The 115,037-nt window shown below is 72.2% G+C and carries 114 protein-coding genes and 1 riboswitch (1 of these 115 running past the window's edge); of the genes, 93 read left to right on the forward strand and 21 right to left on the reverse strand.

The window, feature by feature from the left end:
- Positions 1–295 (forward strand): integrase core domain-containing protein (locus BM236_RS14275; RefSeq protein WP_139230118.1); only part of this gene is annotated, 295 nt, incomplete at its 5' end.
- Between the two features lie 31 nt (positions 296–326).
- Here the strand turns inward: BM236_RS14275 and qcrB are convergent.
- The 4 genes from qcrB to BM236_RS14290 all read right to left on the reverse strand — a co-directional run bounded on the left by qcrB (position 327) and on the right by BM236_RS14290 (position 3,714).
- Positions 327–1,829, reverse strand: a complete 1,503-nt coding sequence (gene qcrB, locus BM236_RS14280; protein ID WP_091125061.1) for a cytochrome bc1 complex cytochrome b subunit — start codon at positions 1,827–1,829, stop codon at positions 327–329.
- Positions 1,830–1,842: 13 nt separating this feature from the next.
- Positions 1,843–2,016 carry a hypothetical protein gene (locus BM236_RS19050; protein ID WP_175507696.1) on the reverse strand — a complete coding sequence of 58 codons (174 nt, stop codon included), beginning with the start codon at positions 2,014–2,016 and terminating at the stop codon, positions 1,843–1,845.
- Positions 2,017–2,130: 114 nt separating this feature from the next.
- Complete coding sequence (locus BM236_RS14285; protein WP_091125063.1) at positions 2,131–2,712, reverse strand: redoxin domain-containing protein; 582 nt, start codon at positions 2,710–2,712, stop codon at positions 2,131–2,133.
- A gap of 270 nt (positions 2,713–2,982) precedes the next feature.
- On the reverse strand, positions 2,983–3,714 hold the full coding sequence (locus BM236_RS14290) for an SDR family oxidoreductase (protein ID WP_091125065.1): 732 nt from the start codon (positions 3,712–3,714) through the stop codon (positions 2,983–2,985).
- Positions 3,715–3,802: 88 nt separating this feature from the next.
- Here BM236_RS14290 and BM236_RS14295 point away from each other — a divergent pair, with 88 nt between their 5' ends.
- The 4 genes from BM236_RS14295 to BM236_RS14310 all read left to right on the forward strand — a co-directional run bounded on the left by BM236_RS14295 (position 3,803) and on the right by BM236_RS14310 (position 11,015).
- Positions 3,803–4,270 (forward strand): RrF2 family transcriptional regulator, encoded by a 468-nt coding sequence (locus BM236_RS14295; protein ID WP_245750355.1) that lies wholly within the window; start codon positions 3,803–3,805, stop codon positions 4,268–4,270.
- Positions 4,271–4,415: 145 nt separating this feature from the next.
- Positions 4,416–7,211, forward strand: a complete 2,796-nt coding sequence (locus tag BM236_RS14300; RefSeq protein ID WP_091125069.1) for a helix-turn-helix transcriptional regulator — start codon at positions 4,416–4,418, stop codon at positions 7,209–7,211.
- A 223-nt stretch (positions 7,212–7,434) separates the two neighbouring features.
- Positions 7,435–8,166, forward strand: a complete 732-nt coding sequence (locus BM236_RS14305; RefSeq protein ID WP_091125072.1) for a sigma factor — start codon at positions 7,435–7,437, stop codon at positions 8,164–8,166.
- A gap of 101 nt (positions 8,167–8,267) precedes the next feature.
- Entirely contained in the window at positions 8,268–11,015 is a 2,748-nt protein-coding gene (locus BM236_RS14310; RefSeq protein WP_091125074.1) for a helix-turn-helix transcriptional regulator, read from the forward strand.
- Positions 11,016–11,051: 36 nt separating this feature from the next.
- On the opposite strand, the gene BM236_RS14315 is transcribed toward BM236_RS14310, so the two are convergent.
- Positions 11,052–12,785 (reverse strand): L-aspartate oxidase, encoded by a 1,734-nt coding sequence (locus BM236_RS14315; protein ID WP_091125076.1) that lies wholly within the window; start codon positions 12,783–12,785, stop codon positions 11,052–11,054.
- Between the two features lie 163 nt (positions 12,786–12,948).
- Between BM236_RS14315 and BM236_RS14320 the strand changes: the two genes are divergently transcribed.
- Together BM236_RS14320 and BM236_RS14325 are read left to right on the forward strand one after the other, a co-directional pair.
- Positions 12,949–13,704 carry an SDR family oxidoreductase gene (locus BM236_RS14320; RefSeq protein ID WP_091125078.1) on the forward strand — a complete coding sequence of 252 codons (756 nt, stop codon included), beginning with the start codon at positions 12,949–12,951 and terminating at the stop codon, positions 13,702–13,704.
- A 91-nt stretch (positions 13,705–13,795) separates the two neighbouring features.
- Entirely contained in the window at positions 13,796–15,199 is a 1,404-nt protein-coding gene (locus BM236_RS14325) for an NAD(P)/FAD-dependent oxidoreductase (protein ID WP_091125080.1), read from the forward strand.
- A 41-nt stretch (positions 15,200–15,240) separates the two neighbouring features.
- Here BM236_RS14325 and BM236_RS14330 read toward each other — a convergent pair whose 3' ends face one another.
- Both BM236_RS14330 and BM236_RS14335 read right to left on the reverse strand, forming a co-directional pair.
- Complete coding sequence (locus BM236_RS14330; RefSeq protein WP_091125082.1) at positions 15,241–15,567, reverse strand: hypothetical protein; 327 nt, start codon at positions 15,565–15,567, stop codon at positions 15,241–15,243.
- Between the two features lie 92 nt (positions 15,568–15,659).
- Positions 15,660–16,280, reverse strand: coding sequence for a hypothetical protein (locus tag BM236_RS14335; protein ID WP_091125083.1), 621 nt, complete (start codon positions 16,278–16,280; stop codon positions 15,660–15,662).
- 143 nt (positions 16,281–16,423) lie between these two features.
- Here BM236_RS14335 and BM236_RS14340 point away from each other — a divergent pair, with 143 nt between their 5' ends.
- The 3 genes from BM236_RS14340 to BM236_RS14350 all read left to right on the forward strand — a co-directional run bounded on the left by BM236_RS14340 (position 16,424) and on the right by BM236_RS14350 (position 18,054).
- Entirely contained in the window at positions 16,424–16,903 is a 480-nt protein-coding gene (locus tag BM236_RS14340; RefSeq protein WP_245750342.1) for a DUF4383 domain-containing protein, read from the forward strand.
- 119 nt (positions 16,904–17,022) lie between these two features.
- On the forward strand, positions 17,023–17,589 hold the full coding sequence (locus BM236_RS14345) for an NADPH-dependent FMN reductase (protein ID WP_091125086.1): 567 nt from the start codon (positions 17,023–17,025) through the stop codon (positions 17,587–17,589).
- Between the two features lie 33 nt (positions 17,590–17,622).
- Positions 17,623–18,054, forward strand: a complete 432-nt coding sequence (locus BM236_RS14350; RefSeq protein ID WP_217645350.1) for a DUF5990 family protein — start codon at positions 17,623–17,625, stop codon at positions 18,052–18,054.
- Between the two features lie 134 nt (positions 18,055–18,188).
- Here the strand turns inward: BM236_RS14350 and BM236_RS14355 are convergent, their stop codons facing one another.
- On the reverse strand, positions 18,189–18,812 hold the full coding sequence (locus BM236_RS14355; protein WP_217645351.1) for a nitroreductase family protein: 624 nt from the start codon (positions 18,810–18,812) through the stop codon (positions 18,189–18,191).
- Positions 18,813–18,878: 66 nt separating this feature from the next.
- Positions 18,879–19,940 carry a S1C family serine protease gene (locus BM236_RS14360; protein ID WP_217645352.1) on the reverse strand — a complete coding sequence of 354 codons (1,062 nt, stop codon included), beginning with the start codon at positions 19,938–19,940 and terminating at the stop codon, positions 18,879–18,881.
- A gap of 103 nt (positions 19,941–20,043) precedes the next feature.
- Here BM236_RS14360 and BM236_RS14365 point away from each other — a divergent pair, with 103 nt between their 5' ends.
- The 3 genes from BM236_RS14365 to BM236_RS14375 are packed head-to-tail and all read left to right on the forward strand — an operon-like array spanning position 20,044 to position 21,697.
- Positions 20,044–20,532, forward strand: coding sequence for a pyridoxamine 5'-phosphate oxidase family protein (locus BM236_RS14365; protein ID WP_091125090.1), 489 nt, complete (start codon positions 20,044–20,046; stop codon positions 20,530–20,532).
- A 36-nt stretch (positions 20,533–20,568) separates the two neighbouring features.
- Entirely contained in the window at positions 20,569–21,066 is a 498-nt protein-coding gene (locus tag BM236_RS14370) for a SigE family RNA polymerase sigma factor (protein ID WP_091125092.1), read from the forward strand.
- The gene (locus tag BM236_RS14375) at positions 21,059–21,697 is read left to right on the forward strand and encodes a hypothetical protein (RefSeq protein WP_091125093.1); all 639 of its coding nucleotides are present in this window, start codon (positions 21,059–21,061) and stop codon (positions 21,695–21,697) included. Before BM236_RS14370 ends, BM236_RS14375 begins: the two co-directional genes overlap by 8 nt.
- Here the strand turns inward: BM236_RS14375 and BM236_RS19055 are convergent.
- Positions 21,694–21,858 carry a hypothetical protein gene (locus BM236_RS19055; RefSeq protein ID WP_175507697.1) on the reverse strand — a complete coding sequence of 55 codons (165 nt, stop codon included), beginning with the start codon at positions 21,856–21,858 and terminating at the stop codon, positions 21,694–21,696. The two genes, BM236_RS14375 and BM236_RS19055, sit on opposite strands and share 4 nt — an antisense overlap.
- A 159-nt stretch (positions 21,859–22,017) precedes the next feature.
- Between BM236_RS19055 and BM236_RS14380 the strand changes: the two genes are divergently transcribed.
- On the forward strand, positions 22,018–22,764 hold the full coding sequence (locus BM236_RS14380; protein WP_139230119.1) for a VOC family protein: 747 nt from the start codon (positions 22,018–22,020) through the stop codon (positions 22,762–22,764).
- Between the two features lie 3 nt (positions 22,765–22,767).
- Here BM236_RS14380 and BM236_RS14385 read toward each other — a convergent pair whose 3' ends face one another.
- Complete coding sequence (locus BM236_RS14385) at positions 22,768–23,499, reverse strand: dienelactone hydrolase family protein (RefSeq protein WP_091125382.1); 732 nt, start codon at positions 23,497–23,499, stop codon at positions 22,768–22,770.
- A gap of 2 nt (positions 23,500–23,501) precedes the next feature.
- Entirely contained in the window at positions 23,502–24,380 is an 879-nt protein-coding gene (locus BM236_RS14390; protein WP_091125098.1) for a MaoC/PaaZ C-terminal domain-containing protein, read from the reverse strand.
- 137 nt (positions 24,381–24,517) lie between these two features.
- On the opposite strand from BM236_RS14390, the gene BM236_RS14395 reads away from it, so the two are divergent.
- Complete coding sequence (locus BM236_RS14395; protein ID WP_091125101.1) at positions 24,518–26,167, forward strand: fatty acid--CoA ligase; 1,650 nt, start codon at positions 24,518–24,520, stop codon at positions 26,165–26,167.
- Between the two features lie 11 nt (positions 26,168–26,178).
- Here the strand turns inward: BM236_RS14395 and BM236_RS14400 are convergent, their stop codons facing one another.
- From BM236_RS14400 to folE, 3 genes are all read right to left on the reverse strand, one after another.
- Positions 26,179–27,405 carry an AMP-binding protein gene (locus BM236_RS14400; protein ID WP_091125103.1) on the reverse strand — a complete coding sequence of 409 codons (1,227 nt, stop codon included), beginning with the start codon at positions 27,403–27,405 and terminating at the stop codon, positions 26,179–26,181.
- A 194-nt stretch (positions 27,406–27,599) separates the two neighbouring features.
- Entirely contained in the window at positions 27,600–28,781 is a 1,182-nt protein-coding gene (locus BM236_RS14405) for an NAD(P)/FAD-dependent oxidoreductase (protein WP_091125106.1), read from the reverse strand.
- Entirely contained in the window at positions 28,778–29,413 is a 636-nt protein-coding gene (gene folE / locus BM236_RS14410; protein ID WP_245750343.1) for a GTP cyclohydrolase I, read from the reverse strand. The genes BM236_RS14405 and folE overlap by 4 nt, the downstream gene beginning before the upstream one ends.
- Before the next feature lie 73 nt (positions 29,414–29,486).
- Between folE and BM236_RS14415 the strand changes: the two genes are divergently transcribed.
- Positions 29,487–30,149, forward strand: a complete 663-nt coding sequence (locus tag BM236_RS14415) for a helix-turn-helix transcriptional regulator (protein ID WP_091125111.1) — start codon at positions 29,487–29,489, stop codon at positions 30,147–30,149.
- A 33-nt stretch (positions 30,150–30,182) separates the two neighbouring features.
- A complete protein-coding gene (locus BM236_RS14420; RefSeq protein WP_091125112.1) occupies positions 30,183–30,734 on the forward strand; it encodes a GNAT family N-acetyltransferase in 552 nt (183 codons plus the stop codon).
- A 19-nt stretch (positions 30,735–30,753) separates the two neighbouring features.
- Here BM236_RS14420 and BM236_RS19060 read toward each other — a convergent pair whose 3' ends face one another.
- On the reverse strand, positions 30,754–30,918 hold the full coding sequence (locus BM236_RS19060; RefSeq protein WP_175507698.1) for a hypothetical protein: 165 nt from the start codon (positions 30,916–30,918) through the stop codon (positions 30,754–30,756).
- A 95-nt stretch (positions 30,919–31,013) separates the two neighbouring features.
- Between BM236_RS19060 and BM236_RS14425 the strand changes: the two genes are divergently transcribed.
- Both BM236_RS14425 and BM236_RS14430 read left to right on the forward strand, forming a co-directional pair.
- A complete protein-coding gene (locus tag BM236_RS14425) occupies positions 31,014–31,508 on the forward strand; it encodes a DUF2243 domain-containing protein (protein WP_091125115.1) in 495 nt (164 codons plus the stop codon).
- Between the two features lie 110 nt (positions 31,509–31,618).
- Positions 31,619–32,110, forward strand: a complete 492-nt coding sequence (locus BM236_RS14430; RefSeq protein ID WP_091125116.1) for a phage tail protein — start codon at positions 31,619–31,621, stop codon at positions 32,108–32,110.
- A 19-nt stretch (positions 32,111–32,129) separates the two neighbouring features.
- Here the strand turns inward: BM236_RS14430 and BM236_RS14435 are convergent, their stop codons facing one another.
- On the reverse strand, positions 32,130–33,011 hold the full coding sequence (locus BM236_RS14435; protein WP_091125118.1) for a class I SAM-dependent methyltransferase: 882 nt from the start codon (positions 33,009–33,011) through the stop codon (positions 32,130–32,132).
- A gap of 120 nt (positions 33,012–33,131) precedes the next feature.
- Between BM236_RS14435 and BM236_RS14440 the strand changes: the two genes are divergently transcribed.
- The 40 genes from BM236_RS14440 to BM236_RS14635 all read left to right on the forward strand — a co-directional run bounded on the left by BM236_RS14440 (position 33,132) and on the right by BM236_RS14635 (position 76,153).
- A complete protein-coding gene (locus tag BM236_RS14440) occupies positions 33,132–34,205 on the forward strand; it encodes a M36 family metallopeptidase (RefSeq protein WP_091125385.1) in 1,074 nt (357 codons plus the stop codon).
- Between the two features lie 93 nt (positions 34,206–34,298).
- The gene (gene thrS, locus BM236_RS14445) at positions 34,299–36,218 is read left to right on the forward strand and encodes a threonine--tRNA ligase (protein WP_245750344.1); all 1,920 of its coding nucleotides are present in this window, start codon (positions 34,299–34,301) and stop codon (positions 36,216–36,218) included.
- Positions 36,219–36,319: 101 nt separating this feature from the next.
- On the forward strand, positions 36,320–37,330 hold the full coding sequence (locus tag BM236_RS14450; RefSeq protein ID WP_091125386.1) for an AurF N-oxygenase family protein: 1,011 nt from the start codon (positions 36,320–36,322) through the stop codon (positions 37,328–37,330).
- Between the two features lie 9 nt (positions 37,331–37,339).
- Positions 37,340–39,022 carry an FAD-dependent oxidoreductase gene (locus BM236_RS14455; protein ID WP_091125124.1) on the forward strand — a complete coding sequence of 561 codons (1,683 nt, stop codon included), beginning with the start codon at positions 37,340–37,342 and terminating at the stop codon, positions 39,020–39,022.
- The gene (locus tag BM236_RS14460) at positions 39,019–39,765 is read left to right on the forward strand and encodes a TetR/AcrR family transcriptional regulator (protein WP_091125126.1); all 747 of its coding nucleotides are present in this window, start codon (positions 39,019–39,021) and stop codon (positions 39,763–39,765) included. Before BM236_RS14455 ends, BM236_RS14460 begins: the two co-directional genes overlap by 4 nt.
- On the forward strand, positions 39,762–40,307 hold the full coding sequence (locus BM236_RS14465) for an HIT family protein (RefSeq protein WP_245750345.1): 546 nt from the start codon (positions 39,762–39,764) through the stop codon (positions 40,305–40,307). The genes BM236_RS14460 and BM236_RS14465 overlap by 4 nt, the downstream gene beginning before the upstream one ends.
- On the forward strand, positions 40,304–41,083 hold the full coding sequence (locus BM236_RS14470; protein WP_245750346.1) for an inositol monophosphatase family protein: 780 nt from the start codon (positions 40,304–40,306) through the stop codon (positions 41,081–41,083). Before BM236_RS14465 ends, BM236_RS14470 begins: the two co-directional genes overlap by 4 nt.
- Positions 41,084–41,155: 72 nt before the next feature.
- The gene (gene pgsA, locus BM236_RS14475) at positions 41,156–41,767 is read left to right on the forward strand and encodes a phosphatidylinositol phosphate synthase (protein WP_091125129.1); all 612 of its coding nucleotides are present in this window, start codon (positions 41,156–41,158) and stop codon (positions 41,765–41,767) included.
- Positions 41,768–41,801: 34 nt separating this feature from the next.
- Positions 41,802–42,710: a pyridoxal 5'-phosphate synthase lyase subunit PdxS gene (gene pdxS, locus BM236_RS14480; protein WP_091125131.1), complete on the forward strand. Its 909-nt coding sequence runs from the start codon at positions 41,802–41,804 to the stop codon at positions 42,708–42,710.
- A gap of 10 nt (positions 42,711–42,720) precedes the next feature.
- Positions 42,721–43,290, forward strand: coding sequence for a pyridoxal 5'-phosphate synthase glutaminase subunit PdxT (pdxT, locus tag BM236_RS14485; RefSeq protein ID WP_091125134.1), 570 nt, complete (start codon positions 42,721–42,723; stop codon positions 43,288–43,290).
- A 50-nt stretch (positions 43,291–43,340) separates the two neighbouring features.
- The gene (locus tag BM236_RS14490) at positions 43,341–44,120 is read left to right on the forward strand and encodes a YebC/PmpR family DNA-binding transcriptional regulator (protein ID WP_091125135.1); all 780 of its coding nucleotides are present in this window, start codon (positions 43,341–43,343) and stop codon (positions 44,118–44,120) included.
- Positions 44,121–44,225: 105 nt separating this feature from the next.
- A complete protein-coding gene (gene ruvC / locus BM236_RS14495) occupies positions 44,226–44,759 on the forward strand; it encodes a crossover junction endodeoxyribonuclease RuvC (RefSeq protein WP_091125393.1) in 534 nt (177 codons plus the stop codon).
- Entirely contained in the window at positions 44,756–45,352 is a 597-nt protein-coding gene (gene ruvA / locus BM236_RS14500; RefSeq protein ID WP_091125138.1) for a Holliday junction branch migration protein RuvA, read from the forward strand. The genes ruvC and ruvA overlap by 4 nt, the downstream gene beginning before the upstream one ends.
- Before the next feature lie 3 nt (positions 45,353–45,355).
- The gene (gene ruvB, locus BM236_RS14505; protein ID WP_091125140.1) at positions 45,356–46,447 is read left to right on the forward strand and encodes a Holliday junction branch migration DNA helicase RuvB; all 1,092 of its coding nucleotides are present in this window, start codon (positions 45,356–45,358) and stop codon (positions 46,445–46,447) included.
- Between the two features lie 102 nt (positions 46,448–46,549).
- On the forward strand, positions 46,550–46,852 hold the full coding sequence (gene yajC / locus BM236_RS14510; protein ID WP_091125142.1) for a preprotein translocase subunit YajC: 303 nt from the start codon (positions 46,550–46,552) through the stop codon (positions 46,850–46,852).
- A gap of 5 nt (positions 46,853–46,857) precedes the next feature.
- Positions 46,858–48,525 (forward strand): protein translocase subunit SecD, encoded by a 1,668-nt coding sequence (secD, locus tag BM236_RS14515; RefSeq protein WP_091125145.1) that lies wholly within the window; start codon positions 46,858–46,860, stop codon positions 48,523–48,525.
- Positions 48,525–49,793 (forward strand): protein translocase subunit SecF, encoded by a 1,269-nt coding sequence (gene secF / locus BM236_RS14520; protein WP_091125148.1) that lies wholly within the window; start codon positions 48,525–48,527, stop codon positions 49,791–49,793. Before secD ends, secF begins: the two co-directional genes overlap by 1 nt.
- Positions 49,790–50,344 (forward strand): adenine phosphoribosyltransferase, encoded by a 555-nt coding sequence (locus BM236_RS14525; protein ID WP_175507699.1) that lies wholly within the window; start codon positions 49,790–49,792, stop codon positions 50,342–50,344. The genes secF and BM236_RS14525 overlap by 4 nt, the downstream gene beginning before the upstream one ends.
- Before the next feature lie 55 nt (positions 50,345–50,399).
- Positions 50,400–52,733 (forward strand): RelA/SpoT family protein, encoded by a 2,334-nt coding sequence (locus tag BM236_RS14530; RefSeq protein ID WP_217645353.1) that lies wholly within the window; start codon positions 50,400–50,402, stop codon positions 52,731–52,733.
- Positions 52,734–52,874: 141 nt separating this feature from the next.
- On the forward strand, positions 52,875–54,101 hold the full coding sequence (locus tag BM236_RS14535; RefSeq protein WP_091125149.1) for a DUF349 domain-containing protein: 1,227 nt from the start codon (positions 52,875–52,877) through the stop codon (positions 54,099–54,101).
- Positions 54,102–54,168: 67 nt separating this feature from the next.
- Positions 54,169–54,861, forward strand: a complete 693-nt coding sequence (locus tag BM236_RS14540; RefSeq protein ID WP_245750347.1) for an MBL fold metallo-hydrolase — start codon at positions 54,169–54,171, stop codon at positions 54,859–54,861.
- The gene (gene hisS, locus BM236_RS14545) at positions 54,858–56,156 is read left to right on the forward strand and encodes a histidine--tRNA ligase (protein ID WP_091125152.1); all 1,299 of its coding nucleotides are present in this window, start codon (positions 54,858–54,860) and stop codon (positions 56,154–56,156) included. The genes BM236_RS14540 and hisS overlap by 4 nt, the downstream gene beginning before the upstream one ends.
- Positions 56,153–57,952 carry an aspartate--tRNA ligase gene (gene aspS / locus BM236_RS14550; protein WP_091125153.1) on the forward strand — a complete coding sequence of 600 codons (1,800 nt, stop codon included), beginning with the start codon at positions 56,153–56,155 and terminating at the stop codon, positions 57,950–57,952. The genes hisS and aspS overlap by 4 nt, the downstream gene beginning before the upstream one ends.
- Positions 57,953–58,124: 172 nt before the next feature.
- Positions 58,125–59,156, forward strand: coding sequence for an ABC transporter permease (locus BM236_RS14555; RefSeq protein WP_217645354.1), 1,032 nt, complete (start codon positions 58,125–58,127; stop codon positions 59,154–59,156).
- An 85-nt stretch (positions 59,157–59,241) separates the two neighbouring features.
- Entirely contained in the window at positions 59,242–60,993 is a 1,752-nt protein-coding gene (locus BM236_RS14560; RefSeq protein WP_091125156.1) for an ABC transporter substrate-binding protein, read from the forward strand.
- A 93-nt stretch (positions 60,994–61,086) separates the two neighbouring features.
- Entirely contained in the window at positions 61,087–62,103 is a 1,017-nt protein-coding gene (locus BM236_RS14565) for an ABC transporter permease (protein WP_091125158.1), read from the forward strand.
- 11 nt (positions 62,104–62,114) lie between these two features.
- Entirely contained in the window at positions 62,115–63,302 is a 1,188-nt protein-coding gene (locus BM236_RS14570; RefSeq protein ID WP_091125160.1) for an ABC transporter ATP-binding protein, read from the forward strand.
- Positions 63,299–64,495: an ABC transporter ATP-binding protein gene (locus BM236_RS14575; RefSeq protein WP_091125162.1), complete on the forward strand. Its 1,197-nt coding sequence runs from the start codon at positions 63,299–63,301 to the stop codon at positions 64,493–64,495. The genes BM236_RS14570 and BM236_RS14575 overlap by 4 nt, the downstream gene beginning before the upstream one ends.
- Positions 64,496–64,525: 30 nt before the next feature.
- Complete coding sequence (locus tag BM236_RS14580) at positions 64,526–65,905, forward strand: replication-associated recombination protein A (protein ID WP_091125164.1); 1,380 nt, start codon at positions 64,526–64,528, stop codon at positions 65,903–65,905.
- Between the two features lie 11 nt (positions 65,906–65,916).
- A complete protein-coding gene (locus tag BM236_RS14585; RefSeq protein WP_091125167.1) occupies positions 65,917–66,399 on the forward strand; it encodes a hypothetical protein in 483 nt (160 codons plus the stop codon).
- A complete protein-coding gene (locus BM236_RS14590; RefSeq protein WP_175507700.1) occupies positions 66,396–66,668 on the forward strand; it encodes a DUF6167 family protein in 273 nt (90 codons plus the stop codon). Before BM236_RS14585 ends, BM236_RS14590 begins: the two co-directional genes overlap by 4 nt.
- Positions 66,665–69,370: an alanine--tRNA ligase gene (gene alaS / locus BM236_RS14595; protein ID WP_091125169.1), complete on the forward strand. Its 2,706-nt coding sequence runs from the start codon at positions 66,665–66,667 to the stop codon at positions 69,368–69,370. The genes BM236_RS14590 and alaS overlap by 4 nt, the downstream gene beginning before the upstream one ends.
- Before the next feature lie 13 nt (positions 69,371–69,383).
- Positions 69,384–69,857 (forward strand): Holliday junction resolvase RuvX, encoded by a 474-nt coding sequence (gene ruvX / locus BM236_RS14600; protein ID WP_091125171.1) that lies wholly within the window; start codon positions 69,384–69,386, stop codon positions 69,855–69,857.
- Positions 69,854–71,182, forward strand: a complete 1,329-nt coding sequence (mltG, locus tag BM236_RS14605) for an endolytic transglycosylase MltG (protein WP_091125173.1) — start codon at positions 69,854–69,856, stop codon at positions 71,180–71,182. The genes ruvX and mltG overlap by 4 nt, the downstream gene beginning before the upstream one ends.
- A 10-nt stretch (positions 71,183–71,192) precedes the next feature.
- A complete protein-coding gene (locus tag BM236_RS14610) occupies positions 71,193–72,002 on the forward strand; it encodes a shikimate dehydrogenase (protein WP_091125175.1) in 810 nt (269 codons plus the stop codon).
- A gap of 81 nt (positions 72,003–72,083) precedes the next feature.
- On the forward strand, positions 72,084–72,812 hold the full coding sequence (locus tag BM236_RS14615) for an A24 family peptidase (protein ID WP_091125178.1): 729 nt from the start codon (positions 72,084–72,086) through the stop codon (positions 72,810–72,812).
- 59 nt (positions 72,813–72,871) lie between these two features.
- Positions 72,872–74,050 carry a chorismate synthase gene (gene aroC / locus BM236_RS14620; RefSeq protein WP_091125181.1) on the forward strand — a complete coding sequence of 393 codons (1,179 nt, stop codon included), beginning with the start codon at positions 72,872–72,874 and terminating at the stop codon, positions 74,048–74,050.
- Positions 74,050–74,583, forward strand: a complete 534-nt coding sequence (locus BM236_RS14625; RefSeq protein WP_245750348.1) for a shikimate kinase — start codon at positions 74,050–74,052, stop codon at positions 74,581–74,583. Before aroC ends, BM236_RS14625 begins: the two co-directional genes overlap by 1 nt.
- Positions 74,580–75,686, forward strand: a complete 1,107-nt coding sequence (gene aroB / locus BM236_RS14630; RefSeq protein ID WP_091125183.1) for a 3-dehydroquinate synthase — start codon at positions 74,580–74,582, stop codon at positions 75,684–75,686. The genes BM236_RS14625 and aroB overlap by 4 nt, the downstream gene beginning before the upstream one ends.
- Positions 75,683–76,153 carry a type II 3-dehydroquinate dehydratase gene (locus BM236_RS14635; RefSeq protein ID WP_091125186.1) on the forward strand — a complete coding sequence of 157 codons (471 nt, stop codon included), beginning with the start codon at positions 75,683–75,685 and terminating at the stop codon, positions 76,151–76,153. The genes aroB and BM236_RS14635 overlap by 4 nt, the downstream gene beginning before the upstream one ends.
- Here BM236_RS14635 and yczE read toward each other — a convergent pair.
- Positions 76,117–76,788, reverse strand: a complete 672-nt coding sequence (gene yczE, locus BM236_RS14640; protein ID WP_091125189.1) for a membrane protein YczE — start codon at positions 76,786–76,788, stop codon at positions 76,117–76,119. The two genes, BM236_RS14635 and yczE, sit on opposite strands and share 37 nt — an antisense overlap.
- 62 nt (positions 76,789–76,850) lie before the next feature.
- Here yczE and yczR point away from each other — a divergent pair, with 62 nt between their 5' ends.
- The 15 genes from yczR (at position 76,851) to pyrF (ending at position 92,980) form a co-directional block, all read left to right on the forward strand.
- A complete protein-coding gene (gene yczR / locus BM236_RS14645) occupies positions 76,851–78,311 on the forward strand; it encodes a MocR-like transcription factor YczR (RefSeq protein ID WP_091125191.1) in 1,461 nt (486 codons plus the stop codon).
- 103 nt (positions 78,312–78,414) lie between these two features.
- The gene (gene efp, locus BM236_RS14650) at positions 78,415–78,981 is read left to right on the forward strand and encodes an elongation factor P (RefSeq protein WP_091125193.1); all 567 of its coding nucleotides are present in this window, start codon (positions 78,415–78,417) and stop codon (positions 78,979–78,981) included.
- Between the two features lies 1 nt (position 78,982).
- On the forward strand, positions 78,983–79,411 hold the full coding sequence (nusB, locus tag BM236_RS14655) for a transcription antitermination factor NusB (protein ID WP_091125195.1): 429 nt from the start codon (positions 78,983–78,985) through the stop codon (positions 79,409–79,411).
- A 70-nt stretch (positions 79,412–79,481) separates the two neighbouring features.
- Positions 79,482–79,652 carry a CsbD family protein gene (locus BM236_RS14660; protein WP_091125197.1) on the forward strand — a complete coding sequence of 57 codons (171 nt, stop codon included), beginning with the start codon at positions 79,482–79,484 and terminating at the stop codon, positions 79,650–79,652.
- A gap of 86 nt (positions 79,653–79,738) precedes the next feature.
- On the forward strand, positions 79,739–80,752 hold the full coding sequence (locus BM236_RS14665; protein WP_091125199.1) for an NADPH:quinone reductase: 1,014 nt from the start codon (positions 79,739–79,741) through the stop codon (positions 80,750–80,752).
- A gap of 330 nt (positions 80,753–81,082) precedes the next feature.
- Positions 81,083–82,150, forward strand: a complete 1,068-nt coding sequence (locus BM236_RS14670) for a glycoside hydrolase family 43 protein (protein ID WP_091125201.1) — start codon at positions 81,083–81,085, stop codon at positions 82,148–82,150.
- A gap of 128 nt (positions 82,151–82,278) precedes the next feature.
- On the forward strand, positions 82,279–82,890 hold the full coding sequence (gene pyrR, locus BM236_RS14675) for a bifunctional pyr operon transcriptional regulator/uracil phosphoribosyltransferase PyrR (RefSeq protein WP_091125202.1): 612 nt from the start codon (positions 82,279–82,281) through the stop codon (positions 82,888–82,890).
- On the forward strand, positions 82,887–83,831 hold the full coding sequence (locus tag BM236_RS14680; protein WP_091125205.1) for an aspartate carbamoyltransferase catalytic subunit: 945 nt from the start codon (positions 82,887–82,889) through the stop codon (positions 83,829–83,831). Before pyrR ends, BM236_RS14680 begins: the two co-directional genes overlap by 4 nt.
- Positions 83,828–85,102, forward strand: a complete 1,275-nt coding sequence (locus BM236_RS14685; RefSeq protein WP_091125207.1) for a dihydroorotase — start codon at positions 83,828–83,830, stop codon at positions 85,100–85,102. Before BM236_RS14680 ends, BM236_RS14685 begins: the two co-directional genes overlap by 4 nt.
- The gene (locus tag BM236_RS14690; protein WP_091125209.1) at positions 85,099–85,515 is read left to right on the forward strand and encodes a DUF1810 domain-containing protein; all 417 of its coding nucleotides are present in this window, start codon (positions 85,099–85,101) and stop codon (positions 85,513–85,515) included. The genes BM236_RS14685 and BM236_RS14690 overlap by 4 nt, the downstream gene beginning before the upstream one ends.
- A gap of 56 nt (positions 85,516–85,571) precedes the next feature.
- The gene (locus BM236_RS14695; RefSeq protein WP_175507701.1) at positions 85,572–86,372 is read left to right on the forward strand and encodes an alpha/beta fold hydrolase; all 801 of its coding nucleotides are present in this window, start codon (positions 85,572–85,574) and stop codon (positions 86,370–86,372) included.
- A 175-nt stretch (positions 86,373–86,547) separates the two neighbouring features.
- On the forward strand, positions 86,548–87,729 hold the full coding sequence (gene carA, locus BM236_RS14700; RefSeq protein ID WP_091125213.1) for a glutamine-hydrolyzing carbamoyl-phosphate synthase small subunit: 1,182 nt from the start codon (positions 86,548–86,550) through the stop codon (positions 87,727–87,729).
- Complete coding sequence (carB, locus tag BM236_RS14705) at positions 87,729–91,037, forward strand: carbamoyl-phosphate synthase large subunit (RefSeq protein ID WP_091125216.1); 3,309 nt, start codon at positions 87,729–87,731, stop codon at positions 91,035–91,037. The genes carA and carB overlap by 1 nt, the downstream gene beginning before the upstream one ends.
- Positions 91,037–92,113, forward strand: a complete 1,077-nt coding sequence (locus tag BM236_RS14710; protein ID WP_091125218.1) for a quinone-dependent dihydroorotate dehydrogenase — start codon at positions 91,037–91,039, stop codon at positions 92,111–92,113. The genes carB and BM236_RS14710 overlap by 1 nt, the downstream gene beginning before the upstream one ends.
- A 51-nt stretch (positions 92,114–92,164) precedes the next feature.
- Positions 92,165–92,980, forward strand: a complete 816-nt coding sequence (pyrF, locus tag BM236_RS14715; RefSeq protein WP_091125406.1) for an orotidine-5'-phosphate decarboxylase — start codon at positions 92,165–92,167, stop codon at positions 92,978–92,980.
- Here pyrF and BM236_RS14720 read toward each other — a convergent pair.
- Positions 92,967–94,094: a hypothetical protein gene (locus BM236_RS14720; protein WP_091125222.1), complete on the reverse strand. Its 1,128-nt coding sequence runs from the start codon at positions 94,092–94,094 to the stop codon at positions 92,967–92,969. The two genes, pyrF and BM236_RS14720, sit on opposite strands and share 14 nt — an antisense overlap.
- A 54-nt stretch (positions 94,095–94,148) precedes the next feature.
- Here BM236_RS14720 and BM236_RS14725 point away from each other — a divergent pair, with 54 nt between their 5' ends.
- The 12 genes from BM236_RS14725 to BM236_RS14780 all read left to right on the forward strand — a co-directional run bounded on the left by BM236_RS14725 (position 94,149) and on the right by BM236_RS14780 (position 106,985).
- Entirely contained in the window at positions 94,149–94,616 is a 468-nt protein-coding gene (locus BM236_RS14725; RefSeq protein WP_091125225.1) for a hypothetical protein, read from the forward strand.
- A 97-nt stretch (positions 94,617–94,713) separates the two neighbouring features.
- Complete coding sequence (mihF, locus tag BM236_RS14730; protein ID WP_091125227.1) at positions 94,714–95,034, forward strand: integration host factor, actinobacterial type; 321 nt, start codon at positions 94,714–94,716, stop codon at positions 95,032–95,034.
- Positions 95,035–95,098: 64 nt separating this feature from the next.
- Positions 95,099–95,710, forward strand: coding sequence for a guanylate kinase (gmk, locus tag BM236_RS14735; protein ID WP_245750356.1), 612 nt, complete (start codon positions 95,099–95,101; stop codon positions 95,708–95,710).
- Between the two features lie 9 nt (positions 95,711–95,719).
- Positions 95,720–96,052, forward strand: a complete 333-nt coding sequence (gene rpoZ, locus BM236_RS14740; protein ID WP_091125232.1) for a DNA-directed RNA polymerase subunit omega — start codon at positions 95,720–95,722, stop codon at positions 96,050–96,052.
- Entirely contained in the window at positions 96,049–97,305 is a 1,257-nt protein-coding gene (gene coaBC / locus BM236_RS14745) for a bifunctional phosphopantothenoylcysteine decarboxylase/phosphopantothenate--cysteine ligase CoaBC (RefSeq protein WP_091125234.1), read from the forward strand. The genes rpoZ and coaBC overlap by 4 nt, the downstream gene beginning before the upstream one ends.
- Positions 97,306–97,396: 91 nt before the next feature.
- A complete protein-coding gene (metK, locus tag BM236_RS14750; RefSeq protein ID WP_091125236.1) occupies positions 97,397–98,596 on the forward strand; it encodes a methionine adenosyltransferase in 1,200 nt (399 codons plus the stop codon).
- A 92-nt stretch (positions 98,597–98,688) separates the two neighbouring features.
- The gene (locus BM236_RS14755; RefSeq protein ID WP_091125239.1) at positions 98,689–101,538 is read left to right on the forward strand and encodes a M4 family metallopeptidase; all 2,850 of its coding nucleotides are present in this window, start codon (positions 98,689–98,691) and stop codon (positions 101,536–101,538) included.
- Between the two features lie 82 nt (positions 101,539–101,620).
- On the forward strand, positions 101,621–103,690 hold the full coding sequence (locus BM236_RS14760; RefSeq protein ID WP_091125241.1) for a primosomal protein N': 2,070 nt from the start codon (positions 101,621–101,623) through the stop codon (positions 103,688–103,690).
- Between the two features lie 21 nt (positions 103,691–103,711).
- Positions 103,712–104,257: a peptide deformylase gene (def, locus tag BM236_RS14765; RefSeq protein WP_091125243.1), complete on the forward strand. Its 546-nt coding sequence runs from the start codon at positions 103,712–103,714 to the stop codon at positions 104,255–104,257.
- 13 nt (positions 104,258–104,270) lie between these two features.
- A complete protein-coding gene (fmt, locus tag BM236_RS14770) occupies positions 104,271–105,194 on the forward strand; it encodes a methionyl-tRNA formyltransferase (protein WP_091125245.1) in 924 nt (307 codons plus the stop codon).
- Entirely contained in the window at positions 105,191–105,601 is a 411-nt protein-coding gene (locus tag BM236_RS14775; protein WP_217645355.1) for an MmcQ/YjbR family DNA-binding protein, read from the forward strand. The genes fmt and BM236_RS14775 overlap by 4 nt, the downstream gene beginning before the upstream one ends.
- On the forward strand, positions 105,594–106,985 hold the full coding sequence (locus tag BM236_RS14780) for an RsmB/NOP family class I SAM-dependent RNA methyltransferase (protein WP_091125247.1): 1,392 nt from the start codon (positions 105,594–105,596) through the stop codon (positions 106,983–106,985). The genes BM236_RS14775 and BM236_RS14780 overlap by 8 nt, the downstream gene beginning before the upstream one ends.
- Here the strand turns inward: BM236_RS14780 and BM236_RS14785 are convergent, their stop codons facing one another.
- Both BM236_RS14785 and BM236_RS14790 read right to left on the reverse strand, forming a co-directional pair.
- Positions 106,986–107,747, reverse strand: a complete 762-nt coding sequence (locus BM236_RS14785; protein ID WP_091125249.1) for a hypothetical protein — start codon at positions 107,745–107,747, stop codon at positions 106,986–106,988.
- Complete coding sequence (locus tag BM236_RS14790; protein ID WP_217645356.1) at positions 107,744–108,247, reverse strand: SigE family RNA polymerase sigma factor; 504 nt, start codon at positions 108,245–108,247, stop codon at positions 107,744–107,746. The genes BM236_RS14785 and BM236_RS14790 overlap by 4 nt, the downstream gene beginning before the upstream one ends.
- A 183-nt stretch (positions 108,248–108,430) precedes the next feature.
- Here BM236_RS14790 and ligD point away from each other — a divergent pair, with 183 nt between their 5' ends.
- From ligD to BM236_RS14825, 7 genes are all read left to right on the forward strand, one after another.
- Entirely contained in the window at positions 108,431–109,396 is a 966-nt protein-coding gene (gene ligD, locus BM236_RS14795) for a non-homologous end-joining DNA ligase (RefSeq protein WP_091125256.1), read from the forward strand.
- 59 nt (positions 109,397–109,455) lie between these two features.
- Entirely contained in the window at positions 109,456–111,051 is a 1,596-nt protein-coding gene (locus BM236_RS14800) for a RecQ family ATP-dependent DNA helicase (protein WP_217645357.1), read from the forward strand.
- 29 nt (positions 111,052–111,080) lie between these two features.
- Positions 111,081–111,875, forward strand: a complete 795-nt coding sequence (locus tag BM236_RS14805; RefSeq protein WP_091125259.1) for an isocitrate lyase/PEP mutase family protein — start codon at positions 111,081–111,083, stop codon at positions 111,873–111,875.
- A 73-nt stretch (positions 111,876–111,948) separates the two neighbouring features.
- A complete protein-coding gene (gene rpe / locus BM236_RS14810) occupies positions 111,949–112,557 on the forward strand; it encodes a ribulose-phosphate 3-epimerase (protein ID WP_425434204.1) in 609 nt (202 codons plus the stop codon).
- 61 nt (positions 112,558–112,618) lie between these two features.
- Positions 112,619–112,748, forward strand: a riboswitch (FMN riboswitch).
- Positions 112,749–112,845: 97 nt separating this feature from the next.
- Complete coding sequence (ribD, locus tag BM236_RS14815; RefSeq protein ID WP_245750349.1) at positions 112,846–113,940, forward strand: bifunctional diaminohydroxyphosphoribosylaminopyrimidine deaminase/5-amino-6-(5-phosphoribosylamino)uracil reductase RibD; 1,095 nt, start codon at positions 112,846–112,848, stop codon at positions 113,938–113,940.
- Positions 113,941–114,561: a riboflavin synthase gene (locus BM236_RS14820; RefSeq protein WP_091125263.1), complete on the forward strand. Its 621-nt coding sequence runs from the start codon at positions 113,941–113,943 to the stop codon at positions 114,559–114,561.
- Positions 114,558–115,037, forward strand: the beginning of a protein-coding gene (locus tag BM236_RS14825; protein WP_091125265.1) for a bifunctional 3,4-dihydroxy-2-butanone-4-phosphate synthase/GTP cyclohydrolase II. The gene runs 771 nt beyond the window's last position; 480 of the gene's 1,251 nt are visible here — the first part of the coding sequence; the start codon lies at positions 114,558–114,560; its stop codon lies beyond the right edge, outside the window. Before BM236_RS14820 ends, BM236_RS14825 begins: the two co-directional genes overlap by 4 nt.

Raw genomic sequence — 115,037 nt, forward strand, 5'->3', positions numbered from 1 at the left:
CCGGATCGAACGGTTGATGACCGACAACGCCTGGGCCTACCGCTGGTCGCTTCGAGCTGTCTGCGCCGAGCACGGCATCCAGCAGAAGTTCATCAAGCCCCACTGCCCGTGGCAGAACGGGAAGGTAGAGCGCCTCAACCGCACCCTGGCTACCGAGTGGGCCTACCGCCAGGTCTTCACCAGCAACGCCGACCGGGCAGCAGCCCTTGCACCCTGGCTCGAGCACTACAACACTGAACGTCGCCACAGCGCACTCGGAGGACGACCGCCGATCAGCCGCCTGTCACCAACCTGATGGCCGGGTACACCTAGGCGCTGCTCACCCGCTACCTGCGGGAGCTGCGCGGCCTGATGACGGAGGACTGGCGGGACGCCCGCTCCTCCTGAGCCGCGGCTCCGATCCGGCCCCGTGCCTCGGGGCGGAGCGGCACGTGCGGCTCCCAGTACCGACCCTCCGCCGACCGCATCATCCGGCCGGTCGGCACGCCGTGCTCGACGGCCTCCCGGTCACGCGCCTGCAGCGCCCGGCATAGCCCGACGGTGACGATGTAGCCCAGCACCGGAGCCGCGACCAGCAGGACGCGGAGGACGAGCACCTGCGTCTCGAAGCCGACGTGGAACGTCGTGGCGACGATGTCGGTGCTGCCCGAGAGCCAGAGCAGCCCGAAGAAGGTGAAGCCGGCGACCCCGAGTCCGGTGCGGCGGGGCCGGTTGCGCGGCCGGTCGAGGACGTGGTGCTCGCCGCGGTCGCGGGTCACCCACTGCTCGAGCAGCGGGTAGAGGACGACGACGCCCAGGAAGACGGCCGCGACCAGCTCGGGGACCAGCACGGCGAGCGGCAGGGTCCCGCCGAGCCAGGAGACGTCCCAGCTGGAGGGAGCCAGCCGCAGCGCGCCGTCGAGCCACGACGTGTACCAGTCGGGCTGGCTGCCGGCCGAGGCGGACTCGGGCGAGAAGGGGCCGTAGAGCCAGATCGGCGCCACCGTCAGCGTCCCGCCCATGACGACCAGGACGCCCGCGGTCACCAGGAACATCCCGGCACGCCGCGCCGCCGCGGCCGGCCAGGGCGGGCCGACGACATTGGACTCCCGGCGTCCCGGCCCGGGCAGCTGCGGCGGTCGCCGGCGCCGGGCGACGACGTACCGCGCCACCAGCACGGCCGCGAGCAGCACCGGGACGACCAGGACGTGCAGCCAGAAGAGCCGCGGCACGATGTCACCCGGGAACTCGCCACCGAAGACCAGCGCCGTGAGCCGGCTGCCGACGAACGGCGTGCCGACGAGGATGCCCTCGAAGATCCGCAGCCCGGTCCCGGACAGCATGTCGTCGGGCAGGTCGTAGCCGCTCCAGCCGCCGGCGAGCGCCAGCACGAACGTGGTGGCGAGCAGGACCCAAGCCAGCCGGTAGGGCCGGCGGAACGCCCCGGTGAAGAACCGGGTCGCCAGCTGCAGCATGAGCGAGGCCGGCAGGACCAGCGCCGCCCAGTGGTGCGTCTGCCGGAGCAGCATCCCGCCGCGGACCTCGAGGGAGAGGTGGACCGTCGAGGCGTAGGCCGCGCTCACCGGCACCCGGCGCAACGGCAGGTAGGTCCCGGAGTAGGTCACCACCTCCGACGACGGGTCGTAGTGCACGAGCAGGAGGACGCCGGTCACCACCAGGACGGCCAGGCAGCTCGCCGACACCGCGCCGAGCAGGCGGCTCCAGTGGTTCGGCTCCGCCCGCATCGCGAGGCCGCCGTACGTCGCCATCGACCGGAGGCGTCTGCGGTGGGTCCGCGCGGGTGGCGGACAGGTGACCTGCTGTTCGCGGAGCGACGTCGTCGAGGTCATGGCCGGTGCTCTCTCAGTGGTGGGTGCTGCGCACGGCCCGCTCGATGACGCGGACGGGGTTCGCGAACGGGACGGTCCGGCAGCCGTCGTGCTGCAGACCGCGGACGACGCCGGCCCAGCTCGACCCGTCGGCCCAGGCGCCGTGCAGCATCCGTGTCCGGCTGGGGCGGAGGTGGCGTCGTTCCATGTCTGGCTCCTGGTGATCGGGGGGCGGCGAGCGCCTCGGTCGAGAGGGATGACCGCCGCCGCGGTTCGACTGTGACGGCGGGCCCGGGCAGCCGGCGGGCCCGCCGGGTCGTCGCTACTGCCTGACGGGCCGCGCGGCGTGCCCGTAGAAGAGCTCGCGGTCACCCGCGTCCCAGCGCTCGCGCAGCCCCGGCGCGGTCAGGTCCCAGTCGGGCCGGATCTCGCGGGTGACGGTCCGCAGGTCCTGCCACAGCTCGGTCGTCGTCGGCCGGCCCCAGAACCAGTAGCCGTTGTAGACCGAGTGGACGGCCAGCCCGGGCGCGAGCACGAGGGTGTGCGGGATCATCGGGTCGTCGCCGGGATCGGTGTACTCGAAGATGTCGAGATCCCGCTGCACGGTCCGCTCCGGGTCGGAAAGGAACGGCCACTGGGCGCCGACGGCGTCGTGGAACTCCTGCCCGCCGCGCGGCTGGTCCGGGGTGATCGTGGCGACCCGGGTGTAGGCGACCGCGATCTTCGGGTAGAAGGCCGCGAGCTCGAGGTGCTGCTGGTGCTCCTTGGGGCAGTACGCCCCGCGCGCGAGCGTGAGGATCATCGGGTCCCCGCCCTGGATCTCGGAGAGGCGGCGCCTCGTCCCGGTGTGGTCCAGCAGGTCGTAGTCGGGGAACGTGCCCCCGGGGATCAGTGCAGGGTGCATGGTGGGCTCCTCAGTCGGTGGTGGTGGTCCGGCGGCTCAGGTCGATGACGTCGACGACAGCCCGGGCACACGCCGCGAGGTAGCCCACGTCCAGGGTTCGCGTGGTCACGCGTGCGAGCTGGCCCATCGGTCGTCCTCTCCCGCCGGGCGATCCGGCACACGGCCCATGACCGGTCAGCGGGCGGATCGGTGACATCGGGCGGGCTCGCGACGAACCCGACGGGAGCTGCGCGGGCGCGGACGGCGCCCGCGCAGCCGGGTGTCGTCGGCTCAGGACTGCTCGGCGACCCAGTCCTCCCAGCGCGGTCCACGGACGACCGCGTCCGGGCCGGGCAGCATCGAACCGCCGGCCATGCTGGCGGGGGCGGGCACCGCCTCGACCTCGAGGCCCTCGCCGCGCAGCTCGACGAGTCGGCGGACCAGGTCGACGAGGCTCTCCTGCTGCGGACCGGCGAGATCGGTGTCCGCGGCGGTGTCGGCCGTGGCCAGCTCGACGAGGAGACGGGCGATCTCGGCGCTGGCGACGGGCTGCAGGGGCACGTCGATGATGTGGGTGACGGCTCCGTCCTTGTTCCACTCCAGCATCTGTCCGGCGAACTCGTGGAACTGGGTGGCGCGCAGCACGACCGGGCCGGGCGCGGACCGGCGTACGGCCTGCTCCTGGGCGACCTTCGCGACGTAGTAGCCATAGTCCGGGCTCTTGTCGGCGCCGACGATCGAGAGCACCACGGTGCGGAGTACGCCGGCCGCGACCGCGGCCGTACCGAGGTTCTCAGCGACCGTCTGGAAGAAGGCGGTCGCCTCGGCCTCGTCCAGCGAGGGGCTCTGGGTGACGTCGATGACGGCCTCGACGCCGGCGAGCGCCTCGGTGAGTCCATCGGGAACGGTCAGGTCGAAGCCGGTCTGGCGGGCGAGGCCGACGACCTCGTGCCCGGCCTGCTGGACGAACGTGACGACCTGGCTGCCGATCAGGCCGGTCGAACCGGCGACGGCGATCTTCATGATGTGCTCCTTACGCGGATAGTTGACATCCGTGATTGAATCACGAAACACGGATAAGACGTAACCGGGTTATGCTGAGGTCGTGAAGATGAACGCTGGCGTCGAGTGGGCCATCCACTGCTGCGTGGTCCTGAGCTCGGCCGACGGTCCCGTCTCGGCCCAGCGGCTCGCCGAGTTCCACGGGGTCTCGCGGACCTACCTGGCCAAGAGCCTGCAGTCGCTGTCGCGGGCCGGCATCGTCGAGACCACCGAGGGCCGCGTCGGCGGGTACGTGCTGTCGCGGCCCGCCGACGAGGTGAGCGTCCTGGCGGTCGTCCAGGCCATCGAGGGCCGGGAAGCTGCCTTCCGGTGCACCGAGATCCGGCAGAACGGTCCCTTCGGGGCGTCGCCGGAGGAGTGTGTACGCCCCTGCGGCGTGGCCACGGTGATGGCCGCCGCCGAGCGCGCCTGGCGCGCCTCGTTGCGCGAGGTCACCATCGCCGACCTCGCCGGCCAGGTCGCGGCGGAGACCGACGAACCGACCCAGGTCGCCGTCGGCCGGTGGCTGCGGCCGTGACGAGGAACGAGCAGGGTCGGACGGACCGGTGAGCATCTCGGAGGAGGTCGCGGGTGCGGGGTGGTCACGCGGGGCGACCGAGCCGCTAGCGTTCCCCTTGAGCACATCCACCGACACAGTCCTTCGGAGCCGTCCGAGGAGTCCGATGAGCGCCACGACACCGCCTCGCCTGGTCGGTCGGCGCGACGAGCGCGCGTCCCTCGACGACCTTCTCGTCGACCTGCACTCCGGCCGCTCGGCCGCATGCGTGATCCGTGGCGAGGCGGGCATCGGGAAGTCGGTGCTGCTGGACTACGTCGTCGCCCAGGGCCGCAGGGCGACCGTCAGTCGGGCCCAGGGCATCGAGGCCGACATCGAGCTGGCGTATGCGAGCCTCCACCAGCTCTGTGCGCCGTTCATGTCGGGGATCTACGACCTGCCCGACCCGCAGCGCGACGCGTTGCAGGTCGCGTTCGGCATGGCCGCCGGCGACCCGCCCGACCGGTTCCTGGTCGGCCTCGCCGTCCTCACCCTGCTCACCCGCGCCTCCGAGACACGGCCGGTGCTGCTCGTCGTGGACGACGCCCAGTGGCTGGACAGGGTCTCGCTGCTGACGCTCGAGTTCGTGGCGCGCCGCCTGCTCGCCGAAGCCGTCGCCATGGTGTTCGGGGTGCGCGAGCCGGAGGGCGCGTCCGTCCTCGTCGGCCTTCCCGAGATCCGGGTGCAGGGGCTGGACGCGGGCGCGGCCGCCGAGCTGCTCGACGCGGCCGTCGACGGTCTGCTCGAGGAGAAGGTCCGCGACCGGCTGGTCGCCGAGACGCACGGCAACCCGCTTGCCCTGCTCGAGCTCTGCCGCGGCCGCAGCGCCGCCGAGCTGGCCTACGGGCTGGACGCCGTGGAGACGGCCACCATGTCCAGCCGCATCGAGCAGGACTTCGTACGCCGGCTCAACGCGCTGCCCGACCACACCCGCACGCTGCTCCTCATCGCCGCCGCCGAGCCGCTCGGTGACCCGCGGCTCATGCTGCGGGCGGCCGACCTCCTGCAGATCACGCCCGACGCCGCGCCGGCGACGGCGGCCGGGCTGATCGAGCTCGGGGAGACGCTGCGCTTCCGGCACCCCCTGGCGCGGTCCGCCGTCTACCGCCAGGCCGCCCCCGAGGAGCGCCGCGCCGTCCACCGCAGCCTCGCCACGGCGACCGACCCCGTCACGGACCCGGACCGACGGGCCTGGCACGCCGCCCAGGCCTGCGACGGTCCGGACGAGGACGTCGCCACCGGTCTGGAGCGGGCCGCGGACCGGGCTCGGCAGCGAGGTGGCATGTCGGCCGAGGCGGTGCTCCTCGAACGCGCCGCCGAGCTCACCCCGGACCCCTGGCTGCGGGGCACGCGAGCCCTCGCCGCCGCCAGTGCGTACTTCTCGGCCGCATCGCCCGACCGGGCGACCGAGCTCGCCTCGCTCGCCGAGCTCAGCCCGCTCACCGCGCTCGACCGGGCGCGGCTGGACCGGCTGCGTGCCCGCATCCTCTTCGCCCGGAGCAGGAGCGACGAGGCGGCTCCGCTGCTGTTGCAGGCGGCCCAGGCCCTGGCGGCCGAGGGCTCGCCGCTCGCCCGCGAGACCTTCCTGGAGGCCATCAGCGCGACCGTCTTCGCCGGGCGGGTGCACGGCCCGGCCGGTGCGCGAGCCGCCGCCGTCGCCGCCCGGAGTGCTGGCACCAAGCCGTCGGCCTCGGCCGCCTCGGACCAGCTGCTCGACGGCGTCGCCACGCTTCTCGCCGACGGACACGAGGCGGGGGTGCCGGCCCTGCAACGGGCGTTCGAGCCGTTCGTCACCGAGGAGCTCACCAGCCGCGAGGAGACGATGCGGTGGCTGCTCCACGTGCCGGTCGCGATCGAGTCCTTCATCCACCACGCGTGGGACCTGCCTGCGTGGGACGCCCTGTCGAGCCGCGCCGTCCGGCTCGCCCGCGACACCGGCGCTCTCAGCGTCCTCCCGCCTGCGCTCATCTATGCCGGCGGCGTCGAGATCCACCACGGTGACTTCGCCGCGGCGGCCCGGATGATCGACGAGGCGAACGCGATCGCCGCCGCGACGGGCAACGCCCCGCACGCCTACGCCGCCCTGGTGCTCGCCGGCTGGCGCGGCGACGAGGAGGCGGCCATGGACGTCATCCGGCCGGCGCTGGCCAACGCCTCCGAGCGCGGCGAGGTCTCCCTGCTCGGTGTCACGGGCTACATCCGAGCCGTCCTCTACAACGGCCTCGCACAGTACGAGACGGCCCTGGAGGCGGCCCGTGCCGGCGTCGAGCACGACGGCTACAACTTCACCGGGCTCCCGCTGGTCGAGCACATCGAGGCGGCCGTGCGGTGTGGCGAGCTGGACCAGGCCCAGCAGTCACTGCACCGGTTGATCGACCTCACCAGCGCGGCGACCAGCGGCTGGGCCGGAGGGGCCAGCGCGCGCAGCCGGGCCCTCCTCGCCTCCGACGACGACGCCGACCAGCTCTACCGCACCGCCCTGGCCGAGTTCGCCCGCGACCGTGTCATGGTCGAGGTCGCCCGCACCCATCTGCTCTACGGGGAGTGGCTGCGCCGATCACGACGCCGCTCGGATGCACGCGAGCAGCTGCGGACCGCGCACGACATGTTCGACGCCATGGGTGCCACCGGATTCGCCGAGCGTGCCCGTCGGGAGCTGCACGCGACCGGCGAGCACGTCCGCGCGCGGACCATCGAGGTGGCCACGGCGCTGACCCCGCAGGAAGCCCAGATCGCCGCTCTCGCGGCCGGCGGCATGACCAACCCGAAGATCGGGGCCGAGCTCTTCCTCAGCCCGCACACCGTGGAGTGGCACCTGCGCAAGGTCTACTCCAAGCTCGGGATCAGCTCCAGACGCCAGCTGCCGTCCGCGCTCCGGAGCCAGGGCAGTCACGGCCGACTCGAGATCGCCGCCCAGCCCTGAACGACCCTCCGCGAGCCGCGGCGACGCCGGCCGTCGGCACGGGTCACCGGCGCTGCCACGCATCGCGTAGCGGCCCCACGGTGTCCGCCCACGCTCCCGCCACGCACCTCACCACGGGCCGGCCACGCACCGCACCACGCAGGTCGGTGGCGCGGGCGGCCCGCCCCGAGCGGGAGCGTAGGGGGAGCGCCATTCCCGGCGCCCCGCTACCAGGAGGAACCCTATGTCGACGCTCGCACGGGACATCGTCCCCCGTGAGGCTGCCCAGGCTCACGACGGAGTGGTCGAGATGGAGCGTGCGCTGGAGGTCTTCCTCGCCCACCGCATCCGGCTGTTCCGCATCGCCCACCGGATCACCGGTGACGTGGCCAGCGCCGAGGACGTCGTCCAGGAGGCATGGGTGCGCTGGCAGCGCACCGACCGCACGGCCATCAAGAGCCCGGGAGCGTTCCTGACCACCGCGACGACGCACCTCGCGATCAACCTGATCCAGACCGCGCGGCACCGCCACGAGACCACGGCCGAACCGCCCCCGGCCGACCTCGCCGACAGCGGGCAGGACCCCGCGGCCCGCGTCGAGCAGGTGGCGGCGGTCCAGGAGAGCCTTCGGCTGATGCTGGCCAGGCTGACCCGGCCCGAGCTGACCGCCTACCTGCTGCGCAAGGGCTTCGACCACCGGTACGCCGACATCGCAAGCCTCCTCCGGACGAGCGTGGCCAACACCAGACAGCTCGTCCGCCGCGCCCGGCTCCGCCTCGACGGCGGCCAGGACCACGCGGTCGACCCGGCCGAGCTGCACCTGCTGACCACCGCATTCCTCCGCGCCGCCGGCACCGGCGACTTCCAGCCGCTCGAGCGGCTCCTGGTCGACGACGCCGCCCGCGCCCTTGCCTGCGCAGGCACTCACCGCTCCCCGATCGGGCGCGGACACCGCCCGATGGCCCGGTTCGCCTGACCCAGTCCCGCGCCGGCGGGAAGCGCCACCAGGACCGGTGTGCGCGGCGCTGAACAGCGGCTGACTCGGCGCGACCGGAGTCACTATGCTCACGGCCAGCGATGAAACAACGTCCGAGACCGTCGGCGGCGTTGCTCGGACGACGGCGTGAGTGTGCAGCGCTCGACGAGCTGATCCAGTCCGTCGAGGGCGGACTGAGCGCGTCGCTCCTCCTCCACGGCGAGGCAGGGATCGGGAAGAGCGCCCTGCTCGAGTACGCCGCCCAGCGAGCCACCGGTTTCCGGGTGGCGCGGGTGGCGGGGATCGAGTCCGAGGCGGACCTGGCCTTCGGGGGAGTGCACCAGCTGTGCGGGTCGTTCCTCGACCACCTCACCGAGCTGCCCGCACCTCAGCGCGACGCGTTGGAGACGGCCTTCGCGCTGCGCAGCGGGAGCGCTCCCGACCGCTTCCTGGTCGGTCTGGCCACCCTCAGCCTCCTCGCCGACGTCGCGGCCGAGCGCCCTCTGCTCTGCCTCGTCGACGATGCGCAGTGGCTGGACCGGATCTCGGCGCAGACCCTCGCCTTCGTCGGCCGCCGGCTCTCCGCGGAAGGCGTGCTCCTGCTCACCGCCCTGCGCGACGACGCCCCCGAGCACCCGCTCCGGGCGCTGCCGCAGCTGGAGGTCAGCGGCCTCGCCGACCATGACGCTCGCGCCCTGCTGACCCGCAGCGCCCCCGGCCGGGTCGACCCACGGATCCGGGAGCGGGTGCTCGCCGAGGCTCGCGGCAATCCGCTGGCGCTGCTCGAGCTGCCTCGCACGACGGCGTTCATCGCCGGGAGCGCGCACGCAACGTCCGTCTCGGTCGGCAACCACCTGGAGGAGGAGTTCCGCCGGCGGGTGCAGGCCCTGTCGCCGGAGACCCAGCGACTCCTGCTGCTCGCCGCCGCCGAGCAGGCGGGCGATGTCTCGTTGCTGCGGCGGGCGGCGGAGGCGCTCCACCTCCACGTGGAGGTCGCCGCCGCCGAGGCGGAGGCGTCCGACCTGTTCACGATGCGGAGCATGGCGCGGTTCCGCCACCCGCTCGTCCGCTCGGCGGCGTACGGGTCGGCACCGCCCTCGGAGCAGCGCCAGGTGCACCGGGCGCTGGCGGAGGCGATCGACCCGCACATCGACCCGGACCGACGGGCGTGGCACCTGGCCAACGCGACGGCAGTGGCGAAGGAGCGGATCGCCGCCGACCTGGTGGATGTCTCCACGCGCGCCATGGCACGTGGTGGGCTCGCCGCTGCTGCGGCATTCCTCGACCGGGCCGCCGAGCTGACCCCAGACCCGGCCCGTCGGGGCGCCCGCACCCTGCGGGCGGCGACCCTCGAGGCGCAGGCGGGGGAGTTCTCCCGGGCGATCGAGCTCCTCGACTCCGCCCGGCTGCACCCGCTCACGGAGCGCGACGAGGCGCAGGCCGACCTCGTCCGTGGCCAGGTCCTGGCCGCGTCCCGCAGCGCCAGCGCCGGACTGCCGCTGCTGCTGTCGGCGGCGAAGCGGTTGGAGGCGCTCGACCCGTGGTCGGCCAAGCAGACCTACCGCGATGCGTTGTATGCCGCGATGACCGCAGGCAGCGTCCCCCAGGAGGCAGGCACTGCCGAGCACGTCGCCGCAGCCATCCTGTCGGTGCGTCCGCAGCAGGACCCGACGCGTGACGACCTGCTCCTCGAGGGCGCGGCCCGATTGGTCGCGGGCGACGCCGGCGGGCTGCACCCGCTCCAGCAGGCGCTCGCGGGCTACCAGGGCGACGAGCTGCCGCCGGACGAGGCGCTCGGCTGGCTTCCGCTCGCCTGCCGGATGGCACACGACGCGTGGGAGTTCGACACCTGGTCGGCACTCTCCGCCCGGCTCGTCGAGCTCGCCCGTGTGTCGGGGGCGCTCGCCGTGCTGCCGTCGGCGTTCCTGCTCCGGCTCTCCAACCGCGTCTTCGCCGGCGATCTCGCCACCGGCGAGGCTCTGCTCGCCCAGGCCGCGGCGCTGGCCGACGTGGCAGGAGGCAGCGTCGCGGCGAACTACGGAGCGCTGGTGCTGGCGCCGTGGCAGGGCCGGGAGGAGCGGACGGCGGCGATCATCCAGCGCATCAACGCGGACAGCCTGTTGGAGGACGAGGGCAAGGTCGTGACGGCGACCCAGTGGGCGGCAGCGGTCCTGGCGAACGGGTCCGGCCGTCACGAGGAGGCTTTGACGGCGGGACGGGCCGGTGCGGCACACCCGGCCGAGATGGGGCTCGCCACCTGGTCGATGGTCGAGGTCGCCGAGGCGGCCGCCCGGCTCGGCCGGCCCGACGAGGCCGGCGACGCCGTACGCCACCTGCGCTCCAGGGCGCTGGCCAGCGGCAGCGATTGGGCGCGGGGGACCGCGGCGTACGTGTCCGCCCTGGTGACGTCCGGCCAGGACGCCGAGGCGGACTACCTGGAGGCGATGGAGCGGCTCGACCGCGCGGGGGTGGGCGCCCTCGCGGCGCGCGCGCACCTCGTGTACGGCGAGTGGCTGCTGGATTCGGGGCGCATCGGGGAGGGACGCGAGCGCCTGACGCACGCCCACGAGCTGCTCGACCGGATGGGCGTGGCCGCCTTCGCGGAGCGGGCGCTCACCGCGCTGGGCACGAGCGGCGTCCCGGTCGAGCGGCGTCCGTCGGCCGCGTCGTCCCCGCTCACTCCCCAGGAGCTCCACATCGCCGAGCTCGCCGCCGCCGGGATGACCAACCCGGAGATCGGGGCCGAGCTCTTCCTCAGCGCACACACCGTGGAGTGGCACCTGCGCAAGGTCTTCACCAAGCTCGGGATCCGGTCGCGGCGGGAGATCGGACCCCAGCTCAGCAGCTGAGCGCTGTCACGGACGCGGCGCCGGCCCGGTCGTCCCTCACTCGACGAGCTTGCCCTCGGTCGACACCTCGTCACGGATCAGCCGGGCCAGCTCGGCCGGGACCGGTGCGATCTCCTCACGCACCACCCCGATCGCGGGCGACCAGACCAGGTTCACCTGGAGATCGGGGTCGAGGTCGGGGTGGTCGCCGCGGTTGTGGCAGCCACGTGTCTCGCGACGCTCCAGCGCGCACTCCAGCGTGGCTCGCGCGGCCAGCAGCGACGCCTTCAGGTCGAAGGCGTGTGCCAGGTCCTGGAAGCCGGCGATGTCGGGATGGATGCCGACGGACTCGGCCCGGCCCTCGATCTCCTCGACGTCGAGCAGGCCCGCCAGCAGTCCCGCCTCGTCGCGTACGACGCCCGCGTGCTCGGTCATCGTGTCCCGGACCGCGCGCTGCAGGGCGCGCACGTTCTCCCGACCGTCCGAGACCACCAGCGCCCGCACCTCCTCCCGCGCCTCGTCCTCCGCCTCGCGCGACCGCCGGTGCGTCTGCAGGCAGGCGGAGTGCTCCGCGGCGGCCCGAGCCGTGATGCGGCCGTACACGAGCAGCTCGATCAGTGAGTTGCCGCCGAGCCGGTTGGCGCCGTGCAGCCCGCTGGCCGCCTCGCCGATCGCGTACAGGCCGTCGACGTCGGTGCCATGGTCCTCCGGACGCACCCAGACGCCGCCCATCGAGTAGTGCGCCGTGGGGGCGACCTCGATCGGGTCGGTGGTGATGTCGAGCATCTGCAGCTCGAGCAGGGTCTGGTAGACGCGGGGCAGCCGGGTCATGATCGTCTCCCGCGGCAGGTGGGAGACGTCCAGCCAGACCCCGCCGTGCGGAGTGCCGCGGCCGGCCTTGATCTCGGAATAGGACGCCAGCGCCACGCGGTCGCGGGTCGAGAGCTCCATCCGCTCCGGGTCGTAGCGCTCCATGAAGCGCTCGCCCAGCGCGTTGCGCAGGATCCCGCCCTCCCCGCGCGCGGCCTCGGAGACCAGCGTGCCGGCGGCGTTCTCCGGCTCGAGCAGGCCCGACGGGTGGAACTGCACGAGCTCGGCGTCCCGCAGCCTCGCCCCGGCGTCCACCGCGAGGCGGAACGAGTCGCCGTTGTTCTCGTCGCGCCGCGACGACGTACGCCGCCAGATGCGGGTGTGACCGCCGGCCGCCAGGATCACGGCGTCGGCGTGCAGCAGGTAGCGGGTGCCGTCGGTCAGGTCGAAGGCGTAGGCGCCGAAGGCGGCACCGTCCTTGACCAGGATCCGCGTGACGTAGAGGCCGTCGAGGATCCGCACGTCCAGCTGTTCGGCACGGGTGACCAGTGCGCGCTGGATCGCGAGACCGGTGTAGTCGCCGGCGAAGGCCGTGCGCCGGTAGGTGTGGGCGCCGAAGAAGCGCTGAGAGATCCGGCCGTCGTCCTCCCGGGCGAAGTCCATCCCGAACCGGACGAGGTCCGCGATCCCGCGCTCGGCCTCCTTCGCCACGATCTCGACCGTGCGGGGATCGGCGAGGAAGTAGCTCTCCTTGATGGTGTCAGCGGCGTGCTGCTGCCAGCTGTCGGCGGGGTCCATCGTGCCGAGCGCGGCGTTGATGCCGCCCGCGGCCAGGGACGTGTGGGCGTCCAGCCGCGGTCGCTTCCCGATCACCAGGACGTCGGTCCCGACCTCGGCGAGCTCGATGGCTGCCCGCAGGCCCGCCCCGCCCGTGCCGATGACGAGCACGCTCGTCGTGATCCGCCGCTCGTTCGCGCTCATGCGTACACCTCTCCCGGCCACGCGGTGTGGCGCCTGCACGCATGACCGGACCGCCGACCGGCCTGTGACAGGTCCGGCCGTCCCGTCACAGGAGGCGGCCCTGTCCGGTCAACCGGGTGTTGCAGGACCATCCGGGATCGAACGAGGAAGAGAGAGGTGCCTGATGAAGGTCGTAGTCATCGGAGGAAGTGGGCTGATCGGATCGAAGGTGGTCAAGCTCCTCGGCGAGCACGGCCACGAGGCCGTTCCGGCGTCCCCCCAGACGGGGGTGAACACGCTGACGGGTGAGGGCCTCGACGAGGTGCTCGCCGGAGCCGATGTCGTCGTGGACGTCTCGAACTCGCCGTCGTTCGCCGACGACGACGTCATGCAGTTCTTCACCACCTCGACGACGAACCTGCTCGAGGCGGAGCGGAAGGCCGGCGTCGACCACCACGTCGCGCTCTCGATCGTCGGCTGTGACCGGGCGCCCGACAGCGGCTACCTCCGCGCCAAGGTCGCTCAGGAGCGGCTGATCGAGGAGTCCGGCGTGCCGTACTGCATCGTCCGCGCCACCCAGTTCTTCGAGTTCGGCAAGGCCATCGCCGACTCCGCCACCGTCGGCGACGAGGTCCACCTGCCGCCGGTCGCGTTCCAGCCCATCGCCTCGGACGACGTCGCGAGCGCGGTGGGGAGGATGGCCGCCGGCGAGCCGATCAACGGGCACGTCGAGGTCGCCGGCCCGGCCCGGTACCGGTTCGACGAGTTCATCGCCGGCGTCCTGGACCACCTCGGCGACCCGCGCCGCGTCGTCGCCGACCCCCAGGCGCCGTACTTCGGTCAGGTGCTGGTCGAGGAGTCGATCGTCCCGACGGACGACGGTGCGGCGCTGGGCGCCACCAGCTACGAGGAGTGGCTGGCGCGCTCCGAGCAGCGCTGACCATCGCACGTTGCGCCGGTCGCCGGGTCCCCCCGGCGGCCGGCGCTTCGCTGTGCCTCGATGTCACACCCGCGTGGGCTGCGTGGTCTGCATGTACGTGAAGAACTCCATCCGCACACACCGAGGCGCCGCGCCCCGACGGATCGTCATCGTCGGGGGCGGGTACGCCGGCTTCTACACCGCCTGGCAGCTCGAGAAGCGGCTGCACCGCGGCGAGGCCACCGTCACGGTCGTCGACCCGCTGCCCTACATGACCTACCAGCCGTTCCTGCCCGAGGTGCTCGCCGGTTCCATCGAGGCGCGGCACGCCGTGATCTCGCTACGTCGCCATCTCCGGCGCACCCAGGTGATCAACGGTGCAGCGATCTCGATCGACCACGGTCACCGGACGGTTCTCGTGCACCTGACCGGCGGCGGCGAGATGGAGCTGGGGTACGACGAGGTCGTCGTCACCGCCGGCTCGGTCACGCGGACCTTCCCGATCCCCGGGATCCCGGACGAGGCGATCGGGCTCAAGCGGATCGAGGAGGCCGTCGCGATCCGCGACACGCTGCTCACCTCGCTGGACATCGCCGCGGACCTCCCTGCGGGGCCCGACCGTGACCGGTTGTTGACGGTGACGTTCGTCGGAGGCGGCTTCGCCGGCGTCGAAGGGTTCGCCGAGCTGCTCAGCCTCGCCCGCGCGGTCGCGCGCAAGCGCTACCGCATCGACCCCGACGACCTGCGTTTCCACCTGGTCGAGGCGGCCGGCCGGATCCTGCCCGAGGTCAGCCTGCCGGTGAGCGGGTGGGTCGCGCGGCGGCTCGCCCGCAAGGGGGCCACCGTCCACCTCGACACCACCGTCAACTCCGTCTGCGACGGCGTCGTCGAGCTCTCCTCGGGCGAGCGGTTCGAGTCCGGCCTGATCGTGTGGACGGCCGGGATCGCCGCGAACCCGGTGATCGCCAAGCGCACCGACCTGCCCACGAACCGGAAGGGCCTGATCGTCGTACGCCCCGACCTGCGGGTGGGGACCGACGACGATCCGGTGGCCGGCGCCTGGGCCGCCGGCGACGCCGCCGCCGTCCCGGACCTCGCGGTCGGCGGATCGGCCTACACCGTTCCCAACGCACAGCACGCCGTGCGGCAGGGCAAGCGGCTGGCCCGGAACCTGCGAGCGGTCGTCCGCGGCCGGCGTACGCACCCCTACCGGCACCGCAGCCTCGGCATCATCGCGACGCTCGGGCTCGGGGACGGCGTCTTCGAGAGCGGCCCCGTCGTGCTCAAGGGGTTCCCCGCCTGGCTCGTGCACCGCGGCTACCACGTGCTCGCGATCCCGAGCTGGGAGCGCAAGCTGCGGGTGCTGGCGGTGTGGTTGCTGGCCGTCCCGCTCGGCCGGGACATCGTCTCGCTGCGCTCGGTGCAGCAACCGGGCTACGGCTTCCGGCACGAGGGCCAGGTCTGGTACCCCGACACCCGTCGACGCGAGGTCGAGGAGGCCCGCGCCGCCAGGTGAGGAGACCGTGCGGAAGCGCTGAGGCGACGGGGTCGGCGCGGTCACTCCCAGGGAGCGACCGTGTCGACCGCGTCGAGCTGCTCGTGCCAGCTCAGCATGTCCTCGATGGTGAACGGTGCTCCGGCCGGCGCGAGGTCGTCCCTGTCCAGACGCGGCTCGGCAAGCGCCACCGGGCGTACGCCGACCAGCAGCAGCTGCGCGAGCAGGTCGCCGCCGATAGGGCTCACGCTCGGGTGCCCGCAGGCGGGGCAGCGGTACAACAGCTCGCCCCGGGCGCGCGGCTCGACGTCCACGCGCAGGACGGCGCGGTCCATGAGGACCGTGATCTCGCCGTCGCAGCGCGGGCAGATCATGAGGATGTCGATCATGTCCGGCCCCCTTCCCTCGGCTGTCCTGAAAGACCGACCGGACGCGGGGCACCGCCGTGACGACTCGACGCCGTGACCTGCCTCGAGGTGGGTCAGCGGCGCCCGTCGGCCGGCGGGGGAGCGAGGCCGGCATCCGCTAGGTCCAGCAGCGCCAGCCGCCGGACGATCTCAGGATCACGCGCGCGCCACCGCCCGGCCGGGTCGTCGCTGATCCGCGCGAGCACGTGGAGCGGCTGGTGGGTCAGGGCACGCAGCGCGAACAGGTCCAGGTCGGCCGCGGAATCGATGAGCCGCTGCCCGGCCGTCGCCCGACGTACGAACCGCACCCGCCTCGGCACGTAGAACGCGAGCACGAGCAGGATCGGCACGAGGGCGGTGGTGATCGCGAGCCAGAAGGCGAGCGTGTCGACCGCCTCGACCTGGGCGCGGCCGGCGCGCGCCAGCTGCTCGGCGGCGTCGCCGGCGCCGTTCAGCGGCTTGCTGGCGTCGTCCCCGACGATCGGCAGGTCCCCGACGGATCCGGCCGCGTCGTGCAGCTGCGCTCCGAGGTCGCCGGCCGAGGCGTCGATGCGCCGTCCGGGGATCGCCAGCTCCTCGGTCGCCTCATGGACCCGCGTCGCGAGCCAGATCCAGAGCACGATCCAGAGGGCCAGGAGCAGATCACCGACGAACTGCGTCGTACGGCGGGAGGGAAGGTCGGCGTAGAGCTTCACGCTCGCCCTTATCCGCGATCGCGCCACCGCAAACGTGTTCGCTTGTGCGGCAGTCGTGTGATGTGGGCCGGAGCCGTCCAGCGCGAGTAATGGCTCCGAATGGGTACCGAGAACAACATTCACTTCTGTACCAAGGAGACACCATGGCGAACGAACGAACCACCAGGTCGATGACCGATACGCCGATCCAGACGGCGGCCACCGTCGTGGCAGCCGTCTTCCTGCTGGTCGGGGTGCTGGGCTTCATCCCCGGCATCACGTCGCACTACGGCGACATGACCTTCGCCGGTCACGACTCTGACGCCAAGCTGCTCGGCATCTTCCAGGTCTCGATCCTGCACAACATCGTGCACCTGCTGTTCGGCATCGCCGGACTGGCGATGGCGCGGACCTGGAGCGGTGCCCGCGGCTACCTCATCGGCGGCGGCGTCATCTACCTCGTCCTGTTCCTCTACGGCGTGATCATCGACCGCGGGACCGGCGCGAACTTCGTGCCGGTGAACAGCGCCGACAACTGGCTGCACCTGCTGCTCGGCGTCGGCATGATCGCGCTCGGGTTCGTGCTCGGCCGCGACACGGTCGCTCGCAGTCGCACCGCAGACGGTGGCGCCACCCACCTCTGACGCACCTCTGACTCACAGGCAGCGCACGCGGCGCACAGCAGCCGGCCCAGGCCGGCTGCTGTGCGCCGTTCCGTTTCGGGGCACCGGGCTCCCACACCCGCCCCCGAGAGGAGATCACCATGACCTACCAGGTCGGCTACTTCATCGGCAGCCTGTCCTCGACGTCGATCAACCGCACGCTCAGCCGCGCCCTGATCCGGCTGGCCCCCGATGACCTCGAGTTCACCGAGCTCCCGATCGGCAACCTGCCGCTCTACAGCCCCGACTTCGACGCGGACTACCCGCCCGAGGCGACCGCGCTCAAGGAGGCGATCGCCGCCTCCGACGCGATCCTGTTCATCAGTCCGGAGTACAACCGCTCCATCCCCGGCGCCCTGAAGAACGCCATCGACTGGGCGTCCCGCCCGTGGGGACAGAACTCCTTCGACCACATGCCGGCCGCCGTCATCGGTGCCTCCATCGGGCAGATCGGCACCGCTGTCGGCCAGCAGAGCCTGCGCGCCGTGCTCAGCTTCTGCAATGCGCGCCAGATGACCGCGCCCGAGGCCTACATCCACCTCACGCCCGGCCTGATCGACGACGACGGCACGGTGAACGACGAGTCCACCGCCGCGTTCCTCACCGACTTCATGAGCGAGTTCCGCACCCACGTCGCGCGGGTGCTCACGGTGATCCCGCGGGCCTGACCGCCGCAGCGCGGCCTCTGGCACGATAGCCGGGTGCTGCTCGAGATCCGTGGGCACAACCTCCCCGGCCGGACCTGGCACCTCGATGACGGTCCGTGCCACAACGTCCACGTCGGCCTCCAGGTGGGCCGCGACGCGGTCGACCTGGTTCCGGGCGACAGCGACGCGGCGCACTGGCGCGCCGAGATCGAGGTCCTCGAGCGTGACGGCGGCACCGACTTCTGCGGTCCCGCCGTCCACGGCCGCCCGGGAGCACGTTTCGTCTACCTGACTTGGGGCGCCGTCGAAGCGACCGGCGCCTTCACGATGTTCCGCCGCGCCAAGCTGATGCTCGAGGACGTCGCTCCGCTGGTGACCGGCCGGTCGACGGAGCACGTGGTCGCCACCGTCGACCTGACCGACGAGCGCGGCGGCCCGAGGTGCGCCCGGCTCCGCCCGCCGGCGTTGACCCTTCGCAGCGCCTGAACACGAGTGGAGCCCTTGACCACCTGCGGGCGCCGGGAGTGAGAAAACTGATGACTTGGTCGGTCTGGGAGGTGCCCGGAAGCCTCCCAACCCAGCAGTTTTTTCAGACCGACCCCCGCGGGCAGTCGGCGGGGTCAAAGCTCCATCCGCTGGTTGCGCGTCACGATCTTCCTCAGTCGGTCGCCCGGTGTTGCGGCTCGAGCGCGCCTGACGTTCCTCAGGCCGGGTTCTCGCGGGGCGCGGTCGTCAGGTCGGTGAGGCTGCGTCGCTCCCGCTCGGGGCGTACGCCGTCCGCGCCGATGCCCACCGCGGTCATAGTCACCACCTCCCAACCCGGCGCGACCCGCAGGTCCGCGCTCAGCCCGGCCGCGTCGAACGCGGAACTGCCGGCAGGACAGCCCCATGGCGCTCGCCTGCAGGGTGAGGTGCGCGACCGCCTGGCCGAGGTCGTAGTCGGCGAACTCGGAGTAGGGGAGCCTGCTGTCGTCGACGGTGCGGTGGGCGAGGTTGACCAGCAGCGCGCTCGCGTCGGGCGCCCAGCGGCGCGAGCTCGGTGCGAGTCGTCGTACGAACGTGTCGTGGTCGGGCTCCCCGCGCCGGGCGACGAGGAACGCCCACGGCTGCGAGTTCCCCGCCGACGGAGCCCAGCGCGCGGCCTCGAGGAGCAGCTCGACGTCGGCGCCCGCCAGCACGTGCGCGGAGTCGAACCGCAGGGGGCTGAACCGGCCGCGGAGCAGCGGATGCAGGTCGACGCTCACGCCGGACCCAAGCAACACCTGGTGCGCCGCATTCCCACAGGACACGAGACGACGCGGCGGAGCAGGTCAGGACGCCGGGCTGCCGAGCGTGATCTTCGCGGAGTGCTCCGACCCGTCGCGCCGGAACGAGACGGCCACCGTGTCGCCCGCCTCGTGCCGCAGGCTGACCAGCACGAGCTGCTCGCTGCTCGTCGCTGCGCCGCCGTCGAGCTCGGTGACGAGGTCGCCCGCTGCCAGCCCGGCCTGAGCCGCCGGCCCGTCGGGCAGCACGGCGGTCACCGCGAGGCCGTCCGGGCGGCCGGTCTCGGCGTTCGCGACGGGGTGTGCCGCGAAGCCGATGACGGGGTGGTCGGCCCGTCCGCTCTTGACGAGCTGGTCGGCGATCCTCGTCGCGATCGTCGTCGGGATGGCGAACCCTAGCCCGACGCTGCCGCCGCCGGCCGTGCCCTCGGCGTTCGGGACGGTGGAGATCGCGGTGTTCACGCCCACCTGCCGCCCCGAGCAGTCGACGAGCGGGCCGCCGCTGTTGCCCGGGTTGATCGACGCGTCGGTCTGGATCGCGTCGAGCAGGTGGGCGACCCGCCCGGAGTCGGACGGCACCGGCACGTAGCGCCCGAGCGCGCTGACGATCCCCTTCGTCACGGTGTTCGAGAGGCCCAGCGGCGCCCCGAGCGCGATCACGGCCTGGCCGACCCTGACCGCGCCGGAGTCGCCGATGCCCAGGAGCGGTCGGCCGTCGGCCCGGTCGTCGGCGCGTACGACGGCCAGGTCGGTGGCGAAGTCCTCGCCGACGATCGTCGCGGCGGACGTCGTACCGTCGCTGTAGCGGACGCTGACCGACGCGCCACCGCCGACCGCCGCGGAGATCACGTGCTCGTTGGTGAGGATGTAGCCGCCCGAGCGGTAGACCGCGCCCGTGCCGTTGCTCCCGGCCCCGCCGGGGCTCGTGACCTCGACCGTGACCACGGAGGGCAGCACGTCGCTCGCCACCGAGGTGGCCGAGCAGGACGCCGGATCGTCGCGGACCGCGACCACGGTGAGCGCGCCGACGAACCCGCCGAGGAGGGCCGCCACGAGCAGGGCGACGAGCCACGGCCACGCGCCGAGCAGCGATCGGGCCTGCGTCACAGGTCCCATCGTGCTCCGTCGCAGCCGTTCGCGCATCCGCGCCCGAGGGGCGGTCGGCCGAGTCCTCTACCGTGGAGCCCGCCAACCACCGGGACGGAGCTCGATGAACGCGCAGGGACGCCAGGCCGTCAGGCTGACCGACGAGGAGGTCGAGCGCTTCCTCGCCGACCGGATGAAGGTCCAGGTCGCCACCGTCGGCCCCGACGGAGCGCCACACCTGACGACGCTGTTCTACGTCCTCGACGCGGGGCGGATCGCCTTCTGGACCTACGGCGCCTCGCAGAAGATCCTCAACCTGCGCCGCGACCCGCGGATCACCTGCCTGGTCGAGGACGGCGAGGACTACCTCGAGCTGCGCGGCGTCAGCATCCGCGGCCGCGCGACGCTCGTCGAGGAGTACGACGACGTGCGCGCGCTCGGCGTGAAGGTGGTCGACCGGATGGCCGGCGGCGTCGACACCGGCGAGCTCGGCGAGCAGATCGTGGCGAACCAGGCCCGCAAGCGGGTCGGCGTCATCGTCGAGCCGGAGCACGTGGCGAGCTGGGACCACCGCAAGATGGCCGGCCCACCACCAGGAACAGCGACGCGTTGATGCAACCTCAGCACCGCCCGGTCACGTTGTAGGGGTGTGAGCCACCAATCCGAGTTCGAGGTCTTCGTCCGCGGCCATCGCGGCGAGATGGTCGCCACGGCCGCCGCCCTGACGGCCGGTGACCGCCACCTCGCCGAGGACCTGACCCAGAGCGCTCTCGTGCGCCTCTACCTGGCCTGGGGCCGGGCGCGAGGACCGCACGCCCCGGCGTACGCCCGGCGGGTCCTCGTCAACTGCTTCCTCGACCACCGCCGCCGGGCCTGGGTCAGCCGCGAGCGCAGCATGCACAGCGTGCCCGACGCGCCCGCCGTGGAGCTCGCCGACGACCCGGAGCTGTTCGCCGCCCTGCGCGAGCTGCCGCCGCGCATGCGCGCCGCGGTCGTGCTGCGCCACGTCGAGGACCGCTCCGTCGAAGACGTCGCCGACGCACTCGGGTGCTCCGTCGGGACCGTGAAGAGCCAGACCGCGCGGGGGCTCGCCAAGCTCCGCGCACAGCTGAAGGACGCCGCACTCCAAGGAGGAAATCATGACTGATCTCGAGACCCGCCTGCGCGCACTGCGCGTGCCCGCATCCGCCCCAGGGGAGGACGTCGTCCTCGCCGACGTACGCCGGGCTCGCACCGCGGCCGGACGCCGCCGTGCCGTCCGGCTCGCGACCGGCGGGGCCGGCCTGCTGGCCGTCGGCGCGGTCGCGACGACCGTCGTGCTGAGCAACCAGCCGCAGGGGCCGACGCAAGCCGACATCGCCTCGACCGCTCCCTCCCAGTCGGGCCGGATCGACCTGGTCGACTACACCGGGGCCCAGCGGGAGGGCTTCCAGGTCGCCAAGGTGCCCGACGGCTACGTCCTGCAGGGCGCGACGCCGTTCTCGCTCGACGTGGCGCCCGCCGGCGACACGAGCAGCCTCGACAGCTTCGTGGGCAAGCTCGTCGTGATGCTGCAGTCGCAGGACGCGTCGTTCGACAAGACCGGCAAGGCGGTCACCGTGCACGGATCGGCCGGCTACCTGCGCACGCAGGACGCCGCGCGCATCCTCGAGTACAGCGACGGCACGCACGTGGTCGTCGTCCAGGCGTGGAACAACATCGGCCTCACCGACGACCAGCTCGTCGAGTTCGCCAACGGCGTCACGGTCACCAGCGCCGCCCAGGCGAGCGTCGGCTAACCCAGGGCGGGCAGCCGCGAGCGCAGCTCGGCATGCTCGTCGGGCACCGGCTCACGACCGGTCCCGACGAGCACAGCCGTCTCCGCGCTCCAGTCGCGAGGCAGTGCGTCGTCGCTCAGCGCCCGGACGGTGCGCACCGCCACGTCGAGGGCGGAGTCCACCCGTGGCAGCGGGAGGCGCCCAGCAACTCGTGCTCGGTGAAGCCGCCGGCCGCTCGGCAGAACGCCTCGACCGACTCAGCGAACGCGGTGCGCGCCTCGTCGAGGCCCAGGGTGAGAGCCACCCGGCCACCCTAGGGTCGGGGGCCTACCCTCGGTCACATGAGTTGGTTGCACGCCGTCGTCGACGTGCCGGCCGAGCAGCACCGCACGGCCGGGGAGTTCTGGGCGGCGGCGCTCGGCTGGCCGCTGGGCGAGCCGTGGCCGGGCCACCCCGAGCTGGCGAGCTTCGAGCCGCCCGAGGGTGGGCCCTACCTGCACCTGCAACAGGTCCAGGGGCCGCCGCGGGTGCACATCGACCTCGAGTCGCCGCATCCCGAGCAGACGATCGGCGCCGCGCGGGACCTGGGCGCGGACCTGGTCGCCGAGCACGATCGCTGGACGACGGTGAGGTCCCCGGGCGGCCTGCCGTTCTGCGTCGTCCGCGCCGACACCCACGAGACGCCGCCGCCGACGACCTGGCCCGACGGGCACCGCTCCCGGATGGTCCAGGTCTGCATCGACTCGCCCGTGGAGGCGCACGACCGCGAGGTGGCGTTCTGGCGCGACCTCCTCGGTGAGCGCTGGCACGAGACGGGCGGGGAGGAGTTCGCCGGCAAGTGGCACGACGGCGCCGGCTCCCCGCTGCAGCTGCTCTTCCAGCGCCTCGAGGAGCCGTCGGGGCCGGTCCGCGCGCACTTCGACCTCGGCGCGGACGACGTACCCGCCGAGGTGGCCCGTCTGCTGGACCTCGGCGCGACCGACGTCGGACCGGGCGACGGCTGGCACGTGCTGCGCGACCCGGCCGGCCAGCTCCTCTGCGTGACCGCCAACTCGCCGGAGTCGACCGAGCGCCGCAGGCTCAGCTGACCGTCACCTCAGGTGCCGGGTGAAGAACCGGCCCACCGCCTCGCCCTCGAACTGTGGGATGCCGGTGTGGCCGCCCATGTTGGCGTGCAGCGTCTTCTCCGGCGAGCCGAAGGCGTCGAACAGGTCCAGCGCCTGCTGGCGGTCGTTGCCCTCGTCGTCCCACTGCAGCATGACGTGCAGCGGGACGGTGACCCGCCGGGCCTCCTCGAACATCGCGGCCGGGACGTAGCTCCCGGCGAACAGGGCGGCCGCCGCGATGCGCGGGTCGAGCGCCGCCATCCGGATTCCGATCGCGAAGACCCCGCCCGACAGCCCGACCGGGCCGCCGAGCTCGGGCAGTGCGAGGAGCGCGTCGAGGGTGGCCTGCCACTCCGGGACGGCCCGGTCGACCAGCGGCAGGATGAGCCGTTCGACGATCTCGTCGTCGACCGGCTCGCCGGCCGCGACGGCCCGGCGCAGGTCGGCACGCGCCCGCTCCAGGTCGGGAAGCCGGGGCCGGTCCCCGCTGCCGGGCAGCTCGACGGCGGCCGAGGCGATGCCGAGCTCCGCCGAGCTCCGGGCACGCCCGACGAGCCGGGGATACATGCGCTGCAGCCCGCCCTGCTGGCCGAGGAGGATCAGCGGCGCGGGCTCGGCGGCGGCGGAGGGCGTCCACAGGATGCCGGGGACCTCGCCGAGGGTGAACTCACGCTCGAGGACGGCGTTGTCGAGGTGTCGCTCGGACGTGAACAACATGGTCACGCCTTGGTCACCACGCAGTCCGAGAGCACGGGCGATCCGTCGCGCTCACCGCCCGCGATGCTCGCCCGCACCACGATCGACTCCTCGCCGTCCCAGGCCTCGACCCTGATCGACTCGCCGGGGAAGACGATGCCGGAGAACCTGGCGGAGAAGCCGCCGACGCGGGACGGGTCGCGGTCGAGCAGCAGGTCGGTCACCTCGCGGAGCACGATCCCGTAGGAGCACAGCCCGTGCAGGATCGGCCGCGGGAAGCCGGCGCGCGCCGCGAAGGCCGGGTCGGCGTGCAGCGGGTTGCGGTCGCCGCACAGGCGGTAGAGCAGCGCCTGCTGCGGCGAGACGGCGTACGTCGTCTCCGCGTCCGCCGCGCGTTCGGGCACCACGACGGCGGTCGACGGGCCGCGGTCACCGCCCCAGCCGCCCTCGCCGCGCACGAAGATCGTCGAGGTGACCGTCCACAGGTCCTCGCCGTCGTCGGAGACGGCGGTCCCGGACTGGACGATGACGGCCGCCTTGCCCTTGTCCCAGATGTCGCTGACCTCGGTGCGCAGCGTGCCGGAGCCGGCGGTGGGGATCGGCCGGTGCACCTGCACGGACTGCGCCCCGTGCAGCACCTGGGTCAGGTCGATGTCGATGCCCGGGATGGCGAGGTTCGGCGGCATGGTGCGGTGGAACCCGGGGGCGACGACCCCGAAGGAGGGCAGCACCTGCAGGTGGTCGTCGTCGAAGGTCAGCCGCAGCGCGGCCGGGTCGACCGGGTCGTCGGCGCGCTGCCCGGCGCCGATCGCCAGGTGGTAGAGCAGCACGTCGGAGGACGTCCAAGAGAAGGGCAGGTCGGGCAGCGAAGCGCCGATCGCCTGGTCGGGGTCGATGGGCATCAGGTCACCTCCGGGGTGTCGGCCGGGATCGAGGAGCCGGTGGCTCGGTCGCAACGTAGCCCACGAGCATCGCCGGCCCTGTCCACGTTCTCGATCAGGTGGTGGACGTGACCGGGGTCACAGGCGAGGATCGGCCCATGCACAGCACCATGCAGGACGTTCCGCTGACCATCGGCTCCCTCCTCCTCCACGGCACGACCGTGCACGGCGACTCGGAGGTCGTCACCGCCACCCCGGACGGGTTGCGCTCGACGTCGTACGCCGAGGTCGGGCGCGAGGCCGCCAGGCTCGCCAGCGGCCTGCGGTCCCTGGGCGTCACGGGGGACCAGCGCGTCGCCACCTTCCAGTGGAACAACACCGAGCACCTGGTCGCCTACCTTGCGATCCCGTCGATGGGCGCGGTCCTGCACACGCTCAACATCCGGCTCTTCCCCGAGCAGCTGGTCTACGTCGCCAACCACGCCGAGGACCGCGTCGTCATCGTCGACGACTCGCTCGTCGGCCTGCTCGCCCCGCACCTGCCCGCGATGGAGACGGTCACGCACGTGCTTGTCGCGGGCCCCGACGCCGCGTCGGCCGACCTCGACTCGCTGCGCGCCTCCGGCAAGCAGGTCCAGCTGTACGCCGACCTGCTGGCCGCCCAGCCCGACGAGTTCGACTGGCCGCAGGTGGACGAGCGCGCCGCCGCGGCGATGTGCTACACCAGCGGCACGACCGGGAACCCGAAGGGCGTCATCTACAGCCACCGCTCGGCGTGGCTGCACTCGCAGATGATCTGCACCGGCAACGTCGCCGGACTGGACTGGCACGACCGGGTGCTGCCGATCGTGCCGATGTTCCACGCCAACGCGTGGGGCCTGGCCTACGCGGCGCTGATGAGCGGGGCCTCGCTGTGCATGCCCGACCGGTGGCTGCAGGCCGAGCCGCTGGTGCGGTTCATGCGGGAGAGCCGGCCCACGATCAGCGGCGCCGTGCCGACGATCTGGAACGACGTCCTGATGTACCTCGACGCCCATCCGGACCTCTCCGTCGACTCGATCCGCCGCATCCTCTGCGGCGGCTCCGCCGTCCCGGTGTCGCTGCAGAAGGCGCTCAAGGAGCGGCACGGGCTGGAGGTCCGGCAGGCCTGGGGGATGACCGAGACCTCGCCGGTGGCCAGCGCGGCCGGCGTACCGCTCGGGGTGTCGGGGGAGGAGGAGTGGCGCTACCGGGGCGGCCAGGGCCGGCTGGTGTGCGGCGTCGAGGCCAGGATCACCGCCGACGACGGCACCGTGCTGCCCAGCGACGGCGAGGCGGTCGGCGAGCTCGAGGTGCGCGGGCCGTGGGTCACCGGCGCCTACTACAGCTCCGACGACCCCGAGGTCACCGCGAAGTTCCACGAGGGCTGGCTGCGCACGGGCGACGTGGGGATGGTCGACCCTCTCGGCTACATCACCCTCACCGACCGCGCCAAGGACGTGATCAAGTCCGGCGGCGAGTGGATCTCCTCGGTCGAGCTCGAGAACGCCCTGATGGCGCACCCGGACGTGGTCGAGGCCGCCGTCGTCGGCATCCCCGACGAGAAGTGGCAGGAGCGCCCGCTCGCCTCGGTCGTGCTCAGGCCCGGGTCGACGGTCGGCGCCGCGGACCTGCGCGACTACCTCGGGGCGGAGTTCGCGAAGTGGCAGCTGCCCGACGCCTGGTGCTTCATCGAGCAGATCCCGCGCACGTCGGTGGGGAAGTTCGACAAGAAGGTCCTGCGCCGCGAGTACGCCGATGGGCGGCTCGAGGTGACCAGCCCGGAGTGATCCGGCCCGGACTACCTCGCCCGGGCCCCGAGCCGGTCGGTGATCCGCAGGTTGCCGTCCTCGTCGAGGACGCCGACGTCGCCGGTGTGCAGCCAGCCGTCCGCGTCGATCGCCTCGGCGGTGCCGACCGGGTCGTCGAAGTAGCCGCGCATCACGAAGTCACCGCGCAGCAGGAGCTCACCGGCGCCGTCGTCGCCGGGGGAGTCCACGCGGGCCTCCATCCCGGGCACCGGGCGGCCGCGGGTGGCCGCGACCGTCTCGGCGCTGTCGCCCTGGCGGCCCATCGTCGCGACGGCGGCCTCAGGCGTCGCGAGGGCGGTGACCACGGTCTTGATGCCGAGACCCTCGGGCTTGGGCGCACGCATCTGCTCGACGAGCTCGACCGGCACGACCGCCGCGCTGGTCACCGCCAGGCGCACGCTCGACAGGTCGCGCTGGGCGCGGCCGGGCGCGGCCAGGAGGGACTCGTAGATCGCCGGCGCTCCGGGCAGGACGGTGATCCGCTGCCGCTCGATCAGGTCCATCGCCGACTCGACGTCGAAGCTCGCGAAGGGGTGGAGGGTCGAGCCGCTGAGCAGGCCGGCGACGATGCCGGCCTTGTAGCCCAGGGCCGAGGAGAACGGGTTGACCGCGAGGTAGCGGTCGTGGCTGTTGAGGCCGCCCAGCTGCGACCACGTCCTGGCCACGCCGACGGTCTGCCGGTGCGCGCTCATGGCGCCCTTGGGGTGGCCGGTCGCCCCCGAGGTGAAGAGGACGTCGGCGATGTCGTCGGGGCCGACGGAACGGGCCACCTCGTCGGTGGACTCGTCGGCATCGACTCCGAGGTCGGCGAGGTCGGTGATGTCGACGACCCGGGTGCCCGGCAGGTCGGCGGCCTCGGTCAGCTCGTCGACCCGGCGCCGGTCGAGGTCGGCGTCGCCCACCACGACCAGGGTCGGGCCGGTTCGCTCGACGAGGTCGGCGGCCTCGCGGCCGGTGCATCCGGTGTCGACCGGCACCAGCGTCCCGCCCGCATAGCTGACGGCGAGCGCCGCGATCACCCAGTCGATGCTGTTGGGCGCCCACACGCACACCCGGTCGCCGGGCGCCATCCCACGGGCCGCGTAGCCGGCGGCGGTACTGCGCACCTCACGCAGGAGGCCGGCGAAGGTGAGGACGCGGCTCCCCTCGGCGTACGCCGGCTTGGACCCGAACCTCTCGGCTGCTGCGACCAGCGCCGCGGGGATGGTGTCGACCACACTCAACCTCCTTGTCCGGCCGACCAAACACGTGCTTGGCGGCTACCGTTCCCGTATCCGAGCGGGAGAGGAACAGTGATGACAGCACGGTACTCGCGGGCTGCCGTCGATCTGCGATCGGAGAAGACCGAGGCCATGGTGCGCCTCTCCTGCGCCACCATCGACCGGCGCCGCCCGGACGTGACGGATTTCGGCTAGGAGGTCAGGCCGCCGACCCGCGAGCGGATCTCGTCGATCGCGTCCCAGTCGTTGACGTGCATGCCGGCGACGACGCGCTCCCCGTCGGCCTCGCTGCGCAGCCACCAGGCACGGAAGTTCAGCCCGGGCACGTCGCCCTCGACGACGACGCGGTCGAACCCGTCCGGACCGGCGTTGCCGACGTACTCCATGCCGAGGTCGTACTGGTCGGTGAAGAAGTAGGGGAGCGCGTCGGCGACCTCCGCGCCGCCGGCCAGGTTGGCGCCGGCGACCTTGCCGTGCTTGATGGCGGTGTCCCAGTGCTCCACCCGCAACGGGTGGCCCAGCACGGGGTGGTCGGCGTTGGCGACGTCGCCGGCGGCGAAGACGTCGGGCGCCGACGCGCGCAGCGCGCTGTCGGTCCGGACGCCGTTGTCCACGGTCAGGCCGGCCGCCTCGGCGAGCTCTGTGGCCGGGACGGCGCCGACCCCGACGACGAGGTGGTCGACCTCGAATCGCCCTCCGTCGGCCAGCTCGACGACCGCGCCGGCGCCCGCCGACGTGATCCGCTCGACCCGCACGCCGGTGCGCAGGTCGACGCCGTGGCGCCGGTGCAGGTCGGCGAAGATCTCCGCGACCGTGCCGCCGAGCACGTTGAGGAGCGGCTGCTCGAGCGCCTCGAGGACCGTCACCGAGGCGCCCGCCTCACGCGCGGCGGCGGCGACCTCGAGACCGATCCAGCCGCCGCCGATGATGCCGATGCGCCGGTCGGGCCGCAGCTGCTCGCGCAGGGCGGTGGAGTCCTCGAACGTGCGCAGGTAGGTCACCGGTGCGCCGCTGTCGTCGGCCAGGGCGAGTCGTCGAGGCCGCGCGCCGGTGGCCAGCAGCAGGCTGCGGTAGCCGAGCTCGCCATCGCGGGTGAGGACGGTGCGGTTCGCCGGGTCGATCGCCTCGACGCGGGTCCCGGTGCGTACGTCGACGTCGTGCTCGTCGTACCAGGCGCGGTCGTGGACGAGGGAGCCGTCGGGAGCGTCCTTGCCCATCAGGTAGCCCTTGGAGAGCGGCGGGCGCTCGTAGGGCAGTCGCGGCTCGTCGGTGAGCGCGACCAGCGGCCCGGTGTAGCCCCGCTCGCGCAGCTCGGTGATGGCGGTGCCGGCGGCCAGGCCGCCGCCCACCACGACGATCGGAGCGGTGCTCATCGTCCCGACCTCCCGTCGCGGGCGAGGGCGAGGAACTCGGCGCGGGCCGCGGCGTCCTCGCGCAGCCGGCCGCGGAGCGTGGACGTCGTGGTCCGCGCACCCGTCGCCCGGGCGCCGCGCAGGCTCATGCAGCTGTGCTCGGCCTCGATGACCACGCCGACGCCGAGCGGTGCGAGCCGATCGTGCAGGTGGTCGGCGATCTGGGCGGTCAGCCGCTCCTGGGTCTGGGCGCGGCGGGCGAAGAAGTCGACGGTGCGGGCGAACTTCGACAGGCCGAGGATGCGCTCACCCGGCAGGTAGCCGACATGGGCGACACCGGTGAACGGAAGCAGGTGGTGCTCGCACAGCGAGCGCACCGGGATGTCGGAGACGAGCACGAGCTCGTCGTACGACGCGGCGTTGTCGAAGGTGGTGAGGTCGAACTCCGGGACGGTGAGGAGCTCGGCGTAGGCATGCACGAGGCGCCGCGGCGTCTCGAACATGTCCTCGCCGTCGATCGGCAGCCCGAGCGCCGCGAGCATGTCGGCGGCGGCACGCTCGGCGGCGACCAGGTCGACCGCGGCGGGCTCGTGGGTGATGCGCAGCCGCGAGTGGCTGGGCTCGACGCTCGGGTCGATGGTTGCGTGGGACACGGTCCCCTCCTCGCCATGAGTTCTAAATGCTAGTAGCGTGACCGTTAGAAACGTCGTCGTCAAGGGAGGTGCCATGTCCGAGGCCTACGCGGCGCTGGGCGCTCTCGCCGACCCGGTGCGCCGCCGCCTCTACGACTTCGTCGCCGGCCGGTCCGACGCCGTCAGTCGGGAGCAGGCCGCAGCCGGGTCCGACGTGCCCCTGCACTCGGCGCGCTTCCACCTGGACCGTCTCGTCGAGGCCGGCCTGCTCGACGTCGAGCACCGCCGGATGTCCGGTCGCAGCGGGCCCGGCGCCGGACGGCCGGCGAAGCTCTACCGGCGCTCAGCGGCCGAGGTGGAGGTGTCGCTGCCGCCCCGCCGCTACGACGTGGTGGGGTCGGTGCTCGCGGCCGCTGTGGAACGGTCGCTGGGAGGCGGCGACCTGCCGGCGGCCCTCACCCAGGAGGCGCACGCGGCCGGGCGCGCGGACGGCGCCGGCTGCCGCGTCGAGGGCGCGGAGACCGAGCGGTGCGCCGCCGTGCTCGCCGGCCGGGGGTTCGAGCCGAGCGCCGACGACGACGGGCTGGTGCTGCGCAACTGTCCCTTCGACGCACTCGCGCGCCAGCACACCGCGCTCGTGTGCGGGCTCAACCACGACTACGTCGACGGGGTGCTCGAGGGCCTCGATGCCCGCTCCCTGCACGCGCGGCTGGACCCCGCCGACGACCGGTGCTGCGTGCGGCTCGACGCCCGCTGACCGCTCCCGGCAGATGGCGGCAGGATGGAGCCCATGGCGCTGCCCACCCCCACGCTGTCCACCGGCCGTCTGCGGCTGCGTCCCGTCACCGAGGCGGATGCCGACGACCTCTTCGCGCTCCACAGCGACGCCCACGTGCTGCGCTACTGGGACTCGCCGCCGTGGACCGATCGGGCCCGTGCCGAGCGGTTCCTGGCGGTCTCCCGGCAGATCGCCGAGGACGGCACCGGGTCCCGCGTGGTCATCGAGCGAGCGTCCGACGGCGCCTTCGTCGGCTGGATCACCGTCTGGGGGTGGAACCCGGACCACCGCAGCGCGTCGCTCGGCTACTGCCTCGCCGAGGCGGCCTGGGGGCAGGGCTACGCCACCGAGGCGGCGCGTGCCGTGCTGCAGTGGGCTTTCGACACCCTCGACCTCAACCGGGTCCAGGCCGAGACCGACACCCGCAACCTGGCCTCCGCCCGCGTCCTGGAGAAGCTCGGCTTCGTTCGGGAAGGGACGCTGCGGGAGAACTGCATCGTCAACGGCGACGTGTCGGACTCGTGGGTCTTCGGGCTGCTCGCGCGCGACTGGCGCCCCGAGTGACCCGGTGCTGACAGGTCGCTCACCCCTCGGAGAGCCCCATCTCCTCGCCCCGGCCCGCCTCCGCGGCCAGTCCGTCGCCCTCGGCCCGGGCGTCGAGCTCCTCGTCGACGTCGGCGATCTCCTGCCGCTCGGTGTCGGGGTCGTGCTCGGGCGTCGAGCGCTTCTCGTCGCTGGTCTCACTCACGGCGTCTCCTCGGTCGGCGGTGGCTGCAACTGGTGGGCCGCACGCCAGGCTGGTACCCCGTCGTTCCGAATGTCCGTCATGGGGCACCGTGCGGGATGGGCCGCTACGTCGTCACCGCAGAGCCGCCGTCGCGTGCCGCCGGACTGATGTACGGCATCGGGTTGGGCGGCTTCGTGGACGGGATCGTGCTGCACCAGCTGCTGCAGTGGCACCACATGCTGAGCGACGTGGCGAAGTACCCGCCCGACACCGTCGCCGGCCTCGAGGTCAACACGATCGCCGACGGCTACTTCCACGTGGTGAGCTGGATGTTCGTGCTCGGCGCCTCGATCGTGACCCTCGCCCAGTGGCGGCAGGGTCGGCTCCCGCCGAGCTGGAGCTTCCACTTCGGTGGCGTCCTGGCCGGGTGGGGGCTGTTCAACGTGGTCGAGGGACTGGTCGACCACCAGATCCTCGGCATCCACCACGTGCGCGACGACCTGGGCGGTCCGCTGTCCTGGGACCTCGGCTTCCTGGCGTTCGGGGCGCTGCTCGCCGTCGTGGGCTGGTTGCTGCAGCGCGGGGGCGGGAGCGCGATCCGACAGTCCTAGGCTGCTGGCCGAGGAGCCGAGCGGTCGGCTCTCACGGTCGGCTGTCACATTCCGTGCGCCACGGCCGTCGACCGGTCGAAGCATCACGATCCCGACCAAGGAGAGCAGCCATGTCCTACACCGTCGACTTCAAGAACGTCTCCGCCACCGGCCTGGAGTCCTCGCCGCACGTCGAGGCGCTCGCCGGCCTGCGCGCCAACGAGGCCAGGTACTTCAAGAACAAGTACGACCACGACTTCACCGTCCTCCCCGCGGCGGAGGCCGCCGAGGTCGTGGACTGGGTGCACGCCATCCTGCTGAAGGAGCGCGACCTCGTGATCGGCTCCCGGCCGCTCGAGGCGACGGCCCTCGAGGTCGACGGCATCCGCTGGGCCTACGTCTTCTACGAGTCGGGCCTGTCGATCAACGTGCTCTACACGCTGGAGGACGGCGGCCAGCGGGCCGTCGGCTTCAAGCTGTCCGACGGGATGGACGTCCCCGAGGAGCTCGCGACGGCCGGCTTCAAGTTCGCCCGCCAGAAGTCCAAGCTCGCCGGCACGATCCGCGGCAGCTACTTCGTGATCAAGGGCGAGTACGACGTCGTGGCGACCACGGCCGCCTGATCGTGTCCTGAGCCGGAGCTCAGTGCCGGCTGGCCACCGCGACCCGGCCGTTCTGCAGCGACGTGCGCGACCTGATGTCGAGACCGAGCCGGCCGGCGACCGCGAGGAGGTCCTCGTCGGAGTTGACGCCGAAGCCGGCGTCGACGAGCAGCCTCGCCATCCTCGCCGGCGTGAGGAGCGTGTGCCAGGGCTCGCCGGCGGTGACGGGCTCCTGGCGCCCGAGCCTCGCCAGGAGGCCGACCAGCCGGCGTCCGAGGCGGGCGCGAAGTGACGGCGTCTGGTAGTTGACGACCAGCGTGCTTCCGCGCGCCGATCGCGCCGCGAGGGCTTGCAGCGTGCGCACGACCTCCTCGCGGGAGAGGTAGGGCACGACGCCCTCCCACAGCCACGCGGTGGGCACCTCGACGTCGTGGCCGGCCGCGTCGAGCGCCTCGCCCAGGTCGTCGACCTCGAGGTCGACGGCGGCGAAGCGCAGCGTGCGGGCCACCGAGAGCCGGGCGCCGACCCGGTCCCGCTTGTCGCGCTGCGACGCGGGGTGGTCGACCTCGGTCACGTCGACGTCGGCGAGCTCGCCGAGCCGCCAGGCGCGGGTGTCGAGGCCAGCGCCGAGGATGACCAGCTGCTGGTGCGGATGGGTGCGGATGGCGTCGTCGATGGCGACGGTCCGGGCCGCGACGATCTCGGCGCAGGCCCGCACCGCCTCGTACGCCGTCCGCGCCGGCCAGCCCGTCGGCGGCGTCTCGGCGCGCACCTGCTCCACGACCTCTCGCTCGTCCTCGTGGAGCAGGTCCTCGGCGACCGGGTCGGCGAACCGCCCCGGCGCCAGGCGCCCGTGGGCCGCCGCCCGGCCCTGGCAGACGAGGACGGCGGTGCGGCTGGCGGCGCGTTCGTGCGGGGGCACGGCGTCAGTGAAGCACCAACGCGGGTCGCTCCGCCGATCTCGGGGCTGGCGCAGTCCGCCCGCGGGCGTGAGAATGACGGCTCCGGCCGCCTCGGAGCCGGCGAGCGGAAGGCACGTGACATGGCGCGACTGCGGATCTGGACCACCGGCCTGGCGGCGGGAGCCCTCGCCTGCGCGGCGATCACGGCCGGGGCCACCGCGCCGGCCGGCGCGACGAAGCCCGGCAGCGGGTCCGCCACGGGCACGGCGCGGATCTTCATGGTCAACCCGGTCCAGTCCAGCGGCGACCAGTCCCTGGCCGACGCCAAGGACTCCGCGACCTCCGTCCCGCAGAGCCAGTACGTCGACGTACCGCTCACGCACCTGGACGGCTCCGGCTACCTGCGCGGCGACTACGCCGTCGTCGAGTCGAGCACGGGCACGCCCGCCTTCTCCACGACCAACACGTTCCTCTACGACCGCCACGACGACCAGTTCGAGCAGACGATGGCCTACTTCTGGGTGACCCAGGCGCAGACCTACCTGCACCAGCTGGGCTTCGGCGAGTCGCTCCCGGGCGTCGTCGACCAGCCGTTCCCCGTCAAGATCGACCAGTACGGCGGCGACAACTCCTACCAGACCGACAAGCCCTACCGGATCCGGCTCGGCAAGGGCGGCGTGGACGACGCCGAGGACGCCGAGGTGATCGTGCACGAGTACGGCCACGCCGTTCAGGCCAGCCAGATCCCCGGCTTCGGAGGGAAGGGGAACCTCGACGCCGGCTCCATCGGCGAGGCGTTCGGCGACTACCTCGGCGTGAGCGTGGGCCTCGACACCGCCGGGCAGTACGGCTGGCCGGTGCGGACCGACCCGGCGTGCGTCGCCGACTGGGACTCGACCTCCTACACCGACGCGCCGCACTGCCTGCGCACGCTGCACGAGGACCTCACCGTCGCCGACCGCATCGGCGAGGTCCACTTCGACGGCCAGATCTGGAGCCAGGCGCTCTGGGAGGCCCGGCTCGGCTACCAGTCGCTCGGCCTGACCGCCCGGGACTGGGACACCACGCTGATCGACTCGCAGTTCGGCTACGCCCCGGACACGTCCTTCTCCGCCGCGGCCGCGACGACCTACGCGACGGCGCTGAGGCGGAACGGCCAGGCCGCCGCCGACGTGGTCCGGGCCGCGTTCGCGGCGCGCGGCATCACGTTCTGATCCGGGGCCGATCCGGGGCCGATCCCCGGGCCGATCCCTGGGGCCGGCGACGCGCCGGAAAATCCCGCGACGGCCACCGATAGGCTCGGGGACGTGAGCAAGGCATGGGAGCTGTACGCCGACGACCCGACGATCATCGCTGCGCGGGTCGACGGGACGTTGAAGGACCTGTCCTACGAGGTCGCCGAGGGTGAGCAGGTCGAAGGCGTCGCCATCGACAGCCCCGACGGGCGCAACATCCTGCGGCACTCCACCGCCCACGTGCTGGCGCAGGCCGTCCAGCAGCTGTTCCCGGAGGCCAAGCTCGGGATCGGCCCGCCGATCCAGGACGGCTTCTACTACGACTTCGACGTGCCGACGCCGTTCGTGCCGGAGGACCTGGTCAAGATCGAGTCCTTGATGAAGAAGATCATCAAGGCCAACCAGAAGTTCTCACGTCGCGTCACCACCGACGCCGACGCCCTGGAGGAGCTCGCCGACGAGCCCTACAAGGTCGAGCTGATCGGCCTCAAGGGCAACGCCGCCGACGCCGCCGAGGGTGCCGGCGCGGAGGTCGGGGCCGGCGAGCTGACGATCTACGACAACCTCGACCGCAACGGCGAGGTCGCCTGGAAGGACCTCTGCCGCGGCCCGCACCTGCCGACCACCCGGCGCATCCCGGCCTTCAAGCTGATGAGGAGCGCGGCGGCGTACTGGCGGGGGAACGAGAAGAACAAGCAGCTCCAGCGCATCTACGGCACCGCCTGGGAGTCGCAGGAGGCGCTCGAGGCGCACCTGCACCGCATCGAGGAGGCCGAGCGGCGCGACCACCGCAAGCTCGGCCGAGAGCTCGACCTGTTCTCGTTCCCCGACGAGATCGGGTCGGGCCTGGCGGTCTTCCACCCCAAGGGCGGCGTGATCAAGCGGGAGATGGAGGACTACGTCCGCCGTCGCCACATCGAGGAGGGCTTCGACTACGTCGGCACCCCGCACATCACCAAGGACGGCCTCTTCTACACCTCGGGGCACCTTCCCTACTACGCGGACACGATGTTCCCGCCCATGGAGTTCGAGGGCTCGAACTACCTGATCAAGCCGATGAACTGCCCGATGCACAACCTGATCTACCGTTCGCGCGGCCGGTCCTACCGCGAGCTGCCGCTGCGGCTCTTCGAGTTCGGGTCGGTCTACCGCTACGAGAAGTCTGGCGTCGTGCACGGGCTCACCCGCGTGCGCGGCCTGACCCAGGACGACAGCCACTCCTACGTCACCCCCGAGCAGGCGCCGGCCGAGGTGCAGCACCTGCTCGACTTCGTCCTCGGGCTCCTGCGTGACTTCGGGATCGAGGACTTCTACCTGGAGCTGTCTACCCGCGACGACTCCAAGCCCGACAAGTTCGTCGGCTCCGACGAGGACTGGGCGATCGCGACGAAGGTCCTCGAGGACGTCGCCGTCGCGTCGGGGCTCGAGCTGGTCCCCGACCCGGGCGGCGCGGCGTTCTACGGCCCGAAGATCTCGGTCCAGGCCAAGGACGCGATCGGCCGCACCTGGCAGATGTCGACGATCCAGTACGACTTCAACCAGCCCAAGGGCTTCGGCCTGGAGTACGTCGCCGCCGACGGCTCCCGTCAGCAGCCGGTGATGATCCACTCGGCCAAGTTCGGCTCCCTCGAGCGGTTCTTCGGCGTGCTCGTGGAGCACTACGCCGGCGCGTTCCCTCCGTGGCTCGCCCCCGTGCAGGTCCAGGGGATCCCGGTCGCCGAGGCCTTCACCGACTACCTCTACGACATCGCCGGCCAGCTGAAGAAGGCCGGGATCCGCGTCGAGGTCGACGAGTCCGACGACCGGATGCAGAAGAAGATCCGCAACGCGCAGCTGCAGAAGGTGCCGTTCATGCTGATCGCCGGTGCCGAGGACGTCGCCAACGGCGCGGTGAGCTTCCGTTACCGCGACGGGCACCAGGAGAACGGCGTCCCGGTCGCCGACGCGATCGCCCGGATCGTCGCAGCGGTGGAGTCGCACGAGCAGGTCTGAGAATTAAATGCGACGCCATGTCGCGCTAACCCTTGTATGTGCGACGGGTGTCGCACTAACGTCGTGGTCGTCCCCGCGTTCCACGACGAGAGGTGAGCGACATGACGGCGGTGCGATCCCAACCTGAGACCGGGCACCACGACGGCGAGCACGTCCCCCAGGGCAAGCAGCAGTACTACGACGCGCTGCGCACCCTGTCCCAGGCCTCCGTGGACCAGCACTTCGAGGCGTTCCGCGACATCGCGTGGGACGACCCGCAGCTGCAGCCCCGCGACGACGACGAGCGCTTCGTCCTCACCGACGCCGACGAGATCGGCCGGCACCCCTGGTACAAGTCGCTCCCCAGGGAGCGGCAGATCCAGGTCGGCGCCTACCGCTACGCCCAGGTGGCGAAGGTCGGCGGGCAGTTCGAGCAGATCCTCATCGCCGGGGTGATGCACCACCTCATCGGTATGGAGAACGGCAACCCCGAGTTCCGTTACGCCATGCACGAGGTGACCGAGGAGACCCACCACATCCAGATGTTCCAGGAGGCGGTCAACCGCCTCGGCGAGGACGTCGCCGGCGCCCCGCGCTGGTTCGTACGCTTCGCGCCGCTCATCACCTCGATCGGCGGCTGGTTCCCCGAGCTCTTCTTCGTCGGCATCCTCGCCGGGGAGGAGCCGATCGACCACCTGCAGAAGAGCATCATGCGAGCCGGCGGCAGCCACCCCCTCATCGACCGGATCATGCAGATCCACATCGCCGAGGAGGCCCGCCACATCGGCTTCGCCCACCAGTACCTCGAGCACCACTGGCCGGACATGGGCCCGGTCAAGCGGCGGGTCATGAACGTGATGTTCCCGATCGCGATGCGCGTGCTCTGCGACGTCATCATGGTCCCGAGCAAGGCCGACCAGCGGGCCATGGGCATCCCGTCCGAGGTCGTCAAGGAGATCTGGTGGGACGCCGCCGACTCCAAGAAGCTGCTGCGCGACCTCTTCGGCGACGTCCGGATGCTCGCCGACAACCTGCGCATCCGGAAGGGCCCGGCCCGCCTGGTCTGGAAGGCGCTCGGCATCGACGGCGAGTCCTCGCGCTTCCGCAGCGCGCCGAGCAGCGCTCGCGGCTGAGGGACGTCCTTGCCGCACGTCATCATCCAGTCCTGCTGCTCCGACGGCTCCTGCGTCGTCGCCTGCCCGGTCAACTGCATCCACCCCGCGCCGGGCGAGCCGGGCTTCGCCGAGGCCGAGATGCTGTACGTCGACGCCGCCACCTGCGTCGACTGCGGTGCCTGTACGACCGCGTGCCCGGCCGACGCGATCGTCCCGCACACCACGCTGACCCCGGCCCAGCAGCCGTTCCTGGACCTCAACGCCGAGTACTTCGCGACGTTCCCGCACGCCGACCGCGCCCCGCTCGCGCTCATCCCCGAGCAGCGCCGACTGACGCGTGGGGGACCGTTCCGGGTGGCGATCGTGGGCGCCGGCCCGGCGGGCATGTACGCCGCGGACGAGCTGCTCACCCACCCCGAGATCACGGTCGACGTCTACGACCGGCTGCCGACGCCGTACGGCCTGGTGCGCTTCGGGGTGGCGCCGGACCACCCGCACACCAAGGAGGTGCACGGCCTCTTCCAGGAGATCGAGCGGCAGCCCGGCTTCCGCTACTTCCTCGGCGTGGACGTCGGCAAGGACATCTCCCACGCCGAGCTGGCGGCTCATTACTCCGCGGTCATCTACACGGTCGGCGCCGCGGCCGACAAGCCGCTCGGGGTGCCCGGCGACCAGCTGCCCGGGTCGCTGTCGGCCACCGACCTCGTGGCCTGGTACAACGGCCACCCCGACAAGCAGGACCTCGCCGTGCCGCTCGGCACCACGCGCGCGGTCGTCGTGGGCAACGGCAACGTCGCCCTCGACGTCGCCCGCATCCTCGCCGAGGACCCGGAGCTCCTCGCCGGCACCGACATCGCGACCCTCCCGCTCGAGCAGCTGCGGCGCAGCAGCATCCGGGAGGTCGTGGTGCTCGGCCGCCGCGGCCCGGCGCAGGCCGCCTTCACCGTGCCGGAGCTCGTCGGGCTCGCGGGACACCACGGCATCAACGTGGTCGTCGACAGCGGTGGCCTGCCGATCGACGGCGACGACACGAAGTCGCGGCTGCTGCGCGAGCTGGCCGCACGCGAGGTCGACGCGGCCCGGCGCACGATCGTGCTGCGCTTCCTCGCCTCCCCGCTGCGCCTGGTCGGCGAGGACCGCGTCACCGGGGCGGAGATCGCGCGCAACCGGCTGGAGGTCGACGCGTCCGGCACCGCGCGGGCGGTGCCGACGGGGGAGACCGAGGTCGTCGAGGCCGGCCTCGTGCTGCGTGCCGTGGGCTACCACGGGCTGCCCGTCGCCGACCTGCCGTACGACGCCCGCCTCGGTGTCGTCCCCAACGACGAGGGCCGGGTGCAGCCGGGCGTCTACGTCTCCGGCTGGGTCAAGCGCGGCCCGAACGGCTTCATCGGCACCAACAAGACCGACTCCCAGGAGACTGTCGGCCGGCTGCTCGACGACCTCGACGCCGGGGTGTGCCCCGAGCCGGCCGGCGACGCGACCACGGTCGCGGCGCTGGTCCGCCGGCGGCAGCCCGCGGTCGTCGACCTCGCGGGCTGGCAGGCCATCGACCGGGAGGAGCGGCGTCGCGGTGCCGAGCACGGACGGCCTAGGCTGAAGATCGTGGACGTCGACGAGATGCTGCGGATCGCGCACGAGCAGGTGGGACGACCGGTCTACTCGCCCACGCGGGTGGTCCGTCGAGCAAGGTCGCTCAAGGCGCGCCCGTGACCACGACGCCGGCTGCCCGGGATGGGCGGCAGGCCCGCTGGGACCAGCACAAGGAGGAGCGCCGGCGGCAGATCATCGACGCGGCGATCGCCGTCGTCGAGGAGAGCGGGCCGGACGCCGAGGTGCGCGTCCAGCAGATCGCCGAGCGCGCTGGTCTGAGCCGCACCGTCGTCTACCGGCACTTCGAGGACCGGGCCGACCTGGACCGCGCGGTGCAGGCCACCATCCTGGACGCCTTCTGGGCGCAGCTGCTGCCTGAGATCACCCTCGACGGCACCGTGCCCCAGATCATCGAGCGCGGCGTCGGCACCTACGTGCGCTGGGCCGTCGCGCACCCGGCGCTGCACCGGCTGGCCGACCACGACGTGACCTCCGGCGGTCGCACCGACCACAGCGGCGGCCCGCTCGAGCAGGGCCTGGAGCGGGTGGCCGGACAGATCGCCGGCATCGTCCAGCTCGGTGTCGTGGCCCTCGGCGGGACGCTCAGCGAGGAGGGGCGCGCCTCGATCGACCCGCTGGCCTACGGCATGGTCGGCGCAGCCTTCTCCTCGGTGCGCCGCTGGCTGGTCCACCCCGACCCCACGTTGACCCCTGACGCCGTCATCACCCTGGTCAGCCAGACCCTGTGGTTCGCGGTCGACGGCCACGCTCGGCGCTTCGGGGTGCGGATCGACCCGGACCGCCCGGTGCAGGACATCGCCGGCGAGGTCCTGGCCGGGCTTGTCGAGGGTGGCGGCCGGTGAGCGACGTACCGCCGCTGCGGCAGGACGGCATCGGTGAGCCGGACGCGCTCCAGCGGCTCTGGACGCCCTACCGGATGGCCTACCTCCGCGGTGAGAGCAAGCCGGCCGACGGCTCCGAGGACGAGTGCCCCTTCTGCCGGATCCCGCGGCTCGACGACGCCGACGGACTCGTCGTCCACCGCGGCGAGCTCGCCTACGTCGTGCTCAACCTCTACCCCTACGCGTCGGGCCACCTCATGGTGTGCCCGTTCCGGCACGTCGCGGAGTACGTCGAGACCACCGACGAGGAGGCGGCCGAGATGGCGGCCCTCACGAAGACGGCGGTCCGGGTGATCCGGGCGGTCTCCGGTGCGCCCGGCTTCAACATCGGGATGAACCAGGGCGCGGCCGGCGGCGCCGGGATCGCCGCCCACCTGCACCAGCACGTCGTCCCGCGCTGGGTCGGCGACCAGAACTTCATGCCGATCATCGGCCGGACCAAGACCCTCCCCGAGCTGCTCGGCGACACCCGCGAGCTGCTCGCCAAGAAGTGGCCGTCGTGACGACCGCACCCGAGGCGCTGGCCGACGATGCGCGGCTGGCCGCGGACCTCGTCCGCGAGGCGGGCCGGCTGGCGCTGCGGATGCGGGCCGACGGCGTCGAGACCCGGACGAAGTCGTCGATCTCCGACGTCGTGACCGAGGCCGACCTCGCCGCGGAGGCGCTCGTCCTCGAGCGGCTGGTCCGGGAGCGGCCCGACGACGCGGTGCTCGGCGAGGAGGGGTCGTCCCGGGACGGCGCCAGCGGCCGGACCTGGGTGATCGACCCGGTCGACGGCACCTACAACTTCGCGCACGGGCTGACCTGGTGGTGCTCGGCGATCGCCCTGACCGACGGCGACGCCTTGCTGCTCGGCGCCGTCTACCACCCCCACGACGACGTCCTCCTCGTCGGCGGCCCGGGTCTGCCGACGACCCGCAACGGCGAGCCGCTGGCCCGGCTCGAGGACCGGCCGCTGGGGGAGTCGTGCCTCACGACCTACCTGCACCCGCCGTTCTACGGCGACGCCGTCGGCGACGCGTTCGGGCGGGTGGCGTCGCGGGTGGCGACGCTGCGGATGCTCGGGTCCGGCTCGATGGACCTCACCGCCATCGCCCAGGGGCAGCTGGAGGTCTCCTGCCAGCACTCGGTGCCGCCGTGGGACCGGCTGCCCGGCGCCGCGCTCGTGCTCGGGGTCGGCGGCTCCCACCGGCGTACGTCGGCTGCGGGCGTGGAGTGGTCGGTGACCGGTGTGCCGAGCGCCGTCGACGCGGTCTGCGCCGCCCTGGCTGCCGACTGAGCACTGGCCGAGGAGGTCGCGCAGCGACCGTCGGGAGACCACCCGACCCCCGACCGATAGCCTGACGCCACCATGTTGGACAGATTCAAGGCGTTCTGGCAGGGCGTCATCCTCGCGCCGATCGTCAACCTCTTCATCCGGCTCGGGGTCAGCCCCGACGCGGTGACCCTCGTCGGCACCGTCGGCGTCTCCGTCGGCGCCCTGGCGTTCTTCCCGCGCGGACACCTCCTGGCCGGCGTCATCTTCATCACCTGCTTCGTCTTCAGCGACCTCGTCGACGGTGCGATGGCGCGCAAGACGGGCCGCAGCTCCTCCTTCGGCGCCTTCCTTGACTCGACGCTGGACCGGATCGGCGACGGCGCGATCTTCGGCGGCCTGGCGCTCTACTTCGCCGGCCCCGGCGACAGCCGGCTCTACCTCTGGCTGTCGCTGATCTGCCTCGTGATGGGGTCGGTGACGTCCTACGCCCGTGCCCGTGCCGAGGGCCTCGGCTACACCGCGCAGGTGGGCATCGCCGAGCGCTCGGACCGACTCGTCGCCATCCTCGTGATGACCGGTCTGGGTGCCATCTTCGACGTCCCGGAGCTCATGTTCGTCACGCTCTGGGCGCTCGCCGCGGCGAGCACGGTCACGGTCGGCCAGCGCATCTGGACGGTGCGGCAGCAGGCCCTGGCGGCCGAGTAGGGACCTGGCGGCAAAGGGAACTAGCATCCGCCCTATGGAGCTTCAGGACACCGCAGCAGCCCCCTCGACCGGCACCACCCGCGTGAAGCGCGGCATGGCCGAGATGCTCAAGGGCGGCGTGATCATGGACGTCGTCACGGCCGACCAGGCCAAGATCGCCGAGGACGCGGGCGCCGTGGCCGTGATGGCGCTGGAGCGCGTGCCCGCCGACATCCGCGCCCAGGGCGGCGTCTCCCGGATGAGCGATCCGGACATGATCGACGGGATCATCGAGGCGGTCTCGATCCCGGTCATGGCGAAGGCCCGGATCGGCCACTTCGCCGAGGCGCAGGTCCTGCAGGCGCTGGGCGTCGACTACATCGACGAGTCCGAGGTGCTGACCCCGGCCGACTACGCCAACCACATCGACAAGTGGGCGTTCACCGTCCCCTTCGTCTGCGGTGCCACGAACCTCGGTGAGGCCCTGCGCCGCATCACCGAGGGCGCGGCGATGATCCGCTCCAAGGGCGAGGCCGGCACGGGCGACGTGTCCAACGCGGTGACCCACATGCGCACGATCCGTCGCGAGATCCGCCGGCTCGGCTCCCTGTCGGAGGACGAGCTGTACGTCGCCGCGAAGGAGCTGCAGGCGCCGTACGAGCTGGTCCGCGAGGTGGCCGCCAACGGCAAGCTGCCCGTCGTGCTCTTCACCGCCGGCGGCATCGCCACCCCCGCCGACGCCGCGATGATGATGCAGCTCGGTGCCGAGGGCGTCTTCGTCGGCTCCGGCATCTTCAAGTCCGGCAACCCGGCCCAGCGCGCTGAGGCGATCGTCAAGGCGACCACGTTCTTCGACGACCCCGACGTCGTGGCGAAGGTGTCGCGCGGCCTCGGCGAGGCGATGGTCGGCATCAACGTCGACGAGATCCCCCAGCCGCACCGGCTCGCCGAGCGCGGTTGGTGAGACGACCCGCGTGCGGATCGGAGTCCTCGCCCTCCAAGGCGACGTGCGCGAGCACCTGGCCGCGTTGACCGCTCTCGGCGCGGAGGCGGTCGCCGTACGCCGGCCGGAGGAGCTCGACGCTGTCGACGGCCTCGTGCTGCCCGGCGGTGAGTCGACGACGATGGTCAAGCTCGCGCGGCTCTTCGACCTGCTCGAGCCGCTGCGGGCGCGGGTCAAGGACGGCATGCCGGCCTTCGGGACCTGCGCGGGGATGATCCTGCTCGCCGAGCGCGTCGTCGACGGCGCCGTGGGGCAGGAGACGATCGGCGGCCTGGACATCACCGTGCGGCGCAACGCGTTCGGCCGCCAGGTCGACTCCTTCGAGGAGGACCTCGCCGTGGACGGCCTCGACGACACCGTGCACGCCGTCTTCATCCGCGCGCCGTGGGTGGAGGAGACCGGCCGGGGCGTCGACGTGCTCGCAAGCGCGGCGGGCCACCCGGTCGCCGTACGCCAGGGCCACCTGCTCGCGACGAGCTTCCATCCCGAGGTCGGCGGGGACGGCCGACTGCACCGACTGTTCCTGGACCTGATCGGCTGAGCCGACGACGCTAGGATCGACGAGTTCGACCGACGTAGAAGAGGGTATGCATGTCTGGCCACTCCAAATGGGCGACCACCAAGCACAAGAAGGCTGCGATCGACGCCAAGCGCGGCAAGCTGTTCGCCAAGCTGATCAAGGGCATCGAGATCGCGGCGAAGATGGGTGGGCCTGACCCTGCTGGCAACCCGACGCTCTACGACGCCATCCAGAAGGCGAAGAAGCAGTCGGTCCCCAACGACAACATCGACCGCGCGGTCAAGCGCGGCGGTGGTCTCGACGGCGGCGGCGTCGCCTACGACACGATCATGTACGAGGTCTACGGGCCGCAGGGCGTCGCGCTCCTCGTGGAGTGCCTCACCGACAACAAGAACCGCGCCGCCATGGAGGTCCGCACCGCCGTGACCCGCAACGGCGGCACGATGGCCGACCCGGGCTCGGTCTCGCGGCTGTTCAACCGCAAGGGCGTCGTCGTGGTGCCGAAGTCCCAGGAACGGCCCGACGGCAGCACCGAGGTCGACGAGGACGCCGTCCTCGAGGCCACCCTCGACGCCGGCGCCGAGGACGTCACCGACCTGGGCGACTCCTTCCAGGTCCAGTCCGAGCCGACCGACGTCGTCGCGGTCCGCACCGCGCTCCAGGACGCCGGCATCGACTACGACTCCGCCGAGGTCGAGTTCGTCGCCTCGATGGACATCCCGGTCGCCGACGCCACGGCCGCGGCCAAGGTGATGAAGCTCGTCGACGCGATCGACGACCTCGACGACGTGCAGAACGTCTTCAGCAACGCCGACATCTCCGACGACGTGCTCGAGGAGATCGACGCCTGAGCCGGTCCGCGTCCTCGATGAACCGGCAGAGGCGTGTCGCTCCGGCCCGATCCGGGGAACCGCGGGGTAGCCTGCGAACATGTGTTCGACGCAGGAGCCGGCCTGATGCGCGTCCTCGGGATCGATCCCGGCCTGACCCGCTGCGGCATGGGCGTGGTCGAGGGTGAGGTCGGCCGGCCGCTGACCCTCAAGGACGTCGGCGTCATCCGTACGACGAGCACGCTGGCCGTCCCTGACCGGTTGGTGACGATCGAGAAGGGCATCGACGCCTGGATCGATGAGCACCGTCCGGACGCGGTCGCCGTCGAGCGGATCTTCGCGCGCTCCGATGTCAGCACGATCATGGGGACCGCGCAGGCCAGCGGACTGGCGATGGTCTGTGCCGCCCGGCGCGGCATCCCCGTCGCGCTGCACACCCCGTCGGAGGTGAAGGCGGCGGTGTCGGGCAACGGCCGTGCCGACAAGGCGCAGGTCGGGGCGATGGTCACCCGGATCCTGCGGCTCGACGCGATGCCGAAGCCCGCCGACGCCGCCGACGCACTGGCGCTGGCCATCACGCACATCTGGCGGGGCGGTGCCCAGGCCAGGATCGAGGCAGCACAAGCCGCCGCGCTGGCCGCGGCCGGGAGGAACCGATGATCGCCCACGTCCGCGGCACGGTCGCCGCGCTGACCCTGTCGAGCGCCGTCGTCGAGGTCGGCGGGGTCGGCCTCGAGCTGTTCTGCACCCCCTCGACCCTCGCGGCGCTGCGCACGGGCATGGAGGCGACGCTCCCCACTGCGCTGATCGTCCGCGAGGACTCGCTCACCCTGTTCGGGTTCGCGAGCGAGGAGGAGAAGTCGATCTTCGAGATCGTGCAGACGGTGCAGGGCGTGGGGCCCAAGCTGGCCCAGGCCATCGTCGCGGTCCTCGAGCCCGACACGCTGCGGGCGGCCGTCGCCAACGACGACGCCAAGACGCTCACCAGGGTGCCCGGCGTCGGGCTCAAGGGCGCCCAGCGGATGATCCTCGAGCTGAAGGACCGCCTCGGCGCGCCCGTCGGCACGGCCCGCGCCACCGGCGCACCGGTCATGTCGGCCTCGTGGCGCGACCAGGTCCAGGAGGCGCTGCAGGGTCTGGGCTACAACGCCAAGGACGCCGAGCGTGCCGTGGCCGGCGTACCCGACCCCGACGGGACCCCGAACGTCAGCGCGTTGCTGCGTGCCGCGCTCCAGGGTCTGAGCAAGGCTTAAGGCATGGCGTTCCACGAGGAGGAGCTGGCCGAGCAGGAGTCGGCCTACCTGCAGCGGCTCACCGCCGCCGAGACCCTGGCGGGCGCGGGGGAGGACGAGCGCGCCGTCGAGGCGGCGCTGCGACCGCGCACGCTCGACGAGGTGGTCGGCCAGACCCGGGTGCGCGAGCAGCTCGGCCTCGTCCTGGAGGCGGCCCGGCAGCGGGGGAGGACCCCCGACCACGTGCTGCTCAGCGGGCCCCCGGGCCTGGGCAAGACCACGCTGGCGATGATCATCGCCGCGGAGATGGGCGCGCCCCTGCGGCTCACCTCCGGCCCGGCCATCACCCATGCCGGCGACCTGGCCAGCATCCTCTCGGGGATGAACGAGGGCGACGTCCTCTTCGTCGACGAGATCCACCGGATGTCGCGGCCGGCCGAGGAGATGCTCTACATGGCGATGGAGGACTTCCGGGTCGACGTCGTGATCGGCAAGGGCCCGGGCGCGACGGCGATCCCGCTCGAGATCCCACCGTTCACGCTGGTCGGCGCGACCACGCGCGCCGGCCTGCTGCCCGGCCCGCTGCGCGACCGGTTCGGCTTCACCGGTCACCTGGAGTTCTACGAGGCCGACGAGCTCGACCTGATCGTGCACCGCTCGGCCGGCCTGCTGGGCGTCGAGCTGACCGACGACGGCTCGGCCGAGATCGCCCTGCGCTCCCGCGGCACGCCGCGCATCGCCAACCGGCTGCTGCGACGGGTGCGCGACTTCGCCCAGGTGCGCGCCGACGGCGTGGTCACGATCGACGTCGCGCGCCGGGCGCTCGAGCTCTACGAGGTCGACGAGCTCGGGCTCGACCGGCTCGACCGCTCCGTCATCGGCGCGCTCTGCCGCCGCTTCGGCGGCGGCCCGGTCGGCCTCTCCACGCTCGCGGTCGCCGTCGGCGAGGAGCGGGAGACGGTCGAGGAGGTCGCCGAGCCGTTCCTGGTCCGCAACGGCTTCCTGGCGCGTACGCCGCGCGGGCGGGTCGCCACCCCGGCGGCCTGGGCCCACCTGGGACTCGCCGCGCCACCGGTCGCGCCGGGCCAGGAGAGCCTCTTCGACGGCGACGCGTAACGATCTGTGCCGATTCGTGGCGTGGACCACGCCCGTGGCTAGACTTGCGCGTCGGCCGACCCCGCGTCGGCCCATCCTGTCCTCAGCTGGAGAGAATCACCTGTGTCCTCACTCGGCGCCGTCCTGCCGTTCGTTCTCATCCTGGCCGTCTTCTGGCTGCTGATCCTGCGACCTCAGCAGCGCCGGCAGCGGGAACTCCGGGCCCTGCAGTCGTCGTTGAGTGCTGGGAGCGAGGTGATGCTCACCTCGGGCATCTACGGGACCGTCAGCGCCACGGCGGATGACCACGTCCTGGTCGAGATCGCTCCGGGCGTGACGATCAAGATCGCCCGGGGTGCAGTCGCCCAGGTCATGACGAACATCGAGCCGGCGGCCGACGAGCCCGTCGACTCCGAGGAGAACTGAGAACCATGGCACGCAAGACGCGCAAGCCGGGGCGCACCCTCGGGGTGTTCTTCCTGGCCTTGGCGATCGCCTACGGCCTGGTGGCCGTGGGCGCGAGCTGGAAGCCCGAGCTCGGCCTGGACCTCCAGGGCGGCACCCGGATCACCCTCGTGGCCGAGGGCAGCCCGTCGCGGGACGCCCTCAACGAGGCGAAGAGCATCATCGACCAGCGCGTCAACGGCTCCGGTGTCACCGAGGCCGAGGTCACCACGCAGGGCAACAACCTGATCGTCGTCGAGATCCCGGGCAAGAACCGCGCGGACCTGGTCGAGACCGTGCAGCGCACCGCGCAGCTGCGGTTCCGCCTCGTCGCCTGCACCGAGTCCGCCGCCTGTGGCGCCGCCGCGGCCAGCACGACCACGCCGACCGCGCCGACCGCACCGGGTGTCGCCCCGCGCGCACCCGTCGGCTTCGGCAAGGCCGACACCACGCCGTCGCCCACCGCCACGCCGACCGGCGCCGGCACGCCGACCGACACCGCAACGGACGGCACCACGCCGAGCACGTCGCCGACCGCCACCGGCACGGCGAAGCCGGACACGAAGAGCTCGTCGTTCGACGCCGCCGTGGACTTCATGAACAACCCGCCGGCCGACTGGGCGCAGAAGTTCAACGACTACACCTGCCCCACCAACGCTGCGCCGATCGATGACGACCCCGCGCAGCCACTGGTCAGCTGCAGCCCCGAGGGCGAGAAGTACCTCATGTCGCCGGCCATCATCGAAGGCCGCGACATCACCGACGCGAGCTACGGCATCCCGCAGAACGACGTGCAGTACGCCGTCATGCTCGACTTCAACGGGCACGGCCGCAGCATCTTCGCCGACGCCACCGGCACCATCGCCGGGACCGGCCAGCTCTTCGCGATCGTCATGGACGGCCAGGTCATCTCCGCGGCGACGGCGTCGAGCCGGATCGCCACCGGCGCCCAGATCACCGGCAACTTCACCCAGGAGCAGGCCAAGAGCCTCTCGACGAGCCTCAAGTTCGGCTCGCTGCCGGTGAAGTTCAAGAAGGACACCTCGAGCGAGGTCGTCGGCCCGACCCTGGCCGGTGACCAGCTCAGCGCCGGTCTGTGGGCAGGCGCGTTCGGCCTCATCCTCGTGATGATCTACTGCCTGCTCTACTACCGAGGCCTCGGCATCGTCGTGCTCTCGTCGCTGAGCTTCGCGGCGGCGTGGACCTATGCGCTGGTGCTACTGCTGAGCAAGACGGCGGGCTTCACGCTCACGCTGCCCGGCATCGCGGGCCTGATCATCGCGGTCGGCATCACGGCCGACTCCTTCATCATCTTCTTCGAGCGCATCCGTGACGAGATGCGTGAGGGCAAGTCGATGCGGGTGGCCGTCGAGACCGGCTGGGTGCGCGCGAAGCGCACCCGGATCGCGGCGAGCTTCGTCTCGCTGCTCTCGGCCGCGATCCTCTACATCTTCGCCACCGGCGTCGTGAAGGGCTTCGGCTTCGCGCTCGGCCTCTCCACGCTCATCGACCTCGCGGTCCTCTTCTGGTTCACCAAGCCGCTCGTGTCCTGGTTCGCGCGCTTCCGCTTCTTCAACGGCGGCGGCAAGCTCTCCGGGCTCAGCCCCGAAACGCTCGGCACGGACATGCCCGTCGCCGTGGGAGGTAAGGCCTGATGGGCAAGTTCTCCAGGCTCGGCAACGAGCTCTACAACGGCCGCCGGTCGATCGACTTCGTCCACAAGCGCCCGCTCTGGTACTCCATCTCCGGTGGCATCGTCCTCGCGGCGCTCCTCGTCGTGATCTTCAACGGCTTCAACTTCGGCGTGGAGTTCACCGGCGGCACCGAGGTCCGTGTCAGCGGCCTCACGTCCTCGCAGGCCACCCAGTCGACCGCCGACGACCTGCGCCAGGCGATCGTCGACGCCGGGATCCCCGGCGCCGAGGAGCCCACCGTGAACACCTCGGGCGACAGCGGCATGTCGATCCAGACCGAGGACCTGACGCAGGCCAACGACCAGCGCCTCGTCGACGTCATCACGTCCGTCGTGGACGTCGCCGACCCGGCCAAGCAGATCTCGCCCTCCGACATCGGCGCCAGCTGGGGCCGGCAGGTCGCCCAGCGCGCCATCGTCGGCGTCTGCGTCTTCCTCGTCCTCGTGATGTTCTTCATCGGGCTCTACTTCCGCGAGTGGAAGATGTCGGTGGCGGCGTTCGCCGCGCTCTTCCACGACATCGTGATCACGATGGGTGTCTACTCGCTCTCCGGCTTCTCGGTCACGCCGTCCGCGGTGACCGGTCTGCTGGCGATCCTCGGCTTCTCGCTCTACGACACCGTGGTGGTCTTCGACAAGGTCCGGGAGAACACCCACAACCTGCGCGAGTCGCGGACGACGTACGCCGCCGCGGCGAACCTGGCCGTCAACCAGACGCTCGCCCGGTCGATCAACACCGGCATCGTGGCGCTGATCCCGATCGGCGCGATCCTCTACGTCAGCGCCGTCCAGCTGGGTGCCAGCTCGCTGAAGGACCTCGCGCTGTCGCAGTTCGTCGGCATGGCGGCGGGTGTCTTCTCGTCGGTGTGGGTGGCCCCGCGCATCCTGGTCCACCTCAAGTCCAACGAGTCCGACGTCAAGATGGCCGAGAAGCGGGAGAAGGCGAGGGCCCGCGCCGAGGCCGACCGCTACGCGTCGGTGCCGACGTTCCGCGAGGACATGCCCGTCGTGGAGACCCCGCGCGAGCTGGACCTCGACGACCTCGACGACGACCAGGTCGAGCTCGAGGTCGAGCACGCCGAGCGCCGGCGGGCGAGCGACACCACCGCCACCCGGCTCGGCCAGGGGCGCGTCGCTCCGCCGGCCCGCGGGCCGGTCCGCGAGAGCGGCGCCTCGGGTCGTCAGCAGCCCACCCGGCAGCCGCGTTCCCAGCGGGGCAAGAAGCCGTGACCGACGTCGAGGGACGTCCCCTGCTCACCGCTCTCGAGTCGCTGATCTGGGACGTCCCCGACTACCCCTCCCCGGGGATCCTCTTCAAGGACATCACGCCGCTGCTCGCCGACCACGACACGTTCACCGCGACGGTGCAGGCGCTGGCCGACGCCGGCCGGGACGGGTCGGGCGCGACGGTGGTCGACAAGGTCCTCGGCATGGAGGCGCGCGGCTTCATCCTGGCGGCACCGGTCGCCCTGGCGCTCGGTGCCGGGTTCGTGCCGGTCCGCAAGGCCGGCAAGCTGCCCCGCGAGACGCACGCAGTGTCCTATGCGCTGGAGTACGGCGAGGCGACCCTCGAGATCCACACCGATGCGGTGGCGCCGGGGGAGCGGGTCCTGCTCGTCGACGACGTGCTCGCGACCGGCGGCACGATCGACGCCACCCGTCAGCTCGTCGAGGCGTGCGGCGGCACCGTCGCAGGCGTCGCCGTACTCATGGAGCTCTCGGCGCTGCCGGGCCGGGCCGCCGTCGGCGCCCTGCCGCTCACCGCGCTGATGACGGTCTGAGGCGCACGCAGCCGGCACCGACGGCCGGCCACTGGCCGGCCACTAGACTGTGCCAATGACCGACAAGCCGGCGGTGGCGGCGCCCCGAGCGAATGCCAACCAGGGGCGCGAGGGCGGTCAGCAACCCACCTCGACCCCGCCGTCGGGACGCAGCATGCGCGCCAGGCTCGCCCGGATGGGCAACAAGAGCGGGACGGTCAACCCCGTCCTCGAGCCGCTCTTCCGCGCCGTGCGCGCGAACCACCCGAAGGCCGACCTGGCCCTGCTCGAGCGCGCCTACGCCCGCGCCGAGGGCTGGCACGAGGGCCAGCTCCGCAAGAGCGGCGACCCCTACATCACCCACCCGCTCGCGGTGACCACCATCCTCGCCGAGCTCGGCATGACCGAGCCGACCCTTGTCGCGGCGCTGCTGCACGACACCGTCGAGGACACGCCCTACACGCTCGAGCTCCTGACCAAGGAGTTCGGCGCCGAGGTCGCCCGGCTCGTCGACGGGGTCACCAAGCTCGACAAGGTGCAGTACGGCGACTCGGCGCAGTCCGAGACGATCCGGAAGATGATCGTGGCGATGTCGAAGGACATCCGGGTCCTCGTCATCAAGCTCGCCGACCGGCTGCACAACATGCGCACGCTGCGCTACGTGCCGGTGAAGTCGCAGGAGCGCAGCGCCCGCGAGACCCTCGACATCTACGCCCCGCTGGCCCACCGACTGGGCATGAACACGATCAAGTGGGAGCTCGAGGACCTCGCCTTCGCGACGCTGCACCCCAAGATCTACGACGAGATCGTGCGGCTCGTCGCCGAGCGGGCGCCCTCGCGCGACCAGTTCCTGGCCCAGGTGATCAGCCAGGTCGAGAACGACCTGCGCGAGGCGAAGATCAAGGCGACGGTCACCGGCCGCCCGAAGCACTACTACTCGATCTACCAGAAGATGATCGTCGGCGGTAAGGACTTCTCCGACATCTACGACCTCGTCGGCATCCGCATCCTCGTCCAGGAGGACCGCGACTGCTACTCGGTCCTGGGCGTCCTGCACTCGCGCTGGAACCCGGTGCTCGGCCGGTTCAAGGACTACATCTCGCTGCCCAAGTTCAACATGTACCAGTCCCTGCACACGACGGTGATCGGCCCGCAGGGCAAGCCCGTCGAGATGCAGATCCGCACCTTTCCCATGCACCGGCGCGCGGAGTACGGCGTCGCGGCGCACTGGAAGTACAAGGAGGACGGCCGGGCCGGGGTCGACACCGACCAGCAGGGCGACCTGGACGACATGGGCTGGGTGCGCCAGCTGATGGACTGGCAGTCCGAGGTCGAGGACCCGGGCGAGTTCCTGGAGTCGCTGCGCTTCGAGATGAACCGGACCGAGGTCTACGTCTTCACCCCGCGCGGCGACGTCATCGCGCTCCCGTCCGGTGCCACCCCCGTCGACTTCGCGTACGCCGTGCACACCGAGGTCGGCCACCACACGATCGGCGCGCGGGTCAACGGCCGCCTCGTCCCGCTGGAGTCGACGCTGGACAACGGCGACGTCATCGAGGTCTTCACCTCCAAGTCGCCCACCGCCGGACCGTCGCAGGACTGGCTCGGCTTCGTGAAGTCCAACCGGGCGCGGTCGAAGATCCGGGCCTGGTTCACCAAGGAGCGCCGCGAGGAGGCGATCGAGAAGGGCCAGGAGCAGATCGCCAAGCTCATGCGCAAGGAGGGCCTGCCGCTCAAGCGGCTGATGTCGCACGAGTCGCTGACCCTCGCCGCACGGCACTTCAACATCGCCGACGTGGACGCCCTCTACGCCGCCGTCGGCGAGGGCAACCTCTCAGCGCAGGCCGTCGTCCGGCGTGTCATCACCGAGCACGGCGGCAACGAGGGCGCCCAGGAGGACCTCGCCGAGGCGGTCACCATCACCGGCCGGCGCAACCGGCCGACCACCGCGCGCGGCGGCACCGACGCCGGCGTACTCGTCAAGGGCCAGCCGGACGTCTGGACCAAGCTCGCCAAGTGCTGCACCCCTGTCCCCGGCGACGCGATCATCGGGTTCGTCACCAAGGGCGGCGGCGTCTCGGTCCACCGTGCCGACTGCACCAACGCGTCCTCGCTGCAGAGCCAGCCGGAGCGGCTCCTCGACGTCGAGTGGGGCTCGGGCAGCGGCTCGACCTACCTCGTCAACATCCAGGTGGAGGCGCTCGACCGCTCCCGGCTGCTCTCCGACATCACCATGGCGATCTCGGACTCGCACGTGAACATCCTGTCCGCCCAGCTGCAGACCACCCGCGACCGGGTGGCCAAGAGCCGCTTCACCTTCGAGATGGCCGACACGAAGCACCTCGACCAGGTGCTCAAGTCGGTGCGCTCGGTCCCCGGCGTCTTCGACGCCTACCGCGTGACGTCGTGACGACGCGCGCGGCTTTGCACATGCGGGGGTCCGCGCTCCCCGAGGGTCTGACTACGATGGGCGCCTGCCGGGCTGCGGACGTCGTGTGACGTCCGGCGGCGCCGGGGCAGTGTGACGACGATGATCGGACAGGGATCACCAGTGACCAGCAACGAGTGGGGCCGGGTCGACGCCGAGGGCAACGTCTATGTGACGACGCCGGAGGGGGAGCGGTGGGTCGGCCAGTACCCCGACGGTTCGCCGGAGGAGGCGCTGAAGCTCTTCACCGACCGCTTCGACCAGCTCGCCTTCGAGGTCGAGCAGCTGGAGCGGCGCGTGCACACCGCGAAGGCGAGCCCGGAGGAGGCCACCGAGGCGGTGAAGCTGGTGCGCGGCAAGGTCGCCGACGCCCACGCGGTCGGAGACCTGGCTTCACTGGCCGCCCGGCTCGACGCGCTGAGCCCGGTCATCGCGACGCAGCGCGAGGCCCGCAAGGCCGAGCGTGCCGCGCGGGCCGAGGAGGCGCGCGCCGAGAAGGAGCGCATCGTCGCCGAGGCCGAGACCCTCGCCCAGGGCAACGACTGGCGCAACGGCGCCAACCGGCTGCGCGACCTGCTCGAGCAGTGGAAGGTGCTGCCGCGCATCGACCGCGCCGGCGACGAGGCGCTGTGGAAGCGGTTCTCGACCGCCCGGACCGCCTACACGCGCCGCCGCAAGGCCCACTTCGCCGAGCTCAACGAGAAGCGCGAGGGTGCTCGCGCGATCAAGGAGAAGCTGGTCGTGGAGGCCGAGGCGCTCAGCGACTCGACCGACTGGGGCCCGACCGCGGGGCGCTACCGCGACCTCATGCAGCGGTGGAAGGCCGCCGGCCCCGCGCCGAAGGACGTCGACGACGCGCTCTGGAAGCGGTTCCGTGGCGCGCAGGACTCCTTCTTCGGAGCCCGTGACGCCGCGAACGCGGCGATCGACGCCGAGTTCGGCGCAAACGCGGAGGTCAAGGAGCAGCTCCTGGTCGAGGCCGAGGCGCTCCTGCCGGTCCAGGATCTCGCCGCCACCAAGGCCGCCTTCCGCGACCTCGCCGACCGGTGGGACGCCGCGGGCAAGGTGCCGCGCGACCGGATCCGCGACCTCGAGGGCCGCATGCGCAAGGTCGAGCAGGCGATCAAGGCCGTCGAGGACGAGCAGTGGAGCAGGTCGGACCCGGAGAAGTCCGCCCGCGCCGACGACATGATCTCCAAGCTCGAGGCCGCGATCGCCCAGGTCGAGGGCGACCTGGAGAAGGCCCGGGCCGCCGGCGACCCCAAGCGGATCTCGTCGCTGGAGGAGAACCTCGAGTCGCGCAAGCAGTTCCTGGACATGGCTCGTCGGGCGAGCGCCGACTTCAGCTAGGCGTGACCCGTTCGGCCCTCCGACCACCGATGCGACGGACGTCTTCGGCCCTGGATAGGGTTGCCCGGTGTCGAGCATAGGGCTGATCGCCGGCTTCCCCGCCGGTCCGTGGGGCACCAACTGCTACGTGGTCGCGACCGGGCCGGGCAGTGAGTGCGTGGTCATCGACCCGGGCAAGGACTCCGCCGCCGGCATCGCCGACGTGGTCCGCGAGCACCGGCTGAAGCCCGTCTCGGTGCTCGTCACGCACGGCCACGTGGACCACATGTGGTGCGTGGCCCCGGTCGCCGGGACCTACGACGCCACCGCCTGGATCCACCCGACCGACCGGCACCTGCTCGCAGACCCGATGGCCGGCATGAGCCCCGAGACCGTCCAGATGGTGCTCGGCGGCGGCTACAGCTGGGCCGAGCCGGACGACGTCCAGGAGCTGGCCGACGGTCAGGCGCTGGAGCTCGCCGGCCTGCGCTTCCTGGTCGACCACACGCCAGGCCACACCGAGGGGTCGGTCACCTTCCGGACGCCGTACGGCCGCGACGACGTCTCCGAGGTGATGTTCTCCGGCGACGTCCTCTTCGCGGGCTCGATCGGGCGGACCGACCTCCCCGGCGGAAACCATGCCGCCATGCTGCGCAGCCTGACCACCAAGGTGCTGCCGCTGGCCGACGACACCGTCGTGCTCCCCGGGCACGGCGACCAGACCTCGATCGGCCGCGAGCGCGCCACCAACCCGTTCCTCCAGGACCTGATCACCTCATGAGCGCCCACGACAGGATCGCCGCCCCCAAGGGCGTCCCCGAGTACCTCCCGCCCGTCTCCTCCTCCTGGCTCGCGATCCGCGAGACGCTCGCCCGGCAGGCGACCCTCGCCGGCTACGGCTACATCGAGCTGCCGGTGTTCGAGGAGACGGCCCTCTACGTCCGCGGCGTGGGGGAGTCGACCGACGTCGTCTCCAAGGAGATGTACACCTTCACCGACCGCGGCGGCCGGTCGCTGACGCTGCGCCCCGAGGGCACCGCGGGCGTCATGCGCTCGGTCATCGAGCACAGCCTCGACCGCGGCCAGCTGCCGGTGAAGCTCTGGTACGCCGGCCCGTTCTTCCGCGCCGAGCGCCCGCAGCACGGCCGCTACCGCCAGCTGCAGCAGTTCGGCGTCGAGGCGATCGGCTCCGAGGATCCCGCGCTCGACGCCGAGGTGATCGCGATCGCCGACAACGGCTACCGCGCGCTCGGCCTGACCGGCTACCGGCTCGAGATCACCAGCCTCGGCTGCGCCGACTGCCGGCCGGCCTACCGCGAGAAGCTGGTCGCGTTCCTCGAGGGCCTCGACCTCGACGACGCCACCCGGGAGCGCGCCCGGATCAACCCGCTGCGCGTCCTCGACGACAAGCGGCCCGAGGTCATCGCCCAGCTCACCGACGCGCCGCTGATGATCGACCACCTCGATGAGGCCTGCGCCGAGCACTTCGCGGCGGTCCGGGCGCTGCTGGACGCCGGAGGGACGGCGTCGCAGGTCACGTACACCGTCAATCCGCGGATGGTGCGCGGCCTCGACTACTACACCCGGACCACGTTCGAGTTCGTCCACGACGGCCTCGGAGCGCAGTCCGGCATCGGCGGCGGCGGTCGCTACGACGGCCTGATGAGCGAGCTCGGCGGTCAGGAGCTCTCCGGCATCGGCTTCGGGCTGGGTCTGGACCGCATCCTGCTCGCCTGCCAGGCGGAGGGGCTCACGCCCGGTCCGGCCACCGCCCTCGACGTGTACGTCGTCCCGCTCGGTGCGGCCCGCCAGCGAGCGGCCCTGCTCGTGGCCGAGCTGCGCCGCGCGGGCCTGCGCACCGACCAGGGCTTCGGCGAACGCGGGCTCAAGGGCGCCATGAAGGCCGCCGACCGCTCGGGCGCACCCCTCGTCGTCGTGGTCGGCGAGCGCGACCTCGAGGCGGGCGTCGCCCAGGTGAAGTCGATGGACACCGGCGACCAGGTCCCGGTCCCCTGGGACGACCTCGCCACCTACTTGACCAACGTCATCGCAGCAACGAAGGAGCAGAACCAGTGATCCGGACACACGAGGCCGGCGCCCTGCGCGCCGAGCAGGTCGGGCAGACCGTCACCCTCGCAGGGTGGGTGGCCCGGCGACGTGATCACGGCGGGGTGACCTTCATCGACCTGCGTGATGCCAGCGGCATCGTGCAGATCGTCTTCCGCGAGGAGGAGACGGCGCACGCCCTGCGCAACGAGTTCTGCATCAAGGTCGTCGGCGAGGTCGTCGCCCGCACCGAGGGCAACGTCAACCCCAACATCGCCACCGGCGAGGTCGAGGTCGTCGTCAGCGAGCTGGAGATCCTCAACACGGCCGCACCGCTGCCTTTCCAGATCGACGACGCGGCGTCGCACGGGGGCGAGGTCGGCGAGGAGGCGCGGCTCAAGTACCGCTACCTCGACCTGCGCCGCTCCGGCCCCGCCTCGGCGATCCGGCTCCGGTCGAAGGTCTACCAGGCCATCCGCGAGGTGCTCGGCCGCCGCGACTTCGTCGAGGTCGAGACCCCGACGCTGACCCGGTCCACGCCCGAGGGCGCCCGCGACTTCGTCGTGCCGGCGCGCCTGCACCCCGGCAGCTGGTACGCGCTGCCGCAGAGCCCGCAGCTGTTCAAGCAGCTGCTCATGGTCGGCGGGCTGGAGCGCTACTACCAGATCGCCCGCTGCTACCGCGACGAGGACTTCCGCGCCGACCGGCAGCCGGAGTTCACCCAGCTCGACATCGAGATGAGCTTCGTCGACCAGGACGACGTCATCGAGATGATGGAGGACGTCATCAAGGCGATGTGGGCCACGATCGACGTCGAGGTCGCGACCCCGATCCGGCGCATCACCTACGCCGAGGCGATGAGCAAGTACGGCTCCGACAAGCCCGACCTGCGCCTCGGCCTCGAGCTGGTCGAGTGCACCGACTACTTCAAGGAGACGCCCTTCCGCGTCTTCCAGCAGTATCCGGAGGGTTACGTCGGCGCCGTGGTCATGCCGGGTGGCGGCAGCCAGCCGCGCAAGCAGCTCGACGCCTGGCAGGAGTGGGCCAAGCAGCGCGGCGCGCGCGGCCTGGCCTACGTGCTGGTCGGCGAGGACGGCACCCTCGGCGGCCCCGTCGCCAAGAACCTGACCGAGACCGAGCAGGCCGGCCTGGCCGCGCACGTCGGGGCCCAGCCCGGCGACTGCATCTTCTTCGCCGCCGGCGCCACCAAGTCCAGTCGCGCGCTGCTCGGCGCGGCCCGGCTGGAGATCGGCAGCCGGCTCGGCATGCTCGACCCCGACCGGTTCGAGTTCGTGTGGGTGGTCGACGCCCCGATGTTCGAGCCGGCCGGCGACGCGGTCGCCTCCGGTGACGTGGCCGTCGGCGCGGGGGAGTGGACCGCCGTCCACCACGCCTTCACCGGACCGAAGCCGGAGTTCCTCGACACCTTCGACACCGACCCGGGTTCGGCGCTCGCCTACGCCTACGACATCGTCTGCAACGGGTCCGAGCTCGGCGGCGGATCGATCCGTATCCACCGCGAGGACGTCCAGAAGCGCGTCTTCAACGTGATGGGCATCAGCGACGAGCAGGCGCAGGAGAAGTTCGGCTTCCTGCTCGATGCGTTCAAGTTCGGCGCCCCGCCGCACGGCGGCATCGCCCTGGGCATGGACCGCGTGGTCCAGCACCTCGCGAAGGCCGAATCGATCCGTGAGGTGATCGCGTTCCCGAAGTCGGGCGGCGGGTTCGACCCGCTGACCTCCGCCCCGGCGCCGATCACTGCCCAGCAACGGGCCGAAGCCGGTGTCGACGCGGTCCCGACGGAAGATCTGTCCTCCGAGGGCTGATCGCCCGCGAATGCTCCCTGTCCAGGGGCGATCCGCCGTACGCGCCTGTCCACCCGTTGAGACCAGATCGTTACGTACGCGCGACGTTCGCGTCGTAGACCGTCCCATATAGTGCAACGAGCCCTGGGGAGCACAGCCCTCCTCGGCCACCTGCTGTGAAAGGAACAACCACGTGACGCTGAACGTCTCGGAACTCGAGTCGCACGGCACTGACGATCTCGTCGAGGTCGAGGGTCTGGAGCAGTCGAGCGTCGCCGGTCGCTCTCCGATGCAGCTGGCTGTCGCCCGGTTCCGCAAGGACCGGCTCTCGATGGTGTCGCTGTTCTTCTCGATCATCATCGTGCTCTGCGCCATCGCGGCGCCGATCCTCGTGGCGGCCGGCGTGCTGCACCCGAACGCGGTCCACCAGGAGCTCCTTGGCAACGACGGCGTCACGCCGAAGGGTGGCTGGAGCGGTGTCAGCGGCAGCCACTGGCTGGGTGTCGAGCCGGGCCTCGGGCGCGACCTGGGTGCCCGACTCATGCTCGCGCTGACCTACTCGCTGGCGATCGCGCTCACCGCCACGGCGCTCACCGTGTTCATCGGGACCGTGCTGGGCATCGTCGCCGGGTTCTCCCGCGGCATCGTCGACGGCGTGGTCGGCCGGTTCATCGACCTGACGCTCTCCTTCCCCCAGACGATGATGCTGCTGGCCCTCTCGTCGCCCGCCGTGCTGTTCCTGCGGACGACGATGGCGGACGTGCCCGGCTTCGGCGTGCTGGAGGACCGCGACCGCGCGACCGGCCTCTACGTGATCATCATCCTGGCGGCCTTCGGCTGGCCGCCCGTCGCGCGCGTGGTCCGCGGTCAGGTGCTGTCGCTGCGCGAGCGTGAGTACATCGACGCGGCGCGCCTGCTCGGCGCCTCCCGCTTCCGCCTCTACTTCAAGGAAGTGCTGCCCAACGTGTGGGCGCCGGTGCTCGTCTACGTGACGCTGCTCGTGCCGGCCTACATCTCCGCGGAGGCGGCCTTCGCCTACCTGGGTGTCGCGATCAAGCCGCCGACCCCGACGCTGGGCAACATCCTGGCCGACTCGGTCAACTACACCAGTGCCGATCCCTGGTTCTTCTTCGTACCCGGCATCGTCCTCGCACTCACCGTCGTCGTGTTCAACCTCGTCGGCGACGGTGCGCGCGACGCCCTCGATCCGAAGACGGATCGCTAAAGACCCAGTCCGTCGCCCTCTGGGGCGAAAGGCTGTTGCGCCGACGCACTGCGCGGGGCGCGTTCACTCAGAAAAAGGAGACAGAATGGCCATCAGCAAGAAGCCGTTCGCTGCGTTGGCGGCAAGTGCGCTTGCGCTCTCGGTCGCTGCCTGCGGCGGAAGTGATGACAACGGCGGAGGCGGCGGCAACAGCGACAACAAGAGCGCCGCGGGTTCCAAGGGTGGCACCGCCATCTTCTTCAACGGTGTGCGCAACACCGAGCACTGGGACCCCCAGCGCATGTACATCGGCCGCGACCTGAACAACTCCGGCCGGCTGTTCTACCGCAGCCTGGTGGCCTACCCCGCCTCCAACGACGCCAAGGAAGGCACCACCCCGGTCGCCGACCTCGCCACCGACACCGGCAAGACCGACGACGGCGGCAAGACCTGGCAGTTCACCGTGCGCGACGACGTGAAGTGGCAGGACGGCAAGCCGATCACCTGCGAGGACTTCAAGTACGGCGCCTCGCGCAACTTCGCGACCGACGTCATCATCGGTGGCCCGGCGAACTACCTGTTCACCTACCTGGACATCCCCCAGGGCAAGGACGGCCTCCCGGTCTACGACGGTCCTTACAAGAAGGACAACCAGGACCTCTTCGACAAGGCCGTGACCTGCGACGGGCAGACGATCACGTACCACATGAAGAAGGTGTGGCCGGACTTCCCGCAGTCCATCGCCTCGCTGCGTTACCTCGACCCGTACCGTCAGGACCTGGACAAGGGCGACGCCAGCAACTTCCAGATCATCTCGAACGGCCCCTACAAGCTCGACGGCAACTGGACCGAGGGCACCGGCGGCACGTTCGTCCGCAACGAGAACTGGGACGAGAGCACCGATCCGATCCGCAAGGCGCTCCCGGACAAGTGGGAGTTCCGCGAGGGCGACCAGGACGAGGCGATCTACGACCAGCTGCTCGCCGACTCCGGTGACGCGCAGTTCGGCGTGACCGAGCGTCGTCTGCCCCCGACCGACTACGGCCGCATCGACGAGGTGAAGGACCGCTACACGCAGGTCGAGTCGCCGTTCGTCGACTACCTGCTGCCGAACTTCAACTCGCCGGTCTTCAAGGACAAGGCGTGCCGTGAGGCGCTCGCCATGGCGACCAGCCGCGCCTCGTGGATCCAGGCCGGTGGCGGTGACCGTGCGTTCAAGCCGGCCTACTCCGTCATCAACCCGTCGGTCCCCGGTTACACCGAGAACCCGAAGTTCAAGTCGATCCCCGACGAGGGTGACCCTGCCGGTGCCAAGGCCAAGCTGGCCGAGTGCTCGGCCCCGAAGCCGGTGAAGATCAAGTTCACCTACTCGGGCGGCACGCCCACCTCGGACAAGCAGGCCTCCGCGCTGAAGGACGCCTGGGACAAGGCCGGGTTCGTCACCGAGCTCGACCCGCTGCAGGACACGTACTACTCGGTGATCCAGAAGCCCGACGCGGACTTCGACGTCACCTGGGCCGGTTGGGGCGCTGACTGGCCGTCGGTCGGCACCGTGATCCCGCCGCTGTTCGACAGCCGCATCAACATCACCAAGTCGTCCAACGGCAACGACTACGGCAACTACAAGGGCGGTCCTGAGGTCGACTCGGCCATCGACGCCGCCTACGCCGAGGCCGACCTCGACAAGGCCGCGCAGGACTGGGCCGGCGTCGACGCCAAGCTGAGCGACGATGTTGCCTACATCCCGCTCGAGATCACGATCTTCAACTTCCTCCACGGATCGAAGATCACCGGTTACTCCAACAACGTCTCGACCAACGGCTACGCCGACCTGGCCGTGATCGGGGTCTCCAAGTAACATCCTCGGCCGCCGGTGGTCGGGAGCTGCGCTTCGTAGCTCCCGACCACCGGTGCCTGCCCGGCCCTTCCGTCTGCTAGCAGGGACTCCGCTGTGTTTGCCTACCTTGTCCGCCGCATCATCGGCGGGATCGTCCTTCTCATCGTGATGAGCCTCGTCACGTTCGCCCTCTTCTTCGCTTCGCCGGTCAACCCGGCGGACTTCTCGTGCGGCAAGAACTGCTCGCCGGCGCAGAAGAAGCAGACCGCTGCGGCGCTCGGCTTCGACGACAACTTCTTCAACCAGTGGGCCGACTTCGGCAAGGGTGTCTTCGTCGGCCGCGACTTCCCCGACGACCCCAAGCTGCGCGAGACCGCCCCCGAGACGATCGCGCACTGCCCGGCCCCGTGCCTGGGCTACTCGCGTGAGCGCACGGCGAACGTGACGTCCCTGATCAAGGAGACGCTGCCCGTCTCCGTCTCGCTCGCCATCCTCGCCTTCATCATCTGGATCGTCGGCGGCGTCCTCTTCGGGGTGATCGCCGCGCTACGAAGAGGCACGATCATCGACCGAGGGCTCGTCGGCATCTCGCTGGTGCTCTATGCCTTCCCGACGTTCTTCGTCGGGCTCCTGCTCTACAAGTTCGTCGCGATCAAGTGGGGCTGGGTCGACATACCCCGCTACGAGACGATCGCCGACGGCGGCATCACCGGCTGGGCCTCGAGCCTGATCCTGCCGGCCATCACCCTCGCGGTGTTCTTCATGGCCGCCTACGTCCGGATGACGCGTGCCTACGTGATCGAGTCGCTCAGCGAGGACTACGTGCGCACGGCGCGCGCCAAGGGTCTGCCCGCGCGTGCCGTCACGTTCAAGCACGCGCTGCGCGCGGCGCTCACCCCGATCGTGACGATGGCCGGCCTCGACTTCGCCGGCCTGCTCGGTGGCGCCATCATCACCGAGTCGGTCTTCAACTACCCTGGTCTCGGCAAGCTGGCGGTCCAGGCCAACCGGGACTACGACCTGCCGACATTGGTCGGGCTCGTCCTGCTCCTGGCGGCCTTCGTCATCATCGCCAACATCATTGTCGACGTGCTCTACGCGGTCATCGACCCGCGCGTACGGCTCAGCTAGATAGGACCATCGTGTCGGATACCTCCACGAAGCACGACGCCTTCCTGCGGGTCGAGGACCTCCGGGTCCACTTCCCGACCGCGGACGGCGTCGTCAAGGCCACCGACGGCCTCTCCTTCGAGCTGGCCCGCGGCAAGACGCTCGGCATCGTCGGCGAGTCGGGGTCGGGCAAGTCGGTCTCGAGCTCGGCGATCCTGGGCCTGCACCGCGGCACGCGTGCGCAGGTCAGCGGGCAGATCCTGCTCGAGGACGTCGACCTGCTGCAGCTCTCCGACGAGGAGATGCGGCGACGCCGCGGCCTCGACGTCGCCATGATCTTCCAGGACCCGCTCTCGGCGATGCACCCCTACTACACGGTCGGCAACCAGCTGGTCGAGGCCTACCGGGTGCACAACAACGTCTCGAAGAAGGCGGCCCGCACCCGGGCGATCGAGATGCTGGAGCGCGTCGGGATCCCGCAGCCCGACCGTCGCGTCGACGACTACCCGCACCAGTTCTCCGGTGGCATGCGGCAGCGCGCGATGATCGCGATGGGGCTGATCAACAACCCCGGGCTGCTCATCGCCGACGAGCCGACCACCGCGCTCGACGTGACGGTGCAGGCCCAGATCCTGGACCTCCTGCAGGACCTGCAGCGCGAGTTCAACTCCGCGATCATCATCATCACCCACGACCTCGGCGTCGTGGCGGAGATGGCCGACCAGGTCCTCGTGATGTACGCCGGCAAGGCGGTCGAGTACGGCCCGACCAAGGAGCTCCTGGTCCGCCCGGAGATGCCCTACACGTGGGGCCTGCTCTCGAGCGTCCCGGACGTCACCGCCGACACCGACTCCAAGCTCATCCCGATCCCGGGCAACCCGCCCAGCCTGCTCAACCCCCCGAGCGGCTGCGCCTTCCACCCGCGCTGCCCGCACAAGGACAAGGTGCCCGGGCGACTCTGTTGGACGGTCCAGCCCGAGCTGGTGCCCGGACGGCAGGGCATGGGTCACCTCAAGCGGTGCCACCTGCCCGACCCGGACCAGGTCTACGCGCTGGAAGTGCTGCCCGAGTTCGACCCGGAGCTGGCGAGCGAGCTGGCGCAGGCCCGGATCCCGGACCCCGCGGCAGACGCTGCAGCAGGCCCTGCAGCAGGCCCTGCAGCAGGCACCGCAGCAGGCACCGCCACTCCCGACACCGCTGACGAGAGGGACGCGCAGTGACCACCGAGCCCGTTGACGAGCTCAAGCCTCATCCCGAGACGAGTTCCCTCACCGGAACGCCGATCCTCGAGGTCGAGGACCTCAAGATGTACTTCCCGGTCAAGAGCTCCGGGTTCCTGCGCCGCACCATCGGCCACGTCCAGGCCGTGGACGGCGTCTCCTTCCAGGTGCGGTCCGGCAGCTCCCTCGGCCTGGTCGGGGAGTCCGGTTGCGGCAAGTCGACGACCGGTCGCCTGATCACGCGGCTCTACGAGCCGACCGCCGGGCGCATCGAGTTCGACGGTCGTGACATCGCGAACCTGTCCGAGCGCGAGCTGCACCCGCTGCGGCGCGACATCCAGATGATCTTCCAGGACCCCTACACGTCGCTGAACCCGCGGCACACGGTCGGAGCGATCGTCGGGGCGCCGCTGGCGATCCACAAGGTCGTGCCGAAGGATAAGATCCTCGCGCGCGTCCAGGAGCTGCTGGAGATCGTCGGCCTCAACCCCGAGCACTACAACCGCTACCCGCACGAGTTCTCCGGTGGTCAGCGGCAGCGCATCGGTATCGCCCGTGCGCTCACGCTGCAGCCCAAGCTGCTGGTGGCGGACGAGCCGGTCTCGGCGCTCGACGTCTCGATCCAGGCGCAGGTCGTCAACCTGCTCCAGGACCTCCAGCGCGAGTTCAACATCGCCTTCCTCTTCGTCGCCCACGACCTCGCGATCGTGCGGCACTTCTGCCCCGAGATCGCGGTGATGTACCTCGGCAAGATCGTCGAGATCGGTGACCGGGAGACGCTGTACGCGCGGCCGAACCACCCCTACACGCAGGCGCTGCTGTCGGCCGTCCCGGACGTCAAGCAGGCCAAGGTCGGCGGTCGCCGCGAGCGGATCCGTCTCGAGGGTGACCTGCCCTCGCCGATCAACCCGCCGTCCGGCTGCCGCTTCCGCACCCGGTGCCCGATCGCGCAGGACATCTGCGCGCGCGTGGAGCCCCCGCTGCTGCAGGTCGGGCCGACCCACAAGGTCGCCTGCCACTTCCCGGGCGAGGTCGGCAAGCACCCCGAGAAGCCGATCACGCCGCGACTGCTCGGCGTGGACGACAGCGGGATGCCGGACCTCGCAGCCGGTCCGGCCACGGACCTGCCGACCGGGCCGGGCTACTCCGACACGTGGTTCGACCTCGAGCACAACACGATGGGCCGCGCCTGAGGGTCGAGACCTCCGCACTAGGGTGATCGTGTGGAGGGACTCTTCGAGCTCGGCGGGCAGGCGACCGGTGGGTCGCAGGGCTCGCTGAGCTCGGCCGACCACGCGTCGGCGCCGCTCGCGGTGCGGATGCGGCCGCGCTCGCTCGACGAGCTCGTCGGGCAGGCGCAGCTGCGTGCTCCCGGCAGCCCGCTGCGGCAGCTCATCGAGGGCGACAAGTCGCTCTCGCTGCTGCTGTGGGGGCCGCCGGGCACGGGCAAGACCACCATCGCCTCCATCGTCAGCCGCCAGACCGACCGTCGCTTCGTCGAGGTCTCGGCGGTCTCGGCCGGCGTCAAGGAGGTACGTGCCGCGATCGACAGCGCCCGCGCGGAGCTGGTCGCGACCGGCCGGGAGACGGTGCTCTTCGTCGACGAGGTGCACCGGTTCAGCAAGGCCCAGCAGGACGCGCTCCTGCCGGGCGTGGAGAACCGCTGGGTGACGCTGGTCGCCGCGACCACGGAGAACCCCTACTTCTCGGTGATCTCGCCGCTGCTCTCCCGCAGCCTGCTGCTGCGGCTGGAGTCGCTGACCGAGGACGACATCCGCGGGGTGCTCGAGCGAGCGCTCACCGACGAGCGCGGTCTGGCGGGCGGCTTCACCATCGCCGACGACGCCCTCGACCACCTGGTCAGGCTGGCCGGGGGAGACGCTCGGCGCTCGCTCACCTACCTGGAGGCGGCAGCGGGGGCTGCGGCCAGCCAGGGACACGACAAGATCGACCTCGGCACCGCCGAGACGGCGGTCGACACCGCCGCCGTGCGCTACGACCGCGACGGCGACCAGCACTACGACGTGATCAGCGCCTTCATCAAGTCGGTCCGCGGCTCCGACGCCGACGCGGCGCTGCACTACCTGGCCCGGATGATGGAGGCCGGCGAGGACCCCCGCTTCATCGCCCGGCGCCTGATGATCCTGGCGAGCGAGGATGTCGGCCTGGCCGATCCGACCGCCCTGACGACCGCCGTCGCGGCCGCGCAGACCGTGCAGCTCATCGGCATGCCCGAGGCGCAGCTCACCCTCGCCCACGCCACCCTGGCGCTCGCGGTGGCGCCGAAGTCCAACGCGGTCACGACCGCGATCGGGGCCGCGCTCGCCGACGTACGCGCCGGAAGGATCGGGCAGGTGCCCGCCCACCTGCGCGACGCGCACTACGGAGGCGCCAAGAAGCTCGGGCACGGCACGGCCTACCGCTACGCCCACGACGAGCCGTTCGGGATCGCCGAGCAGCAGTACCTCCCCGACGTGCTCGCGGAGGCGACGTACTACGAGCCGAAGGAGATCGGGGCGGAGAGCGCGATCAAGGAGCGCTGGGAGCGGGTGCGGGCGATCATCCGGGGAACGGGCAGGAGTCCGTCGAAGGGCCCGCGATAGGGTCAGTCCCCATGACCGCGCTCACGATCACCCTGGCCTGCGTGGCCGTGATCGCTGCTGCCGTGGCGGTTCTGGCGCTCGCCGCGCTGCGTCGTGCTCACGGTGACGCGGCGCGTGAGGCGACCGGGCTCCGCATGCGACTGGACGCGTTGGAGGCGGGCCTGATGGGGCCGGAGCCGACGGCCGTGGCGCGGCCCGCGCAGGAGTACGTCATCACCCACCTCGGCGAGCCCGAGCCGGACGCCGACGAGGCGTCGGTGCCCGTGCGGCTCGCCCCGCCGGCCTTCGCGGACGCCGTGCTGCGCGAGACGGTCGTGCAGGCCGCCTCCCTCGTGCAGGGCGTACGCCGGGCGCTCGCCCCCGAGACCCGCCACCGGATCCGCTTCGAGATGAGGCGCGAGGTCAAGCGGTCCCGCAAGGCGCGGAAGGTGGAGGTCAAGGAGGCCCTGCGCGCCTACCGCGCCGGCCAGCGCGAGACCGAGGGCGCCGCATGAGGCGCGGTCTCTGGTTCGTCGCCGGCGCCGGCGTGGGCGTCTATGCGATGGTCCGCGGCCGCCGCGCCGCGGAGGCGTTCACCGCCGAGGGGCTGCACGACAGGTGGCAGGCGCTCGGCCTCGGTGCGCGGCTGTTCGCCGAGGAGGTCGCCACCGGCAAGGCGGAGGCCGAGACCCGGCTGCGCGAGCGGTTCGGGCCGGCGTACGGGACGACCCGGGAGCTCGCGCCACCCAGCAACGATCGATACCTCGAGGAAGGACCCCAGTGAGCACAGCGCCCGACGGCCGGCCCGACACGTGGCTCAGCACGGCGGAGATCCGTCGCCGCTTCACCAGCCACTTCGCCGACAACGAGAGCCTGCCGCACACGGTCGTGCCGTCCGCGTCGCTGCTGCTCGACGACCCGAACCTGCTCTTCGTCAACGCCGGCATGGTGCCGTTCAAGCCCTACTTCCTCGGCCAGGAGACGCCGCCGTTCCCGCGCGCCACCAGCGTGCAGAAGTGCATCCGCACCCCCGACATCGAGGACGTCGGCAAGACGACCCGCCACGGCACGTTCTTCGAGATGTGCGGCAACTTCTCCTTCGGCGACTACTTCAAGGACGGCGCGATCGCGCTCGCCTGGGACCTGGTCACCAAGCCGATCGCCGACGGCGGCTTCGGCTTCGACGAGGCGGTGCTCTATCCGTCGGTGCTGGACGGCGACGACGAGGCCGTCGGCATCTGGAAGCGCGTCACCGGCCTGCCCGACGACCGCATCGTCCGGCTGCCGCCCAAGGAGAACTACTGGTCCATGGGCGTCCCCGGTCCCGGCGGTCCGTGCTCGGAGATCCTCATCGACCGCGGACCGGCCTACGGCGCCGACCGGGACTGGGACGCCGGCGACCGCTACCTGGAGTTCTGGAACCTCGTCTTCATGCAGGACGACATCGTCGCCGCCCGGTCGAAGTACGACGTCGACATCGCCGGGTCGCTGCCCCAGAAGAGCATCGACACCGGCATGGGCCTCGAGCGGGTCGCCTACCTGCTCCAGGGGCGCAACAACATGTACGAGACCGACGTGATGTTCCCGGTCATCGAGAAGGCGATGGAGCTCACCGGCCGCGCCTACGGCGCCGACCACGACGACGACGTGCGCTTCCGCGTGGTCGGGGACCACATCCGGTCGTCGCTGATGCTCATCAACGACGGCGTCACCCCGGGCAACGAGGGCCGCGGCTACGTGCTGCGCCGGCTGATGCGGCGGGCGATCCGCTCGATGCGGCTGCTCGGCTGCGAGGACCGGGTGCTGCCCGAGCTGCTGCCCGTCTCCCGCGACCGGATGGCGGAGACCTACACCGACCTGATCCAGAACTGGCAGCGGATCTCGACCGTCGCGTTCGCCGAGGAGGACGCCTTCCGGCAGACCCTCAAGGCGGGCAGCCAGATCTTCGACCTCGCCGCGGGCGAGGTCAAGAAGGCGGGCGGCACCGTCCTCGACGGCGCCCGCGCGTTCCAGCTCCACGACACCTACGGCTTCCCGATCGACCTGACCCTCGAGATGGCCGCCGAGCAGGGCCTCGCGGTCGACGAGGACGGCTTCCGCCGCCTGATGGGCGAGCAGCGTCAGCGCGCGAAGGACGACGCCCGGTCGAAGAAGAGCGCCCACCGCGACGCCGCCGCCTACCGCGAGATCGCCGACTCCCTCGGTCGCGCGGTCGACTTCACCGGCTACGACACGGTCGTCGACGAGGGCGTCGTCCGCGGCCTGGTCGGCGCCGACGGCGTGGTCGCGAGCGCCCGTGAGGGTGACGAGGTGGAGCTCGTCCTCGACCGCACGCCGTTCTACGCCGAGGGTGGCGGCCAGCTCGCCGACACCGGGCACATCGAGCTCGCCAACGGCGCTCGCCTCGAGGTGCTCGACGTGCAGTCGCCGATCACCGGGCTCATCGCCCACCGGGTGCGCGTGCTCGACGGCGAGGTCTCGCCCGGCGTCGCCGCGCACGCCGCGGTCGACCTCGGCCGCCGGCTGGCGATCAGCCGCGCCCACACCGCCACCCACATGGTGCACAAGGCGTTCCGCCAGGCGCTCGGCGAGACGGCCACCCAGGCCGGCTCCGAGAACGCGCCGGGCCGCTTCCGCTTCGACTTCTCCGCCACCGGCGCCGTGCCGGCCTCGGTGATGGCCGACGTGGAGGCGACCGTCAACGCGGTCATCCTCGACGACCTCGCGGTCCGGGCCGACTACATGTCGCAGAAGGAGGCCGTCGCGTCCGGTGCGATGGCCCTCTTCGGCGAGAAGTACGGCGACACCGTCCGCGTCGTCTCCGTCGGTGACTGGGCCCGCGAGCTGTGCGGCGGCACCCACACCGCCTCCAGCGGCAAGCTCGGTGTCATCAAGCTGCTCGGCGAGTCGTCCATCGGCTCGGGCGTGCGCCGGGTGGAGGCGCTGGTCGGCACCGACGCCTACCAGTTCCTCGCCCGCGAGCACGTCCTCGTCGCCCAGCTCTCCGAGGCGCTCAAGGCGCGGCCGGAGGAGCTGCCCGAGCGCGTCAACGACCTCGTCGAGCGGCTCCGCGGCGCCGAGAAGGAGATCGAGAAGGTCCGCACCGCCCAGCTGCTCGCGTCGGCCGGCTCGATCGCCGGGTCGGCGCTGGACGTCGACGGCGTCGCCGTGGTCGCGGCCCGCGCGGCCGGCGCGGCCGGGGGCGACGTACGCACCCTGGTGACCGACATCAGGTCTCGCTTCACCGACCGCCCGGCGGTCGTCGTGCTGATCGGCGACGGCGAGGGCAGGGTCTCGGTCGTCACCGCGACCAACGACGCCGCCCGTGCGCGCGGACTGTCCGCCAACACGCTCCTGCGTGAGCTCGCGCCGGTCCTCGGCGGCCGGGGCGGCGGCAAGGACGACCTGGCGCAGGGTGGCGGCACCGACGCCTCCCGCATCGACGAGGCGCTCGGCCTCGTGCCGGGGCTCGTGGCGAACGCCTGATGCGGGGGAGGCGATGAGAGCGGGTGTCAGGCTGGGCATCGACCCCGGCGACGCCCGGATCGGCGTCGCCCGCAGCGACCCGACCGGGTTCCTCGCGACACCGGTCGAGACGGTGAAGCGGGGCCGTGGAGACCTCGCCCGCATCGCCGAGATCGCCGCCGAGATCCAGGCCGAGTCGGTCCTCGTCGAGGTGGTGGTCGGACTGCCCCGCTCGCTCAAGGGCGGGGAGAACCCGGCCACCGCCAAGGTCCGCGCCTTCGCCGCCGCGCTGGCCCGGCGGCTGGGGCCGCTGCCGGTGCGTCTCGTCGACGAGAGGCTGACCACGGTCTCTGCGGAGGCTATCCTTCGCGACCGGGGACGGAAGGGACAGGACCGTCGCTCGGTGGTCGACCAGGCCGCCGCGGTGCTGATCCTGCAGCACGCACTGGACACAGAACGCGCATCGGGGGCTGCGCCCGGAGAGATCGTCGAGGTTGGGACACGATGACTGAGCACGACGAGCACGGGCAGCAGCCGCCGCTCGGCGACACGGCCGAGCGGCCCGCCGTACGCGACGACGGGTACGACGACCGCAGCCGGGCCGCCGACGAGGATGCGTACGACCAGCCCCACGAGCAGGAGGCGTACGACCAGGGCGACTACGAGGCCGGCTACGACGAGCCGGTCGACGACGCTGCCGGAGGTGGGCGCTCGCGCGGCGGCCGACGCGCCGAGCGGCGCCCCAGCAGGCTCCCGGGCTGCCTGGCCGCCCTCGTCGCCCTCGCCGTCGTCGTCGGTCTCCTCTGGGTCGGCTTCGGGTTCGTCAAGGACAAGCTGGACGGCCTCGGCGGAGGCGGAGGCGGCGACTACTCGGGCCAGACCGCCCACGGCCAGGTGACCTTCGAGGTCAAGCCGGGCGACACCGCCGCGGCGATGGGCCGCAACCTCAAGTCCGCCGGCGTGGTGAAGTCCGTCGACGCGTTCATCTCGGCGGCCAACGCCGACCCGGCCGCGGCCGGCATCCAGGTCGGCAACTACCAGCTGCAGAAGGAGATGCGCGCCGCTGACGCGCTCGCCGTACTGGTCGACCCGAAGAACATCGTGACGACGAACGTCACCATCCCGGAGGGGCTGCGCGTCGTCGACATCGTCGACACGCTGGTCAAGAAGACGGACTTCAAGAAGCCCCAGTTCGAGAAGGCGCTGAAGGACCCGAAGATCGGGCTGCCCGACTACGCCAAGGGCAACCCCGAGGGCTACCTCTTCCCGGCCACCTACGCCTTCGGCCCGAAGGCCCAGCCGGTCGACATGATCAAGGCCATGGTGGACCGCTGGAAGCAGGCCGCGAAGGACAACGATCTCGAGGCGAGGGCCGAGGCGCTCGGCTACACGCCCGCGGAGATGATGACCATCGCCTCGCTCGTGCAGGCCGAGGGCCGGGGCGACGACATGCCGAAGATCGCCCGGGTGATCTACAACCGGCTCGAGGGCCCCGGCTCCAAGCAGGGCACCAACGGGCTGCTGCAGATCGACGCCACGGTCAACTACGCGCTCGGACGCAAGGGCGTCGCCACGGTGACCGAGGACGAGACCCACACCGACTCGCCCTACAACACCTACGCCAACGCCGGCCTCCCGCCAGGACCGATCCAGTCGCCCGGCGACGACGCGATCCAGGCGGCGACCCACCCGGCCGAAGGCGACTGGTACTACTACGTGACCGTCAACCTCAAGACCGGCGAGACGAAGTTCGCCGAGACCTACGACGAGTTCCTGGGCTATCGCCAGGAGCTGAAGGACTACTGCGAGAACGAGTCGGCCGGCGCCTGCTGAGCCGCTGAACATGCGCTGCGCTGTCCTGGGCGACCCCGTCGCCCACTCCCTCTCGCCGGTGCTGCACGCGGCCGGGTACGCCGACGCCGGGCTCTCGGGCTGGTCCTACGACGCCGTGCGCGTCCCCGCCGGCTCGCTGGCCGGCTTCGTGGGGGGACTCGACCCGTCGTGGCGCGGCCTGTCGGTGACCGCGCCCCTGAAGCGTGAGGCGCTCGCGCTCACGGAGTCGTCGGGCACGGCGACCGGGCGCGCGCGGCTGGCCGGTGGGGTCAACACGCTCGTGCGGACGGACACCGGGTGGGCCGGTGACAACACCGACCTGCCCGGAGCCGTCGCTGCGGTCCGCGAGCGGTACGCCGGACCGGTCCGCTCCGTGGTGATCCTCGGTGGCGGGGCGACGGCGGCCAGCGTCGGCCTCGCGCTGGCCGGGCTCGGAGCGACGTCGATCGCGCTCGCGGTCCGCGAGCCGTCGCGGGCGGCCGACACGGCCGACGCGATCGCGGCACACCCCTCCGCTCCGGCCGTCGGCACGGCCCTGCTCGACGAGGTGACCGTCGAGGCCGACGTACTCGTCTCGACGATCCCTGTCGCGGCGCAGACGCCCGACCTGGTCGCCCGCTGCAGCGGCGCCGCGGTCGTCTTCGAGGTCACCTACGACAGCTGGCCGACGCCGCTCGTGTCGGCCGCGACCGGTGTGGTGGTCTCCGGGCTGGACCTGCTCGTGCACCAGGCCGTGCTGCAGTTCGAGCAGTTCACCGGGACACCGGCGCCGCTGGCGGCGATGAGGGCCGCGGGGGAGGCGGCGCTCGCCGCTCGGTGAGCGGAGGGGCCGGACCGGGCCACTGACGCAGGACCGACCGGCCGATCCGCGGCAGGTGGTCGCCCCACTACGCTCGCGCCCATGCATCTGGTCCCGGCGCTGGTCTGCGCCGTCCTCGGCGCGGGGAGCGGGTGGCTCGTCCCGCGCCTGATCGCCGGCCTGCCCGAGCCCGAGGCCGACCCCGAGGAGAAGCCGGGGGAGTTCCCCGACAAGGTGCTCTACGTCGACCTCGCGGCCGCTCCCGGCCTGGCCTGGCGGTGCGCGCTGGCGTGCGCGCTCGCGGCCGGCCTGCTCGGCGCCGTCTTCGGCTGGGTGTGGGCGCTGCCCTGGCTGGCGGTCCTCGTCCCGATCGGCTGCGCGCTCGCCGTCATCGACTACGTGACGTGGTACCTCCCGAGCCGCATCCTCGCGCCGGCGTACGCCGTCGTGGGACTGCTCGTCGTGGTCGCCGCCGTCGCCGTGCACGACTGGCACGTGGTGCTGCACGCCGCCATCGGCTGGGCCGCGCTGGGCGCGTACTACGGGCTGATGTGGTTCATCAGCCCCCGGATCATGGCCTTCGGCGACGTGCGGCTCGGCGGCCTGATCGGGCTCGCCCTCGGGCCGCTCGGCTATGGCCAGCTGATCCTGTCGGTCCTGGCGGCCGGCGTCTTCGGCGCGCTCTCCTTCATCCCGCTCAAGCTGCTCGGCCGCACCATCAAGCGCGAACCCGACCGGGGCCCGCTGCGCGAGCACGTGCCCTTCGGGCCGTTCCTGCTCCTGGGCGCGCTGGCGGCCGCGGTCGCGGGGAGCCTGCTCGGCCTGGCCTGACCGTCTCACTGCCTCCTCCCGCACATGCGGCGGAGGCGGCCGGATGGGAGACTGGCGCCATGTTGCGTTGGCTCACTGCGGGCGAGTCCCACGGCCCCTCCCTGGTCGCGATCCTGGAGGGCCTGCCCGCCCACGTCCGGATCACGTCGGAGGACATCGGCGACTCGCTGGCCCGTCGGCGGCTCGGCTACGGCCGTGGCGCCCGGATGAAGTTCGAGCGCGACGAGGTCACGATCGTCGGCGGTGTGCGCCACGGTGAGTCGCAGGGCGGCCCGGTGGCCGTCCAGATCGGCAACACCGAGTGGCCGAAGTGGGAGACCGTCATGGCGGCCGACCCCGTCGAGCCCGAGATCCTCGAGGGCCTGGCGCGCAACGCCCCGCTGACCCGGCCCCGCCCCGGCCACGCCGACCTGGTCGGCATGCAGAAGTACGACTTCCCCGACGCCCGCCCCATCCTCGAGCGCGCCTCGGCCCGCGAGACGGCCGCCCGCGTCGCCCTCGGCCGTGTCGCGAGCAACTTCCTCGAGCAGGCGGTGGGCGCCCGGATCGTGTCCCACGTCCTCGAGATCGGCGGCGTGCGCACGCCCGGCACCGACCTGCCCACCCCCGACGACGTCGCCCGCCTCGACGAGGACCCCGTGCGCTGCCTCGACCCGGACGGTTCGAAGCAGATGGTCGCCCGCATCGACGAGGCCCACAAGGACGGCGACACCCTCGGCGGTGTCGTCGAGGTCGTCGTGCACGGGCTCCCGCCGGGCCTCGGCTCGCACGTCCACTGGGACCGTCGCCTCGACGCCCGACTGGCCGGCGCCCTCATGGGCATCCAGGCCATCAAGGGCGTCGAGGTCGGCGACGGCTTCGAGCTGGCCGCCACCCCCGGCAGCGAGGCGCACGACGAGATCGTCACCGGCGACGGTGGCATCCGGCGTACGTCGGGCCGCAGCGGTGGCACCGAGGGCGGCATGAGCACCGGTGAGGTCCTGCGCGTCCGCGCGGCGATGAAGCCGATCGCGACCGTCCCGCGGGCGCTGCGCACCATCGACGTCGCCACCGGTGAGGCGGCGGTCGCGCACCACCAGCGCTCCGACGTGTGCGCCGTCCCCGCGGCCGGCATCGTCGCGGAGGCGATGGTCGCGCTCGTGCTGGCCGACGCCGTCGTGGAGAAGTTCGGCGGCGACTCGGTGCGCGAGACCCGGCGCAACGCCGAGTCCTACCTCGACACGCTGCGCTACCGGTGATGGCCGAGCAGACACGCCCCCGGGTCGTCCTGGTCGGCCCGATGGGGTCGGGCAAGTCGACGGTCGGACGGGTTCTCGCCCAGCGCTGGGGCGTCGACGTCCGCGACTCCGACGCCGACGTGGAGCAGACAGCCGGCAAGCCGGTGCCGGAGGTCTTCGTCGACGACGGCGAGGCGCGGTTCCGCGAGCTCGAGAAGGCCGCCGTCGCGCTCGCGCTGCGGACCCACGACGGCGTGCTCTCGCTCGGCGGCGGAGCGGTCCTCGACCCCGACACGCAGGTTCTGCTGGAGGGCCACCGGGTGGTCTTCCTGCGCGTCGGCCTCGCCGACGCCGTCAAGCGGGTCGGGATCGGCGCCGGCCGGCCGCTGCTGCTCGGCGGGGACGGCGGCATCCGGGCGCGGGTGAGGAGCCTGCTCGAGGAGCGCAACCCGGTCTACGAGGGGGTCGCGACGGTCGTCGTCGACACCGACGGCCGGACGCCCGAGCAGGTGGCCGATGACGTGGAGAACGGCCTCGAGGAGGGACTCCGATGACCACGATCCACGTGGGCGGCGCGTCGCCGTACGACGTCGTGATCGGCCGCGACCTGGCGGCCACGATCCCGCAGGTCCTCGGCGGCCTGCCCGGTCCCGGGGTCGAGCGGGTCGCCTTCCTCTACGCGGGCACCGTCGGGTCGCTCGCCGAGCCGATGCTCGACGAGCTGGTGGAGCACTACGAGGTGCTCGCGCTCGGGCTTCCCGACGGAGAGTCGGCCAAGACCGCCGCCGTCGCCGCCGACTGCTGGGAGGCGCTGGGGGAGAAGGGGTTCACCCGCTCCGACGCCGTGGTCACCTTCGGCGGCGGCGCGACCACCGACCTCGGCGGCTTCGTCGCGGCCAGCTGGCTGCGCGGCGTGCGTGTCCTGCACGTCCCGACCACGCTGCTCGCCATGGTCGACGCCGCCGTCGGCGGGAAGACCGGCATCAACACCGGCGCCGGGAAGAACCTGGTCGGTGCCTTCCACGAGCCGGCCGGCGTCCTCTGCGACCTCGCCCTGCTCGAGACGCTGCCGCGCGAGGAGCTCGTCGCCGGGCTCGGAGAGATCGTCAAGTGCGGGTTCATCGCCGACCCGCGCATCCTCGAGCTGGTCGAGACGACGGACCCCGACACGCTCACCCCCGACTCGGCGGTGCTCGCCGAGCTCGTCGAGCGCGCCATCCGCGTCAAGGCGGAGGTCGTCGCCGCCGACCTCAAGGAGACCGGCGGCGACGGTGCGAACGGCGGGCACCCGGGTCGCGAGGTGCTCAACTACGGCCACACCCTCGGCCACGCGATCGAGAAGCACGAGGGCTACGCGATCAGGCACGGCGAGGCCGTGGCGATCGGTTGCGTCTACGCCGCCGAGCTGGCCCGGCTGGCCGGCCGGCTCGACGACGAGACGGCCGCCCGGCACCGCAGCGCGTTCGGCCGGGTCGGCCTGCCGACGACGTACGACGGGGCGGGCTTCGACGAGCTGATCGGCGCCATGCGGGTGGACAAGAAGGCCCGCGGCTCCCAGCTGCGCTTCCTCGTCCTCGACGGCCTTGCCGAGCCGTCGATCCTCGCCGGCCCGAGCGAGGCGTTGCTGCGCGAGGCGTTCCGGGCGGTGTCCGGATGACGACGGCGGTCCTCGACGGCGACGCGCAGCGCCCGTCGCGACGGGTCCTGGTGCTCAACGGCCCGAACCTCGGCCGGCTCGGCAGGCGCCAGCCGGAGATCTACGGCTCGACGACCTACGACGACCTGGTCGCGCTGTGCGTGCGGTGGGGCGAGGAGCTCGGCCTCGACGTGGAGGTGCACCAGACCAACTGGGAGGGCGCGCTGCTCGACCGGCTCAACGCCGCCGCCGACCACGAGACGCCGGTCGTGCTCAACGCGGGCGCCTGGACGCACTACTCCTACGCGCTCTACGACGCCTGCGCCCAGCTCACCGCGCCGCTGGTGGAGGTGCACATCAGCGCGCCGTCGCAGCGGGCGGAGGGGTTCCGGCACACGTCCGTCGTCACCCCGCACGCCGTGCGGGTGATCGAGGGGCAGGGGATCGACGGCTACCGGCAGGCGCTGGAGACGATCGCCGGCTCCTGAGCCGGCTCGGCCAGCGAGATGGTCCACGCGGGCAGCATCCACTGGGTGAGCGGGCCGATGGTCAGGGCGAACACGACCGTGCCGACGCCGAGCGGACCGCCGAGGAGCAGTCCGACGACGACCACCGACACCTCCAGCGACGTGCGGATCAGCCGGATCGAGAGACCCGTCCGGCGGACCAGCCCGGTCATCAGGCCGTCGCGCGGGCCGCGGCCGAACTGCGCGCCGATGTACATCGCCGTCGCCAGCGCGCACAGCAGGACGCCGCCGAGCATCATGGCCACCCGGGCGACCTGCGCGTGCGGCTGGCCGACCACCGCGAGGGTGAGGTCGGTGCTCGGGCCGATGAGGAGCGCGTTGGCCACCGTGCCGATGCCGGGCTTCTCCCGCAGCGGGATCCACAGCAGCAGCACGACGAAGGCGGTGATGACGAGCACCGTGCCGAGGCTCAGGCCGGTGTGCCCCACGACGCCGAGGTGGAGCACGTCCCACGGAGCCACGCCGTCGTCGCCCCGCACCATCAACGCCAACGAGATGCCGTAGAGCCACAGGCCGACGAGCAGCTGGGCCAGGCGGCGGCCCAGACGGCCGGCGCGGAGCTGGGCGAGCGGCCCGAGGTCGGCGAGTGCGGTCATGGCGTCCAGTCTGGAACAGATTGGACTGTTCTCAAATAGCCAATTGTGCGAGAGTGGACTGCATGCAGCAGTCCATCACCGCCCGCCGGCTCGCCGGGCTCGTCGACGGGTTCCACCGCGCCCCGGCGTACGCGGGCTTGGCCGAGAGCCTCACCCTGCTCATCGGCGACGGACGGATCACGCTGGCCACGCGGCTGCCCAGCGAGCGCGACCTGAGCGTCGCGCTCGGTGTCTCACGCACGACGGTGACCCGCGCCTATGCGTCCCTCGTCGAGGCCGGCTACGCCGAGGCACGCCAGGGCGCCGGGACGTTCACCCGCATCCCCGGCGACCGCCGCCGCGCCCTCGACCGGTCGCTGAGCCCGCGCGGTCGCAACGACGTGATCGACCTCAACCACGCGGCCGCGTCGGCCCCGCCGGGCGTCGCGGCCGCCTACCTGGAGGCGGTCTCCGACCTGCCCGCCTACCTCGGCGGGCACGGCTACTTCCCCGCTGGGGTGCCGCGGCTGCAGGAGGCCATCGCCCGCGCGTACGACGACCGCGGGCTGCCGACCCACCCCGAGCAGGTCATGGTGACCGCCGGCGCGCTCTCGGCCGCGGCGATCGTGGCGCAGGCGTTCACCCGCCGCGGTGCCCGGGTGCTGGTCGAGACGCCGACCTACCCCAACGCCACCGAGGCGCTGCGCCATGCCGGGGCGCGACTGGTCGGGCTGCCCGTCGGCCCGGACCGCTGGGACCTCGACGGTCTCGAGGCGACCCTGCGGACGACGCGGCCGAGCCTCGCCTCGCTGATCCCCGACCTGCAGAACCCCACCGGGCTGGTGATGAGCGCGGAGGACCGCGTCCGCGTCGCGGGCCTGCTCCGATCGGCCGGCACCGTCCCGATCGTCGACGAGGCCCACCAGTCCCTGGCGCTCGACGGCCGCGCGATGCCGCCGCCGTTCGCCTGCTTCGCGCCCGACACGGTCACTCTCGGCAGCGCCTCCAAGGCGTTCTGGGGCGGTCTCCGCATCGGCTGGATCCGCGCTCCCGACCACGACAGCGGCGGCGCCCTGCGCGCGCTCACCGAGGCGCGGATGCGGCTCGACCTGGGTGCGCCCGTCCTCGAGCAGCTCGTGCTCGCCCGCCTGCTCGAGGACCCGGTGCCCGTCCGGGACGCCCACCTGGCCCGGCTCCGCGAGCAGCGCGACGCCCTGCTCGCGGCCCTCGACGAGCAGCTGCCGGACTGGGGCTACCGCGTCCCGCGCGGCGGCCTGTGCCTGTGGTGCCGTCTCCCCGAGCCGCTCGGCACCGACCTCGCGGTCGAGGCGGAGCGAGGCGGCGTCCTCGTCGCCCCGGGCCCCGTGTTCGCTCTCGAGGGCGGTCTGGACCACTACGTGCGCATCCCCTGGACCAGGTCGGTCGAGGAGCTCCGCGCGGCGGTCGCGGTGCTCGCCGAGTCGTGGGCGCTGGTCCGGGACCGACGCTCGGGCCGCCTCCCGCGCGGCGGCCGGTCGCAGGGGAGTCGCGTGATCGTGGCCTGAGTTTCGCCGCGCCACACCGCCGCCGATAGACTCGCCCGCTGGTGCGCTCGGCAACGCTGAGGCGCCCTCCTTGACAACCTGCACAGATCAGAAGGCTGGACGCATGGCAACGACGAACGACCTCAAGAACGGCATGGTTCTCAACATCGACGGCCAGCTCTGGTCGGTGGTCGAGTTCCAGCACGTGAAGCCTGGCAAGGGCCCGGCCTTCGTGCGGACCAAGCTGAAGAACGTCGAGTCGGGCAAGAACGTCGACAGGACCTTCAACGCCGGCACCAAGGTCGAGACCGCCACGGTCGACCGCCGGACCTACTCCTACCTCTACAACGACGGCACCAACTACGTGTTCATGGACACCGGCACCTACGAGCAGATCGAGGTCTCGCCCGAGCTCGTCGGCGACGCCGCCAACTACATGCTCGAGAACACCGACGTCATCGTCGCCACCAACGAGGGCCGCGTGCTGTTCGTCGAGCTCCCGGCCTCGGTCGAGCTCGTGGTCAACTACACCGAGCCCGGCGTCGTCGGCGACTCCGCCACCGGCCGCACCAAGCCGGCGACGCTCGAGACGGGTCACGAGATCCAGGTCCCGCTCTTCATCGAGCAGGGCGAGAAGATCAAGGTCGACACCCGCGACGGTGGCTCCTACCTCAGCCGCGTCAAGGGCTGACGTGCCTGCGCCCTCCGGCCAGCCCACCGCTCGCACCAAGGCGCGCAAGCGGGCCCTCGACCTGCTCTTCGCCGCCGAGGCCCGCGGCTTGAGCCCCGTCGCGATGCTCGACGAGGCCATCGCCGAGGGCGAGGGCCCCGCCAACGCCTACACGGCGACGCTCGTCCGCGGGGTGGTCGCCGAGCAGGCGCGGATCGACGAGCTGCTGTCGACGTACTCCCAGGAGTGGACGCTCGAGCGCATGCCGGCCGTGGACCGCAACGTCCTGCGGCTCGGCGTCTGGGAGCTGCTGCACGCGGCCGACGTGCCCGAGCACGTCGCGATCAGCGAGGCGATGCAGCTGGTCCGCGACCTCTCGACCGACGACTCCCCGCAGTTCGTCAACGGCATCCTCGGCGCGATCCAGCGCGACAAGGCCCAGCTGTCCTGACGCATCCTCCGCTGCGCAGGGGATACCGGCCGCAGGTCGGAAGATCCCCAAGCAGCAGGGAGGACACCCCATGGGTGAGCAGGACAAGGCCGAGAACTTCGCCGAGGAGAAGATGGGCCAGGCCAAGGAGGCCGTCGGCAAGGCGACGGACGACAAGGACCTGGAGGCCGAAGGCAAGGGCGACCAGACCAAGGGCAACCTGAAGCAGGCCGGCGAGAAGGTCAAGGACGCCTTCAGCTGATCTGCCCGCACGCAGGGGCACGGCATGACGCCGTGCCCCTTCGGCATGCCCGTTCCTGATCACGGACGGTGGGTAACGTCGGAGCCATGCGCGCTGTCGTCTACTCCGAGACCGGTCCCTCCTCCGTCCTCCGCCTCGTCGACCGCGAGGTCCCCGAGCCCGGCCCCGGCGAGCTGCGGGTGCGCCTGGCCCGCGCGGGCGTCAACCCGACCGACTGGAAGGCGCGGGCCGGCGGCACCTACGCCGAGCTGCCGTACGCCGAGATCACCCCCGGCCAGGACGGCGCCGGCGTCGTCGACGCGATCGGCGAGGGCGTCCTCGGGTTCGCGGTCGAGGACCGCGTGTGGGTGCTGCTCGCCCAGCACGGCCGCCCCTTCGGCACCGCCGCCGAGCTCGTCGTCGTGCCAGCGGAGAACGCCGTGCACCTGACCGTCGGCGCGTCCTTCGACCTCGGCGCCTCGCTCGGAGTGCCCGCCGTCACCGCGCACCGCGCGCTCACCTCCGGCGACGTCCCCCGGCTCTCGCCCGGCGCGCTGACCGGACAGACGATGCTCGTCCACGGCGGCGCCGGAGCCGTCGGCAACGCCGCGATCCAGCTCGCCCGCTGGGCCGGGGCGACGGTGCTGACGACGGTGAGCAGCGACGAGAAGGCGGCACTGGCGATCGCCGCCGGCGCCCACCAGACGGTCAACTACCGCGTCGGCGACGCGACCGCGGAGATCAGGGCGCTCGCACCCGACGGTGTCGACCTCGTCGTCGACGTCGCACCCGCGGTGAACAACGATCTGGACCGCGAGGTGCTGCGCGTCCACGGGACGGTCGCGATCTACGCCAACAACGGCGGCGACGAGCTGACCATGCCGGTGCGCCAGACGTTCTCCAAGAACCTGCGCTACCAGTTCATCCTGCTCTACACCCTCGACCCCGCCCTGCTGCGCGCGGCGACGGAGGACATCGCCGCCGCCGTCGAGGACGGTGCCCTCCAGGTCGGGTCCGAGGCCGGCGTACCCCTGCACCACTTCGGGCTGGAGGAGGCCGGCGCCGCCCACGACGCCGTCGAGCAGGGTGCGGTGGGCAAGGTGCTCATCAAGCTCGACTGACGCTTCGGCTCAGCCCGGCGGGCGGGTGGCCGATCGGATCTGCGACCGGACCACCCCTCCTCGCTGGAGCGCCTCATCGCCACCGCCCGGGCCCGCCGCCGTACGCGGGTCGCCTGCCTCGCCGCCGTCGGTGCCCTCGCACTGTCCGGCTGCTCGCTGGGCTTCTCCGACGCCGACAGCGGGTCGGTCCCGCCGCTCGACGACGCGAGCCCGGTCTCGGCCTCGACGCAGCGCGTCGTCTCGTCCTCCCTGGGGCTGACGCCTCCGACGCCCGAGGGGTCGGCGTCCGCCGTCGCGCCCGCGCCCGCGCCCACCGGGACGCCGGCGAGCGTGTCGGCCGCGCCCGCAGCCGGGCCGCGCACTACCGCCCCGACCGCGCCGGCCGCCCCGCAGCAGCCGGCGGCCCGCGCGGCGACCCCGGTGTTCCCGGCCCAGGACCCGCGCCCGGTCTCCGTCGACGGCTCGAGCACCACGTGGCGGGTCGGCTCGACCTACCGCGGTGTCTTCGCCGATCCCGACGTCGCCTTCGCCGGTGGCCGGTGGTACGCCTACGCGACCAACACCAGCGGGCTGCTGCTGCCCACCCTCAGCTCCACGGACCTGAGCCACTGGTCGCCGATCCACTCCAGCGGCGGTGCGAAGTACGACGCCCTCGCCGCACCCGGCGCCTGGACGACGTCCAAGTCCGGCGGTGCCGGCCTGTGGGCGCCGTCGGTGGCCCCGATGGGCGGCGGCTGGACGCTCGCCTACGCCGCTCAGCAGTCCACGCTGCGCGGCGAGCGGCACAACTGCATCGGGCTGGCCCGTGCGGCATCACCGACCGGCCCGTTCCGTGCGCTCGCGGCGCCCCTCGAGTGCGCGCCGGCGTCCCCACAGGGCGCGATCGACCCCGACCTCTACGTCGACAAGCTCGGCCGGAACTGGATGCTGTGGAAGTTCTCCGGGGTGCCGAGCGGGCAGCCGTCGACGATCTACGTCCGCCAGCTGAGCGCCGACGGCACCGGCTGGGCCCCCGGGTCGCAGGCCGTGCCGCTGGTCGCCAACGACTACGGCGACGGGTTCGAGGGCGACACCATCGAGAACCCCTCGATGACCACGTTCCGGGGCGTCACCTACCTCTTCTACTCGGTGAACAGCTATCGGTCCGCCGCCTACGCGACCGGCTACGCCGTCTGTGGAGGACCGACCGGGCCGTGCCAGAAGGTCGGCCCGCTCCTGACGACCGCCCGGAGCGGGACCCTGGGACCGGGCGGCGCGAGCGCCTTCGTCGTCGGAGGCTCGCTCCACCTCGCCTACCACGCCTGGGACCCCGGCCGGGTGGGGTCGCTGCGCCGCCTGCACGTGGCGTCCCTGATGCAGCTGGACGACGCCACCCTCACGGTCGCCCACGCCGGGTAGCCGGGGACCACCCTGCCGCGGCGCTGCCGTCCCGGCTCGGTGCGATCCGCCGTCCGCGATAGGGTGCGGGCGTTCGACATTCCTTTAAGAGCCGTCCCGTGAGGCGGAGAAGGTGGTCCGGCGAGGCCATGACCAGTGACCCCTCCCAGTCCGACCCGGCAGCAGCTGCGGACGACGGGCGTGTGGTGCTCGACGCCGACGACGTCTCGCGCGCACTGACCCGCATCTCCCACGAGATCCTCGAGCGCAACAAGGGCGCCGCCGACCTCCTGCTCCTCGGGCTGCACACCCGCGGCGTGCCGCTCGCGCGGCGCATCGCCGAGCGCATCGAGGCGGTCGAGGGCACGCCGGTCGCGGTCGGCTCGCTCGACGTCACGATGTACCGCGACGACCTGCGCAACCACCCCACCCGCGCCCCGCACAAGACGTCCCTGCCGCCCGCCGGCATCGACGCCAAGACGGTCGTCCTGGTCGACGACGTGCTCTACAGCGGCCGCACCATCCGCGCCGCGCTCGACGCGCTCTCCGACCTCGGCCGGCCCTCCGCCGTCCGTCTCGCGGTCCTCGTCGACCGCGGCCACCGGGAGCTGCCGATCCGCGCCGACCACGTCGGCAAGAACCTCCCGACCGCTCGGAGCGAGAAGGTCCGGGTCCGGCTCGCCGAGACCGACGGCGCCGACGCCGTGCTGATCAGCGGGGCCGGCCTCACCGACGGGCCCGGGAAGGACGGCCTCGCGTGAAGAAGCACCTGCTCTCCATCGACGACGTCACCGCCGGCGACATCGACGCCCTCTTCGAGACCGCCGCCGAGATGCACGACGTGCAGCGGCGCGCGGTCAAGAAGCTGCCCGCCCTGCGCGGCCGGACGGTCATCAACCTCTTCTTCGAGGACTCCACCCGCACCCGCTCCTCCTTCGAGATCGCCGGGAAGTGGCTCTCGGCCGACGTGATCAACCTGTCCGCCAAGGGCTCCTCGACGTCGAAGGGGGAGTCTCTGCGCGACACGGTCCGCACGGTCACCGCGATGGGCATCGACGGCCTCGTCATGCGGCACTCGGCCAGCGGCGCCGCCCAGCAGGTCTCGGAGTGGATCGACGTCCCCGTGATCAACGCCGGTGACGGCACCCACGAGCACCCGACGCAGGCGCTGCTCGACGCCTACACGCTGAGCCGCCGGCTCGGCCCCCTCGAGGGCCGCCACGTCGCGATCGTCGGCGACCTGACCCACTCCCGGGTCTTCCGCTCCAACGTGAAGTCGCTGACCAAGCTCGGCGCCCGGGTCACGGTCGTCGCCCCGCCGACGCTCATGCCGAGCGGGATCGGCACCTGGTCGGAGGAGGCCGGCTTCGAGACGTCGTACGACCTCGACGCGGTGCTGCAGGGCGAGCACGGGACCGTGGACGCGGTGATGATGCTGCGGGTCCAGCGCGAGCGGATGAGCGGCGGATACTTCCCGTCGGCGCGGGAGTACACGGTCGGCTACGGCCTCACCCGCGACCGGCTGCGCTGCCTCGCCGCGGGGACCCCGATCCTGCACCCCGGACCGATGAACCGCGGCCTGGAGATCTCCGCCGACGCCGCCGACGCCGTCGACTCGGTCGTGCTCGACCAGGTCTCGGCCGGCGTCGCGGTCCGCATGGCCGTGCTCTACCACCTGCTCGCCGGAGAGGACTCCCAGTGACCAGCCTGCTCATCAAGGGCGCGTCCCTGCTCGGGGGCGAGGCCGCCGACGTGTACGTCGAGGACGGGCTGATCCGATCCGTCGGCCCGTTCTCGGGCACTGCCGAGACCGTCGACGCCGACGGCCTCGTCCTGCTCCCCGGCCTCGTCGACCTGCACACCCACCTGCGCGAGCCGGGCCGGGAGGACGCCGAGACGGTCCTGACCGGCTCGCAGGCGGCCGCCGCGGGCGGCTACACGTCGGTGCTCGCGATGGCCAACACCACCCCGGTCACCGACACCGCGGAGGCGGCCGAGCGCGTCCTCGACCTCGGCCGGGCGGCCGGGCTGGTCGACGTCCAGCCGGTCGGCGCGGTGACGAAGGGCCTGGCCGGCGAGGAGCTCGCCGAGCTCGGGCTGATGGCCCGCTCGCGCGCCCGCGTCCGGGTCTTCTCCGACGACGGCAAGTGCGTCGCCGACCCGCGGGTGATGCGACGGGCGCTGGAGTACGTCAAGGCGTTCGGCGGCGTGGTCTCCCAGCACTCCCAGGACCCCGCGCTGGCGCCGTACGGCTCGGCCTGCTGCCACGAGGGGCAGCTCTCCGGCGAGCTCGGTCTGCCCGGCTGGCCGTCGGTCGCCGAGGAGACCATCGTCGCCCGCGACGTCATGCTCGCCCGCCACACCGGCTCGCGCGTCCACGTCGCGCACGTGTCGACGGCCGGCTCGGTCGAGGTGGTCCGCTGGGCCAAGGCGCAGGGGATCGCCGTCACCGCGGAGGTCACCCCGCACCACCTGCTGCTCACCACCGACCTGCTCAGCGGTTACGACCCGACCTACAAGGTGAACCCGCCGCTGCGTCCTGCCGAGGACGTCGAGGCGCTGCGCGCGGCGCTGGCCGACGGCACCATCGACGCGGTCGCCACCGACCACGCGCCGCACGCCCGGCACGACAAGGAGCACGCGTTCGTCGACGCCGCCTTCGGCATGCTCGGCCTGGAGACGGCGCTGCCGGTCGTCGCGACGGTGATGGTCGAGAGCGGGCTGCTCGACTGGGCGGGCGTCGCCCGCGTCATGTCGGTCAACCCGGCCGCCATCGCCGGCCTCGACCGCCACGGCCGCCCGCTGGCCGAGGGCGAGCCGGCCAACCTGACGCTGGTCGACCCGAGCGCGTCCTACGTCGTGGACCGCGAGGCGTCGCTGTCACTGTCGCGCAACAACCCCTGGCACGGCCGGACCGTGACCGGCCGGGTGGTCGGCACATTCCTGCGGGGCCGGCGTACCTTCGGGTCATGACCGACCTGCAGCGCTTCCGCGACGCCCAGGAGGGCGTGTACGAGCAGGCGCTCGAGGAGCTGCGCCGCGGCCGGAAGACGAGCCACTGGATCTGGTTCGTGTTCCCCCAGGTCGCCGGGCTCGGCTCCTCGCCGACGTCTCAGCGGTTCGCGATCGGTTCGCTCGAGGAGGCGCAGTCGTACGCCGCCGACGAGGTGCTGGGCGCCCGCCTGGTCGAGTGCGCCCGCGCCGTCCTCGCCCACCCGGACCGCACGGCGCGGGAGATCATGGGGTCGCCCGACGACGCGAAGCTCCGGTCCTCGATGACCCTGTTCGCGATCGCGGCGCCGCACGAGCCGGTCTTCCATCAGGTGCTGGACACGTTCTTCGCCGGCCAGCGTGACCCGCGCACGGAGGCGTTCCTGAGGCGGTGACCGACGTGGCGCAAACCGAGTGGCGGCGCCGCGGCCGGCGATGCTTGGCTGACCCGGTGATCGTCACCAACGGCAACGCCCAACTCCTCGCCGAGGAGCGCGGGACGGGAACGCCGGTGCTGCTCGTGCACGCGGGCGTCACCGACCGACGCTCGTGGCGCCCGCTCGTCGAGCGGCTCGGCGACGGCGTGAGGTGCGTGGGCTACGACGCCCGCGGCTACGGCGAGACGACGTACGAGGCCGAGGACGGTTGGTCACCGGTCGCGGACGCCGTCGCCGTGCTGGACGCGCACGGAATCGGCCGGGCGGTCGTCGTCGGAGCGTCGATGGGCGGCCGCGCGACGATCGACCTCGCGCTGGCGCGGCCGGACCGGGTGAGGGGGCTGGTCCTGATCGGCAGCGCGGTCAGTGGCGCACCACCCGTCGGCGAGCTGCCGTCGGAGATCGCCGCGCTCGACACGGCGGGCGACGCGGCGTACGACGCCGGCGACCTCGACGAGGTCAACGCGATCGAGGCCCACGTCTGGCTGGACGGCCCCCTCGAGGACGAGGGCCGGGTCGGTGGCGCGACGCGCGAGCTGTTCCTGGCGATGAACCGGCGGGCGCTCGAGGCTGAGGACCCGGGGGAGCAGGCCGTGGTCCCGCCTGCCTGGGACCGGCTCGACCGGATCGGCGTCCCGGTCCTCGTGCTCGTCGGAGATCTCGACCTGCCCCACATCCGCCGCAACTCCGGCCACCTCGCCTCGGTGATCCCCGGGGCACGACTCGTGGAGCTCCCCGGCGTCGCCCACCTGCCCCACCTCGAAGGTGACCCGGCGACCCTCGACGCGATCGCGGAGTTCGTCGCGTCGCTCTGAGCAACAGCGCGGAGGGAGATGCGCACCAGGTGCGCATTCCGCTCCGCGATGACGGGGAGGACCCGTCCCACGCGCTGAGCCGGTGCCCGGAGCGGAGGCTGACGCTGGTAGGGTCGGCGCTCGAGTCCGACATCCTTTAAATGGCCGTCCTGTGAGGCGGAGAAGGAGGTACGGCGTGCCGCAGCATGCCCAGCACAAGCCCAGCGACAAGCCCAGCGCTCTTCTGGTCCTCGAGGACGGGCGCACCTTCCGAGGCGAGTCGTTCGGCGCCGAGGGGGAGACCTTCGGCGAAGCGGTGTTCTCCACCGGCATGACCGGTTATCAGGAGACCCTCACCGACCCGTCCTACCACCGCCAGGTGGTCGTGATGACCGCGCCGCACGTCGGCAACACCGGCGTCAACGACGAGGACCCCGAGTCCCGCCGGATCTGGGTCGCCGGCTACGTCGTCCGTGACCCCGCCCGCGTCCCGAGCAACTGGCGCTCCCGGCGCACCCTCGACGACGAGCTGCGCGAGCAGGGCATCGTGGGCATCGCGGGGGTCGACACCCGCGCCCTGACCCGCCACCTGCGCGAGCGCGGCGCGATGCGCGTGGGCATCTCCACCGTCGAGGCCGACCCCGAGGCGCTGCTCGCCCGCGTCAGGGAGTCCGCCGAGATGACCGGCGCGGAGCTCGCCGACGAGGTCACCACCACCGAGGCCTACGTCGTGCCCGCCGTCGGCGAGAAGCGGCTGACCGTCGCCGCCCTCGACCTGGGCATCAAGGAGATGACGCCGCAGCGGATGGCGGAGCGCGGCATCGAGGTGCACGTGCTGCCCGCCACGGCGACGTACGACGACATCCGTGCGGTCGAGCCGGACGGGCTCTTCTACTCCAACGGCCCGGGCGACCCGGCGGCCACGACCCACCAGATCCAGCTGCTGCAGCAGGCGCTCGGCGAGGGCGTGCCCTACTTCGGCATCTGCTTCGGCAACCAGCTCTTCGGGCGTGCGCTCGGCTTCGGCACCTACAAGCTCAAGTACGGCCACCGCGGCATCAACCAGCCGGTCCAGGACCTCACGACCGGCAAGGTGGAGGTCACCGCGCACAACCACGGCTTCGCGGTCGACGCCCCGGTGGGGGAGCTGACCGAGACGCCGTTCGGCACGGCGTCGGTCTCCCACGTCAACCTCAACGACAACTGCGTCGAGGGCCTCGAGCTGCGCGACGCCGACGGCGGTCTCACGGGCTTCTCGGTGCAGTACCACCCCGAGGCGGCGGCCGGCCCGCACGACGCGGCCTACCTCTTCGACCGGTTCGTCCAGCTCATGGAGTCTCGACAGGGCTCGACCGACGAGAAGAAGGCGGACGCCTGATGCCCAAGCGCGACGACATCCAGTCAGTCCTCGTCATCGGCTCCGGCCCGATCGTCATCGGCCAGGCCTGCGAGTTCGACTATTCCGGCACCCAGGCCTGCCGCGTGCTCAAGGCCGAGGGCCTGCGCGTGATCCTCGTGAACTCCAACCCGGCCACGATCATGACCGACCCCGAGTTCGCCGACGCCACCTACGTCGAGCCGATCACGCCGGAGTTCGTCGAGAAGGTCATCGCCAAGGAGCGGCCGGACGCGATCCTGCCGACGCTCGGCGGCCAGACCGCCCTCAACACCGCGACCGCGCTGCACGAGAACGGCGTGCTCGAGAAGTACGGCGTCGAGATGATCGGCGCCAGCTTCGAGGCGATCCACCGCGGCGAGAACCGCGAGCTCTTCAACGACATCGTCCGCCGGGTCGGCGGCGAGGTGGCCCGCTCGTTCGTCTGCCACACCATGGACGAGGTGGAGAAGGCCACCGAGGACCTCGGCTACCCGGTCGTCGTACGCCCCTCCTTCACGATGGGTGGCCTCGGCTCGGGCATCGCCTACGACGAGACCGACCTGCACCGCATCGCCGGCGCCGGGCTGTCCGCCTCGCCGACCACCGAGGTGCTGATCGAGGAGTCGATCATCGGGTGGAAGGAGTACGAGCTGGAGGTGATGCGCGACAAGGCCGACAACGTCGTCATCATCTGCTCGATCGAGAACCTCGACCCGATGGGCGTCCACACCGGCGACTCGATCACCGTCGCGCCGGCCATGACGCTCACCGACCGCGAGTACCAGCACCTGCGCGACCTCGCCATCGGCATCATCCGCGAGGTCGGCGTGGACACCGGCGGCTGCAACATCCAGTACGCCGTCAACCCGGCCGACGGCCGCGTGATCGTGATCGAGATGAACCCGCGGGTGTCGCGGTCCTCCGCGCTCGCGTCGAAGGCGACCGGCTACCCGATCGCGAAGATCGCCGCGAAGGTCGCCGTCGGCTACACGCTCGACGAGATCGACAACGACATCACCGCAGGTCCGCAGGGGTCGACCGCGGCGTCCTTCGAGCCGACGCTCGACTACGTCGTGGTGAAGGTCCCGCGGTTCGCGTTCGAGAAGTTCCCGACCGCCGACCCGACGCTCACCACGCACATGAAGTCGGTCGGCGAGGCGATGGCGATCGGCCGCAACTTCACCGAGGCCCTCAACAAGGCACTGCGCTCGCTGGAGGACAAGAAGGCGCCGTTCACGTGGGCGGGTCAGCCGGGCGACAAGGCCACCCTCCTCGAGCAGGTCAAGGTCCCGCACGACGGCCGGCTCCAGAAGGTGATGCTCGCGATCCGCGCCGGTGCCACGCCGGAGGAGATCTTCGACGCCACCAAGATCGACCCCTGGTTCGTCGACCAGCTGTTCCTGATCCACGAGGTCGCCACGGTGGTCGGTGAGGCGGAGGAGCTCGACGCGGACACGCTGCGGCTGGCCAAGCGGCACGGGCTCTCCGACGCCCAGGTCGCGACCATCCGCGGCCTCACCGAGGCCCAGGTCCGGCAGGCGCGCCATGACCTCGGGGTGCGGCCGGTCTACAAGACCGTCGACACCTGCGCGGCCGAGTTCGCGGCGAGGACGCCCTACCACTACTCGTCCTACGACGAGGAGACCGAGGTCGCGCCGCGCGAGAAGCCGGCCGTCCTGATCCTCGGGTCGGGCCCGAACCGGATCGGCCAGGGCATCGAGTTCGACTACTCGTGCGTGCACGCCTCGCTGGAGCTGTCCAAGGCCGGTTACGAGACGATCATGGTCAACTGCAACCCGGAGACGGTCTCGACGGACTACGACACCTCCGACCGGCTCTACTTCGAGCCGCTCACCCTCGAGGACGTCCTCGAGATCTACGCCGCCGAGCAGGCGGCCGGTCCGATCGCCGGCGTCATCGCGACGCTCGGCGGCCAGACCCCGCTCGGCCTCGCGGAGGGCCTGCAGGACGCCGGCGTGCCGATCGTCGGGACCAGCCCCGAGGCGATCGAGCTCGCCGAGGAGCGCGGGGCGTTCGGGCGGGTCCTGGCCGAGGCCGGCCTGATCGCCCCGAAGCACGGCACCGCGGTGTCGTTCGACGACGCCCGGACGATCGCCCACGAGATCGGCTACCCGGTCCTGGTCCGCCCGTCCTACGTCCTGGGCGGCCGCGGCATGCAGATCGTGTACGACGACACCGCGCTCCAGGCCTACATCGAGGCCGCGACCGAGATCAGCCCGGACCGGCCGGTCCTCGTCGACCGTTTCATCGACGACGCGGTCGAGATCGACGTCGACGCGCTCTACGACGGCACCGAGCTCTTCCTCGGCGGCGTCATGGAGCACATCGAGGAGGCCGGCATCCACTCCGGCGACTCCTCGTGTGCGCTGCCGCCGATCACCCTGGGCCGCGCCGAGATCGACCGGATCCGTGCCGCGACCGAGGCGATCGCCGCGGGTGTCGGCGTACGCGGCCTGATCAACATCCAGTTCGCGCTCGGCGCCGACGTCCTCTACGTCATCGAGGCCAACCCGCGCGCCTCCCGCACGGTGCCGTTCGTCTCCAAGGCCACCGGCACGTCGCTGGCCAAGGCCGCGTCGCGGGTGATGCTGGGTGAGTCGATCGCCGACCTGCGCCGGGCCGGGCTGCTGCCGGCCACGGGGGACGGCGGCACGCTGCCGGCCGACGCGCCGATCGCGGTCAAGGAGGCGGTGCTGCCGTTCAACCGGTTCCGCACCAAGGAGGGCCAGTTCGTCGACACCGTCCTCGGTCCGGAGATGAAGTCGACCGGCGAGGTGATGGGCTTCGACGCCGACTTCGGCACCGCCTTCTCCAAGGCGCAGGCGGCGTCGTTCGGCCCGCTGCCGACGAGCGGCAAGGTCTTCGTCTCGATCGCCAACCGCGACAAGCGGACGATGATCTTCCCGGCCCGCGTGCTCGCCGACTACGGCTTCGAGATCCTGGCGACCCAGGGCACCGCCGAGGTGCTGCGCCGCAACGGGATCCCGTCGACGGTGATCCGCAAGCACTCCGAGGGCGAGGGGCCGAACGGCGAGCGGACCACCGTGCAGCTGATCCTCGACGGCGAGATCGACCTGATCGTCAACACTCCCAACGGGTCGGCCAGCGGCGCCCGCGCCGACGGCTACGAGATCCGCTCGGCCGCCGTGCTCTCCGGCACGCCGTGCATCACCACGGTGCAGGGCCTCGCCGCGGCGGTCCAGGGCATCGCGGCGCTGCGCGGAGGCGGGATCGGAGTCCGCTCGCTGCAGGAGTGGGCCGTGTTGAACAACACGGCGACCGCCTGATGGGTCGCCCCTACCGGCTGCTCTTCGACCAGGTCCTCAGCAAGCAGGACCCGGAGGAGGCCCACCACGCCGCGTTCCGCGCCATCCGTACGGCGGTGCCGGCACTCGCCCGGGTGCCTGCGGTCGGGTCGCCGGTCGAGGCGCTCGGGCTGACCTTCCCCAACCGGCTCGGCCTGGCTGCGGGCTTCGACAAGAACGCGGTCGGCATCGACGCGCTCGGCGGCCTCGGCTTCGGCCACGTCGAGATCGGCACGGTGACGGGTCAGGCGCAGCCGGGCAACCCCAGGCCCCGGCTCTTCCGGCTCGTCTCCGACCGGGCGGTCGTCAACCGGATGGGTTTCAACAACGACGGTGCCGAGGCTGTCGCGCGGCGTCTCGCCGCTCGATCGACCCACCTCGGTGGCCGAGTAGCCGGTCGCGAGGGACGAGCGACGGGCGTATCGAGACCCGGCCCGGTCCTCGGCGTCAACATCGGCAAGACCAAGGTGGTTCCGGAGGACGACCAGGCGGCCGTGGAGGCCGACTACGGCACGTCGACACGCCTGCTGGCGCCGTACGCCGACTACCTGGTCGTCAACGTGAGCTCGCCCAACACCCCGGGGCTGCGGTCGCTGCAGGCGGTCGAGCGGCTGGGCCCGCTGCTCGAGCACGTCCGCCGGACCGCCGACGCCGCGACCGACCGGCGCGTCCCGCTGCTGGTCAAGATCGCCCCGGACCTGGCCGACGAGGACGTCCTCGCCGTGGCAGACCTCGCGCTCGAGATCGGGCTGGACGGCATCATCGCCACCAACACCACGATCTCGCGCGAGGGACTGCGCAGCCATCCGGACCAGATCGCGGAGGCCGGCGCGGGTGGCCTGTCCGGCCGCCCGCTGGCCGCTCGCGCGCTCGACGTCCTGCGGACGCTGCGCGCCCGGGTCGGCGACGAGATGACGCTGGTCGGCGTCGGCGGCATCACCACGGTCGCCGAGGCGCGGGAGAGGATCGCGGCTGGTGCTGACCTGGTGCAGGGCTACACGGCGTTCATCTACGAGGGGCCGCTGTGGCCCCGCCGGATCGCGAAGGCGCTGGGCTGACCAGTGGGTGGCGCGGAGGTCGTCGGCGAGCACACACGGGAGGATGACCACATGACCACCTTCGGAGAGCGACTGTCGGCCGCGGTGGCAGAGCGAGGACCGCTGTGCGCGGGCATCGACCCGCACGCCTCCCTGCTGGCGGACTGGGGGCTCGAGGACGACGTCGCCGGGCTCGAGACCTTCGCCTTCACCGCCGTCGAGGGGCTCGCCCCGCACGTGTCGGTGGTCAAGCCGCAGAGCGCGTTCTACGAGCGGTTCGGCTCGCGCGGCATCGCCGTGCTCGAGCGGGTGATCGCGGAGTCCCGCGCGCTGGGAGCCCTGGTCCTCCTCGACGTGAAGCGGGGCGACATCGGCTCCACGTCCCAGGCGTACGCCGACGCCTACCTCGACCCCGCCTCGCCGCTGGCCTCCGACGCGATCACGGTCTCTCCCTACCTCGGCTTCGGGTCGCTCGACCCGTTCGTGGAGACGGCGCGCCGCTTCGACGCCGGCCTCTTCGTGCTGGGCCTGACCTCCAACAAGGAGGGGCCGGAGGTGCAGTCGGCCACGGTCGACACGGGCGAGAGCGTGGCGGCGCGGATGTTCGACCACCTGCGGGCGCTCAACGACGGCGACTCCCTCGGCTCGTTCGGAGCGGTGGTCGGCGCCACGATCGGCGACGCGACCGAGTCGCTCGACTTCAACGGCCCGATCCTCGCGCCCGGCTTCGGCGAGCAGGGCGGTACGCCGGCCGACATCCGCCGCCTCTTCGGCGACCTCACCGTCCTGCCGTCGTCCTCGCGCGGCCTCCTGCGCGCCGGTCCCTCGGTCGAGGCGCTCGCCGAGGCGGCGCAGCGGACCAACCGGGAGCTGCTCAGCGGCGGATGAGCCGTTCCCACCACCGCCGGCGCGGCTCGGCGCCATCTCTCGTCGGGCCCGTCGCGCGCTTCGGGCGCTTCGTACGCTCCTGCCGGCGCAGATCGCACAGATCCGCGACGGCGGCGACGGCCACCGCAGCGACCTCGGCCTGCGACGGCTCGTCCGTTCCGGTCGGCAGGTCGGGGGAGGCCTCGAGGTCACCGCGCCGGCCGATCACTCCCACGCCCAGCTCGTCGAGCTCGGCGAGCTGGCGCTGCGACTCCTCCGCGCACCATGCGGCGAAGCCGGCCGGCAGCAGGATCGGGGCGGACGCCTGGCGGGTCAGGGCGCGCCCGGTCAGCCAGGTGCGGACCCCCTCCTCGTAGCCGCCCTCGCCACGGGTGAGCCGGTCACCCAGCGCGACGTTGACGCGGCGCAGCATCTCCGCCTGGGGCAGCGAGAGCGAGGTGTTGCTGCTCCGGGTCGGCGTGCGCATCGCCTCCGGATCCACGTCGAGCACGCTGCAGAACAGCTGGACGAGGCTGCCCTCGGTCCGCGACGACGGTGGGCAGGCGATGACGTGCACCTGCTCGGGACCGAGCCGACCGGTCCATCGGCGGACCACGTCGGGCAGGTCCTGACGCGCCAGGAAGATCCGCGCGGCCGGGGTCCGGTCGCGGACCGCCGCGACGTAGTCGGCGTAGCGGACCGTGCTGCGCTGCTTGACGTCCTGCTGCCACTCCGAGGGCAGGGTGAGGCCCCAGTGGCGGGCGGTGACGACGACCTCGACGTCGAACCCCTGCGCGCGGATGTCGTCCACGATCCGCCCGGCCACGTCGCCGGGCAGCTCCGCCAGCGACTCCATCGTGACGAGCCGGACGGCCGCGTCGCCCGCCGTCGCGCGCCGCACCAGATGGCCGACGCCCTGCTCCAGCGCGGCCGCGTCGCCCGCGACGCCGCGGCGCAGCAGCGGCGTCACCGCCGCGTGGTCGTCCTGGGTCGTGACGGCGAGGGCGACGCCCCGCTCGGCGAGCACGCCCCGCGACCGGATGAGGGTGCGCTGGAGGTAGGTGGTGCCGCTCTTGCGGGTCCCGACGTGGAGGAGGACCTTGCGTCGCGGGAGGGACGTGCTCGGCGTCGTCACGGGCTGCGCCTCCTCGGGCTGGCGGATTGCGACCGGCTGCCTAACCTACTGGTCGTGCTCCTCACCACCGACGCCGTGTCCCGGGCCCGCAGCGCCGCGTGCGCCGGGCTGGTCAGCCTGGCACTGCTGGCAGGGTGCGGCGGCGACCCGGGTGACGGCTACTGCGACGCGGTCGAGGGGCACCAGGAGCAGCTGAGCAAGACCCTCGACGCGGGCGGACCCCAGGCGCTGCTGAAGGCGCTGCCGACCTTCGAGGACCTGCACGACCGGGTGCCGAGCGACATCGCCGACGACTGGGCGGTGCTGACCAAGGCCCTGACGGGCCTGGAGGACGCTCTCGACGCGGCGGGCGTGGACCCGGCGGCGTACGACCCGAAGAAGCCGCCGAGCGGCGTGACCCGGGCCGAGCAGGACCGGATCGGGGCCGCCGCGACGGAGGTGGGGAGTGCCCGGACCCGCGCCGCGCTCGCCGCGGTGGACCAGCAGGCGCGCGACGTCTGTCAGGTGCCGCTCACGGTCTGAGCCGCTCGGTCCACGCCCCGCGTTGCCGCCTCCCTGGCCTGCGGCTATCTTGACCCGAAGCCCCTCCTTGCTCCCGAGACACTGAAGGACCACGCACGTGGCTCTGCCTCCACTCACGCCCGAACAGCGTCAGGCCGCCCTCGACAAGGCGGCCGCCTCCCGACGGGAGCGGGCGGAGGTGAAGAACCGGATCAAGAACTCCGGCGGTTCGGTCCTCGAGGTGATCGAGCAGGGGCAGACCAACGAGGTCATCGGCAAGATGAAGGTCATCGACCTGCTCCAGGCCGTCCCCGGCGTCGGCAAGATCCGCGCCAAGCAGATGATGGAGCGACTCAGCATCGCCGAGAGCCGCCGCGTCCGCGGCCTGGGCTTCAAGCAGATCGAGGCGTTGGCCGAGGAGTTCGCCCGGCGTGGATAGCGGTTCCCCCGCGACGACGCCTGCGACGACACCGGCGACGGCACCCGCGACGACACCGTCGCGCCTGGTCGTCCTGGCCGGGCCGACAGCGGTCGGCAAGGGCACCGTCGCAGCCGTCGTACGCGAGACCCACCCCGAGGTCTGGTACTCCGTCTCCGCCACCACCCGGCCGCCGCGGCCGGGGGAGGAGGACGGCGTCCACTACTGGTTCGTCTCCGACGAGGAGTTCGACCGGATGATCGCCGAGGGCGAGCTGCTCGAGTGGGCCACTGTGCACAAGGTCGCCCGCTACGGCACGCCCCGCAAGCCGGTCGAGGAGGCGATCGCCGCGGGCCGCCCGGCCCTGCTCGAGATCGACCTCCAGGGCGCGCGCCAGGTGCGCGAGACGCTGAAGGAGGACGGCCTCGAGGCGCTCTTCGTCTTCCTGGCCCCGCCGTCCTGGGAGGAGCTGGTCCGCCGGCTCGTCGGGCGGGGGACCGAGACCGAGGAGGAGAGGGCCCGGCGGCTCGACACCGCCCGGGTCGAGCTCGCCGCCGAGCAGGAGTTCGACGTCACCGTCGTCAACCGCGAAGTTCACGCTGCCGCCGAGCAGTTGGTAGCCTTGATGAGGTCCGGCATCCCGGACCGCCGCCGCCTGCCTCCCGGCAGCCGGCACGATGCATTCCAACGTGAGTGAGGCTTGAGCGTGGCTGCCCCCGAGATCGACGCCCAGGGCGTGACCAACCCCTCCATCGACGACCTGCTGAGCAAGACGGACAGCAAGTACCGCCTGGTGCTCTACGGAGCCAAGCGGGCCCGCCAGATCAACGCCTACTACTCCCAGCTCGGCGAGGGCCTGCTGGAGTACGTCGGCCCGCTGGTCGAGACGCACGTGCAGGAGAAGCCGCTCTCGATCGCGCTGCGCGAGATCAACGACGACCTGCTCACCTGCGAGGAGGTCGACCCCGCCGAGCTCGCCGCGGAGGAGGCCGCCCAGCGTGCCGCCACTGCGACCGACCCGTTCGCGGCTGGCGAGTGACGTCTGAAACCACCCACGAGGTCGCTTCCCCGCAGGGGGAGCGACCTCGGGTCGTTCTCGGGGTCGCCGGTGGGATCGCCGCCTACAAGGCCGCCGAGCTGCTGCGCCGCTTCACCGAGTCCGGCCACGACGTGACGGTCGTGCCCACCGCGTCCGCGCTCGAGTTCGTCGGTGCGCCCACCTGGGCAGCGCTGTCGGGCAAGCCGATCGCGACCGGCGTCTTCGAGAACATCACCGAGGTCCCGCACGTGCGGATCGGCCAACAGGCCGACCTCGTGGTCGTGGCGCCCGCGACCGCCAACACGCTGGCCCGCGCCGCCCACGGGCTGGCCGACGACCTGCTCGCCAACGTGCTGCTCACCGCCCGCTGCCCGGTCGTGTTCGCCCCGGCGATGCACACCGAGATGTGGGAGCACCCCGCGACCGTCGACAACGTCGCGACGCTGCGCCGTCGGGGCGCGATCGTGGTCGAGCCGGCCGAGGGCCGGCTGACCGGCAAGGACACCGGCAAGGGCCGCCTGCCCGACCCCGACGAGATCTTCGGGCTGTGCGTCGACGTGCTCGCCCGCGGGACGACCGCCCCGGACCTCGGCGGCCGTCGGGTCGTGGTGAGCGCCGGCGGCACGCGCGAATACCTCGACCCGGTCCGCTTCCTCGGCAACCGCTCCAGCGGCCTGCAGGGCTACGCACTCGCCAGGGCCGCGGCCGCTCGCGGCGCCGAGGTGGTGCTGGTCGCGGCCAACGTCGCGCTGCCCGACCCGGCCGGCGTCAAGGTCGTCCACGTCGAGACCACCGCCCAGCTGCGCGACGAGGTCGTCACGGCCGCCGGCGGCGCCGACGCGGTCGTGATGGCAGCCGCCCCGGCCGACTTCCGCCCGACCAGCGTCAGCGACGCCAAGATCAAGAAGGCCGACGACGGCTCGGTGCCCACGATCGAGCTCGCGCAGAACCCTGACGTCCTCCACGAGATCAGCCACCACCGGTCGAGGCCGGACAGCGTGATCGTGGGATTCGCCGCCGAGACCGGAGACGCGACCGGCTCGGTGCTCGAGCTGGCGAAGGCCAAGCTCGCCCGCAAGGGCTGCGACCTCCTCGTCGTCAACGACGTGAGTGGGGGAGCGGTCTTCGGCAGTCCGGACAACGAGGCGGTCATCCTCGCCGCCGACGGAGCCGCGATCGACGTACCCTCAGGCTCGAAGGGCGCGCTGGCCCACGTCATCTGGGACCACGTCGTTGCTCGGCTGCCCACCTGATCATGTGACAATGAGACGTTCGTCCGAAGTGTGGACGACGTCGTTACCTTAGGGCCCACCAGTCCGCCACCAAGAACGGGAGAATCGAGAAGTGACCGGACGTCTGTTCACCTCGGAGTCAGTGACCGAGGGTCACCCCGACAAGATCGCTGACCAGATCAGCGACACCGTCCTCGACTACCTGCTCGAGCACGATCCCCGCAGCCGCGTCGCAGTGGAGACGCTGCTGACGACCGGTCTGGTCGTCGTCGCGGGCGAGGTCACCACCGACGCCTACGCGCCGGTGGCCCAGCTGGTCCGCGAGAAGATCCTCGAGATCGGCTACGACTCCTCGGACAAGGGCTTCGACGGCAACTCCTGCGGCGTGCAGGTCGCCATCGGGTCGCAGTCCGCCGACATCGCGCAGGGCGTCGACGACGCCTTCGAGGAGCGCGTCGACGGCTCCGCCGACGAGCTCGACAAGCAGGGCGCGGGCGACCAGGGCCTGATGTTCGGCTACGCCTGCGACGACACCCCCGAGCTCTTCCCGCTGCCGATCAAGATCGCCCAGACGCTGGCCGAGCGGCTCACCGAGGTCCGCAAGAACGGCACGCTCGCCTACCTCCGTCCCGACGGCAAGACCCAGGTCACCATCGAGTACGACGACGAGAACCGCGCCGTCCGCGTCGACACCGTCGTGCTGTCGACCCAGCACGCAGAGGACGTCTCGCAGGACCAGCTGGCCAAGGACATCCAGGTCAACGTGATCGAGCCGGTGCTGGAGCAGTTCCAGGACTCGGTGACCTCCGACGGCGTCAAGCTCTTCATCAACCCGACCGGTCGCTTCGTCGTCGGCGGCCCGATGGGTGACGCCGGCCTGACCGGCCGCAAGATCATCGTCGACACCTACGGCGGGATGGCCCGCCACGGTGGCGGCGCGTTCTCCGGCAAGGACCCGTCGAAGGTCGACCGTTCGGCCGCCTACGCGATGCGCTGGGTCGCCAAGAACATCGTTGCCGCCGGTCTCGCCCGCCGCGCCGAGGTCCAGGTCGCCTACGCGATCGGCAAGGCCCACCCGGTCGGCGTCTTCGTCGAGACCTTCGGCACCGAGACCGTCCCGGTCGAGAAGATCCAGCAGGCGGTGCTCGAGGTCTTCGACCTGCGCCCCGGTGCGATCGTGCGCGACCTCGACCTGCTGCGCCCGATCTACGCCAAGACGGCCGCCTACGGACACTTCGGCCGGGAGCTCCCCGAGTTCACCTGGGAGCGGACCGACCGCGCCGAGGCGCTCAAGGCCGCTGCAGGCAAGTGAGCTGACGTCGTCGAGGGCCGGGTGGACGACCGCCCGGCCCTCGTCGTCTGTCGCGAGGTGACACGCGCCGACCGCTTCTACGAGGACCAGCGATGACTTTGAACCGGATCCCGACCCGCACGAGGGCATGGGCCGCCGCGGTGGCTGTCGTCCTGGTGGCAGGCACGGGCACGTCGGCGGTCGCCGCTCCGCCTCACGCTGCGCCGCCGAGCCCCACGGCCACCGGCACGGACCGGCTGCACCACGACGCGACGTCGTCGCTGGCGACCCGGAGCGACCACGGCCGGCTCCGGTTCGCCGGCGTGCACGGCCACGGCCGCATCGACAACCCCGAGGTCGGTTCCGGGACCGGTGTCCGAGCCGCGGCCCGCGCCCACCTGAAGCGTTACGGCGCCGCCTTCGGCGCCGATCGCGCGGGGACGACGCTTGCCCTCAGCGGCACCACCCGCGCGGTCAGCGGCCAGGACGTGGTCCGCTTCGAGCAGCGGGTCGACGACGTGCCCGTCCTCGGCGCCGACGTGGTCGTCTCGCTCACCGGTGGACGAGACCTCGCCTCGATGAGCGCAGGCCTGAGCTCCGCGGAGCAGGTCGCCGACCCGCAGGTGCCCGAGGCCGACGCCGCGGACGCGGCACGGGTCGTGGCAGCTCGGGCGATCGGCGGCAAGAAGGCTTCCACCACGGGGCTGGAGGTCGCCGGCCAGGGTCGCGCGCTCTTCGACCCCGCCGTCTTCGGCGAGCCGGCGCCCGACGGCGCAAGATCCGGCTGGCGCTTCGAGGTCACCGGCCCGGCCGGCGTACGGCGGTTGGTCCTGGTCGATGACCAGACCGGCGCGCCGCTGCTGAACATCGACGAGAACCAGCAGCTCGACCGGGTCGTGTGCGACAACGGGAACGTGCGGCAGCCGGGCGACGTGCTGTGCCGCTCAAGCTCGAAGTTCAAGAGGACCGAGACGGGTCCGGCGAGCGCGATCCCCGACGTCAACGACGCCTTCACCAACGCCAAGCCGGTCTCGGACCTCTACGCCACGATCGGCGGCCTCGACCTGACCGGCCTGCTCGGGCTGCCGGACACCGCCGGGAGGAAGCACCTGGCCGCGACCGTGCGTTGGTGCTACACCACCGACGGCTGCCCCTATGAGAACGCCTTCTGGGACGGGCAGCAGATGTTCTACGGCGAGGGGTTCGCCGGTGCCGACGACGTCGTCGGCCACGAGATGACCCACGGCGTGATCGATCACTTCTCCCAGCTCTTCTACTGGGGTCAGTCCGGTGCGATCAACGAGTCGCTGGCCGACACGATGGGCGAGATCATCGACCACGTGCACCCGTCGCCCGGTGACTCCGCCACTGACTGGCGGATCGGCGAGGACCTGCCCATCGGTGCGCTGCGCAGCATGTCGGACCCGACGCTCTTCGACCAGCCCGACAGCATGGTGAGCCCCCTCTACACCTCCGACGTCGACACGGGCTACGCCGACAACGGTGGCGTCCACACTGACAGCGGCGTCGGCAACAAGACCGCCTACCTGATCTCGCAGGGCGGCACCTTCAACGGGCAGACGATCACCGGGATCGACGCGGTGGACCCGACGCTGACGAAGACGGCGACGCTCTACCTCGACGTCATCGAGAAGCTCACCTCCGGCAGCGACTACGCAGACCTGGCAACCCGGCTCGATCAGAGCTGCCAGGACTTTCTCACCGCGGGAACCGCCGGCTTCACTCTCGCCGACTGCACCAGCGTCCACGCGGCCACGTTGGCGACGGAGCTGCGCGTTACTCCGCCTGCAGCTGAGCAGCCGGTCGATGCGGCGCAGACGTGCCCCGCCGGCACCGAAACCGCAGTCTTGTTCGACAGCGAGGCCGGTAACCCTGCGTCCTCGTTCACCGCGGGAAGTGGCTGGACGCGCGGCGGATCTCCCATCTGGGGCATTAACGCCACCTCCGGCACGCAGGCCTGGTCGAACACGACCGCCTTTGATTTTTCTGACACGACGCCGTCAGCCTCCTCCCTCACGCTCGCGCAGCCGGTCACGTTGCCCGCCGGGCAAGAGTCCTACCTGTGGTTCCAGGGTTGGTATGTGCTCGACTACGACGCCGACGGGTTCTATGACGGCGGCACGGTTGAGGTCGACCGGACGGACGACGCACTTCCGTTCGCCGATGCCTCCGGTCAACCGTGGGTCAACGGTCCGACAGCGACCCTCTCCGACAGCTACGGCAATCCGGTCGGCGGACGCTTCAGCTTCAGCGGAGACAGCCACGGATGGGTCGCGAGCCGAGTGGATCTCAGCGACCTGGGCGGGCACCCGATCCGGCCACGGTTCACACTCGGCCTCGACAGCAGCTACACCTACGTGGGCTGGTTCCTCGACGACATCCGGATCTACAGCTGCGTCACCTCCGTGGTGAACAGGACCCCTCCCTCGATCAGCGGCTCGGCGGGCTTTGGCGGCACGCTGACGGCGTCGACCGGCACTTGGCTGCCGAGGGTCGACTCCTACGCGTTCCAGTGGCTCCGCGACGGCTCTCCGGTCCCGGGCGCCACCCGGACGACCTACGGCCTCGGGGTCGCCGACGTCGGACGGCGGATCAGCCTGCGGGTCACCGCGCACGCGAGCAGCCTCGGTAACGGGGTCGCCGACAGCGCGCCCACCGCCCCGATCGCGCCCGGCACTATCGCGGCGGCGCGCCCCCGGGTGCGCGGCAAGGCGAAGGTGAAGAAGGTGCTGCATGCGGCCGCGGGCGCCTGGTCGCCGGCCGGCGTGACGCTGTCCTACCAGTGGCTGCGCAACGGCAGGACGATCAAGCGGGCCACCAAGGCGTCGTACAGGCTGACCCGGAAGGACCGCCACAAGCGCATCTCCGTGCGCGTCACCGGCAGCAAGGTCGGCTACCAGAGCGTCGCCGTGACCTCCGGCCGGACCAGGAAGGTCAAGTAGCGCCCGTCTCGGCACCGAGGCCGTCGACCGGTTGTGGACGGCGACCCCCGGGTGTCGGTGGCGCGCTGATAGAAACGGCGGCATGACGACCGACGAGACCACCGAGCAGCACCTCGAGCTGCCCGGGCTCGTCCGCGACAAGGTCGCCGAGGGCCGGGCCAAGGCGCGAGCGACGCGGGCCCGCAAGCAGGCCGAGGCCGAGCCGGCCGCGCACCTCCCGGTGGCGCAGCTGCTGCTCGACCTCCAGCCCGCCCACCTCGACCGCACCTTCGACTACACCGTCCCGGCCAGCATGGCCGAGACAGCCGTCCCCGGCGCGCGCGTCAAGGTCCGCTTCGCCGGCCAGGACGTCGACGGCTTCGTGCTGGCCCGCCTCGACGCCTCGGAGCACGAGGGGCGGCTCTCCCCGCTGAAGCGCGTGGTCAGCGCGGAGCCGGTCCTCAGCCCGGCGATCGCGGGCCTGGCCGCCGACCTCGCCACGCGCTACGCCGGCACCCGGTCGGACGTCCTGCGGCTGGCTGTGCCCCCGCGGCACGCGGCGGTGGAGAAGGAGGCCGCGCCCGCGCCCGTCCCGCCGGCGTGGTTCGAGCCGACCGCCGCGGCGACCGCGTGGGCCGGCCATCAACCGGGCGAGGCGTTCCTGCGCCATCTCGCCGCCGGCGGCTCACCCCGCGCGGTCTGGCACGCCGCGGCGGGCAGCGACTGGGCGGTCCTCCTGGCCCACGCCGTCGCGTCGGTGCGGGCGAGCGGCAGGGGAGCGATCGTCTGCGTCCCCGACGGGAAGGACGTGGCGCGGCTCGCGGCCGCCCTCGACGAGGTGCTCGGCGCCGGGCAGCACGTCGCGCTCACCGCCGACAGCGGCCCGGCCGCGCGCTACCGCTCCTTCCTGGCGGTCAGCCGGGGTGCGGTGCGCGTGGCGATCGGCACCCGGGCGGCAGCGTTCGCGCCGATCCACGACCTGGGCCTGGTCGCGGTGTGGGACGACGGCGACGACCTCCTGGCCGAGCCGCGAGCGCCCTACCCCCACGCCCGGGAGACGCTGCTGCTGCGGGCCGAGCGGGAGGACGCCGCCGCCCTGGTGGGCGGCTTCGCGCGCAGCGTCGAGGCCGAGCAGTTGCTCCGCTCGGGCTGGGCCCGGCAGATCGCGCCCACCCGCACCCTGGCCCGAGAGCGGGTCCTCGTCGGCATCACCGGAGCCAGCGACATCGAGCTCGACCGCGACCCGCTCACCCGTGCGTCCCGGGTGCCGCGCGAGGTCCACCAGGCGGTGCGAGCCGCCCTGACCGAGGGGCCCGTCCTGGTGCAGACGCCCCGGCGGGGCTACGCGGCGGCCCTCGCCTGCGAGCGCTGCCGCACGCCCGCGCGGTGCACCGTCTGCACGGGTCCGCTCCGGCTCACCGGCCCCGCGACGCCCCCGGCCTGCGCGTGGTGCGGCACGGTCGCCGACCACTGGGCCTGTCCGGTGTGCGACCACCGCGGCCTGCGTGCCCCGGTCCTGGGCGACGCGCGCACGGCCGAGGAGCTCGGTCGGGCCTTCCCGGGCGTGCGGGTCGTCACCTCCAGCGGCGATCGGGTGCTGCCGGCGCTGCCGGCAGGTCCGGGCGGCCGGCCGACGATCGTCGTCGCCACACCGGGGGCCGAGCCGGTCGCGACGCCGGGCTACGCCGCCGTCGTACTCCTCGACTCCTGGCTGCTGCTCGGCCGCCCCGACCTGCGCACCGAGGAGGAGGCGCTGCGGCGCTGGAGCAACGCGGTCGGGCTCGCCGCCCCCGGCGGGCGGGCCGTGGTCGTGGGCGACCCCGCCCACCCCGCCCTCCAAGCGCTCGTCCGGTGGGACCAGCCCGGCTTCGCTCGCCGAGAGGCCGAGCAGCGGGCCGAGGCACACCTCCCGCCGGCCTCGCGACTGGCCACGATCAGCGGTGACCCCGGGGCGCTCGACGACGCGCTCACCCTGCTGGCGGCGCCCACCGACGCCGAGGTGCTCGGACCCGTCGCGGTGGGCCCCCCTGATGCCGACCGTTGGCGCGCCGTCGTCCGCGTGCCGCGCGCCGAGGGCGTCGCGCTCTCCCGCGCGCTGCTGGAGCTGCAGCGACTGCGCTCCGCGCGCAAGCTCGACGCGGTCCGCGTCCAGGTCGATCCGCCGACGCTGTGAGCGTTCCCTAGACTGACGCTCATGCCCATCCAGCCCATCCGTCTCTTCGGCGACCCCGTGCTGCGGGCCAAGGCCCAGCCGGTCACCGACTTCGACAAGGAGCTGCGACGGCTCGTCGAGGACCTCACCGACACGATGCTCGAGGCGCCCGGCGCCGGGCTGGCCGCGCCGCAGATCGGGGTCGGGCTCCGCGTCTTCACGTGGTACGTCGACGGCGAGGCCGGCCACCTGGTCAACCCCGACCTCACCCTCTCCGACCAGATCCAGGACGGCGACGAGGGCTGCCTCTCGCTCCCCGGCCTGAAGTACGACTGCCGCCGCGCCCTCTCCGTCGTCGCGCGCGGCTTCAACATGTTCGGCGACCCGGTCCAGATCGAGGGCTCCGAGCTGCTCGCCCGAGCCATCCAGCACGAGACCGACCACCTCGACGGCGTGCTCTTCATCGACCGGCTCGACGACGCCGCACGGAAGGCCGCGATGCGGGAGATCCGCGAGTCCGAGTGGTTCGGCCTGGACAAGCCGACCGTCAAGGTCTCGCCGCACGCGACCCGCGGCTTCGCGCTCTGATGGCGGCCCTCTGATGCGGGTCGCCTTCGCCGGCACGCCCGAGGTGGCGCTGCCGTCCCTGAACGCGATCGCCGCGTCGCGCCACGAACTCGTCGCCGTGATCACCCGGCCCGACGCGCCGGCGGGCCGCGGCCGGCGCCTGGTCGCCAGCCCGGTCGCCCAGCGCGCCGAGGAGCTCGGCATCCCCGTGCTCAAACCCGATCACCCGCGCGACCCCGACTTCCAGGACGAGCTGAAGGCACTCGAGGTGGACTGCGTCGGCGTGGTCGCCTACGGCGCGCTCCTGCCCTCCAGCGCCCTCGACATCCCGACCCACGGGTGGGTCAACCTGCACTTCTCGCTGCTGCCCGAGTGGCGCGGCGCGGCGCCGGTCCAGCACGCGATCTGGGCCGGCGACGAGTTCAGCGGTGCGACCACGTTCCGGATCGTCCCGGCCCTCGACGCCGGCCCGACCTTCGGGGTGATGACCGAGCGGGTCCGTCCGACCGACACCGCGGGCGACCTGCTCGGCCGCCTCGCCGACGGGGGAGCGCAGCTGCTCGTCGCGACCCTCGACGGCATCGAGGACGGCTCGCTGGAGGCGCGCGAGCAGCCGGCCGACGGGATCACCGTCGCGCCGAAGATCACCGTCGAGGACGCGCGGATCGACTGGTCCCGGCCCGCCGTCGCCATCGACCGGCAGATCCGCGCCTGCACGCCGGCGCCCGGCGCCTGGACACTCTTCGGCGGCGAGCGGTTCAAGATCGGGCCGGTCACGGTCGTCGACGCCGACGTACCCGCCGGCGAGGTGCGCGCCACCAAGAGCGAGGTGCTGGTCGGCACCGCCGACGGGGCCGTGCGGCTCGGGCTCGTCAAGCCCACCGGGCGCAAGGAGATGCCGGCCGCCGACTGGGCCAGGGGTGTCACGCTCGCCGACGGGGCTACCTTCGGATCGTGAGCAGACCCGCCACCCCCGACGACATCGGCCGGATCTGCCTGTCGCTGCCGGAGGTCGAGCTCGGCGTCAGCTGGGGCGACCGGCCGACCTACAAGGTCCCGCGCGGCGGCAAGGGCCGCGGCTTCGTCCTCCACCGCGCGCCGCACAAGACGGCGATCGACCCCGCGACGGGCGAGATGTACGACGACCTCCTGGTCATCCGCACGCCGAACGAAGCCGACAAGCTGGCGCTGGTGGCCGACGAGAACCTGCCGTTCTTCACGATCGACCACTTCAACGGCTACAACGCCGTCCTGGTCCAGGAGTCGCGGCTCGACGAGATCACCGAGGACGAGCTGCGCGAGGTCATCGAGGACGCCTGGCGCGCCGTCGCCCCGAAGAAGCTGCTCGAGGAGCTCGATGACTGACCCCCGCAGGCACCGGCGAGCCGGCGGCCGGCCGCCGGGCCGCAAGGGCGGGCGGGCTCCGCTGGACCCGGCCCGGTTGGCCGCCTACGACGTGCTGCGCTCGGTCCGGGTGGACAACGCCTACGCCAACCTGGTGCTGCCGCACGCCCTACGCACCCACGGCCTGACCGGCCGTGACGCCGCGTTCGCGACGGAGCTGGCCGCGGGGACGTTGCGGCAGCAGGGGACCTACGACGCCGTGCTCGCCGCCTGCATCGACCGACCGCTGGCCAAGGTCGAGGCGAAGGTGCTCGACGCGCTGCGCCTGGGCAGCCACCAGCTGCTCGCGATGCGGGTGCCCGACCATGCCGCGATCAGCACGACGGTGGACCTGGTGAAGGCGAAGGTCGGCGTCGGAGCCGGGTCGTTCACCAACGCCGTCCTGCGCCGGGTGTCGCGCCAGCCGCTCGCCGACTGGGTCGTGTCGCTGTCGACCGGTGACGACCACGACCACCTGTCCCTGGCCCACTCCCATCCGCGCTGGATCGTCGACCGGCTCGCCGAGGCGGTGGGCGAGAGCGAGCTCGACGCCCTGCTCGCCGCCGACAACGCCCCGCCTCGGGTCGTCGTGGTCGCCCGTCCCGGTCGTGCGGCCCGCGAGGAGATCCCCGGCGAGCCCACCAGGTTCAGCCCCTACGGCGTCGAGCTGGCCGGCGGCAGCCCCGCCGAGGTGCCCGCCGTCACCGACGGTCGCGCGGGCGTCCAGGACGAAGGCTCACAGCTCGTGGCGCTCGCGACGGCTGACGCTCCGGTCACTGGCTCCGACCGGCTCTGGCTCGACCTGTGCGCCGGCCCGGGCGGGAAGTCGGCGCTGCTCGCCGCGATCGCGGCCGAGCGCGGAGCTCTCCTGGTGGCCAACGAGGCGCAGCCGCACCGGGCCGGACTGGTCCGCCAGAACCTGCGCGGAGCCACCGGGGTCGCGGGCGTCGTCGCCGGCGACGGCACCCGGCCGTCGTACCGACCCTCGACCTTCGACCGCGTCCTCGTCGACGCTCCCTGCACCGGCCTGGGGGCCCTGCGCCGCCGCCCGGAGGCGCGCTGGCGACGGAAGCCCGCCGACCTCGACGCCCTGGTTCCGCTGCAGCGCGGGCTGCTGGCCGGCGCCCTGGAGCTGGTGCGTCCCGGCGGGGTCGTGCTCTATGCGACCTGCTCGCCGGTCCTCGCCGAGACCAGGGGCGTGGTCGAGGCGGTCCTGGCCGAGCACCCGGAGGTCCGGCTCGAGCCGGTGAGCGGCGCCGTGGCCACCGTGCCCGACGCCGACGGTCCGCTGCCCGGCACCGTGCAGCTCTGGCCGCACCGGCACGGGACCGACGCAATGTTCATGGCGCTGCTGCGGCGGAGCTGATCACCGCCAGGCGAGCGCCCCCGCCAGCGCGTCGATGGCCTGCTGGCTGGTGCCGATGGCCATGGGCTGGATCGTCAGGAAGAGGTCGCCGTGGACCGGGCCGACGTAGGTGTGTGCCTTCGCGCCGGGCACATCGGCCCGCGCCGGGTCTGCGAACCCGGCGTGCTCGGAGGCGGGGCGCCAGTTCACCGTCACCATCGCTCCGCCGGTGCTGCAGATCCCCTTCTCGTCCGCGACGAACCACTGGCAGAACCAGCCCTTCGCGCTGACCGTGACCGGCGGCTGCCCGGTGGGCCCGGTCGTGTCCTCCCAGACGATGGGCGTGTGCGGATAGCGGGCGACGTCATCACTCAGCCGCTCGGAGTCCATCGACCTGACCAGGATGACGCTGGTCGCGCGCCGCACGACGACCGTCCCGGTGTCATCGCCGCCGAAGTCGATCGTCTCGCCTACGGCGAGGCCGTCCGCGTTCCTCGGCACCTCCGGCGTGGCAGCCGTCGACACCGCGGTGGCCGTGGGCTCCGATGCGATGGGGACGGAGGGGTCCACGGACCGCGTCTGGCCGCCGCCGGCGATCTGCGTCGCGACGACGGCGACGGCCGCCACCGCGAGCGCGCTGGCGAGTGAGACACCGGCGGTGCGGCGCCGGCGGATCCGGGTGCCGGCCCGCGTGGAGGCGGCGACGAGCCGGTCGAGGTCGGGGTGGACGTCGGCGACGCGGTCGCGCAGCGCCGTACCGATGTGGGCGTCGAAGTCGTTCATGAGCGGGTCCTGTCGGAGAGTGGGTCGAGGAGGGGGCGCAGCCGCTGCAGCGCGCGGCGGGCCCGGGTGCGGACGGCGGTCTCCGTCATCCCGAGGTCGATCGCCACGTCGGCGGTGCTGCGGTCCTCCCAGTAGCGCAGCACCACGACCGCCCGGTCCGTCGCGGACAGGACGGCGAGGGCAGCGAGCAGGTCGAGCCGAGTCTCGTGGTCGACGCCAGGAGCCGCGATCTCCCGGCCGACGGTCAGGTCGACCGGCTTCTCGCTGTTGCGCCGCAGCCGGCGGTGGGAGAGGAACGTGTTGAGCAGCGTCGTCCGTGCATACGCGAGCGGGTTGTCGGCCGCGCTCACCCGGCGCCACGACGCGAACACCTTGGCGTACGTCGCCTGGGTGAGGTCCTCCGCGAGGTGGTGGTCGCCGGTCAGGAGCAGCGCCGCCCGATGCAGCTGGGTGCCCGTGGCCCGCACGAAGTCGGCGAACTCGTCCTGGTTCGTCTTCACGTCACCCTTGACGCCTCGGCCCCGACGCCGCGTTGCACTCATTCGACGACGTGCCTCAGGTAGCGGCGCGGGTCGGCCAGGTAGGCGCGCCAGTGGTCGAAGTCCACGGGTCGACCCTAGGCGAACCGCGAGGACCCCGGAGGAAGCCGGGCTGGGGCCCCCGGACCTACTAGGGTCGTCCTCATGGCGAGCCCCTTCGTCGAGATCGAGGTCGACGACCGCGTCGTCAAGGTCACCAACCCTGAGCGCGTCTACTTCCCGAAGCTCGGCCTCACCAAGCTGGACCTCGTCGACTACTACCTCGCGGTGGGGCCGGGCATCGTCAACGCGCTCTTCGAGCGCCCCTGCATGCTGCACCGCTTCCCGAAGGGGCTGACCGGCGAGCCGGGGGAGAAGGTCCACCAGAAGCGGCTCCCGGCCGGCGCCCCCGACTGGGTGGAGACCGTGCAGCTCTTCTTCCCGCGCTGGAAGCGGACCGCCGACGAGCTGTGCGTCACCGAGCTCGGCGCCGTCGTCTGGGCGGTGCAGATGTCGACCGTGGAGTTCCACCCGTGGAACAGCCGCCGGGAGGACACCGAGAAGCCCGACGAGTGGCGCATCGACCTCGACCCCGGCCCCGACTGCCCCTGGGAGACCGTGCAGCGCGTCGCGGGCGTGGTCCACGAGGTGCTCGACGACGTCGGCGCGGTCGGCTATCCCAAGACCAGCGGCGGCAAGGGGCTGCACGTCTACGTCCGGATCCCGCCCGCCCACGGCTTCCAGGAGGTACGCCGGGCCGCGCTCGCCTTCGCCCGCGAGGTCGAGCGCCGGGCACCGCAGGACGTCACCACCGCCTGGTGGCGCAAGGATCGAGACCCGGCCCAGCTGTTCGTGGACTACAACCAGAACACCCGTGACCACACCATCGCGGCGGCGTACTCCGTCCGAGGCGTCCCGGAGGCACGGGTCTCGACACCCGTCACCTGGGACGAGGTGCCCGACGTCCACCCGGGCGACTTCACGGTCCGGACCGTCCCGGCGCGGTTCGAGAGGATCGGCGACCTGCACCACGACATCGACGAGCACGTCTTCGACATCGCTCCGATCCTGGAGTGGGCCGAGCGCGACGAGAAGGCCGGGCAGGAGATCCCGCCCGAGCCGGAGAGCTGACCGAGAGCTGACCGGGGACGGACCGGCATGCGGCGGGGCCGCTGTGGTCACCGACGCCGGTGACGTCAGCGACCATCGCGAAGGTGCGCCGCGCCGCCCGGGAGCGGTTCGACCACGACCGGCTCCTCCCCGGCCAGGCCGATGCCACGGCCGCCCTGCTCGACGGGCACGACGTGCTGCTGGTGGCGCCGACCGGCGCGGGCAAGTCGCTCGTCTACCAGCTCGCCGGGCTGCTCATCGACGGGCCGACCGTCGTGGTCTCGCCGCTGCTCGCGCTGCAGCACGACCAGATCACCGGCATCGAGGCGTCCGGCGCCGGCGCGCGGGCGGTCCGGATCAGCTCGGCGGAGACCCAGAGCGAGCGCGGCGAGGCGCTCGAGCGGCTTGCCGCGGGCGAGGTCGAGTTCCTGTTCCTCGCACCCGAGCAGCTGGCCAACGCCGAGGTCCTCGAGAAGGTCGCGGCGCTGCGCCCGAGCCTCGTGGCTGTGGACGAGGCGCACTGCGTCTCGGCGTGGGGCCACGACTTCCGGCCCGACTACTTCCGCCTCGGCGACCTGCTCGGCGAGCTCGGCGACCACCGCACGGTGGCGATGACCGCCACCGCCGCGCCCCCGGTCCGCGACGACATCCGCGACCGGCTCCGCCTGCGTGACGCCCGCACGGTCGTCACCGGGTTCGTCCGCGACAACCTGGCGCTGCGCGTGGTCAGGGTCGCCGACGAGAGCAGCCAGCGGCAGGCCGTCCTGGACGCCGTGGCTGCGGCGTCCGGCCCCGGCATCGTCTACTGCCGCACCCGTCCGGCCACCGAGGAGTACGCCGAGCTGCTGGCCGCGCAGGGCCGGACACCGGTCGTCTACCACGCCGGTCTCGGAGGCCGTCGCCGCGACGAGGCGCACCGGCGGTTCATGGCCGACGAGGCCGACCTCGTGGTCGCGACGTCGGCGTTCGGCATGGGCATCGACAAGCCGGACGTCCGCTTCGTCGTGCACGCCCAGATCCCCGAGTCGCCCGACACCTACTACCAGGAGGTCGGCCGGGCCGGCCGCGACGGCGCCCCGGCGGACGGGGTCCTGGTCTACCGGTCCGAGGACCTCGCGCTCGGCCGGTTCTTCTCGGCCGGCCTACCCCGCCGACGTGACGTCGAGACGGTCGTCGCCGCTCGTGGTCGCGTCGCCACGGAGCCCGCGGCCGTGGTGGAGGCCACCGGCTTCGGACGGCGCAAGGCGGGCCGTCTGCTCAACCTGGTCGCCCTGGCCGAGCAGACCGGCGCATCCGAGGCCGACCTGACGTCGACAGCACTCGATCTCGCCGAGTCCCGGCGCAGCCTCGAGCACTCCCGGGTCGACATGATGCGCGCGTACGCCGAGACCGACCGCTGTCGCGCCGACTTCCTCGTCGGCTACTTCGGAGAGGGCGTCGACGAGCGGTGCGGCGTCTGCGACAACTGCCGGGACGGCCGCGCGCCCGACCCCGCCGAGGAGAAGAACGCGCCCTTCCCGACGCAGAGCCGGGTGCGGCACGACGAGTTCGGCGAGGGCGTCGTCACCGACGTCGAGGACGACCGGCTCACGGTGCTCTTCGACGAGGTCGGCTACCGCACGCTGTCGGTCGACCTGGTGACGGAGCAGGGGCTGCTGGCGATCACCGACGGCTGACTGTCGGTGCTCCGCGGCAGGATGGCCGGATGAGCGCCTTCCTCGACCTGCACCGGCCCGGTGACCCCTTCGTGATGCCCAACCCCTGGGACGCCGGCTCCGCCCGCATCCTCGTCTCGCTCGGCGCCCGCGCGCTGGCGACGACCAGCAGCGGCTTCGCCGCCACCCTCGGCCGCCCCGACGGCGGGGTGACCCGCGACGAGGCGATCGCCCACGCCGCGACGATCGCGGCCGCCGTCGACGTCCCGGTCTCCGCCGACCTGGAGAACTGCTTCGCCGACGACCCGGCGGGCGTCGCCGAGACGGTCCGGCTCGCCAAGGAGGCGGGGCTGGCCGGCTGCTCGGTCGAGGACTGGAGCGGCAGCGCGATCTACGACCTCGAGCTCGCCGTCGAGCGGGTCGCGGCGGCCGTGGAGGCGGCCGGTGAGGACTTCGTCGTGACGGCGCGGGCGGAGAACCTGCTCCGCGACCGCGGCCTCGACGACGCCATCACCCGCCTGCAGCGCTTCCAGGAGGCCGGCGCGCCGGTCCTGTTCGCGCCCGGGGCTGCCACCGAGGAGCAGATCACCGCGGTCATCGGCGCCGTCGACCGGCCGGTGAACGTGCTCGCCTTCCCCGACTCGCCGCCGGTGCCGCGTCTCGCCGAGCTCGGGGTGGCCCGCGTCTCCACCGGCGGCGCACTGGCCTTCGCGGCCTACTCGGCACTGGTCGAGTCCGGACGCGAGCTGCTGGGCTCCGGCACCTACGGCTACTGGGCGCTGGCCGGTGCCGGCCGCGCCGTCGTCGCGGACGCCTTCGCACCCCGGGGCGAGCCGACTCCCTAGGATCAGCCGCGTGGGCCACCTCCAGATCACACCGAGCATCCTCAACGCCGACTTCGCCTCGCTGGGGGCCGAAATGGCCCGCATCGGCAGCGCCGACTGGGTCCACGTCGACGTCATGGACAACCACTTCGTGCCCAACCTGACCTTCGGGCCGACCATGGTCGAGGCGCTGAGCCGGTCCACCGAGCTGCCGCTCGACGCCCACCTGATGATCGAGGACCCGGACCGGTGGGCGCCGGGCTACGCGGAGGCCGGGGCGCGCAGCGTCACCTTCCACGTCGAGGCGGCCAAGGCGCCCGTACGGCTCGCGCGTGAGATCCGCGCGCAGGGCGCGCGGGCCAGCATGGCGCTCAAGCCGGCCACCCCCATCGAGCCGTACGCCGACCTGCTGCCCGAGCTCGACATGGTGCTCCTGATGACGGTCGAGCCCGGGTTCGGCGGCCAGAAGTTCCTCGACCTGTGCCTGCCCAAGATCCGCCGCACGCGTGAGCTCATCGCCCGGACGGGCGGCGACATCTGGCTCCAGGTCGACGGCGGCGTCAGTCTCGACACGATCGGGCGGTGCGCCGAGGCCGGCGCCGACGTGTTCGTGGCCGGCTCCGCGGTCTACTCCGCCGACGACCCCGACGCGATGGTGACGGCGCTGCGCGAGGCGGCGGCCCGCGCGGCGGGTCCCGCCTGACGAAGATCACAGGCCCGTTCCGCGGGCGCGGTGGCATACTCGTCCCAGACGAGTGAACAACTCGCGTGCTCTGGGGTCGGTGTAATTCCGAACCGGCGGTGACAGTCCGCGACCCGGTGACAGCCAGTCACCGGTTGACCAGGTGGAAATCCTGGACCGACGGTGAAAGTCCGGATGGGAAGCGCACGCACCTGCTCCTCGCCGCAGCCCTCCCCACCGGAGGTCTCGGCCCGGCGCACGCTGTCAGGCCCCAGGGTCCGCGAAAACCGGACTGAAGGGGCCTTCTCCATGTCAGCGGAGACTGAGGACCAGCGCCGCACCGAGCGCGCGGCGATGCACCGCGCCCTCGAGCTCGCGGCCGCCCCCGGCGTCCCGCCCTGGCCGAACCCCCGGGTCGGTTGCGTCCTGCTCGATGCCGACGGCCGCACGGTCGCCGAGGGCCACCATCGCGGGGCCGGAACCCCTCACGCCGAGGCCGCCGCGCTCACAGCCGCCGGTGGTCGCGCCCGCGGTACGACGGCCGTGGTCACCCTGGAGCCGTGCGACCACCACGGTCGGACCGGGCCCTGCTCGGAGGCGCTGGTCGCGGCCGCCGTACGGCGGGTGGTCTATGCACAGGCCGACCCGAACCCCGTCGCCGCAGGCGGCGCGGAGCGGCTGCGGGCGGCGGGCATCGAGGTCGAGGCGGGGCTGCTCGCCGACGACGCGCGTGCCCTCAACGCCGTGTGGACCCGGGCGACGGAGCTGCAGCGGCCGTTCGTGACCTGGAAGTTCGCCACGACGCTGGACGGTCGCAGCGCGGCCGCGGACGGCACCAGCAGATGGGTCTCCTCGACGGCCGCGCGGCGCGACACGCACAGGCTCCGGGCGCTCAGCGACACGATGCTGGTCGGCAGCAACACGGTCGCCGTCGACGACCCGGAGCTCACCGTCCGCGACGACCGCGACCAGCCGGTCGGCCGCCAGCCGCTGCGCGCCGTGATGGGCCTGCGCGACCTGCCGCCGGCCAAGCGGATCTTCAACGACCGGGCCGAGACGCTGCACCTGCGCACCCGCGACCCTCACGAGGCGCTCGAGGAGCTCTGGTCCCGCGACCGCCGGCACGTGTTCCTGGAGGGCGGCCCCACGCTGGCCGCCGCCTTCCTCCGTGCCGGCCTGGTCGACGAGATCGTCGTCTACGTCGCCCCGATGCTGCTCGGAAGCGGCCGCAACGCCATCGCCGACCTGGGCCTCGGCACCATCGCCGACGCCCTCCGGCCCACGGTCACCGACGTGACCGTGCTGCCCGCCGCCCCTGACGTCGCGGGGGAGGAGCCGAACGTCCGGCTCACCCTCCGGCCGACCTTCGGGGACGACCCGACCACCGCAGAAGGCAGGGACTAGATGTTCACCGGGATCGTCGAGGAGCTCGGCACGGTCGCGTCGCTGGAGGACCAGGGCGACGCGCTCCGGCTCACCATCGCCGCGAGCACGGTGCTCGAGGACGTCAAGCACGGAGACTCGATCGCCGTCAACGGCTGCTGCCTGACGGTGACCGAGGTGTCGACAGGCTCGACCGGGGGGTCCAGCACCTGGACCGCCGACGTCATGCAGGAGACCCTCGACAAGACCTCGCTGCGCGGGGTCGCGCCGGGCGACGTCGTCAACCTGGAGCGGGCGGTGACCCCGCAGACCCGGCTCGGCGGCCACATCGTCCAGGGCCACGTCGACGGGGTCGGCACCATCCTCGAGCGGACGCCGAGCGAGCACTGGGAGGTCGTGGCGATCTCGCTGCCCGCGGAGCTGGCCCGCTACGTCGTCGACAAGGGCTCGATCGCCGTCGACGGGGTCAGCCTGACCGTCGTCAGCGCAGGGGAGGACCGCTTCACGGTCAGCCTCATCCCCGAGACCCTCGCCCGCACCACGCTGGGCCGCAAGCGGGACGGCGACCTCGTGAACCTCGAGACCGACATCATCGCCAAGCACGTCGAGAGGCTGCTCGGCACGAACGGGGGAGCCCGATGACGCAGCCCAGCCAGCACGAGGGGATCCGGCTCGACGGCGTCGAGCGGGCGATCGCCGACATCGCGGCCGGCCGGGCGGTCGTGGTCGTCGACGACGAGAGCCGGGAGAACGAGGGCGACATCGTCTTCGCCGCGAGCCTGGCGACGCCGGAGCTGATGGCCTTCACCATCCGGCACAGCAGTGGCGTGATCTGCGTGCCGATGGCCGGCGATCTGCTCGACCGGCTCGACATCCCGCTGATGACGCCGCACAACACCGACCCGCACCGCACGGCGTACACCGTCACGGTCGACGCCCGCGACGGTGTGTCCACGGGCATCTCGGCCGCGGACCGCGCGCACACCGCCCGGCTGCTGGCCGACCCGACGACCACCCCCCACGAGCTCACCCGGCCGGGCCATGTCTTCCCGCTGCGCTACCGCGAGGGCGGTGTGCTCGTCCGCCGCGGCCACACCGAGGCCGCCGTCGACCTCGCC

The sequence above is a fragment of the Nocardioides terrae genome (genome assembly GCF_900112345.1).
GTDB lineage: Bacteria > Actinomycetota > Actinomycetes > Propionibacteriales > Nocardioidaceae > Nocardioides > Nocardioides terrae.

Coding starts and splice junctions, on each gene's coding strand:
- BM236_RS14760 (WP_091125241.1), top strand. CDS start 101,621: ATGACGACCGACGAGACCACCGAGCAGCACCTCGAGCTGCCCGGGCTC.
- BM236_RS14405 (WP_091125106.1), bottom strand. CDS start 28,781: ATGAGCACCGCTCCGATCGTCGTGGTGGGCGGCGGCCTGGCCGCCGGC.
- BM236_RS14710 (WP_091125218.1), top strand. CDS start 91,037: ATGGGTCGCCCCTACCGGCTGCTCTTCGACCAGGTCCTCAGCAAGCAG.
- ruvX (WP_091125171.1), top strand. CDS start 69,384: ATGAGAGCGGGTGTCAGGCTGGGCATCGACCCCGGCGACGCCCGGATC.
- BM236_RS14490 (WP_091125135.1), top strand. CDS start 43,341: ATGTCTGGCCACTCCAAATGGGCGACCACCAAGCACAAGAAGGCTGCG.
- ruvA (WP_091125138.1), top strand. CDS start 44,756: ATGATCGCCCACGTCCGCGGCACGGTCGCCGCGCTGACCCTGTCGAGC.
- pyrR (WP_091125202.1), top strand. CDS start 82,279: ATGACCAGTGACCCCTCCCAGTCCGACCCGGCAGCAGCTGCGGACGAC.
- BM236_RS14560 (WP_091125156.1), top strand. CDS start 59,242: ATGGCCATCAGCAAGAAGCCGTTCGCTGCGTTGGCGGCAAGTGCGCTT.
- BM236_RS14635 (WP_091125186.1), top strand. CDS start 75,683: ATGACGACGGCGGTCCTCGACGGCGACGCGCAGCGCCCGTCGCGACGG.
- BM236_RS14530 (WP_217645353.1), top strand. CDS start 50,400: ATGACCGACAAGCCGGCGGTGGCGGCGCCCCGAGCGAATGCCAACCAG.
- fmt (WP_091125245.1), top strand. CDS start 104,271: ATGCGGGTCGCCTTCGCCGGCACGCCCGAGGTGGCGCTGCCGTCCCTG.
- BM236_RS14660 (WP_091125197.1), top strand. CDS start 79,482: ATGGGTGAGCAGGACAAGGCCGAGAACTTCGCCGAGGAGAAGATGGGC.
- pgsA (WP_091125129.1), top strand. CDS start 41,156: ATGTTGGACAGATTCAAGGCGTTCTGGCAGGGCGTCATCCTCGCGCCG.
- BM236_RS14420 (WP_091125112.1), top strand. CDS start 30,183: ATGGCGCTGCCCACCCCCACGCTGTCCACCGGCCGTCTGCGGCTGCGT.
- BM236_RS14320 (WP_091125078.1), top strand. CDS start 12,949: ATGAAGGTCGTAGTCATCGGAGGAAGTGGGCTGATCGGATCGAAGGTG.
- BM236_RS14805 (WP_091125259.1), top strand. CDS start 111,081: ATGAGCGCCTTCCTCGACCTGCACCGGCCCGGTGACCCCTTCGTGATG.
- BM236_RS14380 (WP_139230119.1), top strand. CDS start 22,018: ATGAGTTGGTTGCACGCCGTCGTCGACGTGCCGGCCGAGCAGCACCGC.
- efp (WP_091125193.1), top strand. CDS start 78,415: ATGGCAACGACGAACGACCTCAAGAACGGCATGGTTCTCAACATCGAC.
- BM236_RS14315 (WP_091125076.1), bottom strand. CDS start 12,785: ATGAGCGCGAACGAGCGGCGGATCACGACGAGCGTGCTCGTCATCGGC.
- BM236_RS14820 (WP_091125263.1), top strand. CDS start 113,941: ATGTTCACCGGGATCGTCGAGGAGCTCGGCACGGTCGCGTCGCTGGAG.
- BM236_RS14690 (WP_091125209.1), top strand. CDS start 85,099: ATGACCGACCTGCAGCGCTTCCGCGACGCCCAGGAGGGCGTGTACGAG.
- mltG (WP_091125173.1), top strand. CDS start 69,854: ATGACTGAGCACGACGAGCACGGGCAGCAGCCGCCGCTCGGCGACACG.
- BM236_RS14365 (WP_091125090.1), top strand. CDS start 20,044: ATGAACGCGCAGGGACGCCAGGCCGTCAGGCTGACCGACGAGGAGGTC.
- BM236_RS14345 (WP_091125086.1), top strand. CDS start 17,023: ATGACCTACCAGGTCGGCTACTTCATCGGCAGCCTGTCCTCGACGTCG.
- ruvB (WP_091125140.1), top strand. CDS start 45,356: ATGGCGTTCCACGAGGAGGAGCTGGCCGAGCAGGAGTCGGCCTACCTG.
- BM236_RS14395 (WP_091125101.1), top strand. CDS start 24,518: ATGCACAGCACCATGCAGGACGTTCCGCTGACCATCGGCTCCCTCCTC.
- yczR (WP_091125191.1), top strand. CDS start 76,851: ATGCAGCAGTCCATCACCGCCCGCCGGCTCGCCGGGCTCGTCGACGGG.
- BM236_RS14425 (WP_091125115.1), top strand. CDS start 31,014: ATGGGCCGCTACGTCGTCACCGCAGAGCCGCCGTCGCGTGCCGCCGGA.
- aroB (WP_091125183.1), top strand. CDS start 74,580: ATGACCACGATCCACGTGGGCGGCGCGTCGCCGTACGACGTCGTGATC.
- BM236_RS14785 (WP_091125249.1), bottom strand. CDS start 107,747: ATGAACGACTTCGACGCCCACATCGGTACGGCGCTGCGCGACCGCGTC.
- carB (WP_091125216.1), top strand. CDS start 87,729: ATGCCCAAGCGCGACGACATCCAGTCAGTCCTCGTCATCGGCTCCGGC.
- rpe (WP_425434204.1), top strand. CDS start 111,949: ATGGCCCGCATCGGCAGCGCCGACTGGGTCCACGTCGACGTCATGGAC.
- BM236_RS14665 (WP_091125199.1), top strand. CDS start 79,739: ATGCGCGCTGTCGTCTACTCCGAGACCGGTCCCTCCTCCGTCCTCCGC.
- BM236_RS14295 (WP_245750355.1), top strand. CDS start 3,803: ATGAACGCTGGCGTCGAGTGGGCCATCCACTGCTGCGTGGTCCTGAGC.
- BM236_RS14440 (WP_091125385.1), top strand. CDS start 33,132: ATGGCGCGACTGCGGATCTGGACCACCGGCCTGGCGGCGGGAGCCCTC.
- BM236_RS14340 (WP_245750342.1), top strand. CDS start 16,424: ATGGCGAACGAACGAACCACCAGGTCGATGACCGATACGCCGATCCAG.
- BM236_RS14610 (WP_091125175.1), top strand. CDS start 71,193: ATGCGCTGCGCTGTCCTGGGCGACCCCGTCGCCCACTCCCTCTCGCCG.
- BM236_RS14385 (WP_091125382.1), bottom strand. CDS start 23,499: ATGTTGTTCACGTCCGAGCGACACCTCGACAACGCCGTCCTCGAGCGT.
- BM236_RS14310 (WP_091125074.1), top strand. CDS start 8,268: ATGAAACAACGTCCGAGACCGTCGGCGGCGTTGCTCGGACGACGGCGT.
- BM236_RS14300 (WP_091125069.1), top strand. CDS start 4,416: ATGAGCGCCACGACACCGCCTCGCCTGGTCGGTCGGCGCGACGAGCGC.
- BM236_RS14415 (WP_091125111.1), top strand. CDS start 29,487: ATGTCCGAGGCCTACGCGGCGCTGGGCGCTCTCGCCGACCCGGTGCGC.
- BM236_RS14430 (WP_091125116.1), top strand. CDS start 31,619: ATGTCCTACACCGTCGACTTCAAGAACGTCTCCGCCACCGGCCTGGAG.
- BM236_RS14285 (WP_091125063.1), bottom strand. CDS start 2,712: ATGCACCCTGCACTGATCCCCGGGGGCACGTTCCCCGACTACGACCTG.
- secD (WP_091125145.1), top strand. CDS start 46,858: ATGGCACGCAAGACGCGCAAGCCGGGGCGCACCCTCGGGGTGTTCTTC.
- BM236_RS14325 (WP_091125080.1), top strand. CDS start 13,796: ATGTACGTGAAGAACTCCATCCGCACACACCGAGGCGCCGCGCCCCGA.
- BM236_RS14625 (WP_245750348.1), top strand. CDS start 74,050: ATGGCCGAGCAGACACGCCCCCGGGTCGTCCTGGTCGGCCCGATGGGG.
- aroC (WP_091125181.1), top strand. CDS start 72,872: ATGTTGCGTTGGCTCACTGCGGGCGAGTCCCACGGCCCCTCCCTGGTC.
- qcrB (WP_091125061.1), bottom strand. CDS start 1,829: ATGACCTCGACGACGTCGCTCCGCGAACAGCAGGTCACCTGTCCGCCA.
- def (WP_091125243.1), top strand. CDS start 103,712: ATGCCCATCCAGCCCATCCGTCTCTTCGGCGACCCCGTGCTGCGGGCC.
- BM236_RS14290 (WP_091125065.1), bottom strand. CDS start 3,714: ATGAAGATCGCCGTCGCCGGTTCGACCGGCCTGATCGGCAGCCAGGTC.
- pdxS (WP_091125131.1), top strand. CDS start 41,802: ATGGAGCTTCAGGACACCGCAGCAGCCCCCTCGACCGGCACCACCCGC.
- BM236_RS14615 (WP_091125178.1), top strand. CDS start 72,084: ATGCATCTGGTCCCGGCGCTGGTCTGCGCCGTCCTCGGCGCGGGGAGC.
- ligD (WP_091125256.1), top strand. CDS start 108,431: ATGGCGAGCCCCTTCGTCGAGATCGAGGTCGACGACCGCGTCGTCAAG.
- pyrF (WP_091125406.1), top strand. CDS start 92,165: ATGACCACCTTCGGAGAGCGACTGTCGGCCGCGGTGGCAGAGCGAGGA.
- BM236_RS19050 (WP_175507696.1), bottom strand. CDS start 2,016: ATGGAACGACGCCACCTCCGCCCCAGCCGGACACGGATGCTGCACGGC.
- BM236_RS14390 (WP_091125098.1), bottom strand. CDS start 24,380: ATGCCCATCGACCCCGACCAGGCGATCGGCGCTTCGCTGCCCGACCTG.
- hisS (WP_091125152.1), top strand. CDS start 54,858: ATGAGCGCCCACGACAGGATCGCCGCCCCCAAGGGCGTCCCCGAGTAC.
- BM236_RS14375 (WP_091125093.1), top strand. CDS start 21,059: ATGACTGATCTCGAGACCCGCCTGCGCGCACTGCGCGTGCCCGCATCC.
- BM236_RS14305 (WP_091125072.1), top strand. CDS start 7,435: ATGTCGACGCTCGCACGGGACATCGTCCCCCGTGAGGCTGCCCAGGCT.
- ribD (WP_245750349.1), top strand. CDS start 112,846: ATGTCAGCGGAGACTGAGGACCAGCGCCGCACCGAGCGCGCGGCGATG.
- BM236_RS14330 (WP_091125082.1), bottom strand. CDS start 15,567: ATGATCGACATCCTCATGATCTGCCCGCGCTGCGACGGCGAGATCACG.
- yczE (WP_091125189.1), bottom strand. CDS start 76,788: ATGACCGCACTCGCCGACCTCGGGCCGCTCGCCCAGCTCCGCGCCGGC.
- ruvC (WP_091125393.1), top strand. CDS start 44,226: ATGCGCGTCCTCGGGATCGATCCCGGCCTGACCCGCTGCGGCATGGGC.
- BM236_RS14585 (WP_091125167.1), top strand. CDS start 65,917: ATGACCGCGCTCACGATCACCCTGGCCTGCGTGGCCGTGATCGCTGCT.
- BM236_RS14450 (WP_091125386.1), top strand. CDS start 36,320: ATGACGGCGGTGCGATCCCAACCTGAGACCGGGCACCACGACGGCGAG.
- BM236_RS14590 (WP_175507700.1), top strand. CDS start 66,396: ATGAGGCGCGGTCTCTGGTTCGTCGCCGGCGCCGGCGTGGGCGTCTAT.
- BM236_RS14780 (WP_091125247.1), top strand. CDS start 105,594: ATGACTGACCCCCGCAGGCACCGGCGAGCCGGCGGCCGGCCGCCGGGC.
- BM236_RS14755 (WP_091125239.1), top strand. CDS start 98,689: ATGACTTTGAACCGGATCCCGACCCGCACGAGGGCATGGGCCGCCGCG.
- secF (WP_091125148.1), top strand. CDS start 48,525: ATGGGCAAGTTCTCCAGGCTCGGCAACGAGCTCTACAACGGCCGCCGG.